General features: G+C 48.6%; 83 protein-coding genes and 4 tRNA genes. 46 read left to right on the forward strand and 41 right to left on the reverse strand.

The features are described 5' to 3' along the window. Nucleotides 1-275: 275 nt before the first annotated feature. The 3 genes from CHB92_RS18515 to CHB92_RS18525 all read right to left on the reverse strand — a co-directional run bounded on the left by CHB92_RS18515 (nt 276) and on the right by CHB92_RS18525 (nt 4,140). Complete coding sequence (locus CHB92_RS18515) at nt 276-770, reverse strand: DUF4168 domain-containing protein (RefSeq protein WP_089320735.1); 495 nt, start codon at nt 768-770, stop codon at nt 276-278. A gap of 529 nt (nt 771-1,299) precedes the next feature. Then, the gene (locus CHB92_RS18520) at nt 1,300-3,495 is read right to left on the reverse strand and encodes a M3 family metallopeptidase (RefSeq protein ID WP_218824279.1); all 2,196 of its coding nucleotides are present in this window, start codon (nt 3,493-3,495) and stop codon (nt 1,300-1,302) included. Between the two features lie 375 nt (nt 3,496-3,870). Beyond that, complete coding sequence (locus CHB92_RS18525; protein ID WP_089320736.1) at nt 3,871-4,140, reverse strand: hypothetical protein; 270 nt, start codon at nt 4,138-4,140, stop codon at nt 3,871-3,873. A gap of 202 nt (nt 4,141-4,342) precedes the next feature. Between CHB92_RS18525 and CHB92_RS18530 the strand changes: the two genes are divergently transcribed. The 13 genes from CHB92_RS18530 (at nt 4,343) to CHB92_RS18590 (ending at nt 18,858) form a co-directional block, all read left to right on the forward strand. Further along, on the forward strand, nt 4,343-4,597 hold the full coding sequence (locus CHB92_RS18530) for a hypothetical protein (RefSeq protein WP_089320737.1): 255 nt from the start codon (nt 4,343-4,345) through the stop codon (nt 4,595-4,597). 215 nt (nt 4,598-4,812) lie between these two features. Next, a complete protein-coding gene (locus CHB92_RS18535) occupies nt 4,813-6,345 on the forward strand; it encodes a PD40 domain-containing protein (RefSeq protein WP_089320738.1) in 1,533 nt (510 codons plus the stop codon). Between the two features lie 363 nt (nt 6,346-6,708). Next, nucleotides 6,709-7,194, forward strand: a complete 486-nt coding sequence (locus CHB92_RS18540; RefSeq protein WP_218824280.1) for a hypothetical protein — start codon at nt 6,709-6,711, stop codon at nt 7,192-7,194. Nucleotides 7,195-7,236: 42 nt separating this feature from the next. Further along, the gene (locus CHB92_RS18545; protein WP_089320740.1) at nt 7,237-7,629 is read left to right on the forward strand and encodes a YybH family protein; all 393 of its coding nucleotides are present in this window, start codon (nt 7,237-7,239) and stop codon (nt 7,627-7,629) included. Nucleotides 7,630-7,756: 127 nt separating this feature from the next. After that, entirely contained in the window at nt 7,757-8,059 is a 303-nt protein-coding gene (locus CHB92_RS18550; protein WP_089320741.1) for a hypothetical protein, read from the forward strand. Nucleotides 8,060-8,296: 237 nt separating this feature from the next. After that, on the forward strand, nt 8,297-12,310 hold the full coding sequence (locus CHB92_RS18555) for a response regulator (protein WP_089320742.1): 4,014 nt from the start codon (nt 8,297-8,299) through the stop codon (nt 12,308-12,310). Next, the gene (locus tag CHB92_RS18560) at nt 12,300-13,130 is read left to right on the forward strand and encodes a CheR family methyltransferase (protein WP_089320743.1); all 831 of its coding nucleotides are present in this window, start codon (nt 12,300-12,302) and stop codon (nt 13,128-13,130) included. Before CHB92_RS18555 ends, CHB92_RS18560 begins: the two co-directional genes overlap by 11 nt. Then, nucleotides 13,130-13,702 (forward strand): chemotaxis protein CheB, encoded by a 573-nt coding sequence (locus CHB92_RS18565; protein WP_089320744.1) that lies wholly within the window; start codon nt 13,130-13,132, stop codon nt 13,700-13,702. Before CHB92_RS18560 ends, CHB92_RS18565 begins: the two co-directional genes overlap by 1 nt. Continuing rightward, a complete protein-coding gene (locus CHB92_RS18570) occupies nt 13,692-14,894 on the forward strand; it encodes a sensor histidine kinase (RefSeq protein ID WP_089320745.1) in 1,203 nt (400 codons plus the stop codon). The genes CHB92_RS18565 and CHB92_RS18570 overlap by 11 nt, the downstream gene beginning before the upstream one ends. 339 nt (nt 14,895-15,233) lie before the next feature. Continuing rightward, the gene (locus CHB92_RS18575) at nt 15,234-15,578 is read left to right on the forward strand and encodes a hypothetical protein (RefSeq protein WP_089320746.1); all 345 of its coding nucleotides are present in this window, start codon (nt 15,234-15,236) and stop codon (nt 15,576-15,578) included. A gap of 169 nt (nt 15,579-15,747) precedes the next feature. Next, nucleotides 15,748-16,179 carry a hypothetical protein gene (locus CHB92_RS18580; protein WP_245842710.1) on the forward strand — a complete coding sequence of 144 codons (432 nt, stop codon included), beginning with the start codon at nt 15,748-15,750 and terminating at the stop codon, nt 16,177-16,179. A 449-nt stretch (nt 16,180-16,628) separates the two neighbouring features. After that, nucleotides 16,629-18,329, forward strand: a complete 1,701-nt coding sequence (locus CHB92_RS18585; protein WP_089320748.1) for an ATP-binding protein — start codon at nt 16,629-16,631, stop codon at nt 18,327-18,329. A 133-nt stretch (nt 18,330-18,462) separates the two neighbouring features. After that, entirely contained in the window at nt 18,463-18,858 is a 396-nt protein-coding gene (locus CHB92_RS18590; RefSeq protein WP_089320749.1) for a hypothetical protein, read from the forward strand. A 255-nt stretch (nt 18,859-19,113) separates the two neighbouring features. On the opposite strand, the gene CHB92_RS18595 is transcribed toward CHB92_RS18590, so the two are convergent. After that, nucleotides 19,114-20,013: a 3-keto-disaccharide hydrolase gene (locus tag CHB92_RS18595; protein ID WP_089320750.1), complete on the reverse strand. Its 900-nt coding sequence runs from the start codon at nt 20,011-20,013 to the stop codon at nt 19,114-19,116. A gap of 194 nt (nt 20,014-20,207) precedes the next feature. On the opposite strand from CHB92_RS18595, the gene CHB92_RS18600 reads away from it, so the two are divergent. From CHB92_RS18600 to CHB92_RS18680, 15 genes are all read left to right on the forward strand, one after another. Then, complete coding sequence (locus tag CHB92_RS18600; protein WP_179223107.1) at nt 20,208-21,092, forward strand: helix-turn-helix transcriptional regulator; 885 nt, start codon at nt 20,208-20,210, stop codon at nt 21,090-21,092. Between the two features lie 320 nt (nt 21,093-21,412). Then, entirely contained in the window at nt 21,413-23,257 is a 1,845-nt protein-coding gene (locus CHB92_RS18605; protein ID WP_089320812.1) for a PLP-dependent transferase, read from the forward strand. A 446-nt stretch (nt 23,258-23,703) separates the two neighbouring features. Beyond that, nucleotides 23,704-23,979 (forward strand): hypothetical protein, encoded by a 276-nt coding sequence (locus CHB92_RS18610; RefSeq protein WP_089320752.1) that lies wholly within the window; start codon nt 23,704-23,706, stop codon nt 23,977-23,979. A gap of 102 nt (nt 23,980-24,081) precedes the next feature. Next, a complete protein-coding gene (locus CHB92_RS18615) occupies nt 24,082-25,461 on the forward strand; it encodes an AAA family ATPase (protein WP_089320753.1) in 1,380 nt (459 codons plus the stop codon). An 11-nt stretch (nt 25,462-25,472) separates the two neighbouring features. Next, nucleotides 25,473-26,426: a DUF4435 domain-containing protein gene (locus tag CHB92_RS18620; protein ID WP_089320754.1), complete on the forward strand. Its 954-nt coding sequence runs from the start codon at nt 25,473-25,475 to the stop codon at nt 26,424-26,426. 424 nt (nt 26,427-26,850) lie between these two features. Next, the gene (locus CHB92_RS18630) at nt 26,851-27,945 is read left to right on the forward strand and encodes a hypothetical protein (RefSeq protein ID WP_089320756.1); all 1,095 of its coding nucleotides are present in this window, start codon (nt 26,851-26,853) and stop codon (nt 27,943-27,945) included. Then, nucleotides 27,938-29,671: a hypothetical protein gene (locus tag CHB92_RS18635; protein WP_089320757.1), complete on the forward strand. Its 1,734-nt coding sequence runs from the start codon at nt 27,938-27,940 to the stop codon at nt 29,669-29,671. The genes CHB92_RS18630 and CHB92_RS18635 overlap by 8 nt, the downstream gene beginning before the upstream one ends. Nucleotides 29,672-30,107: 436 nt before the next feature. Next, nucleotides 30,108-30,293 carry a hypothetical protein gene (locus tag CHB92_RS18640; protein ID WP_089320758.1) on the forward strand — a complete coding sequence of 62 codons (186 nt, stop codon included), beginning with the start codon at nt 30,108-30,110 and terminating at the stop codon, nt 30,291-30,293. An 18-nt stretch (nt 30,294-30,311) separates the two neighbouring features. Next, a complete protein-coding gene (locus CHB92_RS18645; protein ID WP_089320759.1) occupies nt 30,312-31,913 on the forward strand; it encodes a recombinase family protein in 1,602 nt (533 codons plus the stop codon). Between the two features lie 154 nt (nt 31,914-32,067). Further along, nucleotides 32,068-33,291 (forward strand): site-specific integrase, encoded by a 1,224-nt coding sequence (locus CHB92_RS18650; protein WP_089320760.1) that lies wholly within the window; start codon nt 32,068-32,070, stop codon nt 33,289-33,291. Beyond that, nucleotides 33,291-34,208: a hypothetical protein gene (locus tag CHB92_RS18655; RefSeq protein WP_089320761.1), complete on the forward strand. Its 918-nt coding sequence runs from the start codon at nt 33,291-33,293 to the stop codon at nt 34,206-34,208. Before CHB92_RS18650 ends, CHB92_RS18655 begins: the two co-directional genes overlap by 1 nt. A 66-nt stretch (nt 34,209-34,274) precedes the next feature. Next, entirely contained in the window at nt 34,275-34,598 is a 324-nt protein-coding gene (locus CHB92_RS18660) for a helix-turn-helix domain-containing protein (RefSeq protein WP_089320762.1), read from the forward strand. A 318-nt stretch (nt 34,599-34,916) separates the two neighbouring features. Further along, complete coding sequence (locus CHB92_RS18670; protein WP_089320763.1) at nt 34,917-35,753, forward strand: rolling circle replication-associated protein; 837 nt, start codon at nt 34,917-34,919, stop codon at nt 35,751-35,753. Beyond that, the gene (locus tag CHB92_RS18675) at nt 35,734-36,000 is read left to right on the forward strand and encodes a hypothetical protein (RefSeq protein WP_106219171.1); all 267 of its coding nucleotides are present in this window, start codon (nt 35,734-35,736) and stop codon (nt 35,998-36,000) included. Before CHB92_RS18670 ends, CHB92_RS18675 begins: the two co-directional genes overlap by 20 nt. Before the next feature lie 133 nt (nt 36,001-36,133). Further along, the gene (locus tag CHB92_RS18680) at nt 36,134-37,909 is read left to right on the forward strand and encodes a GmrSD restriction endonuclease domain-containing protein (protein WP_089320765.1); all 1,776 of its coding nucleotides are present in this window, start codon (nt 36,134-36,136) and stop codon (nt 37,907-37,909) included. A gap of 181 nt (nt 37,910-38,090) precedes the next feature. Here the strand turns inward: CHB92_RS18680 and CHB92_RS18685 are convergent. The 7 genes from CHB92_RS18685 to CHB92_RS18715 all read right to left on the reverse strand — a co-directional run bounded on the left by CHB92_RS18685 (nt 38,091) and on the right by CHB92_RS18715 (nt 44,961). Further along, nucleotides 38,091-38,174, reverse strand: a tRNA-Leu gene (locus CHB92_RS18685). 11 nt (nt 38,175-38,185) lie between these two features. Continuing rightward, on the reverse strand, nt 38,186-38,722 hold the full coding sequence (gene hscB, locus CHB92_RS18690) for a Fe-S protein assembly co-chaperone HscB (protein ID WP_089320766.1): 537 nt from the start codon (nt 38,720-38,722) through the stop codon (nt 38,186-38,188). A gap of 865 nt (nt 38,723-39,587) precedes the next feature. After that, a complete protein-coding gene (locus tag CHB92_RS18695; RefSeq protein WP_089320767.1) occupies nt 39,588-40,106 on the reverse strand; it encodes an ankyrin repeat domain-containing protein in 519 nt (172 codons plus the stop codon). A gap of 25 nt (nt 40,107-40,131) precedes the next feature. Next, nucleotides 40,132-41,370 carry a glutamyl-tRNA reductase gene (gene hemA, locus CHB92_RS18700; RefSeq protein WP_089320768.1) on the reverse strand — a complete coding sequence of 413 codons (1,239 nt, stop codon included), beginning with the start codon at nt 41,368-41,370 and terminating at the stop codon, nt 40,132-40,134. A gap of 188 nt (nt 41,371-41,558) precedes the next feature. Then, nucleotides 41,559-43,085 (reverse strand): catalase, encoded by a 1,527-nt coding sequence (locus CHB92_RS18705; protein WP_089320769.1) that lies wholly within the window; start codon nt 43,083-43,085, stop codon nt 41,559-41,561. 661 nt (nt 43,086-43,746) lie between these two features. Beyond that, nucleotides 43,747-44,037, reverse strand: a complete 291-nt coding sequence (locus CHB92_RS18710) for a putative quinol monooxygenase (RefSeq protein WP_089320770.1) — start codon at nt 44,035-44,037, stop codon at nt 43,747-43,749. 150 nt (nt 44,038-44,187) lie between these two features. Continuing rightward, nucleotides 44,188-44,961 carry an SAM hydrolase/SAM-dependent halogenase family protein gene (locus CHB92_RS18715; protein WP_089320771.1) on the reverse strand — a complete coding sequence of 258 codons (774 nt, stop codon included), beginning with the start codon at nt 44,959-44,961 and terminating at the stop codon, nt 44,188-44,190. A gap of 99 nt (nt 44,962-45,060) precedes the next feature. On the opposite strand from CHB92_RS18715, the gene CHB92_RS18720 reads away from it, so the two are divergent. The 4 genes from CHB92_RS18720 (at nt 45,061) to thiL (ending at nt 49,860) form a co-directional block, all read left to right on the forward strand. After that, entirely contained in the window at nt 45,061-46,107 is a 1,047-nt protein-coding gene (locus CHB92_RS18720) for a PhoH family protein (RefSeq protein ID WP_089320772.1), read from the forward strand. Between the two features lie 59 nt (nt 46,108-46,166). Continuing rightward, nucleotides 46,167-46,595, forward strand: coding sequence for a GNAT family N-acetyltransferase (locus CHB92_RS18725; protein ID WP_089320773.1), 429 nt, complete (start codon nt 46,167-46,169; stop codon nt 46,593-46,595). Then, nucleotides 46,595-48,718 carry a ComEC/Rec2 family competence protein gene (locus tag CHB92_RS18730; RefSeq protein WP_089320774.1) on the forward strand — a complete coding sequence of 708 codons (2,124 nt, stop codon included), beginning with the start codon at nt 46,595-46,597 and terminating at the stop codon, nt 48,716-48,718. Before CHB92_RS18725 ends, CHB92_RS18730 begins: the two co-directional genes overlap by 1 nt. A gap of 116 nt (nt 48,719-48,834) precedes the next feature. Then, nucleotides 48,835-49,860: a thiamine-phosphate kinase gene (gene thiL / locus CHB92_RS18735; protein WP_089320775.1), complete on the forward strand. Its 1,026-nt coding sequence runs from the start codon at nt 48,835-48,837 to the stop codon at nt 49,858-49,860. Nucleotides 49,861-50,086: 226 nt separating this feature from the next. Here the strand turns inward: thiL and CHB92_RS18740 are convergent, their stop codons facing one another. Both CHB92_RS18740 and rlmD read right to left on the reverse strand, forming a co-directional pair. Beyond that, the gene (locus CHB92_RS18740) at nt 50,087-50,455 is read right to left on the reverse strand and encodes a hypothetical protein (protein ID WP_089320776.1); all 369 of its coding nucleotides are present in this window, start codon (nt 50,453-50,455) and stop codon (nt 50,087-50,089) included. Between the two features lie 80 nt (nt 50,456-50,535). Further along, nucleotides 50,536-51,888: a 23S rRNA (uracil(1939)-C(5))-methyltransferase RlmD gene (gene rlmD / locus CHB92_RS18745; RefSeq protein WP_089320813.1), complete on the reverse strand. Its 1,353-nt coding sequence runs from the start codon at nt 51,886-51,888 to the stop codon at nt 50,536-50,538. 308 nt (nt 51,889-52,196) lie between these two features. On the opposite strand from rlmD, the gene CHB92_RS18750 reads away from it, so the two are divergent. Beyond that, nucleotides 52,197-53,012, forward strand: a complete 816-nt coding sequence (locus CHB92_RS18750; protein WP_089320777.1) for an SDR family oxidoreductase — start codon at nt 52,197-52,199, stop codon at nt 53,010-53,012. 166 nt (nt 53,013-53,178) lie between these two features. On the opposite strand, the gene CHB92_RS18755 is transcribed toward CHB92_RS18750, so the two are convergent. Then, nucleotides 53,179-53,916 (reverse strand): SH3 domain-containing protein, encoded by a 738-nt coding sequence (locus CHB92_RS18755; protein ID WP_089320778.1) that lies wholly within the window; start codon nt 53,914-53,916, stop codon nt 53,179-53,181. Nucleotides 53,917-53,989: 73 nt separating this feature from the next. Between CHB92_RS18755 and CHB92_RS18760 the strand changes: the two genes are divergently transcribed. From CHB92_RS18760 to CHB92_RS18770, 3 genes are all read left to right on the forward strand, one after another. Continuing rightward, a tRNA-Lys gene (locus CHB92_RS18760) sits at nt 53,990-54,062 on the forward strand. 139 nt (nt 54,063-54,201) lie between these two features. Further along, nucleotides 54,202-54,274, forward strand: a tRNA-Lys gene (locus CHB92_RS18765). Nucleotides 54,275-54,400: 126 nt separating this feature from the next. Then, nucleotides 54,401-55,015, forward strand: coding sequence for a DUF4403 family protein (locus CHB92_RS18770; RefSeq protein ID WP_089320779.1), 615 nt, complete (start codon nt 54,401-54,403; stop codon nt 55,013-55,015). Between the two features lie 40 nt (nt 55,016-55,055). Here CHB92_RS18770 and CHB92_RS18775 read toward each other — a convergent pair whose 3' ends face one another. Together CHB92_RS18775 and CHB92_RS18780 are read right to left on the reverse strand one after the other, a co-directional pair. Then, nucleotides 55,056-56,417: a hypothetical protein gene (locus CHB92_RS18775; protein WP_089320780.1), complete on the reverse strand. Its 1,362-nt coding sequence runs from the start codon at nt 56,415-56,417 to the stop codon at nt 55,056-55,058. Nucleotides 56,418-56,475: 58 nt separating this feature from the next. Continuing rightward, nucleotides 56,476-57,234, reverse strand: coding sequence for an ABC transporter ATP-binding protein (locus CHB92_RS18780; RefSeq protein ID WP_089320781.1), 759 nt, complete (start codon nt 57,232-57,234; stop codon nt 56,476-56,478). Nucleotides 57,235-57,529: 295 nt separating this feature from the next. Between CHB92_RS18780 and CHB92_RS18785 the strand changes: the two genes are divergently transcribed. Next, nucleotides 57,530-57,611, forward strand: a tRNA-Leu gene (locus CHB92_RS18785). 305 nt (nt 57,612-57,916) lie between these two features. Here CHB92_RS18785 and CHB92_RS18790 read toward each other — a convergent pair. From CHB92_RS18790 to CHB92_RS18810, 5 genes are read right to left on the reverse strand one after another with little or no spacing between them, the layout of a single operon-like run. Next, nucleotides 57,917-59,488 carry an NFACT RNA binding domain-containing protein gene (locus CHB92_RS18790; RefSeq protein WP_089320782.1) on the reverse strand — a complete coding sequence of 524 codons (1,572 nt, stop codon included), beginning with the start codon at nt 59,486-59,488 and terminating at the stop codon, nt 57,917-57,919. Continuing rightward, nucleotides 59,489-60,253 carry an MBL fold metallo-hydrolase gene (locus tag CHB92_RS18795; RefSeq protein WP_089320783.1) on the reverse strand — a complete coding sequence of 255 codons (765 nt, stop codon included), beginning with the start codon at nt 60,251-60,253 and terminating at the stop codon, nt 59,489-59,491. Then, entirely contained in the window at nt 60,250-60,525 is a 276-nt protein-coding gene (locus CHB92_RS18800; RefSeq protein ID WP_089320784.1) for a hypothetical protein, read from the reverse strand. The genes CHB92_RS18795 and CHB92_RS18800 overlap by 4 nt, the downstream gene beginning before the upstream one ends. After that, nucleotides 60,526-60,906 carry a response regulator gene (locus CHB92_RS18805; RefSeq protein WP_089320785.1) on the reverse strand — a complete coding sequence of 127 codons (381 nt, stop codon included), beginning with the start codon at nt 60,904-60,906 and terminating at the stop codon, nt 60,526-60,528. A gap of 3 nt (nt 60,907-60,909) precedes the next feature. Then, complete coding sequence (locus tag CHB92_RS18810) at nt 60,910-66,144, reverse strand: PAS domain S-box protein (RefSeq protein WP_089320814.1); 5,235 nt, start codon at nt 66,142-66,144, stop codon at nt 60,910-60,912. Nucleotides 66,145-66,480: 336 nt separating this feature from the next. Between CHB92_RS18810 and miaA the strand changes: the two genes are divergently transcribed. Beyond that, complete coding sequence (miaA, locus tag CHB92_RS18815; RefSeq protein WP_089320786.1) at nt 66,481-67,404, forward strand: tRNA (adenosine(37)-N6)-dimethylallyltransferase MiaA; 924 nt, start codon at nt 66,481-66,483, stop codon at nt 67,402-67,404. 65 nt (nt 67,405-67,469) lie between these two features. Here miaA and tamL read toward each other — a convergent pair whose 3' ends face one another. The 3 genes from tamL to pfkA all read right to left on the reverse strand — a co-directional run bounded on the left by tamL (nt 67,470) and on the right by pfkA (nt 76,097). Further along, entirely contained in the window at nt 67,470-69,863 is a 2,394-nt protein-coding gene (gene tamL / locus CHB92_RS18820; protein ID WP_089320787.1) for a translocation and assembly module lipoprotein TamL, read from the reverse strand. 15 nt (nt 69,864-69,878) lie between these two features. Then, the gene (locus CHB92_RS18825; protein WP_308701864.1) at nt 69,879-74,939 is read right to left on the reverse strand and encodes a translocation/assembly module TamB domain-containing protein; all 5,061 of its coding nucleotides are present in this window, start codon (nt 74,937-74,939) and stop codon (nt 69,879-69,881) included. Between the two features lie 186 nt (nt 74,940-75,125). Next, entirely contained in the window at nt 75,126-76,097 is a 972-nt protein-coding gene (pfkA, locus tag CHB92_RS18830; protein ID WP_089320789.1) for a 6-phosphofructokinase, read from the reverse strand. Nucleotides 76,098-76,433: 336 nt separating this feature from the next. Between pfkA and CHB92_RS18835 the strand changes: the two genes are divergently transcribed. After that, nucleotides 76,434-76,862 (forward strand): tellurite resistance TerB family protein, encoded by a 429-nt coding sequence (locus CHB92_RS18835; protein WP_089320790.1) that lies wholly within the window; start codon nt 76,434-76,436, stop codon nt 76,860-76,862. 62 nt (nt 76,863-76,924) lie between these two features. Here the strand turns inward: CHB92_RS18835 and CHB92_RS18840 are convergent, their stop codons facing one another. The 6 genes from CHB92_RS18840 to CHB92_RS18865 form a co-directional block, all read right to left on the reverse strand. Next, the gene (locus CHB92_RS18840; protein WP_144266344.1) at nt 76,925-77,551 is read right to left on the reverse strand and encodes a hypothetical protein; all 627 of its coding nucleotides are present in this window, start codon (nt 77,549-77,551) and stop codon (nt 76,925-76,927) included. 49 nt (nt 77,552-77,600) lie between these two features. After that, nucleotides 77,601-79,358, reverse strand: coding sequence for an SLC13 family permease (locus tag CHB92_RS18845; protein WP_089320792.1), 1,758 nt, complete (start codon nt 79,356-79,358; stop codon nt 77,601-77,603). 151 nt (nt 79,359-79,509) lie between these two features. Continuing rightward, nucleotides 79,510-80,697 (reverse strand): aspartate aminotransferase family protein, encoded by a 1,188-nt coding sequence (locus CHB92_RS18850; RefSeq protein WP_179223108.1) that lies wholly within the window; start codon nt 80,695-80,697, stop codon nt 79,510-79,512. Nucleotides 80,698-80,789: 92 nt separating this feature from the next. After that, nucleotides 80,790-81,317 (reverse strand): hypothetical protein, encoded by a 528-nt coding sequence (locus CHB92_RS18855; RefSeq protein WP_089320793.1) that lies wholly within the window; start codon nt 81,315-81,317, stop codon nt 80,790-80,792. A gap of 100 nt (nt 81,318-81,417) precedes the next feature. Further along, the gene (locus CHB92_RS18860; protein ID WP_089320794.1) at nt 81,418-82,149 is read right to left on the reverse strand and encodes a Dph6-related ATP pyrophosphatase; all 732 of its coding nucleotides are present in this window, start codon (nt 82,147-82,149) and stop codon (nt 81,418-81,420) included. A 165-nt stretch (nt 82,150-82,314) separates the two neighbouring features. Further along, nucleotides 82,315-83,403: an MBL fold metallo-hydrolase gene (locus CHB92_RS18865; protein ID WP_089320795.1), complete on the reverse strand. Its 1,089-nt coding sequence runs from the start codon at nt 83,401-83,403 to the stop codon at nt 82,315-82,317. A gap of 296 nt (nt 83,404-83,699) precedes the next feature. Here CHB92_RS18865 and CHB92_RS18870 point away from each other — a divergent pair, with 296 nt between their 5' ends. The 4 genes from CHB92_RS18870 (at nt 83,700) to CHB92_RS18885 (ending at nt 87,145) form a co-directional block, all read left to right on the forward strand. Further along, nucleotides 83,700-83,930 (forward strand): hypothetical protein, encoded by a 231-nt coding sequence (locus tag CHB92_RS18870; RefSeq protein WP_245842713.1) that lies wholly within the window; start codon nt 83,700-83,702, stop codon nt 83,928-83,930. Nucleotides 83,931-84,021: 91 nt separating this feature from the next. Continuing rightward, nucleotides 84,022-84,282 carry a hypothetical protein gene (locus CHB92_RS18875; protein ID WP_089320797.1) on the forward strand — a complete coding sequence of 87 codons (261 nt, stop codon included), beginning with the start codon at nt 84,022-84,024 and terminating at the stop codon, nt 84,280-84,282. 122 nt (nt 84,283-84,404) lie between these two features. Beyond that, entirely contained in the window at nt 84,405-85,124 is a 720-nt protein-coding gene (pepE, locus tag CHB92_RS18880; protein WP_089320798.1) for a dipeptidase PepE, read from the forward strand. 215 nt (nt 85,125-85,339) lie between these two features. Then, nucleotides 85,340-87,145, forward strand: a complete 1,806-nt coding sequence (locus CHB92_RS18885; RefSeq protein WP_089320799.1) for a DUF885 domain-containing protein — start codon at nt 85,340-85,342, stop codon at nt 87,143-87,145. 114 nt (nt 87,146-87,259) lie between these two features. Here the strand turns inward: CHB92_RS18885 and CHB92_RS18890 are convergent, their stop codons facing one another. From CHB92_RS18890 to CHB92_RS18930, 9 genes are all read right to left on the reverse strand, one after another. Further along, a complete protein-coding gene (locus tag CHB92_RS18890; protein WP_179223109.1) occupies nt 87,260-87,715 on the reverse strand; it encodes a Spy/CpxP family protein refolding chaperone in 456 nt (151 codons plus the stop codon). Nucleotides 87,716-87,722: 7 nt separating this feature from the next. After that, the gene (locus CHB92_RS18895; protein WP_089320800.1) at nt 87,723-88,157 is read right to left on the reverse strand and encodes a hypothetical protein; all 435 of its coding nucleotides are present in this window, start codon (nt 88,155-88,157) and stop codon (nt 87,723-87,725) included. Between the two features lie 43 nt (nt 88,158-88,200). Continuing rightward, on the reverse strand, nt 88,201-88,740 hold the full coding sequence (locus CHB92_RS18900; protein WP_089320817.1) for an RNA polymerase sigma factor: 540 nt from the start codon (nt 88,738-88,740) through the stop codon (nt 88,201-88,203). Between the two features lie 113 nt (nt 88,741-88,853). Further along, nucleotides 88,854-89,813, reverse strand: coding sequence for a transketolase family protein (locus tag CHB92_RS18905; RefSeq protein ID WP_089320801.1), 960 nt, complete (start codon nt 89,811-89,813; stop codon nt 88,854-88,856). Continuing rightward, nucleotides 89,814-91,208 (reverse strand): vWA domain-containing protein, encoded by a 1,395-nt coding sequence (locus tag CHB92_RS18910; RefSeq protein WP_089320802.1) that lies wholly within the window; start codon nt 91,206-91,208, stop codon nt 89,814-89,816. Between the two features lie 63 nt (nt 91,209-91,271). Further along, complete coding sequence (locus tag CHB92_RS18915; protein ID WP_089320803.1) at nt 91,272-92,129, reverse strand: transketolase; 858 nt, start codon at nt 92,127-92,129, stop codon at nt 91,272-91,274. 207 nt (nt 92,130-92,336) lie between these two features. Continuing rightward, nucleotides 92,337-92,786 (reverse strand): thioredoxin-dependent thiol peroxidase, encoded by a 450-nt coding sequence (gene bcp, locus CHB92_RS18920; protein WP_089320804.1) that lies wholly within the window; start codon nt 92,784-92,786, stop codon nt 92,337-92,339. 7 nt (nt 92,787-92,793) lie between these two features. After that, on the reverse strand, nt 92,794-94,719 hold the full coding sequence (locus tag CHB92_RS18925; RefSeq protein ID WP_089320805.1) for a M23 family metallopeptidase: 1,926 nt from the start codon (nt 94,717-94,719) through the stop codon (nt 92,794-92,796). After that, a complete protein-coding gene (locus CHB92_RS18930) occupies nt 94,679-95,290 on the reverse strand; it encodes a fumarylacetoacetate hydrolase family protein (protein ID WP_089320806.1) in 612 nt (203 codons plus the stop codon). Before CHB92_RS18930 ends, CHB92_RS18925 begins: the two co-directional genes overlap by 41 nt. A 412-nt stretch (nt 95,291-95,702) precedes the next feature. Between CHB92_RS18930 and CHB92_RS18935 the strand changes: the two genes are divergently transcribed. Together CHB92_RS18935 and CHB92_RS18940 are read left to right on the forward strand one after the other, a co-directional pair. Beyond that, nucleotides 95,703-96,461: a M48 family metallopeptidase gene (locus CHB92_RS18935; RefSeq protein WP_449421180.1), complete on the forward strand. Its 759-nt coding sequence runs from the start codon at nt 95,703-95,705 to the stop codon at nt 96,459-96,461. Nucleotides 96,462-96,470: 9 nt separating this feature from the next. Further along, a complete protein-coding gene (locus tag CHB92_RS18940; RefSeq protein WP_089320808.1) occupies nt 96,471-97,109 on the forward strand; it encodes a hypothetical protein in 639 nt (212 codons plus the stop codon). 105 nt (nt 97,110-97,214) lie between these two features. Here the strand turns inward: CHB92_RS18940 and CHB92_RS18945 are convergent, their stop codons facing one another. After that, complete coding sequence (locus CHB92_RS18945) at nt 97,215-98,021, reverse strand: 3'-5' exonuclease (RefSeq protein WP_089320809.1); 807 nt, start codon at nt 98,019-98,021, stop codon at nt 97,215-97,217. Nucleotides 98,022-98,037: 16 nt separating this feature from the next. Next, nucleotides 98,038-99,417 carry a UDP-N-acetylmuramate--L-alanine ligase gene (locus CHB92_RS18950; RefSeq protein ID WP_089320810.1) on the reverse strand — a complete coding sequence of 460 codons (1,380 nt, stop codon included), beginning with the start codon at nt 99,415-99,417 and terminating at the stop codon, nt 98,038-98,040. Between the two features lie 157 nt (nt 99,418-99,574). Between CHB92_RS18950 and dnaB the strand changes: the two genes are divergently transcribed. Beyond that, a complete protein-coding gene (gene dnaB / locus CHB92_RS18955) occupies nt 99,575-101,149 on the forward strand; it encodes a replicative DNA helicase (RefSeq protein ID WP_089320818.1) in 1,575 nt (524 codons plus the stop codon). Nucleotides 101,150-101,444: the final 295 nt, after the last annotated feature.

The following is a 101,444-nucleotide window of genomic DNA, read 5'->3' on the forward strand; positions in this document are numbered from 1 at the left end:
CTGGTGTCACAGCCGGGAGAGTAGGTGGCCGCCAACCCCAACAACCAGCACCCCCTCCGCCAATGCGGCAGGGGGTGTTTGCTTTTATAGCCACCCGGGAAGGGCCTTTCTGGTGTTATCCAGGCGCGGCACTCCTCTTTTGTTATCCTGAAAGAATCAATCTTACGGGCGAGCGGTGACTGTTTTTAAGTAATGAATGGTCCTGACCACAACAAACAAGTAGGCCCCGGTTCCAGGGAACCGGGGCCTACTTGTTTTTATACTAATGAAACTGCTTATTCAGCGTGTACAATTCTTCTGATTTGCACCTGCACTTCAGGGTCACTCTCGTAAGCCTGCATGATGGTGTCATACTTTTCTTTTGTTAAGCCACTATCCACTATGGCTTGCTGAATTTTGTCTCTTGTTTCAGGCTGTAACTTTACCACGTTCTGAGCTGCATTGCTGAAAGCAGAGATTTCTTCTGGATTCTCTGCTACCTCTTCAAGCTTTTGTGCTCGGTGTGCCTTGGCCAACTCGTTAAAACGATCTACAGTCAGCTTCTGTTCTTCTATCGCAGCCACTATCCCTTCCCTGCCTTCTTTCTGTATTTCTGTGACCTTTGTATTCGCTTCCACAAACTTTTCCAGTTCCTCTTCAGAGAACTTCTGTGTTGTTTGCTGGGCTTCTGTTTGGTTGGATGGGGTGTCCTGGGCGTACGCTGCATGTCCGAAGGACAGAGTTGCCGCTACCAGTGCGGCTGCAAGAGTCCCTTTCTTTATTAGTACCATAGTTCGGTTTTTAGGATTGGGTTAAAAGATGAATTTCGAAAAAATAATGGGCCTCCAAGTTTCTATTTTCTACTATAAGAGCCATTAGAGTGCGTATAGGACCAAAAAAAGACACTATACAGATACCCACATTGATTAAAAATAGCCAATTATAATGCCAAAGTCAAAAAATAGGCGAATTTTAACCCTTCCTTTTCCAAACGAATAGTACTCGAAATGGTTATTGCTGTTGTTGTAGAAGAGCTGGTACTGGTTTTTTAGCCCTTAAAAAAATGTCTTATCTATTTTGTTGCCAAGAGTGAGCAGATCAACCTAAAGGAGGTTGCTACGTCTGCTTTTGTAGAATAACTTACGATGACGTGTACATTGATACCCTAAGGTTACGAAAGGCAGTTATGCCAAGTTCAGAAAGAGGAAAAGGCGAGGTAGTAACAAAAACATAAGGAAGAGTATGTGTAAAAGCAAAAAGCCATGCAGGTAAACCCACATGGCTTTTGTTCAATCAAATTACTGGTTTCTGTTAAGTATCTTACTTTTTAGAGGTCTGGGTCGGAACCGGGAAACCTCGGTCACGCATCAAGGCATCAATCTTGGCATCACGTCCACGGAACTTGCGGTAAGCTTCTGCCGGATCCATAGAGTTTCTTGGAGCAAACAGGTACTTCACTAATCTTGCTGCTACCTCTTTGTCATAGAAACCTCCTGGTGCTTCTTCAAAAGCTTCTGCTGCATCCGAAGTTAGCACGTCAGCCCAGAGGTACCCATAGTAACCCGTGGCGTAGCCTTCTCCAGAGAACACGTGGCTAAAGTGTGGTGAACGGTGGCGCATCACGATTTCACTCGGCATATTTAAAGCGGCGAGTGTTTCCCTTTCAAATTTATCCGGGTCTATGCCTTCCGGATCAACCGTATGGTACTTCATGTCCATCAGAGCAGAGGCCAGGTATTCCGTTGTGCCAAATCCCTGGTTGAAGGTAGAGGCATTTTTAATCTTTGCTACCAGACTGGCAGGGATCACTTCGCCTGTTTCGTGGTGCTTCAAGAATTGGTTTATCACCTTGTCAGTAGACAGCCAACGCTCCAATAACTGGGACTGGAACTCTGTATAATCTCTCACGCCACTGTTCAGGGTCGGGTACTTTACGTTAGAAGCAAAGAAGTGCAGCGCATGCCCGAACTCGTGGAAGAATGTGGTCGCATCGTCCCAGGATATCAGCACAGGCTCACCCGGAGCCGGCTTCACAAAGTTAGAGTTGTTGGAGGCCAGCACTGTTTCCTTCCCGTCGAAAGTGGTATGGCTGCGGTAAGTAGTGGCCCAGGCGCCGGAACGCTTACCAGGCCGGGCAAATGGATCCAGGTACCAAAGGCCGATGTGCTCTCCGGTGGTCTTGTCTGTTACCTCCCACACTTTCACGTCTTCGTGGAATACGGGTACTGAACCCTCAGGTACTGGTTTAAAGTCGTAGTTAAACAACTCGCCAGCCGTAAAGAACAGCGCCTGTGTCAGGTTATCCAACTGAAGGTATTGCTTCACTTCATCAGACTCCAGGTCATACTTTTGCTTGCGTACCTTCTCGGCGTAGTAGCGGTAGTCCCAGGGAGCTATTGTTATTTTGGCTCCTTCAGCATCAGCTACTGCCTGCATATCAGCTACCTCTTCTTTTACTCTTGCAAGGGCTGCCGGCCACACGGCGTTCATCAGTTCCATAGCGCGTTCCGGCGTTTTTGCCATGCGGTTTTGTAAGCGCCACTCCGCAAAGTTGTCGTGCCCTAACAAGGCCACGCGCTCATCACGCAGCTTTAAAATATTAGCGATGTTCTTGTTGTTGTCGTACTGGTCGCCGTTATCGCCTCGTGAGTAGTAATTGTTCCACACCTTCTCTCTTAAGGCGCGTTCATCTGAGTAGGTCAGGAACTGGTCCATGGACGAACGGGTATTGGTAACGGCGTATTTGCCTTCCTGGCCACGGTCAGCCGCAGCTTTAGCCGCTGCTTTGATAAACGATTCCGGCAAACCGCTTAGCTGGTCTTTAGTCAGGTAAACCACATAGTTCTCTTCATCTGCCAGCACATTGTTAGAGAAGTTAGTGTACAGCGATGACAGTTCTTTGTTGATGGCGGCATAGCGCTCTTTGGAGGCCTGGTCCAGGTCGGCGCCTTCCATGGCAAGGCCCTCATACACGAGCTCTACCACGCGTTGCTGGTCTGCCGGCAGCGGGTTTTCCTGGGCGTTCTCATATACTGTTTTAATACGCTGGAACAGCTTCTCGTTCTGAGAGATTTTAGAGGAGAACTCCGATATCTTTGGTGCCAGCTCCGCCTGTATCTGGCGGAATTCCGGAGAGGACATGTTGCTGCTCCAGATACCATAGTAGGTAAAGGCTCTGTTCAGTTCTTCGCCTGCTCTTTCCATGGCTTCAATCGTATTCTCGAAGGTAGGAGGGGCAGGGTTGTTGGCAATGGCCTCTATTTCTGCTAGTTGCAGGGCCATGCCTTTTTCTATAGCTGGCTTCAGATCAGCTAATTTCATCTTATTAAAAGCAGGAACTCCACCATAAGGCCCAGTCCACTCGGCCAGTAAGGGGTTGCCTGTGTCTTTCTTTTGTTCCATTACTGCTTGTGTTTTTTGCGAAGCTTCCTGCGTCTGGGCAGAGGTACAGCCTACTAAAGCGAGCATCACCAGTAAGCTTGTCTTCTTACCTGCTGCTATAAATTGATTTCCCATGCGTGTTTTTAATTGTAAGATGCAGAAGCGATGACTGCTCCTGTTATAAAACTTGTTAGCAAAGATACTAAAAAACCAGACAAGCCTTAGGACGATTGCACCGCAAGGGCTTTACCTATATGCTTGTATGTGAATGTAAAATGCCTTTGCTGCGTCAAAACACCTGTTTGCCCCCAGTAAAGCAAAAAGCTTTCCAAACCTTTATGCCGCTGTGGTGCCTAAGTCTCACAAGGTGTGGAGAGCAGGGAAGAGGCCTTGAACAGGTATGGCCAAATTGGGGTGTTGGGTGAACCGGAGGCGTGGCGGTCTTTAAACAGGCTGGCTAAGTAAGAAGGATAGCAGCTTGAGAGTTGAGCAAGAAAGCCAGGCGCCTTCTCAAATGTCACACTTAAAGTAGGCTTCATCATAACCAGGAGCCGGGTTATCACCTACTCTGACCAGACGGTCTAAGCGTACTTCTTTGCCAGTTGCCAGCAGCAGGTATTCTGCTCCTTCCTTTTCAATCAGTTCTTTCGTAACAGTAGTTACATTGATGAGCTCGTGCAGGTCCGTATAGTACTGGACTCTAATATAGGCTTTCTTCGAAGTAAGGTCTTGTAACAGTTCATAAAAACTGTTTTCAACGGGTTTATAGGCTTGTGTCATGTCTCAGCTTTAGAATATTCCTTCTTTTCATACGCACCGGCCTTAAAGATGGCGCTGTTGGCTGTGGTAGGCAAGTTTATAGGACAAAAGAACATGTGTTTTGTTTATGTAAGTGATTGTTCACTTCTTTTAAACATAACACAGCATACTAAAATGGACGAACATACGTAGTGAGGTATAGTAGTACTTGAGCAAGCGGATTATGCATACAACGGTATTTAAGTTTGGAGAAGGAAGCCCTTACGTGAACAGCAGGCGCCCTATTGGAATCGAAATCCAGAACAGGCTTTTATGGCAGGCCATGCGACTGGCAAGAACCGGTAAACGAATCTTTAAAGAAGGTTTGGTTGTCTATACTCCCATCCCGGCCTACCTAAGCGGCCCAACCATACTCGAAGTGTACTGGGATTTCAAGAGCCCGGATGAGTATGACGTCTACTCAAAGACTGCTTCTTAATCAATTTAAAGGCTGGACAGAAACTCACCTCTTTTACCTCTTCAGCAGGAATTGTCTTACCGCTTGGACGTACCTTTTTGCCTAAGCCTATCGGTCAGTCACTGCTATGTATTTATGATTACTACTAAAAGTGTCATCTATCGTAATACCTTATTTCGCAGAAGCATGCCATTATCAGCTTTCATGCTCTGTAAATCATTTAACCCCTATCTAGCATGAAACGAAACAGTTGGATTACATGGCTGTGCTTTGCAGGCCTGTTCTTTACCTTCTGCCTGCCCTCTTTCTCTCAACAGAAAAGACAGATCGGTGTATTCGAAGGCAGTACAGACATCGGAGATGTACTAAAGCCAGGGTCTGCTGTTTACAATCCGGAGACAGGGCAGTATAAAGTAGCTGGATCGGGGTATAACATTTGGTTCGACAAAGACGAGTTCCATTACCTGTGGAAGCGCATGAAGGGAGACTTTATCCTGTATACAAGGGCCGAGTTTGTGGGAGAGGGCGTAGACCCGCATCGTAAAGTAGGATGGATGGTGCGTTCAGACCTGGAGGGAAACGCACCACACGTGAATGCTGTCGTACACGGAGACGGGCTTACAGCACTGCAGTATCGGGAGACCAAAGGAGACAGTACCAAGGAAACACGCTCGGAACTGACAGATGCAGATGTTATTCAGTTGGAAAGAAAAGGCAACACCTACACCATGCGGGTGGCCAGGTTCGGGGAGCCTTTTGTAACAGAGGAAGTAAAGAACATAGACCTGGGGGACGACGTGTATGTAGGGCTCTTTGTCGGCTCTCATAACAAAGATGTGCTGGAGGAGGGCATTTTTAAGGATGTGCGTATCTCCGTGCCCGCTCCGGATGACTTGGTGCAATACCGCGACTACCTGGGCAGTAACTTAGAGATACTGGACGTGACCACAGGTGATCGGGAGATTGTTTACACTTCACCAAAGTCTTTACAAGCCCCAAACTGGACGCCGGACGGCAAAACCCTGATCTATAACAGCGATGGTCTGATGTATGCCTTCGATCTGGCGACACGTCAGCCAAAGCTATTGAACACGGGCAATGTAAAGAACAATAACAATGACCACGTCCTGTCTTTTGATGGTAAGATGTTGGGCTTAAGCAGTGGTGTGGAGGAATTGGGCGGCTCCATTATTTATACGGTACCGGTAACAGGGGGAAAGCCCAAGCAGGTAACCCCACGTGGCCCCTCTTACCTGCATGGCTGGTCGCCCGACGGCAAGTATCTGGTCTTTACCGGAGAGCGTAATAAGGAGTTTGATATCTACCGGGTACCGGCAAAAGGAGGAAAAGAAGTTCGCCTCACCACAACAACGGGTCTGGATGACGGCTCTGAATATTCGCCAGATGGCAAGTACATCTACTTCAACTCCAACCGAAACGGCACCATGCAGATCTGGCGCATGAAAGCGGATGGCAGTGAGCAGGTGCCGCTCACAAACAGTGATTTCCACGACTGGTTTCCGCATGTGTCGCCTAACGGCAAATGGATTGTGTTTCTGTCTTTCTTAAAAGAGGAAGTGGAGCCAGGCGATCACCCTTTTTACAAGCACGTGTATCTGCGGATGATGCCAGTTGGTGGAGGAGAGCCTAAGGTAATTGCTTACGTGTACGGGGGACAGGGTACTATTAATACGCCCTCCTGGTCGCCAGACAGTAAGAAAGTAGCCTTTATCAGCAACACCTTGATGGAGGATGAGCCGGTAGAGTAAGGAAACCTGCTGCCTCATGCTGAATTTAAAAGACATTTCAACAGCCCGGACGAAACAAAAATAAGTCCGGGCTTTTTTGTTTTGCCTGTTAACCCTGCATAACCAGTGTAGTTTCCTTTGTCCCTCAGGAATCATCATGCACTGGCAGGGCAGCAATTTCCTCAAATCTTAGTTTCTTTCCTTAATGTTTAAACCTACTTTTCTACACCCAATCAGTTGCGGTGAGTTTAAAAACCTTCACTAACTCAAACAAAGCTTCTGCCCTTTGTACAAACCTATTTACTTGTATTGTTTTATTTAGTATTAATGTAAATTATTTTAGTTGTAAATTTCTAAGGTAGATAAGTTAAAGGTCTGAAAAGTATGAAAACAAAAATGCACAAGGCAGGCGTAAGCCTCCTTATAATCCTGCTGACACAGGTATGGACGTTAAGTGCTTTTGCTCAGGACGGTAATGCTGTCAAGCACCGGACAGCTGTAGAAGGGGATACGGTGTGGGTAGTAGTGAACCACGTGAAGCCGGAGAAGCGGGAGCAGTTCGAGCGTTTCGTTTATGATATCTTTTGGCCGGCTGCCAAGAAACTGGACCCTAAAGCGCAACGTGCCTTTGATAACACACGCATACTCAACCCTGCGGTAGCTGAGGCGGACGGTACTTTTACCTATGTGTTTCTGATGGATCCACTGATCAGTGGGGAGGACTACTGGATTGACAGTCTCCTTGGAAAGATGTTTCCGGAGAAGGAGGCAGAGGAGTACTACAGATTGTTCAGGGATGCGCTGGCCCGCGACGGAGAGCACTATGCCTTTGTGCAGTCGCGCTATTGGGGAGGCCCCTCTAAAAAGTAATACAGCGATGGTCCTGGATCTTTTAATCTTAAAAAATAAACTATGGAAGCGGTAAGCATAGACATCAACGCAGAAATTATCAGCGCAAACAGCAAACTGGCAGCAGCCCTCGACAAGGCCGATGCCCAGGAAATGGCTAATCTTTACACGAAAGAGGGCATGTTACTCCCCACAGGTAGCGATATGATCAAAGGAAGGGAAGGCATCCGGACCTTTTGGCAAGGCGCGATAGACATGGGCATGAAGCAGGTGAAACTGGAAACAGTGGAGGTGGAACCCCATGAGAACACAGCCATCGAACTGGGGAAATACACGCTGAAAGGCGAAAATAACCAGTTGATAGACCAGGGCAAGTACATGGTGATCTGGAAAAGAGAGGATAAGCAATGGAAACTCCATAAAGACATGTGGAACAGTAGTTTACCGGTACAGTAACCGAGCTTTAAAAGAAACGAGACCTGCATCCACGTAAGAACCGCCCCGTGCGCTTAGCGCACGGGGCGGTTCTGTTTTATCGTCTGTCTGGGCCCGCATGTCCGCGTACCATACTATCTTTGCCGCTATGAACTCCATCAAGCTCAGTTCGTATTACCGCCTCTATGCCTTTTCGGACTACCAGAGTATGAAATCGGCTTTGCCTTACATGCGGCAGGTGGTGCTGGCAAAAAGGTTAACAGAGGTAGAGGAAGCAGAGGCCAGAAACTTCGTATGGCGAATTAAGGGGCAAGGATACAAGAACTACCTGGAACCGATCAGAAACCATGCGACGAGGAGCTCAGCCCTTCACTCTCTCATTACGGCCCTGCAGGAGCTCTATAAACGCAATGGCTACTCCGCCAAGTATATTGTTGTCGAGCGGGGGTAACAGGACCGGTAAGCTAATTTGGCAAGTCCTCCCAAGACTGCCGACATAGCCCTTCCCTAGTCTTCTCACTAAAGTTTCAAAGCATCATAAACGCTTTTTGCTTTGTGCTGTACAGGCAACTTTTCGCTTAAAAACTGACAGGTACAGGCTGGTTAAACATCTTTAATCAGGAATCTTTCTGCGTGTTTTCATAATTTGCAGTTCTTACCTCCTTTAGTCAGAACTAAAGCTTATTAGATGAACATAATTAAGAACCTAAAAATCAGGGATAAATTACTACTGCTGTTGTTCCTGCTGCTGTTTCCGCTCATTTACTTTGTTGCTGTTACCGTTAAGCGGGAGTTGGACGAAAACAGTAGTTTGAAGCAAGAAACCGTGCAACTGACAGAATCAGAGAAGCTTTCGGAACTCTTACATGCTTTCCAGCGGGAGCGCGCGCTCATCCTGGCAGCCTCTGGTGGTGAAAGTGGTTTCTTACTTGACGCCAAAGCACAAAGAGGCAAAACAGATGCAGCAGCAAGAGAGCTGACCGAATTCCTGGTTAGCGAGGGCCGTACATTTCCAGACCTGGCCTTGCTGAACGAGTTGGAACGGTACCGAAACGCCCTGGACAAGAACGAACTGGACGTGCCGGCGTTCCGGGAATACTCAACGGGTTTGATTTTTAATTTCCTGAACAAGGTCGATGCCAATGCGACAGGCATCAGTAACGTAGAAATAGGCAGGCAGTTAATAAGCTTCAGGAACCTGGCCGAGGCGAAAGTACAATTAGGGAGAATCAGAAGCCTGCTGATGATATTTCCGGAAGGGGCCCTTTCTACGGAAGACTATGCCCGGATAAGCTCTCATATTGATTTTTACAAGAGAGCGCTAAACGATTTCAGCAGGCATGCGAACGGGGAGGCAGTAGGACAAGTACAAGAAATAGTAGCTTCCGATGACTACAAGGAGGTGGCCGCTATCCTCCAGGCAATTGAGCGTAGCCCTGATCTGAACTTGTCTGCTTTAGACCCGACCAAAACCTTTAATGCCTTTACCACCAATATCGAGGACTTCCGGGACGCGGAGAACCTGCTGATAGACGATATCCGGGAGGAGGTGTACACCGCGAGCAGCCAAAAACAGCAGTACGTTGCCTTTCTGATACTGGGCGTCGTTCTGTTGCTTGGCTTAGCCATTGTACTCTGCTTTTATATCATCAACTCAATTTCAAGGCCTCTTTCTACCCTAAAAAGAGCTGCTGACAGAATCAAACTAGGGGCTACCGACGTCGTTATCAACATCAACAGCCGGGATGAAATCGGCAGCGTGGCGGATTCTTTCAGGGGCGTAGTGGAGAAAAATATTTTACTCTCGCAGGTGGCCCAGGCAATCGGGCATGGTAGGTACGATGTAGAGGTAGCCGTGCAGAGCAAGGAGGATTTGCTCAGCTATGCCATCAAAGACATGAAGGACAACCTGCAGACCTTTACAGAGGAGAACGCAAACAGAAACTGGATCTTGACAGGCGTATCGGAGTTTAACAATGAGTTAAGCGGCGAAACAGGCTTAAATGGCATTGCTGATAAGGCAATTGCCTTCTTATGTGATTATACAAGCTCTGAGGCAGGCATCCTGTACCTGTACAACGACAGCGGAGAGCTAGAGCCCAGGGCCAGTTATGGGGTGCCGTACAGCAGAGAACAGCTTCCGTCTTTTGCGGTAGGTACAGGAAAGCTGGGACAAGCCGTAAGCGAAAGAAAGGTAAAAGTGCTGGAGGGAGTGGCCGACGAGTACCTGAAAATCACAACAGGCCTGTCTGACATAGCGCCAGCCTCCATCATTATTATTCCGCTTTACTTTTCCAACAATGTAGTGGGAGCCCTGGAGCTTTGCGCGCGCAAGCCATACAACGAGCTGCAACAGAAGTTCCTGGGTACTGTCTCAGAAAGGCTGTCCGTGATCGTGCACACACAGAAGACCCACCTGCAAACACAGGAGCTCCTTTACGAAACACAGAACCAGGCAGAGGAACTGGAAACGCAGCAGGAAGAGCTTCGTCAGCTGAATGCGGAGCTGAAGGCCTCCGAGGAAGAACTGCGCGTAAGCCAGGAGGAACTGCAGGAAAAGAACGCAGAGCTGGAAGAAAAGGCACAGTTGCTGGAGGAGCAGTACGAAGCGCTGAACACCAAGAACAAAGCACTGGAAGGTGCCCGGGAGGCCATAGAACTGAAGATGCAGCAGGTGGAAACAGTGAGTAAGTACAAGAGCGACTTCCTGGCTAACATGTCTCATGAGCTGCGCACGCCGCTGAACAGTATCCTGATCCTGTCGAGGCTACTGGCCGACAACGTGGAAAACACCCTGTCCACCAAACAGATCGACCATGCGCAGATCATTCACAAGTCAGGCAATGACCTCCTGAAGCTCATCAACGAGATACTGGACCTGTCTAAAATCGAGTCCGGCATGATCAAGGTCGAGGCCGAAGAGGTGAATTTAAAGGAGCTTTCGCTGGAGCCTATGTTCCGGGAGGTGGCCTCTAAAAAGCAGATCCATTATAGAGAGACATTTACCCCAGGTAGTTTTGATACCATCGTGACCGATCGCTTCCGCCTTGAGCAGATCCTGAAGAACTTTATTGGCAACGCGATCAAGTTCACGAACAAGGGGGGCGAGGTAGAGCTATCGGTTTACCCGGTGCAGGAGAAACCGGACTTCCGGTCGGAGCAGCTCCGGGAAGAGCAGGACATTGTCGCCTTTTCGGTAAGAGACACCGGAATCGGCATCCCGAAAGAGCAGCAGCAATTGGTATTCGAGGCGTTTCAGCAAGCTGATACCTCTACTACCCGCAAGTATGGCGGTACCGGGCTGGGACTTACGATCAGTAAAGAGTTGGCCACGCTGCTGGGCGGGGAGCTTATGCTGGAAAGTGAGCCCGGCAAGGGAAGTACTTTTACCCTGTACCTGCCGCGTGTGCCTCAGAGAGAGGAAACAAAACATACGGCGCCAGCCAAACAGGAGACGGCTGCCCCTCCGGTCAGCAAAGCAGAATCGGTGTTTCAGTCTTTCGAGAAGTTAGAGCCAAAGGATAAGAAAGAAATCTCGGTGCTGATCGTGGAAGACGACAAAGGCTTTAGCGACATTCTGGCTGACTTTGCCGCTGCCAAGAACTTTAAAATACACCAGGCCTACACCGGTGCAGAGGGGCTTCGCCTGGCACGGGAAGAAAAGCCTGACGCGATGCTGCTCGATATACACCTGCCGGATACCAATGGCTGGGATATCCTGAAGCAGATCAGGGAAGACAAAGAGTTGCGGCACACGAACGTGCATGTCATGTCCGCCTACGACAAAGAGGTGATCGGGGAGTTTGCCGACAACGAGGAGTACCTGCCCAAGCCGGTAACCCTGGAAATGCTGAACAGGGCCTTTACCACCATCTCCTCCTCTTCAGCCTCCTCTATCGAGAAGATCCTGATCGTGGAGGACAACGAGGTAGAGAACAAGGCCGTTGCTGAATTGTTGCTGGCACACGGGCTAAAATCCACGTCCGCCTTTTCTGCCGAAGAAGCAGAGCGCATCCTGGCCAAGCAGAAGGTAGACTGCATTATCCTCGACCTGAACCTGCCGGGTATGAAGGGCTATGAGTGGATGCGCACAATCAAATCTCAGCATGGCCTGGCGGATATTCCGATCATTATTTACTCGGGCAAGGACCTGAGCGAAGAAGAGGAAACGGCGCTGAAAGAGTTTGCCAACACCATCATCATCAAAAACGAATACTCTTACCTGCGCCTGCTGGATGAGGTGCAGTTGTTCCTGCACAAAGTAAACCAAAAGCTGCCGACGGGTAACGAGTTTAAAATGAAGCTGCACGTGCCGGAGGAAGTGCTGCAAGCGAAGAAAGTGCTGGTGGTAGACGATGACGTGCGCAACATTTACTCTTTGAGCAGCCTGCTGGAATTGCACGGGATGAAGGTGGTTGCTGCTTACAACGGAAAAGAAGCCCTAGAGAAACTGGAGAAAGAGGCCGGTATAGACATGGTGCTGATGGATGTGATGATGCCGGAAATGGACGGTATTGAGGCAACAAAACGAATCCGGGAGAACACTCGTTTTAAACAACTCCCAATAATTGCCCTTACAGCGAAAGCAATGAAAGAAGATAAAGAGAAGTGTTTAAGAGCAGGCGCCTCCGATTATATACCAAAACCTGTAGATACCGAAAAATTACTGACTTTAATGCGGGTTTGGTTATATGAGGTTTGATGACGGTGCCCTTTTTGAGCAGGACGTCGAGGCATTGATACAGGAGATCCATACCCAGTACGGGTATGATTTTGGGGGGTATGCCCGTGCATCGGTGTACAGGCGCGTGAAGCGGTTTTTGGCTAATAAGAGTATTAGCTCGATGGGGGAGTTGCGCAAGGCCCTTTTCAGTGACAGTTACTTTTTTGAGAATTTCCTGCAGGAGATCACAGTGAACGTCACGGAGATGTTCCGCGATCCTTCTTTCTTCCTGTCGCTGCGCACCAATGTGTTGCCCATCCTGTCTACCTACCCTTACATTAAAATATGGGATGCCGGTTGCTCTACGGGAGAGGAGCTTTTCTCGCTCGCTATCCTGCTGAAGGAGGAGGGGCTGCTGGACCGGACAAAGATCTACGCGACAGACATTAACCAGAAAGTGCTGAAGCAGGCGAAGGAGGGGATTTTCTCGGCGTCCAGTATGCCGGCTTATACTTCCGGTTACTATGCGTCGGGGGGCAAGCAAGAGTTCTCGGGTTACTATAGCAGCAATTACGGCAGCGTTAAGTTCGATGCCTCGCTGATAAAAAATGTGGTGTTCTACCCGCACAACCTTGCTTCGGACTCCTCTTTCAATGAGTTCCACCTGATCCTTTGCCGCAATGTGCTGATTTACTTTAACAGGGAGCTGCAGGAGCGGGTGTTCGGGTTGTTTGATGAGAGCTTGGTACGCCTGGGCTACCTGGCCCTGGGTAAGAAGGAGACACTGGCCATGTCGGAGATCAACAACAAGTACGGCCTGGTGGATAAGTCTAACCGGATTTACCGCAAAACAGGTTGATGGAAGCAGCGCCAAAGGTCATCGTGATGGGAGGCTCCTGGGGAGGAATTCAGGCATCGCTGTCTGTGCTGCAGAACTTGCCGGAGACTTATAGCATCCCGATTATACTGGTGCTGCACCGGCTCAGGAACCAGGAGGGGAGCCTGCAGGAAGTGTTTGACAAGAAACTGGCGCTAAAGGCCGTGGAGATAGAGGAAAAGGAAGCGCTACGCCCCGGCTATGTGTACCTGGCCCCGGCTAACTACCACGTGCTACTGGAGAAAGACCACACGTTTTCTTTGGACGTGTCGGAACTGGAGAATTACTCCCGCCCGGCAATTGATGTGACTTTTACGAGCGCTGCCGATGTTTTCAGTGAAAATACCATCGGGATACTCCTAAGTGGGGCCAGCAAGGATGGAAGTTCCGGATTAAAGTATATCTTTGAGAAAAGAGGCATGGCTATTGTGCAGGAGCCCGAGGAGGCAGAAGTAGACACCATGCCTTTAGCAGCGATAGCCATGGTCCCTGGCTGTTTTATACTGGATACAGAGCGTATAAAAGCGTTTTTACTTTCGTTACATGATCGTTGACCGAAACACAAAACCTTCCGCTGTAGAGTCTGCCGTACATCCGGTAAAGATTCTTTTAGTAGATGACAAGGAGGAGAACCTTGTGAGTCTGGAGAGTTTGCTTTTGAAGGAAGATGAGAATATCACCTACCTTTTCGCTAATTCAGGAGAAGAGGCTTTAAAGGTTGCTTTGCAGGAAGAATTGGCCCTGATCCTGCTTGATGTGCAGATGCCCGGCATGAACGGCTACGAGGTGGCGGGCTACCTGCGGGACATTTCTAAAACAAGGGACATACCCATCATATTCGTTACGGCAATAGATGAGCACGACACCCATGTGATAGAGGGGTTTAAAGCCGGAGCGGTAGATTTTCTGTTCAAGCCCCTGCATCCTTTCATCACCAAGGCCAAAGTGGCCACTTTTGTCAGGTTCTACTTACAAAAGAAAGAACTGGAGAAGCTAAACAAGCTTACCCTGGAGGCGAACCAGCAACTGGAGGAGCGGGTGGAAGAGCGTACGAAGGAACTAACCAAGGTGAACAAGGACCTGGACAACTTTGTGTACACCGCCTCGCACGATCTGAAAGCGCCAATCCACAACATGGAGGGCCTGATGACGGCCTTGCACGAAACCCTGGAGGAGAAAAAGCTGCACCTGGAGGAGGTAAAGCCGATCATCGATATGATGCACAGTGCTATCAACCGTTTCAAGAATACGCTGACAGACCTGACGGAGGTGGCCAAAGTGCAGTATGAAGAAACAACCGGAAAGGATAAGGTAAGCTTTCAGGAAATCCTCGAAGATGTAAAGGTCAACATCCGGGACATGATTGAGGAACACGACGCTGAAATAATAGCTGATTTCTCTGAAGTGCCTGAAATCTACTTTTCCCGAAAAAACCTCCGAAGTATCATTTATAACCTGGTATCGAACTCTATTAAATACAGCTCTCCTCACAGGAAACCCAGCATCGCTATCAGCACCTCCAAAGAGGGCTCTTTCACCTTGCTCACCGTGCGGGACAATGGACTGGGCCTCCGAAAACAGGACGAAGAGAAGGTATTCGGTATGTTTAAGCGACTGCACTCGCACGTAGAGGGTACTGGTGTAGGGCTAGCGATTGTGAAAAGGATAGTTGAGAACTGCGAGGGCAAAATAGAGTTCGAAAGCGAGTTGGACAAAGGCTCCGTTTTCAAAGTCTACCTGAAGTAAGGATTGATGAGTTAACAGGCTATAGCTCCGGCTTGTTGACTCCCTTTAAGCGTTTTTACTGGTTAGCTGGCATTTCGCCTCTTGTCCTAAGAGTAGATGCGATACCCCTTGGAAAGCCTTCTATTCAGCACACCGCCTTATATAAAACGGGGATAGGCAGCCAATCCTGAGGGAAACTTCTACAGACTGTAGAGAAAACTATCCATTCCCCACTTTAATCCACACTTTTGTGATTCTATTGTTTTGTTGTTAACTGATTGTAGTACAATGTATTGCAGGGTGTTTGGCTGTTTGGCATGGTTCTGTCATAGTTGAATGCAGAACTTAAACAGTTATACTATGAAAAGAGTAACATTTTTAGCCGCTGCAATCGCATTACTAGGCATAACTTCAGTAGACGCCAACGCACAGACCTCTGCACAGCAAGGACAAACGCAGACTGCGCAGCAGGGCCAGGAGAAAAGAGAAAAAGTGACGCAGGACCAGCTTCCTGAGCCGGTAAGGACAGCCTTGGCAAGCGACACGTACAAAGACTGGACCGTAGGCGAAATATATAAAATAACACCAGCCGAAGGACAAGCGGAAGGCAAAGCCATTTATGAGGTGATGATGACCAATGCACAGGGGCAGACTGGTTCCATCAGAATGGATGAGACCGGAGCCGACGCCTCTAAAAAAGAGTAACAAAAAACCTATACTTTTAGCCAAAGCATAGGAGCCTCCGGTAATCGGAGGCTTTTTTGTTTTCATTCCGCAGTCAGGACATAGAAGAGGCTTCTGTTAGGGCAAAATTTTAGCAAAAGGTGCTCTGGCTACGGTTATAGGTGCAAGCCTACACATAGCTTTACAGCTAATGGTAAAACCAAAATCAACTGCGATGGGATTTGAGATAAAATATGAATCAGGCTTTTATAGAATCGAGGTAGATGCGGGCTCAGGCTTGCTCAGTGCGAAGTGGCTCAGGCCTGTAAGTGCCGATGAAATAATCAGAGGAGGCACAAAGCTGTATGAGGTGCTCCAGGAGACGCAGGTAGAGCGGGTTGTCGCCAATGCACAGGCCTTGGGCGCACTTACCTCTGAGGCCAAGGAGTGGATGTCTACCCGGTTCTATGAATTACTCTCGGGTACGAGCCTCAAGAAAATGGCAAGAGTACTACCCGATACCGTTTTTCACAGAATCGCCCTGGAGTCGGTGGTTACCAGAGCCGAGGCCCTGGGCATCACCAAGTTTTTGGTCAAGAACTTTTCCCGGCAGCAGGAAGCCCTGCTATGGCTGGACTTTTAAGCAGAAGTGAAGTACAGGACGTACTCCTGTATCTGTTTATTCCAGGCGCTCCTCGCCTCCTTTATAGTAGAACAACTTTTCTTTTATGTCCCCCGAATATATCTTACAACGCAATTGCCCCTGCGTTAAATAGCACTTTAAAGGTATCCCCAAGGATAACAAAGACCTGCGTGTTAATAAAGAGAAGGCTCCTGCTCTTAATTGAAGGTTAAAGCTTACCTTGTGGAATCACAAAGCGGGCTTGCATGCGTATGAGACATTGCGCCGCCGTCGGCTTATGAACTGCCATAAGCGTCATAAACAAAGTAAAAGATTGCCCAGCACGTGCCAGCGCGGGGCGGTAGTACTTTTGCTACCTTGCCAACATCAGAACCGAGAAGCTGGCAGAGTGAACGGCTGGTTGCCAGTTACGGGCGTTCCCGGGAATTCATATTTTTGAACAAAGCAGAATGGAGCTTCAACACGAAGAGTCAGTGCAGCAGGACTTACTGCAGCAGCTAAAAGAGACACAGCGGAAGCTGGAGGAAAGGAACAGACAACTTGAACTGATCAACCAGGTAGGCAGTATGCTCACGTCGGAGTTGGAACTGGATAAAGTGGTGCAGAGCGTAACAGACATTGCCACCAAAATCAGCAGTGCTAAGTTCGGGGCCCTGTTCTATAAAAAGTTTAACGAGAAAGGGGAGGAGTTTACCCTTTATGCCCTTTCCGGTGCTAACCGCGAGGATTTTGCTCATCTGCCTGTCATCCGGCACACGCCCATCCTGGAGCCTACCCTCACTGGTGAGCGAATAATACGTTCCGACGACATCACCAAAGACCCGCGTTACGGGCAAAACCGGCCCCACCATGGCATGCCCAAAGGCCATTTGCCCGTCCGAAGCTATATGGCCATACCCGTGGTAACGAAGAGCGGCAGCGTGATCGGGGGCTTGTTTTTCGGCCATCCGGAGCCAGGTGTTTTTTCAGAAAAAGAAGAGGAACTGGTAAGCAACATTGCGCGGCAGGCAGCTGTTGCGATCGATAATGCCCGTTTGTTCGAGGCAAAGCAACAGGCAGAGCAAAGAGTCCGGCTGGTCATTGAGTCTATCCCCCAGATGGCCTGGACCTCCCTGCCCGATGGGGCCTTGGACTTTTTCAATAAACGATGGCAGGAGTACACAGGACAGTCGGTGGAGGAGTCGAGAGGGCATGGCTGGCAAGAGGTAGTTCATCCGGATGACTTACCCAAGACGCTTGAGGCCTGGCAGAACTCGCTTAACCAACAGGAGGTGTTTAAGACGGAGCACCGGATAAGGAGAGGGCATGATGGGGTTTACCACTGGCACCTGAGCCGGGCTGTGCCTGTACAAGACGAGGAGGGGAAGCTGGCCTGGTGGGTAGGCACGAGTACCGATATAGATGATCAGATACAGGCGCAGAAAAGCCTGCTGGAGAAGAACAAGGAACTGGTGAAGATAAACGAGGACCTGGACAACTTCGTGTACATCGCCTCCCATGACCTGAAGGCTCCTGTTTTAAACATAGCAGAGCTGGTAAAGGAGTTACACAGCTCTGCAGCCCTTGAAACAGGAGATGAGCAGATGCTTTTCAGCTACCTGAACAAGTCTATCTATAAACTGAACCGTACCATTCAGGATCTGTCTGACGTGGCAAGGTCACAGAAGGGCATAGAGGCTCCTGTTGAGCGCCTCACGCTACAGGAAATACTGGAAGAGGTGCAGTTTGGGCTTAAGAGCGTGATAGCTGAAACGGAGGCGGTTATTCTGACAAAGCTGGAGAAGGCGCCTGTCATTCCTTTTTCAAGAGTAAACCTGAAAAGTGTGTTGTTCAACCTGGTTAGTAACAGCTTGAAGTACCGCTTTCCCGGGCGTAGCCCAATCATCGAAGTAAGCAGCTCCGTAGAGCCAGACTATTTTGTGATTTCTGTATCGGATAATGGCCTGGGTATGGACCTTGAAGCCCAGCGCAGTAAGCTCTTCCAGATGTTCCGGCGCTTTCACGATCATGTGCCGGGCTCCGGCGTAGGCCTGTATATCGTGAACCGGATCATCAAAAACCAGGGCGGCTATATAGAGGTGAACAGCAAAGTGGGCGAAGGCACTACCTTTACGCTCTTTATCAAAAGAGGTCCTGTTGCCTTGCCTTAGCAGGTAGGGGTTCGTCAAAAACTGCACCTCATCGGGAACCGGTACTTAACGTAAATAGGAATTATCCGTTAGGGAGAGAAGTGTTTAAGGCCGTATAAAGAGGGGAGTGTCCTGGAACGCAGGAATGAAGTGTATGATTATTTACGAAAACAGCTTTATAAAATTAGACTATAACCCGGCAACAGACGTCCTGCTGGTGGACATGCCAAGGATAGACACCATGATTATGCCCGAGGTGAGGAGCGCTCTGGCAATTATTGCAGAGCATGTGCGGAACTATGATGTGAAAAGGCTGTTAGTAGATGCCCGCCAGACAAAGGTAGAGGTAAACGAGGAAAGCTATACAGCACTGATCTCCGAGTTTAGCCAAAGCCTGATGACCACCCGCTTGCAAAAAGTGGCCCGCATTGTAAGCGCCAGTGAGGTCAGGGAAAAGGCGGTGAAGAAGGTGTACGAGCGGGATGGCCTCCCCCTGCAGTTTAAGAACTTCGAAGAGATGGCACCCGCGATAGAGTGGCTTACTGCGTAAGTTACCAGACTGAAGCTGCGCTACCTGGTGCTGTATATAAAATGGGACCTCTCCCCGTTTTAGCTTGCCTAGCTTTTATTAGGCTGCATCAGGCAGGATGCCCTAAATGGAAGCCATGTGATCGGGTGAACAGCTGTGATGCTAGCGTGTCGTTCATGTACAGTTTGGTAGTCCCAAAGGCGCCACCATCACAGCATACCGAAGTACCATGTGGGCGACAGCGCGCGGAAGCTGAAAACAGCGTAGGCATGACTATTACACATCAAAGTACGTAGCGTACTTCCTTGGCAGGTCCTTCAGCGGCTTTATCTTGATGTCTTTATAGTACACCTCCGCGGCTTCGCTCTGTAGCTGTATTTTCCCCCTCGTAAGAGGAACAGACCGGCCCTTGTCCATGTAGCGGGAGTTCTGCAGCACCATTACCACGTGCCCGTTTACGATGTGCAGGCTCTTGTCTTCAAAGCAAATCAGCTCTATTTCGGTCCAGTCCCCGGCCGGGCTTTCATGGTCTTCGCTACGCAGGCAGAAACCGTCTATGCTTGTTCCTGCACCAAGCGGCAGGAAAGGCTGTCTGGTGCTTGCCACCGTGTTCATGTCTCCTTCCGGTATAAAAGCACGCACGTCTATGGCTGAGGATGCTATCGTCCAGTAGTCGCCCATGTGCCCCTCCATGATCTGGAACTCCTGCGAGAGCATCCAGGCCCGCCAATAGTCAACGCCGCTCTCGCCAATGGAATGGTAAAGTATACCTGAGTCTTTCAGTTTGTCCGTTCGGGGCACCCATTTCTTGTCGCCCCATTTTACTTGCAGCTTCAGGTGGTAGTTTTCGAACTCCTGCTTCGTAAAGATACTCCCGTAGATCTCCCCGCTTATTTTCAGGACCGGTTCGCCGTTTTTCGCTACCACCGAGAAGACGTTGTTAACATTCTTGTTGTACCCAATGGGCGCTATCACCGTCCCGTCCGTCTCTGTGGGCACCTCCCCCTTGTACCCGTCCTGGTGCCGGTAACTCAGGTACATGTCCCAGTTAGAAAGCTCACTGTCGAGCAAGGGCACCCACTCTTCTTTCGCATGAAAGGAACTCACACCAAACAGGCAGACTGAGGCAAAGGCGCAGGCTGCCAGACTATTTTTAATGCTGACCAGGCTTTTCATAATTATTTAATTAAGTGTGTTTAATAGATTATGAGCGGCTTCCTTGTAAACTGACTGAATACGCCCGACTTGTTCTGCCGCCTTCAAAAAGAAGCAGTTCATCTTACTCAAAAGTAGATAAGGTGCCTTACTAATGTGTTGTAAAAATCCATTGTTTTATGGTAGATATGGCTATCTGTTTGTACTTTCATTGTATGAAGCGCTACATCCAGTACGAACCCTTCAATATTTACCAGTTTGACACCAGCCACTGGCAGCACCCGGTTCACAAGCATAGTTACTTCGAGATCATCTTTATCCGGAGCGGGCGTGGGCTGCATGTGATCAACGACAACACCGTGCTGTACACAGCGGGTGATGTGTTCTTACTTGGGCCGGAAGACTACCATTACTTTGACATACAGGAGCACACGACTTTTTGCTATATCCGCTTTACAGCGGTGTACATAAAGGATCAGGTAACGGCCCCGGACTGGATGCGGACAATTGATTTTATTCTGAACTCCCCCTATACCTGCAGTGGGACGATCGTGACAGATGCGAAAGAAAAAGAGCATCTGGATCATTTGCTGTCGGTACTGCTGCATGAGTACAACAACCGGGGGGAGAGTGCTTACGAACTGATCATGCACAGCATCCTGAAAGCGATGCTCGCCATCCTGGCCAGGAATATGGTGCGGCAGAAGCTAGGCGAAAGGAAGAAAACAAAGAGTGCCAGGCTTATCGAAGATATGATGCTGTACATCAGCCAGCACATTTATGAGCCGGATGCCTTGCGGATAGAGCGATTAGTGGAGAAATTTAATTTTTCGCCCAGCTACCTCAGCGTGTTCTTCAAAAAAGAAACAGGAGAGTCCTTACAGCAATACATTCTGCAGTATAAGCTGAAGATGATTGAGAGCCGCTTGCTGTTTAGCCAAATGAGTATCTCCCAGATAGGGTATGAGTTTGGCTTTGCGGATGGCAGCCATCTGAACAAGCTGTTTAAAAAACACTACGGCCTTGCCCCCGGTGAGTACAGGGCTGCAGCAATGGTTGACAAGGGAAAGTCAGGAGCCAATGGCACCTGGACAACCTAATAGCACAAGGGGACGCTTGTGCTTCCGCTGCTTTGGCTGCGGAAGCCTGCTAACATGCTACTACTATAGAGTCTTTATTTTGCTTTTGGCAATGCAAGGCGCATGCAAATGTTGCGCCATGAGGTTTACAGCAGGACTTACTTGAAATCAGTTCTGCTACTGATACTGTTTAGTAAACATTACACCTGACGGGTGGTTTAGAGGTAGCAGGTTTAAATCGGCAATCAAGTAGCCAAAGTACCGCACTATAACAAAGGTGGTGTAGCATTTTAAAGTAAATTTGAGCCATCTATAGGATGGCTTATCGCAATACAAATATTATGGAAAAAGATAAAGTACTGAATTATATAAAAGATGTATTAGAAAACATGCCAGCTGACTGGTTGAGGCTAACAACTCATCGACTGGATATTTACAATGAACAATTAGCCAAAACCCAATTCCTGGAGCAGTTTGAAGCCTTATTTGAGAAGAGAGATGCTGAGACGGCAGCACTCTGTGCTTTACCCACTGCTTTCGATTATATTCGATTAGGGCACCCCTTATCTTCGGTGCTGGAATGGGCAATTGCCCGCTTGCACCAGCTGAAACCGGAAAATGTCATAAGTTTCTCATCCAGGACGATGCCTGTTTTAGCAGTTCTACGGAAAAACTTGCTGGATCAGAAGAACACCCGCATCGTGTATACCGGTGCGTTACCGGACTTTTTTGACGCCGAAGTACTGAAGCACGTTTACGGGTATAAGTTTGACTTAGAACATGTCGGGAAGTTAGAAGACGTTACGGAGTTTAACGGAAGTACCATCTTCTTTTCACAGGAAGATGAAATTGGCCATGCCGACCTCCCCCCAGCTATTGACTTCTATGTAAGTGTTCATTCTCAGCTTGGCAGTATTATACTGGTAAATGGTGAACAGAATAACGGGTACGTGTCAGAAATTCAGCATGTGAGAAGGAGAGAGAGCATCGCCATGACGCCAGCCAACTGTTTCGCTGCCTTACAGCAACTGATAGGAAAATCTTCTTCCGATAAGGAGGAACGTAATGCCGCGGCAAACAATGCACAAGTTCAGGATCTGATCAAAGAGATTACAGGCACAAGTTCAGATGCGCTGCTTGGTTCCTCCGGACTGTCGATGCAATATGCGATCATGATGGGGCTGGTTCACGATGCCCTGGAAAAGCACGCTGGAAAGGCCATCAAGTTTGTTGTTCCTCCAAACTGCTATGGTGGTACAAACGACCAGGCAAGACGAATAGCTGCTATTTTGGACAATGTGGAAGTGGTGGACTTACTGGTTGACAGAGATCATAACATGGTCCAGAGTATTGACACGGTGCTGGAGAAAATTGCCAGCCAGGATGCTGTCCCTTACATTATCGCTGAAATCCCAACAAACCCAAGGGTCGAAGTTCCGGATCTTGTAAAATTAAGGGAGGTGCTGCGTAAAGCGCGTAAGACGGCTAGCGGAGAAGTAGCTGTTGATCCGGTGTTTATTCTGGATCAAACTTTCTGCCCGAATGTGCAATTCGTAAGCAGAGACGGGATACTCTCAACGATCAGGACGATTTCATACGTTAGCGGATCGAAATTCCCGAGTGGCGGAAAGGTTACAGCCGGCTACTGTGTAGCCAACACAAAAGCGGAGGCCTTGCTTGAAAAAATAGAGAAGCATCTAAGACTTTGCGATAACGAGGCGACCGACCTGCAAGTTAAAATTCTGGCAGAACAGCTGCCTTCCATGAACCAAAGGATTGAGGCTGCCTACAGGAATACGCGTGAATTTGTAAACTTTATAAAGGAGACCTTACCGGAGGCGAAGATCAATTTCGTTTCAGAAGAACTGGCACAGGAAGGATTTACGCCATCCGTGTTCTCACTGGATCTTCCGACAAAGGGGAATACGCATGAAGAAAGGGAAGCCTACAAGCGGTCCTTAAATAATAAGTTGATCAACATGATGATCACCGAAATCCCGCATGAAAGTAAGTACTGTGTGAGCTACGGGCAGTTAAAGGGAAGTTACTGGACGATACCTGCCACCTCCACGCAAGGCACGACCAAAGAAGCCGACAAAGATTACATTGCCCGGGTATCCCTGTCACCGGACATGGATCTGGAGCTTCATAAAAAAGTCTTTTCAGATTTTGTGGAGCAAATCTAGTATTCGTCGAGGAAGCCACCCACCTTACCGATATCTACTATCTGCACTTGCTTAGTATTGGCAGATACCAACTTAAAGAGGCAGACGCACATCACATTTTGTGATGAGCTGAGAGCTAAAACCGCACAACTGAAAGCCACAGCCGTAACGCTGTGGCTTTTTCATTTGCAGCAGGTCAGCCCTATAGTACGTCACAAAGAATAAAGCTGAATTTAAATGCCAGGTCTGGAACTGCTCTAAGTCTATCTCTGCGCTTTATACTGACTTCTATACGGACTACAGCTTCTTAGAGGAGCTACAGAGGCTTAAGAAGGATGAGATAAAAGAAGTGCCGCTTGAGTACTGCACGCTTCACCTAGTGCCCTTAGACAAGACTACAATAAGGTTCTATGACAGACTAGAGAACAAGAATAGAAAAACATTAGAGAATTTAAATCAACAAGAAAATGCCAGTATCAAGAAATAGGAAAAAGAAAAGTGATCAGAGTAATAACCATAGGCCTAAAGCTGCTAAGCACATGTGCATCCATGAATTGTTCAGGCTACAGACAAACCCCTGCAGGAAATGTGGAGGGGTAAGAGACGAATTTAGCTATAAGGAGCTGCCTGATGAGCAGCAGCCACATTGGAAAGAAACAGGAATGTTAGATTCAATAGACTACTTCCTTTACTGTCCAAGCTGTGAGGAGTATTCAGCAATTTTAGCAGTAGATGAGTATTAAATTAAAAATATTTATATAGTAAGGTTATATTACATTTGTAGCATCACTACGCTTGTTTAAACCTAAGCAAAAATAGCTTGTATGTTGTACTAAACTACTGAAATGAACAGAATTCAAAATTTCTCAATAAAGAATCTTTTTGGATACCAGAATGTAAAACTGTCATTCAAAGACAATATCTTGATTCTTATGGGTGAAAACGGACTAGGAAAAACATCTATCCTTAATTCCCTTTATTTTACTTTAACTCAAAAGTGGAAAAAGCTACACAAAATTAATTTTGAAGCAATAGAGGTGACCATAGATAATCAATCTTTTAGTTTTACTAAAGATCAATTGTCGTGGTTTATAGATAACCATAGTAATAAAAAGCTTAGCCGCTACAGAAACCTTAGAACAGAAATCATCAACTCCATAGACCATGAGGACTTAATTAGCTTTATAAATGAGAGGTCCGATGAGAAGGTTGATAGGCATAGAATTATCTATGAATATGTCCGTAAGAGGAAAATTAACCGTGAAATGACTGCACCTACTGGCTTGATCATTGAGCTTATAGACCAAATTTTTCAGCAGCCAGATGTAACAGGATTTGAAAAATTAGTTGAATATTTAGATAAGGCTGAATCCATAAATATTTTATATTTTCCTACTTATAGAAGAGTTGAGGAGGAACTCCATAATTTAGGAAGATTGAAAGGAGTGAGTTCATACGATTTTCCTGTAGAATTGAGAGTTGAGGAGGATGAAACTGAAGAGTTAGAGGAGGAAACACTTATTCAGTTTGGTATGGAAGATGTTGTTCAACGAATAAAAAACATAATAGCCAAAATCAATGACTCTTCTATAAAAGGATTTGCCAAAGTAACAGGTGAGATGCTTCATCAATTGCAGGAAGGATTTCCAAAGCTGTCCAATGAAGAAATATTAAGTATAAATGGTAATAACATTGAAATCATACTTAATAGAGTTAAAAATAACCTTTCTGAAGCTGATAGAAATAATATCCTTAACCTATTGAACACGCAAGAGCTACTTCATAAGCAGGAGCTAGCGTATTTCCTTATAAAACTTGAAGCGATTTACCTCCAGCAACAGAGCTTAGATAATTCTATAAAACATTTCGCAAATGTTTGTAATGAATATTTGGTTGATAAAAGGTTCTTTTTTGATGAGAGCTTAGTGACTCTCATTATTCTCAACAACAGGACAAACAAAAAAGTAGAACTTAATCAGCTTTCTTCAGGAGAAAAACAAATAGTGTCTCTCTTTTCGAAATTATATTTAGAGGATGAAAGAGATTTAATTGTATTCTTTGATGAGCCTGAACTGTCTTTATCTATAAAGTGGCAAAAGCAACTTCTTCCCCATGTTGTAGAGACTGATAAGTGTAACTTTCTTCTAGCTGTTACTCACTCTCCTTTCATTTTCAATAATGAGCTGGAGAAATATGCGGTCGGCATGAATGTGTTTATTGACTAAATTTTTTTCTTGTGGATATTATTGAAGAAGCAAAAAGAGAGCTCAATTCAGGTTTAGTGGCTTATACAGAGTTTGTATTAGATTACAAAAAAAACTCAGATTCTATATATTGTTTCTATGAGGGTAAAGAAGACAGGAGCTACTACTCTTTCAGAGTAAAAATGATACACCCAGAGACTAAGTACTTTGATTATGTGTGCAATGGGAAGGAGAATACTTTCAAGTTATATTCATTAATACAAAATCATAGTGAATATAGTAGCAGTAAGGTAGCATATTTTGTAGATCGTGATTTCGATCCAATAGCAAGTGAGCAGGATATATATACAACCCCATACTATAGCGTGGAGAATTTCTATGTTGTAGATGAAGCTTTCAAAAGTATATTAACGAATGAGTTTAATATTTCAAGGCAGTGCTCCTGCTACCAAATGTGTATTGACTTGTTCAAGAGTTGTAAGGAGCTGTTTCATGAGAAAATACTGTTACTAAATGCATGGCTAGCATGCCAGACTGATCTTAGATTAGAAGAGAAATTAAACACAAGGTTAAGTATCGACAAGACTCTAAAAAATGTCATAGATAGTGAGGAGTTTGACAAAGTTGTCATGCCTGATCTGAAAACCTTAGTGTTTCCTAATCGCTTGACTAATGTATCAGAAATAGAATCTATTTTTCATGACGCTCCCAAAGTACCGTCAGAAAGACTGTCAGCAAAAGTGGCTGAATTATCTGGAATGAAAGCTGATGAAGTGTTTAGGGGTAAGTTTGAATTAAGATTTTTAGTTTCATTTCTAAATAGACTGAAAGATGAATTAGGTAAAAGGAAAGATTCGATGTTCCCAAAGCGTTATTCTTGTAGTCTTAGGTTTGAGTATGCGACAAGTGTATCTCAGTTGACAAATAACGCCGTCACTCCTGCGTGCTTATTAGCATATGTAAGGAAGATAGGGTATGAAGAGTAAATTCCGTCCCCTACACCGTCCCCTAAAAGCAAAAAAGGCCTGTAAGATATTAGCTTACAGGCCTTTATATTTGATTAATGTACCCCTAAGCCTACCTGAATCGAACCAAATTCTTGTTGATATATTAAATCTCAATTCGTTCATGAACTGGCTTAAATCGGAGCATACAAGACTTTACAAGCATATTATTAATGCACAGTCGGAGTTGAACGACATATAAGAATCTATAGTACCATCATCTACTGCTTTTTCATATTTACTGATAATGACAAGTTAAAAGAACTGGTGTAAGCCAGTTCTTTTTGCATACATACAGTAATAATCAGTAAAAAATATTGTCATTTCTTTATATTTAGCAAAATGTTTTCACAGCGAATTTATTAGTTCTTGCTACTGTGAGGTAGAAATATTGTAAGTATGAGCAATGGCAAACGTTTCTAAAAGTTTAAATGCAGGGGTTCACAATGCTACAGGTATTGAGTTTCAGAAGCATTGTGTACTGTTTCTTCTGTTGGATAACTATGAAAAACTAAAAGAAAGGAAGTATTTCATCTGTTTAGAACATCATGATGATTTTCTGTTCTGCTTCCAAAATGGAAATGGTGAGCTAACTTCTATTGATGCTTATCAGGCCAAAAAATCCTCTGGTAAGTGGGGTGTTTCAGATGAACTATGCGATATCTTAAGAAAATTGGTAGAAGTTGGAGTAGCTCTAAAAGAAGATTCAATACAAAAGAATGAATGCTACTCACATGCACTACATTTTGTTACTAATGATGCAATAACATTAAGAGCAGGAAGTAAGCCTAAAGTAGTAACTACTACAATCAATGAATCAAATAATTGGGTAGAGTTTGTTAAGTTAGACAAGAAGATTAGAGACTGTCTTGAAGAAAAAGTTAAGAAAAAGCTAAAATCCAACATTACAGCACTTAATGAAGTTGGAAATATAAAGTTTTGTTTCATCGACTTCGGTAAAACTCGACAGGGTCATATTGAGCGGTTAATAGGCAAATTTATTTTGACTTTCAGTAACAAAGTTAAAGACCCCAATGCAGCCATTCTTACTCTTTTGGAGCTATTTAGAGAGATTGAAACTGCTTTCAATCAAGGATACAAGGCTAAACTGTTAGATAAGAAAAAAAGGGTAGAAAGCGATGTTATAAATGAAGCTTTAAACATCATTACTTCTCAGCAAATGGCTTTTGAAACATGGCGAAATCACAGGAAAGATTTTGCTAAGTCTTTGGGACTAAATCTTATACAGCAAAGAGAATTCGAATTGCACTTCAATAACAGTTTTGATTTATTTAAAGATTACCATCAGGCTGAACATATCAAAATACTATCTTTTGTAAGAAATAATAGTCAATTGCTTGAAAGTTGTACAGATGAAGTGATGCTTGTAGAAGAAATGTTTAAGAAATTTAAGTCTGAGAACAACTCTCAACTGGATGAAGTTGAGTTAAAAGCTGCGGTTTTTGCAGCATGTATAGAGTTAATTAATCCTCATGAATAAGAAATTAGAGTTCAATAGACTTTTTGCCTATTCAGAAAAGCTGAATAAATGTTTCAATGCTGAGTTTGGCAAAGGTGTTAACATTATACATGGACGTAATACATCAGGGAAAAGTACGCTATTACTATCTCTACTTTATGTTTTTGGTATAAATGATGTTAAACTTCAATTGCATGAGATTCTCCAATATGGGGGATTAATTTTTCGTCTGGACTGTACTTTATTTGGCAGCCAAACTGTAGAAAACCTTACAATTATAAGAGAAGATGAAAGTCTGATTGTTAAGAGAGCTAATCAACCTGTTTTAAGGTTCAATGGGATTGGTAGTGATAATTCAGTTGAGCATATAAAGCTTAAACATTTCTTTCATGAGCTATTAGGTTTCTCATTGTATTTGGAAAGTAAAAACGAATACAAAGAAGCACCTATCGAAACAATTTTTTTACCTTATTATATTTCTCAGGCTGTTGGTTGGGTATATCTCCGAAAATCCTTTAGCAACTTAGACTACTACAGAAACTTCAAAGATGATTATCTTGATTACTATTTAGGGATTGATAACTTTTTTGATAGGCTTGCTAAGCAGCAGTTAGAGGATAGACTGAAGGTTTTAAATAAGGAAAAAAGCTTCTTCACTAAGTTTGAAAGTAATAATATAGACATACAGGTAGCAAGAATAAATGATGAAAAATTTACTAAAGAGTCGTTAAATTATCTCGAAACGTTTAGGACTAAAAAGAAGGAGTTAGCTAATACAGAAAAAGATTACACCTTGAAGTGTAATGAACTCAGCTTGTTTTTACAGAGAAAATCTGTTCTTTCTAAAGTAGCTAATCATCATAAAACACAACGTCCAGTTGATGGAAGTTGCCCTGTATGTTTACAAAGTTTACCGTTGAACCTTGCTGCAACATATAAATTTCATCAGGAATCGAATGATACTGAATTAGAAATAAATAAGTACAAGGATAAAATTAAAAAGACTCAATCTGAGGTCAACTCACTTCACAGTAAAATTTCAAAGCTTAAGAAAAATATACATAAAGAATATAAAATACTTAGCACTTACTTTGAAGAGGGTATAACATTTGAAGACTGGTTAAGGAGTAAAGCAAATATTAGACTTAGTGAGAACATCACTATGAATCTTGGAGAGATAGTTAGAGAAGAAGAACGAATCAAAAAGGATTTAGAAAGCTTCAAGACTGAAGAAGAAGTAGTAATAGAGAGGAATAATAGAATAAAATCTTTTGCTACATTATTCAAAAACTACTTAAATCAGTTGCAGGTGAAAGCACTTGTAGAGGATAGGTATACGAGCGTTTATAAAATTTCTGCATTTCCTTATCAGGGAGTAGAATTACATAAAACAGTTATGGCTTATCACTTTGCGTTTAATAGATTGATAAAGCAAAATAACAATATTCACAGGCTTCCTTTTATTTTAGATGCTATCTTCAAAGAAGATATAGACCAACCCAATAAAGATTTGATAATTAAGTTTATCAGTAATAATAGACCAAAGGATACACAAACCTTTTGCTCTATTGCAGAGATTAATGATTCAGAAAGCGAAGTTAAAAGGTTTAATAAACAATACTTTGGTAATGAAGCCCACCTGATTTGTATAGGTAATGGAATAGATGAACGAGCTTTCCTTTCTGAATATGATGATAATCTTTCTGAATATTTATTAGAAACATTAGAATTAATAAATAGCCTTTAGTCAAAGGTTTTGATAAGGCTTCTCTTTTATAGTTGGCATTTAAGCCTTATAAGTTAGATACTTATGAGGCTTTTTTTATATGTTCCATAACCCCATTTTATCACTCCTATATGTATCTAAAATGGGGTACATACTCCATTAAATTACCTTTTATTAAATTGATAATTGTATATTTTGTAGTTTTTAACAGCAAAAAAGGCATATATCCTCCCCTCCTCCTGTCGCTTCCTGCAAACAATGTCATGTACCGACCCCATTTATAAATTTTTTATAAAAAATCCAGTTTTTAAAGCAGTATTTAATGCTGCTTATTTTATTGTAAATTATTTTAATCGACTATAAGTCAATGCTTTGAAGGCTATTTAAAAGTTTTTCGTTAGATAGCGAGGTTTTACGGGTTATATAGATATATATCTATTAAAAAATTCCCTAAAACATGGCAAATCATTCAATATATTCTGATATTCAGAAGAATCGGTTATCTATTGTCAAGACTGAAGAAATACTAAAATGTAAAGGTTATGAAAACTTAAATAGTGAACAGGCAATGATTGTTGCAGAATCTTTAAGGCTATTCTGTGAGATAATTGCAGATATGTACTTTTTAACTGGTAGGATTTAAATTATAAAAGTGTAAGTCATGAAGGAAAAAGACCTTTTTACAAACAAAAGACAAAAGAAAAACTCTCAAAAGAAAGAGACTAACAACGTGGTGATATACACTCGTGTAAGTACAAAAGAGCAGTATGAAACTAATGCCAGCTTAGGCACTCAAAAGAAAGTATGTGAGGAATTTGCTAAGAAGAATGGCTACAATGTAGTAAAGTCTTTTGGTGATACTTATGAAAGTGCAAAAACTGATAAAGGTCGTAAGCATTTTCAAGCAATGTTAGACTACATTAAAAAGCATAAAAAGGATATACGTGGTGTGATTGTGTATGACTATTCAAGGTTCTCAAGGTCAGAAGAGAATGTTGTACTTGTTTATGAGTTGAAGCGTTTAGGTGTTGAAGTTCTTTCCGCAACGCAACATATAGATACAAAATCATCAACAGGTAAGTTCGCACAAGCTTTACAATTGATACTGGCAAACCTTGATAATGAACAGAAGAGCGAAAGAACAAAAGCAGGTATTATTGAAAAGTTAAAACAAGGAATATGGCCTACCAAACTACCAGTAGGGTACGCTAAGAACCAAGAAACTAAGTCTGTAGAAATTACCAAAGAAGGTGAATTGATAAAAGAGGCATTTATATTGATTGCCTCAGGCGATACTATTACCTCAATCAAGAAAAAGATGGATAGGAAAGGCTTCAGACGTGATATTAGAAGGTGGGGTGATATTTTAGATAATCCTTTCTACTGTGGACTAATCGTTCATAGATTGTTAGATTATCAACCTATAAAGGGTGTTCACCCCCCACTAATTTCTGTAGAACAATGGGAGAAGATTAAGCGAGCAAGAGCAGGCAAGGAGATTGTTCAATCATATATTAATGCTGCCCCATTTTATCCATTAAAAGGCTTTATTAGCTGTGCCTGTGGTAGGAAGTTTACAGGGTATCAGGCTAAGAAGAAAGCTAAACCAAATGGAAACTTCTTTTACTATAAATGTAATAATTCAAGCTGCTACACCAACGTATCTACTAAAGTTGCAGAACAAGAATTTGCTACGTTCTTATCTAAACTATCACTAAACAAGAATTTGCAAGGAGTATTTAAAAAGCAACTCAAGGCTACCTACTTAAACTATAAAAATGAATCAAGGCTTAAGAAGAAGAAGCTTGAAGCAGATATCAAAGACTATGAAAACAAGAGTAGATTACTAACAGATAAATGGCTTTACGAAGGGCTGGATAAAGAGATTTATCAGGAACATAAGCTAATGTTAGAAGAAGGGAAAGCAGCGGCTGTTCAAGAACACAATCTACTTGAACTTGAGCTATCGAACCCTGATGAATTCATCAATTTTGCAGTTTATATTTCTGCAAACCTTCATAGATTGTGGGAAAAGGCAGAGGTTGGCGTTAAGAAAAGGCTTCAAGAATTAGTTTTCCCTCAGGGTGTTTCATTTGTAAAAGAAACTAAGAGTTATCGAACTCCTGAAATAAACATAATATTTAAGTTAAATGGCTCAAAACCAGAGAATAGAGGGCATAAAAAAAGCGGGGAAATCAGCAATTCTGCCAATTCCCCCGCTTCAGTACCTTGGGCCGTAGTACTTTTATATTCTGCATCCTAATTGATGTTTACTAAAAATGTGCTTAAATAGGCTGTAATGGCTGTTTTGTGATTAAGATCAGTTAAGACTGATTAAGCCAAATTAACAAATTCCGTCCCCTAATCCGTCCCCTGCATTAGATTAATTCCTATATTGTAGTCATAGATATTTGACTATGGCTAGCACTACTTTTGTTCTCAAAGAACCTACCTCAAAAGATGAGACTCTTGTTTATATGCTGTTCCGCTTTAATAACAAGAGGCTTAAGTTTTCTACTGGTGAAAAGATTCTTCCTAAGTTCTGGAATCCAGAGAAGCAACGCGCTAAAGAGACTAAGCAGTTTCCGGATTATCTAGAGTTTAATACAAGATTGGATAACTGCGAGTCTGCTATCAAGACGGTGCATAGGAGGCTAGTTAATGATAAGATTTTGCCTACTGTGGCTAATCTGAAAGAGGAGCTTTTGAAAGAGCTGCTTGATGAGGAGGAGCAGGAAGGAATGACGCTGTTCAAGTTCATAGAAGAGCTTATAAAGACTACCTCTAAGAGACCTAATACTATCAAGAACTATAAGCAAGCTCAAGCCAGACTTACAGAGTATAGAACAGCTAGGAAGAGAAAGCTAGATTTTGAAGATATTAATCTTGATTTCTACTATGACTTCACCAAATACCTGCAGGATAAGAAGTACTCAGTAAACAGTATAGCGGGCTTCATAAGGAACATTAAGGTTTTTATGAATGAAGCTACTGATAGAGGGATCAACAAGAATCTGGAGTATCTGAACAAGCGATTTAAGGTAGTAGAAGAGCATGCTGATGCTGTCTACCTGACTCAAGATGAGCTTAAGAAAATATATGAGCTTGATCTTTCTAATAATGAGAGGTTGGATAGGGTTAGAGACTTATTTATAGTTGGGTGCTATACTGGTCTTAGGTTCTCCGACTTAGAATATGTTACTCAGGAAAACTTTATTAAAGACAACACCCAGATAAGATTAAAAACCCAGAAAACAGGAGGTGTTGTAGTTATACCCGTTCATAAGTTTGTAAAGCAGATATATGATAAGTATTTCGGAGTGCTGCCTACTTCTATCAGCAATCAAAAAATGAATGACTATATTAAAGAGGTGGCAGAGCTTGCTAAGATTGAAGATAAGGTGCTGATCAGCATTACAAAAGGAGGGAAGAGAGAACAAAGTTCTCATTTAAAGCATGAGCTTATTTCTACCCATACTGCAAGAAGAAGTTTTGCTACTAATCTTTACTTAGCTGATGTGCCTGCTATTACTATAATGAAGATCACTGGCCATAAGACGGAGAAAGCATTTATGAAGTACATTCGTTTATCTCAGGAAGAAAACGCAGACAAACTTATCAATCACCCATTCTTTAACTAATGCCTTTTAAAAACATTACAGACGAGGAGCTTGCACTGCTCAAGCAGGAGTTTAACCAACTTAAAACGATAGAGGAGAAGTTTAAATTCTGGCGTGTTAAGTTGAGGCATAACTACATGTGGGTTGGAGTTACAATTCCTTTAGCAGAAAGAGGGATAAATGATTTTCTTATTAAACCAAATAATGAAGCGGAAACAGAAGAGTTTAATCTGCATTTATTAGAAGAGGTAAGTTTTACCGATTCTTTACGTGCAGGAGGAAAAGTAATGGTTGACTCAGAAACTCTAGTTCTAAGGCTCTCGGAGAAGCTAAAAGATGTGGTGAACCCTAAGCCACTTTTAGAGAGTGAGATTAGTTGGATAGATTCTGAAGTAGAAAAGTATCAGAGGTTGCCAAGAACGGCAAATGACAGTAACCATTTTTTTAAAATGTCTCTTAGTGCTTGCTGGCTTAAGGCTTATGAAGAGTACTATCTGAAGAGGCGAGAAGTTAGTATGAAACATACTAGTTATAGCTATGCAACTCTAATGGGAGGTTATGCTGGATGTGAGTTAGCTAAATATAGAGTGTACGTTGAGCGGAAACTAGAGGAAGTAAAAAATAATCAAACACCCTTGGCGCAGGAAGATACTCCTCTTAAAAGGCAACTGCTTATTATGCTTTATACTGGTATGCTTGACAAGCTAGATCATGTTAAAAACAAAGACAGAAATAAGCTTCTCTCTGTACTGCTAAATAGAAGTGAACAAAGTATAAAAACGGAGCTCACTAACATTCATAAAAGGAGTAGGGTCTATAAAATCAGGACTGAAGAAAACTATTCTTTCTTGCTTGATCTATTTGAACAGGTGCAGTTAAATGAGCAAGTTGAAGAGGTTAAGAATGAGTTAGATAAGTTAAATGGAGTAAAAAAGTAACCCCTCCCCACCCCCTATACTCGGGGCTTCTTAGGATTCTTTTGTGGCATAACAAAACAAAAAGTTATGTCACAAATCATCCTAAATGGACTTACAACTGAGCAACTCAAGGAGCTGCTAGTTGAGGTAATTGCTGAACACCTAAGTTCGGCTTCTAGTGTGTTAAGTGCTGCCCACTCTTCCCAAGATCAGCCAACATACTTAACTAGAGCTGAGGCTGCCAAGCTTCTGCAAATCTCTCTGCCTACTCTTAACGACTACACCAAGAGAGGCGTCATTTCATCTTACCGGATTGGTGCTAATGTGCGCTACAAGTTCTCAGACATAGAGAGCGCACTGCAAGAAAGAAACTTCACCACGAAGCGGAAAGGAGGTCGTCATGGCGCATAAGAATGACTACTCCGTCATAGCCTTCTTTTCTGATGACACAAAGCCTAAGCGCTGGACTTATGTGCATAAGCTCTACGGCTTCTCCTTATTCCTGAACAGGAAACATCCGGCTTGGAGGTACATGAATGTGTACGACCGTCGCAGCGGGAATTTTATCAGACGGTTCTACAGGGGACAGAGTATCCCTAACTTCCTCACGGTTTTGTTTTTTTTAACCTTCAGTATTTCAAACCTTCATTACATCCCCCTATATGGTTTTAATAATACTGCAACGATTCAGATTCCGTGTTAGTCAAAAACACGTACGGTTGCAGCGCTGTGCTAGGCACAACTTTAACCAAAAGGCTATACTATACGAAGTACTCCGGTTCATCTCTGGACAGAAAAAAGCAAGTAAAAACTAAGCCTAAAAAGAAGGAAGCTGCTGAGGAGGAACAGGAGAAAGATACTACTGAGAAAGTTCGTGTTATGTCTGGTCGGACTAAGACTAAAATCAGAAAGAAACTCTTTGCTTTCTCTCGGCTTCATAAGCGCCTCACATTCGTTACGCTCACTTTTGTAAATGAGGTAACTGATGAGCAGGCTATCAAGGTACTCAGGAAGTTTATTGACAACACGAAGAAGAGGGGCAAGAACTTCCAATATCTGTGGGTTGCTGAGAGGCAGACAGAGAATAAAATCTTTCCGGATAACATTCACTTCCACATGATCACTAATAAGTACTGGGATATCCAAAAGACCTGGAACTACTGGTTAGATCTCCAAAGAAGGAATGGCATTGTTCCAAGGGATGAGAGCTTTAAAGCTTCTTCTGCTTTTGATGTAAAGAAAGTAGACACGAAGAACCCCAAGCAGGTAGGGACTTACCTCACGAAGTACGTCACGAAGAATAAAGCTGAATTTAAATGTCAGGTCTGGAACTGCTCCAAGTCTATCTCTGCACTCTATACCGACTTCTACACGGATTACAGCTTCTTAGAAGAGCTACAGAGGCTTAAGAAGGATGAGATAAAGGAAGTGCCGCTTGAGTTCTGTACGCTTCACCTAGTGCCCTTGGATAAGACTACCATAAGGTTCTATGACAGACTAGAGAACAAGAATAGAAAAACATTAGAAAACTTAAATCAACAAGAAAATGCCAGTATCAAGAAATAGAAAGAAGAAGAACAACAGCTCTAGAGTTAAAGCTGCCCCGCCTATGTGTATACATGAACTATTTAAGCTGCAGACAAACCCCTGCAGGAAATGCGGAAGAGTAAGGGACGAATTTAGTTATAAGGAGCTTCCTGATAAGGAGCAGCCACACTGGAAAGAAACAGGAGTGTTAGATTCTATAGACTACTTCCTGTACTGCCCAAGCTGTGAGGAGTACTCTGCTTTGTTTATGACAGAAGAGTTTTAACAGAAGAACCGGTTAACACCGGTTCTTTTTATTTCTAATGGAACTTAAGGTTTTATATATTATAATTACATTATATACTTCAATGAACGTCTGAACACTATGATTATACGTGTTGTGCAAAATATAAAACACTATGAGTACAAGTTCATCAACAAACTTTAGCGAAATAATAAAGAAAGCACGTGTAGGTAAATATAAGTTACCTGCTTTTCAAAGAAAATGGAAATGGTCTCAAAAGCAGGTAATGTCTTTGTTTGAGAGTTTACGGCAAGGCTACCCTATAGGCTCTTTTTTAGTAATGACTTCTGAAGAGGCTTTAAGGCTAAACCCTCGTGCATTTTATGGTACTGGAGCTACTGCTGAAAGTGAAAACAGTATGGACGGTTTAGTTTTGGATGGGCAACAACGGATTACAGCTGGTCTTGCTATTTATTATGGAGTGGAAAATCCTAGTGGAATAGACTATTATATTAATGTTAAGAAAATCAAAGAGCTTATTGAAGAAAGGAAAGTAGATTTAGATAGTGATAAAAGTATAGAAGTTTTTGCAAAGTCTCTTGATGTAGAGGATGGATATATAACTACAAAACCTCAAAGAAAGAACAGAGACCATAATTTTTATGAGCATTGGTTACTGTGGACTGGATTCCTTACAAAAGATAAGGCAGACGAGCTTGATAATATTGTAGATAAACTTGATGAGAGAGATAAAGCTATTTTAAGAAGAGTAGTAAGGCGGCATTTTAGTCCCGCAATGGAGATACCTGTTCCTGTAATAACATTGGGGAAGGAATTTGACTTAGGAGCCATAAGTAAGATATTTACAACTATTAATACTACAGGTAAACTTCTTACTCCTTTTGAATTAGTTGTTGCGATACTGTTTCCAGAGAATGTTTTTCTCGAAGAAGAGATAAATGAGTTCAAAACTAAGTATCAGTACTACTCCAATATGGATAAGAATGGAGAAATTTTATTGCAAACAATTGCTCTTCTTGATAGTAAGCCTCCTAAGAAGTCTGATTTGCCAAAAAATATGAATGCTGTTATTTATAACAGACATCGGGATAATGCAGTAAATAGCCTAGATAATTTAGGTAAATGGCTTACAGACTCAATTGGGTTAGGTTTAGATAGTTCTAATAAACTTGTACCTTATGATGCTATTTTTGCTCCTATGGCAGTTGTTTTTGGGTATATAGAGGATAAGTATAAAAATACTAATAAAGTAAAAGCAAGATATAAGCTCAAAAAATGGTTTGTAGGAAGTGTCTTGTCACAACGTTATCAAGAAGGAGTTCATAATAAACAACAGAACGATGTTGATGAATTCAAAGCTTGGATAGACGATGAAAAGTTAATGCCAAAGTGGTTAGATGACGTTGTTATTAGCCCATCAATAAAAAGAGCAAGCTCGTCTGGTGCAATTGGTAAATTAATTAAGTGCATGATAAACATGAGACATCCCAAAGACCCTGCTTCAGATGAGCCGATAGGATTTAAAGATGGCTTAATTCAAACAGAAATACACCATATTTTTCCTACAAAATGGGTGAAAAAGGGTTTAGTTGATTTTGAGGATGAGAAAATTAATATTAATGTTGCTTTGAACACTATGTTCCTGTCTAAGCAAACTAATGGAGATTGGTTAAATTTTGATCCAAAAACTCAAGTGGAGCAAGCTAGAAAAGCTAGTAGTAATGAAATGATGTACGCTAATTTTGAAACTCAATTCATTAGTCAATCTGCTATCGAAATTTTAAGTAAAAGCACTAAGAAAATGTCTGATTATGAAAGCTTTCTAAATGCTCGATTTAAGTCATTTGCTGATGAGTTGAGTCAGTATAACTTTAAAAAGGTAGAAAATGAGGAAGAAGGCTTTCAAGAATTAGATGAGTCTGAAGAATAATTCTCATAGTAATGAAAACCCAGTAGTTATTTCTGTTTACTACTGGGTTTTTATATTTAAAGCTAACTATTTCAAACACAAGCTTAAGCTTTAGGACATGCATTCCGTCCCCTGTAACGTCCCCCGAAAATAAAAAAAGCCTGTAAGTTATTAGCTTACAGGCTTTTATATTTAATCAATGTACCTTGGGCCGGAGTCGAACCGGCACGAGTGTTACCTCATTGGTGTTTGAGACCAACGCGTCTACCAATTCCGCCACCAAGGCTTGTTCCCCTTTCAGGAACGCGATGCAAACTTAGATAATGTTTCCTGAATTCGCAACAGGTATTTTTTCTTCAGGTAATAGGTTTTTACCTCCCGCAGGGCCTCTTCTTTCGTAACTCCATGAAGCTCAGGGTATCGCTGTAGCACAGGTAAAATATCATTGTCGAGTTGGGCTACTAAACCGCTGGTTTTTTCTCCTACCTCGTGCAGTTTATCTGCGTCAAAGTCAAACTCCAGCTCCATCAGCACCTCGTTCAGCTCCATCATGTCCATCAAAAACTCCGAAGGCAACTCGTTCTTGCCGCCTTCTTCCAGCAGGCCATGCTCCTTCAGAATGTACTGCATGCGCTGGTCCGGGTCGGAGAGGGTACGGTAGGCATTCGTGTTCTGCGTAGACAGCTGCAGGATCTCCTGCTGCTTTTCCTGCGACTCATTGGCGTGGAAGTCCGGGTGGTACTCCCGGCTCAGCTTGTAATAGGTATTCTTCAGGGCCTTCTCGTCCAGCAGAAAGCTTTCCGGTATGTTATAGAATTCGAAGTAATTGCTCATAGTTTCTGGTGTTTCGTGGTCATCACAAGCAGCTGTATCAGCTACTCATGTTCTACAAAGGTACAGTATCTGGGGCTGTTATGTTAATAATTACGTTCACTTGCTTCATTTCTGAGGCAGATCGACAAAACTACTGCCAAGTAGGGTACAGGAGCCTGTGCCTTCTTGCCTTCGAAGCGGTGACTAACTCAAGCCTACCCGAACAAAGCAGCTGATAAGGGAAGCGATGCTTTCTGTGGCTTATTGTCTGACTCCCGAAAGGTGCAAATGGAGCCAGGCAATAGAGGATAGAGGATAACTGGGGGGAGTAATATAGACACTACATGCCCCAAATGTTTCTGTTAAGCCGAAGCAGAAGGGGGAATGGTGATGGAGATCCTCTTTAAATAGTTTAAGGATAAATAAAATAAATAAATATATAAAACTTAATATATTTGAATTTAGTATAAGTCACGCTGCCGTACCTTTTGTTTTATTTAACCCTATAAGCATGAAAAGATCACCCTTCCTTACCTTGCTGGTTGTGTTCCTGTTAGGCATGTGCCTGCAGAGTTGCCAGGGCTACAGAGCAGCCCGGAAGGCAGAAGACTGCCCGGTATACAGCTTCGTCAAACATAAAAAGCAGAAGCCTGGTCGGTTTTTTACAAAACTTTTTAAGTAAGACCGCCTATCGGTTTCGGGTGTTTTGTTATAAAGCAACTATTAGACAGATAGTTAGGCGTTTCCTTGTTATTGGTTTTTCGATCCAACACTACCGGGTACTTGTGCGTGGATTAATATTGAGTAAATAAAGCCGTAGAGGAGCAATTGTACACTTCGTACTGCGCCCTCTACGGCTTTATTTATTTGCTTACTGGAGTCCTGCTTACTGCAGCAGTGTAATCCCCTCCTGGTTCTGCTGTCCCTTTGCCAGGTCAAGGGCAGTAAGGCCTCTTTGGTCTCTCAGTGATTTGTCTGCGCCCTTGTTTAGCAAGACTTTGATTACCTCATTACGGCCAAACATGGAGGCGAGCATCAGGGCAGTACCGCCGTTCGCGTTTACGGCATTTACGTTCGCTCCTTTGCTGAGCAGTAATTCGGCCAGAGCAGGATAGCCTTTAAACGCTGTTCCCATCAGCGCGGTGTTACCCGTCACATCCTGGTGATTTACATCGGCACCAGCTTCAATCAAAAATTTGGCCGCTTCCACATGGCCATTATAGGTAGCGATAATCAGCGGGGTAAATCCTTTCTGATCCTGCGCATTCACGTCTGCTTTGTTTTGCAACAGTTGCTTGATAGTTGCCACATCGCCAGTTCGGGCTGCTGCTGTTAGATCAGGAGCCTGGGCGAAGAGGACTGCCGGTATTAAAAGGAAAAGAAGGTTGAAGAAAATTGATTTCATGGGTAGAATATGTAAAGAGTAAAATTTAAGCTATTTGAAAAAGTTGGTTAAGTGAGTCCATGAGTACCTGGCGTGGGGCTCCTTCTGTTGTCCGGAGTGTGCCGGCAGGGCGGCGGATCAGGCGGTCCAGGGTAGCTTTGGCCAGTTTCTTTACTGTGTCGCCATCCTGCAGGTTCGTGTGTTTCTGTAGTTCGCTTTCCAGCACAGCCGCGAAAAAGGATTTTAGATTCCCAATGGTTTTGGCTACAGGCAAATCTTCGAGCCAGTTGGTGAAGCCCTTGGTTTCCTCCTCCACAATGCACTGCACATCCGTAATGGATTCTTCGCGGGCTTTTTTAACAGCCTCTGTTTTGCTGCTGATGTGATCTATGTTGACCAGTGTGGTGTATGGTAAAGCACCGGTATCAGGGCTTATGCTTAATGGTACAGAAAGGTCTAGCAATACCCGCCTGTTTTCCTGCATCGGCACACCTAGTTGTTCGGCTGTCAGTTGAGCTCCGGCGCTTACGCAGGAGACGATGATATCATACGTATGAATAGTGGCTAAATAGTCAGCAAAGGGGATAGCCTGTAAGCCTAACTTACTGGCTAAAGCTTGTGCCTTTTCATCAGTACGGTTGGTGAGTGTTATATCCTTAAAGCCGAAAGAGGTAGCATATTTGGCTATGTCCGTGCCCATTTGTCCGGTGCCAATTATCAACATGCGTTTGTGCACAAACTCTTTTCGTGGAACAAAATCGCTGATCCGTTCTAAGGCAGCATACCCTACAGAAGAGGCACCGGAGCGGAAGCTTGTTTCGTTATGCACGCGCTTGTGTGTGCGGAACAGCGTTTGAAGCGCCTGGTGTAAGAGCGTTCCACCCAGTTCCAGGTCTTTTGTACGTTGGTAACTTTCTTTAAACTGGCCAATGATCTGCCTGTCGCCCATGACCTGCGACCGGAGGCCCAGCCCTACTTCCAGCAGGTAACGCAGCGTGGCTTCAGTTTGAGTGTAGGATACAAACAAGGCAGTGTAAGTCGCTTTGTTTGCTATGTTCCTGAACTGTAGCAGTGCATCCTGAATAACAGTAGTAGGCGTGCCAGCCGACTCATAGTATACTTCAGTTCTGTTGCAGGTCGTAACCAGCATCACTCCGTCCACCAAACCCTCCTGCTTTAAAGAAACCATAAATGCAGCGGCCTCCTCTTTGCTTAATTGCAGGGCCTGGCGCCACTCTAATGCTGCCGTCTGGTGCGAAAGCGAAACTGCCTGGAGAACATTCATTTGCTGTTAGAATTGGTTAGGATAGTACTGGTTTGATAGAAGTGCCTTACTGTAAGACCTGTGGTCTTTGTTTGTACACCGCAACCTGCTCTCCTCATGGAGCGCATTGGTTTGACTTCTTCTAGGGAGAGCAGGGGAGGGTGTGTTTTTTAAAGGTGAGCAAGGTGACTTGTCCTGCTTACCCCAGGTTATTTAGCCGATGCCAGCGTTGTAATGTCTGCCTTGTTCAGCTTCAGGGCTTTGATCAGGCGGTTGCCATAGTCCGCATCTGCCTGGTAGAAATAGCTTACCATTTTATTCACTACTTCTTTGTTTTTTACCTGGCCTAAGTCACCAGCCAGGTTGCTGATCAGGTGCTCTTTCTCAACTTTTGATAGGGAGCGGTACAAGTCACCGGCTTGCTTAAAGTTGTTTTGCTTGCTGATCACCCGTTGCATGGTCTCCTCGCTGATTTTGCGGGTTGAGTAGTTGTATTGGTTGTCATCCACGAAGGTAGACTGTGTGGCACTTGGCTGGTAGTTCACATCTGACTTAGCCGCCCGGTTGCTCATGGTCCCGTTCTGGTTAAAGTTGTTTACATCAACCAAAGGGGCGTTCACGGCTATGCGCTGGAAGTTGCCACCCAGGCGGTAACGCTGGGTATCCATATAAGAGAAAACGCGGCCTTGCAGCAACTTATCTTCAGATGGCTCGATGCCTGGTACCAGTGTAGCCGGGGCAAAAGCAGCCTGCTCTACTGTTTCGAAGAAGTTATCCGGTACCCGGTTTAAGGTCATTTTGCCAATGGCCATGCTTGGGGCAACTTCCTCTGGCCAGATCTTGGTTGGGTCCAGTGGGTTAAAGTCGAATTTATCCAGATCCTCTGGCTTCAGCATTTGCACCGATAACTCCCAGGACGGATAGTTGCCTTTCTCAATCTGCTCGTACAGGTCCTGCGTCGCGTGTGAGTGGTTCTTCGCCTGCATCTGGGCTGCTTCTTCCGCCGTGAAGTTCTTTACGCCCTGCTGCGATGTCCACTTATACTTGACATAGGTTACTTCCCCTTTCGCATTTACCCACTTAAAGGCATGTACCCCAAATCCATCCAGCTGCCTTACGTTAGCTGGTGTACCTAAGTCCTGATACAGGTAGGTAAACATGTTGGTAGCTTCTGGTACGTTGGCAAAGAAATCGAACACGCGGTTCGGGTCCTGTCTGTTGTAGATAGGAGATGGCTTAAAGGCGTGTACCATGTCCGGAAATTTAATCGCATCGCGGATAAAGAACACTGGCAGGTTATTACCCACTAAGTCATAGTTCCCCTGGTCGGTGTAAAACTTAACGGCAAAGCCACGCGGGTCGCGCAGTGTTTCAGGGGAGCCCTGCTCGTGCACTACCGTGGAGATACGAACAAATACAGGCGTCTTTTTCCCTTTCTCTTTGAATAAAGACGCTTTGGTGTACTGGGAGTAGTCGCCGTAGCTCACAAATTCGCCGTGGGCACCCACCCCACGGGCATGCACTACGCGCTCCGGAATGCGCTCCCGGTCAAAAGTGGCTAGTTTTTCAATCAGATGGACATCCTCGAGCAAAACAGGGCCGCTTTCTCCGGCTGTTTTAGAGCTTTGATTGTTACCTACAGGTGCACCTGTGTTCGTGGTCAGCGGCTTTTGTTGTGCAAACGTCAGCTGGCTACACGCAAAGATGCTTAATAGGAGTAGAGTTTTTCTTAGCATGTGTTTTTATAGATTTATTTAACTGTACAAAAGTGCAGCAACGAGTTTTATAGAACCAATCAATAGTTTTGATGTGCTTATAGGGTAGCTCTATTATTAGGTGCAACCTTATGAGTCTAAGCGCTATGGAGAGCCAGTATTGGGCGGGAAAAAATAATAGAGAAGACTTGATATTGATTAGGGAGAGGCCAAAAGCCCTGGCGGGATGAGGAGTTGAATAATACCAGCCTGGCTTAGCGAAGCCTTGTACTTACTCCTATCCCCTCGGAGGAGGGGAATTAAATATTAGAGAAAGTCTAAACCGAGGATAGGATAAAGCCCTTCACTTAAGAACGCAGCGTCTTATTTGCACTCTTTTAATGTACTCATGGTATCCCGACCCATGGGAGAGATCTGTCTGGAATTCTGTTTAGATCTTTCACGAAGTTAGAGATGATACAGGGGATAGTGATAACAGTAAAGAGTTGCTGATTGAAGGAAAGATTTTACCCGGCTTTTCCAAGCGGCGGCGGGAGTGGCAACTAAAGATAAAGTTAGATTACATGCCGCTCCACTGTGGTATAAACAAGCATACTATATCACGACAAACTGTCTCGTTGGGTCATCTCAAAGGAGTGTTAAGCTTCACCTGATATCATTCGTGATGGGTAGGGGAAGAGCTTTATACCTCCACCTGTTGCATTGACCAAGCCTGGGGCTTGTCGGCAAACAAAGCTTTTGTGGCTTTCCACACCTTGCCAAAAAGTGCTGAGTGGCGGTAGCTGTTCAAGTGGGCTTCCGAATCCCAAAGGCTGTAGGTGCTATACACATGAGGCTGGTTCACGTCCTGCAGGAGTTCTACGTGGTTACAGCCTTCAAAAGCCCTGATCTTGTCTTTCGACTCACGGAATATTTCCAGAAACTCCTCTGTCTTTTCCTCCTGAAAGGTCATCCTGACGATGCGTACAATCATTGTTTTAATGTGCTAATGGTGTAATCTGCTAATGTGCTGATTGTTTAATTAAAAGTCGGTGCAATTTACTCAAATGTGAACCAGACCTGTTTACCCGTCTTCAAGTGAAAATTAACACACCAGCACATTAAAAAAATTAGCACATTAAAGTTAACTGCCCGGGTAAAAGCGTACGTCTACCTGCGAGTCGAAACCCAGGCCAAGGAGTTCCGCCGCATGGCCTTTGTTAATGCCGATGCACAGGAGATTTTGGCTGTTGTAAATGCAGCAGCAGTCGCCGGGGTCTACCTGGTTGTAGTTCTGGTAAACACGGCCCATCGTTTCACGGGCAAAATGGATTGTAAAGGTTCTACCATGGGCAATGGTGTCAATGCTGTCGCGGGTTATGTCAGTGATGAGGTTGCCGTAGCGGTCTACGTGAATCACGTGGCCGGTGATAGAGTGGTCGTTCAGGCGCAACTGCCGGTTCAGGAGTTGCCTGTACTCGGTCGTTCGCTCCCCCAGCACGTCTATGTCGCCTCCCTTGGCTAAAAACACAGCGGCAGGGGCGAGGAGGTCTTTGGAGGGGAAAGGCATTTCCGGGTTTTCTGTCTTCAGCTCCACCACAAGCTCTGGCTGCCCCTCCGTGATGAGCGAGAGCAAACCGTTATCGGCCATTAAAAAATACTGGCCTTTGCATTTTGCTGCATGATATTTGCCATGTTTACCATGCGTATCCACACCTACCAGGTGCACGGTACCTTCGGGGAAGTCGTTAAGAACGGCTCCCAGCACGAACTCCGCATGTGCGATGTTGTAGGGCTCGATCGCATGAGAAATATCTACAATGGTTGCCTGTGGGTCTTGCGAAAGGATTTTGGCTTTTACAGCGGCCACATAGTGGTCGGTGTAGCCAAAATCAGACATAAACGTAATTACAGCCATATAACGAACTATAATTTGTGTGGATTTGTAATTAGTTATATTGATTTTTCCTTAAATTAAGGAAAATATTACTTAAGAACTATATACGAGGATAAACATTTGGTAGAGAAAGTAATAACACTGGAGAACATCTCTCTGATTGACTTTCTGGGGACAGAGAATCAAAATATAAAGCAACTGGCTGCTGCTTTTCCAAGCAGTAAAATCATTTCCAGAGGTAACGAGATCAAGATTCAGGGCCAGACCCCGGAGATCACCAAAATTCACGAAATTCTTTCTTCACTGATCGACCATTACCATAAGTTCGGAAAGATTACGCATAACAGCGTAAATAGATATCTTTCTTCGGATTCTTTTGTAGACGAGGATGTAATTGTTACTTCTCCGGATGTAATTGTGTATGGTAGCAAGGGGGGCGTGATCAAAGCGAAGACGCCAAACCAGCAACGATTGGTAGATACGGTAGAGAAGAACGATCTGACTTTTGCGCTGGGACCAGCCGGTACAGGTAAAACATATGTGTCTGTAGCCCTGGCGGTACGCGCCCTGAAGAACAAGGAAGTAAGGAAGATCATCATCTCCAGACCCGTGGTAGAAGCAGGCGAAAGCCTGGGCTTTTTGCCCGGCGACATGAAAGAGAAGGTGGACCCTTACCTGCGCCCGATCTACGATGCCTTGGAAGACATGATCCCGGTAGAGAAACTGAAGTATTACCAGGAAAACAAGATCATTGAAATTGCGCCATTGGCTTACATGCGTGGCCGTACGCTGAACAATGCCTTTGTGCTGTTGGATGAGGCCCAGAACACTACCCCGGCACAGATGAAGATGTTCCTGACCCGTATGGGCCCGAACGCCAAAGTGATGGTGAATGGCGATTGGTCGCAGGTAGACTTGCCGCGCAACCAGCGCTCTGGTCTGATGGAGGCTCTGAAGATCCTCCGCGGCGTGAAAGGCATCGGCTTTGTGGAAATGAGCGGCGAGGACGTGGTACGCCACAGACTGGTACGGGACATTGTGAATGCCTACACCAAGCTGGAGGAAGAGCGCCGCGCTGCCAAAGAGGAAGCAGAGGCAGCTGGAGAGGGCAGGAAAGAGCCGTCTTACGACCGACGCCGAAAAGTGAAGGTTGAAAATGCTGAATAAGCTTAAATAATTATAGCATTATGTAAAGGCGCAGTAACTTGCGCCTTTATCTTTTTATTATGATTGAGCTAAAACGAATAGAGCAGGAGCAGGACTTGCAGGCTGCTTATAAAGTAAGAGAGCAGGTATTTGTAGAGGAGCAGCAGGTTCCGCGCGACGCTGAGTATGACCAGTACGAACCCGTGGCAACCCACTATCTGGCAACGTTCAACGGTGTTCCCTGTGGGGCGGCTCGCTGGCGAACCACGGAGAAAGGCGTAAAACTGGAGCGCTTCGCCGTACTGGCCGCGTACCGCAACAAGAACGTAGGTGGGCAGGTGTTGCAGGCCGTTTTGCAGGATGTAAAGGCTGCTCACCCTGAGAAGGAAGTGTACCTGCATGCCCAACTGCCGGCCGTTAACTTTTACAAGCGCCACGGCTTTGAGACAGAAGGCGAGAAGTTCAGTGAGTGCGACATAGAGCACTATAAAATGGTGTACAGAGGCTGATGCTGTCCTGGGCGCCATACCCCTTTGTGCGTGTTGCGCTTAGTTTTATAGCGGGCATTCTGCTTTATCTTTTTGCGGGCAAGGATTTCCAGTACAGTACGGAAGTCCTTGCCTTTTTTGTGTTGCTTTACCTGGTAGGCTTTCTCCTCTCTAAAAGGCGGAAACAGCGTTTTATCACGGACGTAGCAGGAGTCCTGGGTTTGCTTTCTTTTGTTGCGCTAGGCCTCTGGACGACACACCTGCATACCGAAAAGCACCAGCCGCAGCATTTATTGCATCTTTCGGGGCAGCCAAACTACTACCAGGGGGTGGTAGACGATTATGTGCTGCAGAAGCCGGGTTATCAAAGTACTGTGTTAAAAGTGGAGCAGGTGCTTGTAAGCGGGGCCTGGCAGAAGGTCTCTGGCAAGGTGCAGCTTTCGGTGCCACATGATTCTGAAAGGCCTTACGAGTTAAACTATGGTGATGTATTACTGATAAAAGGAGCACCGCAGAAAGTAAGCCCGCCGCTCAACCCGGCCCAGTTCGATTATCAGCAGTACCTGGCAAACAAGAGCATTTATCACCGTCATTACCTGCAGGCTTACCAGTATGAGAAAGTCGCCTCTGAGCCTGCTAACCCGCTTTTGTACGCCAGCATACAGCTGCGCCGTAACCTAGATGCCCTGTTAAGAGCGCACGTAGGAGAGAAGCGGGAGTACAGCATCTCCTCTGCATTACTCTTAGGCGTAAAGGATGAACTGGACAATGCCATCCGGGAGACTTATGCCAGCACCGGTACCATGCACGTGCTGGCTGTGTCCGGTTTGCATGTAGGCCTGATCTACCTTTTGCTGATGCTGGTCCTTCGCCGCTTCGGCAGCAGCAAGGCACAGCGCCTGTTAGGAGCGGGCATCGTACTGGCAGCGCTTTGGTTGTATGCCTTTGTCACTGGGCTTACACCTTCTGTGCTGCGGGCCGTCGTGATGTTTAGCCTGGTTACGGTAGGGCTTGCCATTCAAAGGCGGACGAACATCTACAACACAGTGGCAATTGCTGCCGTTGCCCTGCTTTTGCTAAATCCTTACAATTTGTTGGAGGTGGGCTTTCAGCTCTCGTTTCTGGCCGTGCTGGGTATTGTGTACCTGCAGCCCCGTTTTTATAACCTGCTGGAGGTGGATAACTGGTTGCTGGACAAGGTCTGGGCATACTTTACAGTGGCCGTTGCCGCACAGATAGCAACGCTACCCTTGGGCTTGTTTTATTTTCATCAGTTCCCTGCCTACTTCTGGCTGGCAAACCTGGTGGTTGTGCCGCTGGCCACCTTCGTGCTCTGGTCTGGCATCGCAGCCCTGGCTTTTGTCTGGGTCCCGATGCTAGGCGCGTTGCTGTTCCAGGTTCATTACTGGCTACTGTGGGGCATGAACGAGTTTAACTTTTGGGTACAGCAATTGTCTGCCTCCCTGCTGCAGGGGATTGACATCACCCTGTTACAAACCATCCTGCTCTACCTGCTGCTGTTTGCCCTGGTCTTCTTCCTGGCACTGAAAAAGCTTCGCTTCCTAAGCCTTGCCGTGGTTATCGTTGCGATTTTATCCGTCCAGGAAATCAAAGAGACAGTACAGCAAAAGAACCAGGAACTACTTGCCCTCTACCAGGTGCGGGGCAGTACAGGCATGGCCCTGGTACAGGGGCAACAAGCTACCGTGCTGTCTGACAGCATCCTGCTGTTGGACAGGGATAATTATACCTTTAACATACAACCGCACCTCTGGCAACTAGGTGTCCATGAACCTAAGCAGGTCAGCTTGCCGGGGAATGCTGCGAATGCTGTAAGCGAAGCTGCTCTTACTGTATTACCGGACAGCAACCAGGTACTGGTGTGGCAAGGCATACGCCTGCTTCTGCTTTCCCGTCCACCGCAGCTAAAAGCCAGGCAGTCCCTGAACTTAGACTATGTGCTTTTGCGCCAAAATGTACGCCTGAAGCCTGAGGACCTACAGGGTTATACTACCGCCACTGTGCTGCTGGATGCTTCCAGCGCCCCCTGGTACCGCAGGCGTTTGCATCAGGCCTTGGATACCCTCGGGCTTGCTTATTATGATGTAGCTGACTCAGGTGCTTTTGTGTTGAAGGTGAGGTAAGCTTTAGTGGGGCATCATCAACTGCCTCGTTCCCTTCCGTCTTTATACGACCAAATCCTCCCAATTACTTCTTCCCTCCCTTTTTCGTATCTTTACACACCTTAAAAGAGAAAAATATGAGCGAATTTACCCCCCTTAGCGAACTAGGCGAGTTTGGCCTGATCAAGCTAATAAAAGATAAGATAGAGCTGCGCCACCCGTCTACAGTAAAAGGAATTGGTGATGATGCTGCTGTACTAGAGCCACAGGAAAAGCAAATTGTAGTGTCCAGTGATATGCTGCTGGAAGGCGTGCATTTCGACCTGACCTTCTGCCCGCTAAAGCACCTCGGGTATAAGGCCGTGGCGGTAAATGTGTCGGATATTGCCGCTATGAACGCCAAGCCGACGCAGATTACCGTGAACATTGCCCTGGGCGCACGCTTTACAGTGGAGGCGGTAGACGAACTGTACGAGGGAATCCGGTTGGCCTGTGAGAACTACAACGTAGATCTAATTGGTGGTGACACGACTTCTTCCCGCGCGGGTCTGGTGATCAGCGTCACAGCGATAGGAGAGGTGGCCAAAGGCGAGGCCGTACTACGTAGCGGTGCCAAGGAGAACAACCTGATCTGCGTAACCGGAGACCTGGGGGCTGCCTATGTGGGCCTCCAGATACTCGAACGCGAGAAGCAGGCCTTTATAGCGAACCCGGAGATGCAGCCAGAGTTGGAGGGTAAAGAGTACGTAGTAGGCCGCCAGCTACGGCCAGAGGCGCGGATGGACGTGATTCACGAGCTGAAAGAGCGTGGCATCAAGCCAACAGCCATGATTGATGTGTCGGATGGTCTTGCCTCAGAATTGCTGCACATCTGCAGTCAATCCAAAGTGGGCGCTACCATTTACAAAGATAACCTGCCGGCTGACGAGCAAATGCTGGAGACAGCCATGGAGTTTAACCTGGACCCGATTACCTGTATTATGAATGGGGGAGAGGACTATGAACTGCTCTTTACCGTACCTCTGGAAGACTACGACAAAGTGAAAAACCACCCGGACATCAGCATTATCGGCAAGATTACCGATGCCAGCGAGGGCGTGAACCTGGCCAACAAGCAGGGACAGGCTTTTCCGCTACAGGCACAGGGCTGGGTACACTTTTAAGTTCTTTCCTGGAGAAAGGCCTGTTTGCTGAAGGACAATGACCTTACCAGGTACAGGTTTTCAGGTGAGACAGGAAACGTTAAATCTCTTTCAGCTTGATAGTTTGGGTTATTAACAGAACAAGAAAGGCAGCCTGTCGGGGCTGCCTTTCTTGTTTAAACAGTGTCACGTCTTTTGTCTAAAAGTCCTTAGTCTGTTGTCCACTAGTCCTTTGCCCAAGAGGATCTCAGTCCTCCGGAAACGGGATGAACACAAAGTTCTGGAAGTCTCCGTCTACTACGAACAGGCAACAGTACTCGTCAGGGTCTTTGTAGGCGGCCTTAAAGTCATCTACCTTATCCTTTACCACCAGTTGCCGGTTCACAAAGTCCTCCAGGTAAGAGGCGTTAATATGCCAGTCCAAGGCTACCTCTTCCTTGGCAAGAAACACAGAGCCCACCGGTACCTGTGTTCTGCTGAACACGAAAATAGGGTACTCTGAAATTTTGCGCTTGCGCACCTGATAAGAGGCCTCTTTCAGCGTTTCGGCCACCACCACAAAATCTTTTGAGATAGTGCCCAGGTATTTACCATTCAGTTCCGGATCGTTTTCCATGGTGTTATGTACGACAAACACAGTACAGAAATTAATGAACAGAGCTTTGACTGTTTTTTTCTGATGCTGGGCTTGTGTCTTTATTTAGCGGTTAACAAAACAATATTTTCTACGTGGTGCGTCTGCGGGAACATGTCCACTGGTTGCACGCGTGTTACCTCATATTTCTCCGACAGCAACTCCAGGTCCCGGGCCTGTGTAGCAGGGTTACAGCTGACGTACACAATGCGGTCGGCGTGTACCTGCAGGAGCTTTTCTACCACATCCTGGTGCATGCCTGCACGTGGCGGGTCTGTGATCACCACGTCTGGTCGTCCGTGCCGGGCAATCAGCTCATCTGAAAGGATGTCTTTCATGTCGCCCGCATAGAAGGTGGTGTTGGTGATGTCGTTGATCTGCGAGTTGATTTTGGCATCTTCGATGGCACTCGGCACATACTCGATGCCAATCACCTCCCGGCTTTGCCTAGCTACAAAGTTAGCGATAGTGCCCGCGCCTGTATACAGATCGTATACTAACTCATTGCCGGTTAAGGCGGCCAGTTCCCGGGTCTTCTTGTACAACTCGTAGGCCTGGTCGGCGTTGGTTTGGTAAAAAGACTTCGGCCCTACGCGGAACTTAATCCCCTCCATCTCCTCATGAATGTACGGGAGCCCTTTGTAGCAAACTACGTCCAGGTCGTGGTACGTTTCATTGCCTTTCGGATTCACCACGTACTGGAGCGAGGTAATCTCCGGGAAGGTCTCCTCCAAGTGCTTCATGATGCCCAAGATGGCCTCCTGGTCGTCGTACTTCACCTGCAGGATCACCATCACCTCACCGGTATTAGCGGTGCGGATGATGAGGTTCCGAAGAAAGCCTTCCTGCTTTACCGCGTTGTAAAAATCCAGCCCATGCTTCCGGGCATAATCGCGCACCTCCAGCCGCACAGCATTAGACGGGGCAGGCTGCAGGTAGCAATGCTCGATGTCCAGAATCTTATCAAAGCGGCCGGGGATGTGGAAGCCCAGGGCATTCCGGTCAAACTCCTCTCCCGATTTTATCTGCTCATCTGTCAGCCAGCCATTGCCTGAGAAGGTGTACTCCAGCTTGTTGCGGTAGTACTTCGTTTTCTCGGAGCCCAGGATAGGATCAAATTCCGGTAGCGTGACTTTACCTATTCGCTCCAGGTTATCCTTTACCTGCTTCTGCTTGTAGTGTAGCTGGGTTTCGTAGCTGATGTGCTGCCACTTGCAGCCCCCGCACACCCCAAAGTGCTGACAGAATGGCTCTACCCGCAGCTCGGAGTACTCCCGGAAGGCAACTGGTACGGCCTCCATAAAGCTCTTCTTCTTGCGGGTAACGCGTAGGTCCACCACGTCGCCTGGGGCAACACCGCCCACAAAGATGACCATGTTGTTATGGCGTGCCAGGCACTTGCCCTCGGCCACCATCTCTTCGATCTTTATATTCTCGAGTATCTCGAACTTGTTCTTCTTCTTTCTCACAATGCTGCAAAATTACGAAATATTAAGCAGAATAGGGACAAGAGCGGAAGATAGCACACGAAGGCAAGGATTAACAAGTGAAGCCGTGAGGCTAAGGTAAAAACCAAAAAGTGTTTTAGATAAGGTTTGGTACCTTCTATGAAGCACTTGCATCTAGCAGGTCTAAGCGGCTTTTTAGAAAAGCTGCCTGTCCGTGGCAATTCGCAATTAAACTTATCTTTGCAGCTACGATCCTAATCGGGACAGATCAAACCATGAAAGATAAAGTAGTTTTAATTACGGGTGGTACATCAGGCATTGGCAAGGCGCTCGCTTTTGCCTTTGGAGGGGCAGGCGCAAAGATCGCCTTCTCTGGCCGGAATCCTCTGAACCTGGAGCAAACATCAAAGGACCTAACAGCAGCAGGCATTGATAACCTGGCCTTGCAGGCGGATGTAAGCGTAGAAGAACAGTGCCAGCGCATGGTGCAACAGACTGTGGAGACGTATGGCAGGCTGGACGTGCTGATCAATAATGCAGGAATCTCGATGCGCGCGCTGTTCGAGGACCTGGACTTGAATGTGCTCCGTCAGGTAATGGACATTAATTTTTGGGGTACCGTGTATAGTACCAAATATGCCTTGCCTTACATTAAAGCTGCAAAAGGTTCTGTGATTGGTATTTCTTCCGTGGCTGGTTACCGGGGTTTGCCGGCGCGTACAGGCTACTCTGCCTCCAAGTTTGCGATGCACGGCTTTCTGGAGACCTTGCGTACCGAATTGCTTTACAGCGGTGTGCACGTGCTGCTGGCCTGTCCGGGCTTTACAGCCTCCAATATCCGGAACACGGCCCTGTCTGCAAACGGACAGCAGCAAGGCGAGACACCACGTGCAGAGGAGAAAATGATGAGTGCCGAGGAAGTGGCAGAACGCATCCTGAAAGCCACTGTCAAGCGCAAGCGTGACCTGGTGATGACCACACAAGGCAAAATGGCGGTGTGGGTAAACAAGCTCTTCCCGAGCCTGGCCGACAAGCTGGTGTTTAACGTGATGGCCAAGGAAAAAGACTCCCCGCTGAAGAAGCCTCGTTAGACAAGGGACTGTTGGATAAAGGACCAATAAAACAAGAAAGGCAGCCCCACGAGGGGCTGCCTTTCTTGTTTTAAGACTATAGCAGACCGTTTCATGCTCTGCTGTTAAGTTCTGACAGTGCACATAAGCCCTTTTTCTTTCTTCGTAAGCCTTTCGTCCATTATCCTTAGGGTAGTTCCAGCAGGTTGTTTTTCCGGATAAAAGCTTTCTCTCCTTTCCACTTGATCTCGTACCAGATGTCCCGCTCGCCTGTAATAGGTACTTTATGCCCTTGGGTAGCCGTAGCGAGCCAGGTTGCGCCCGCCGAGGGGGCCGACATAATGGCCACATAATCATTTTTGATGATGCCGGCATTCCCCAGGTTCAGGAAGTTGATGTAATACAAGATAAAGAGCAGGTAAAGGGTAAAGCCTATCTTAAAGGGCTGTGAGAACTTGTGCCCCTTTCGCCAGCTAATGAACATAATGGTAACGGTTACCACGGCAACAAGCAGCATCAGCTCCAGCAAGAGCATGTAGTGCTTGCTGAACTGTGTTTTAAAGAACTGCAGGTCGTTATACTCGTATCCCTGTAAACGGTGTGCCTGTGCCAGCTCTTCCATCTTTTTTAGGGTAGAGCGGCTGGGTTCTTTTGTATAGAAGAGGTGCAGGTAGTACATCGCCCCGGTATAATCGCGCATGCCTTCTTTCACGTAGGCCATCTTGAGGAGCATCTGCGGGGAGTACTGCTGCTGTTCCTCCAAGATTTGCTCATACAGGCCAAAGGCCTCCGTGTAGTACTGTCTTTGGAACAGAGAATCGGCTTTAGCGAGTGTTTTTTTATCTTGCTGGCAATAAGCGGGTTCTGTGAAAAATGGCAAAATAAGCACTAAAAAGGCAGATATTTTGAACCAAAGTCTTTGCATTTTAAAACTTAGCTGTTACTTTTGCATCGCAATTCAGGGAGACGCCTTGAGAACGCAAGTTAAGAAATAAACTGATTCTGTAGCTCAGCTGGTAGAGCAATACACTTTTAATGTATGGGTCCTGGGTTCGAATCCCAGCGGGATCACTAGCAGAAAGCAGCGCCTTTTCAACTCGGAAAGGCTGGCTCTGTCTGCACTTCTAACGAAGGTAAAAAGCTTGCAATTATCTTTGCAGTTTAAAACAAAGTTTTTACCTTTGCCCTCCCAAACAAGGGAACATTTACTGATTCTGTAGCTCAGCTGGTAGAGCAATACACTTTTAATGTATGGGTCCTGGGTTCGAATCCCAGCGGGATCACTTCTTAAGCCTCAAACGCAAGTTTGAGGCTTTTTTTTTCTACTTTCGGTAAAGTTGACGGTTGTGGGGGAGGAGCCAGGAGAAAGCGGATTTCTTTAATTGACACAGCACCATCTGCCTATACTAATGGAAAATGCAATTAAAATTCATGTGCCCATCACCGTTTCATATCCAGCGCTGGAAGGTGTACTGCAGAAGCAAATGGTTGGGGAGTATATCCCCAGACCAGAACAAGGTGTAAATGAACTCCCTTACGCCCAAGTCCTGGATGTGGGGATTACTGGAAGTAGCACAGGTGCTTATGATGTCATCCTCAGGATCAAAATAAGAGTTCTCCGTACTGTGCTCAAGCGGGATCAGGTCGATTTATATGTCCGGGCAACTTTAGGGTATGAAAATACAACACAGCAGTTGTTTGTCCGCAAGTTCAAGGCCGAATCCAGAACTTCCAGTAGTTTCTATAATACCGCTTTAGAGGTGCTGGCAAATAAGGTAGCCTATACGCAAATCTTAAGAAAGACCAGGTTTAACCTGAGCGACATCATATCGAAAGAGATGGTGAAGGCCAATGGTTTGTTAGAAAAAGGGCTTGCACTGAAAGGGCTTGTATTGACGGGAGCAGTTACGGAGGTACGCGTACAGGACATTGTTCCACAGCAGGAGCAGGTGTCTCTCTCCCTAGAGTTGCTCGGTGATGTGGAGGTGGACATACATGATTTGCTTGGCCTCATGCCCGGCTGAGAAGCTTCGAGTAAAAGTAAAGACAGAGGGGTAGCCCATGCTACCCCTCTGTCTTGTAAAGCGTTTGGAACAGCTTGTACTTGTACCTCGGGTACTCTTTCAAAACAGCTGCTAAAGCGAAGAAAGTACCGCCAATCAGCAGCGGGTAAAGCAGGTACAGCACCGGGTGGAGCAGGGGCAGAAAGAGCATGGCAAACAAGGCAATCGCCAGAAAGTTGTAGAGGTAGGATACCTTGGCACTAAAGCTGAAAATACCCCCTTTCACAGCCTTGGGACTTACAAAAGAGGCAATGAGACCAAAGGGTATTAGCAGTAGGATGCTGCCGGTATACATCAACACAATGAACAGGGCATGTTGGTGGTTAAACAGGGCAACGTACAGGAAGGTAAGCACAGCGTCCAGCAACAGGGGTACGCGTAGGGGAAGCAGGCTTGCTTTAATAAAGTCTTTGTAGTTGCCGCTGCTGCGTTCAATCGTCAGCCACAGGTTACGGTAAAAGCCCCAGATGTTGTTAAAGACATAGGAGAAGATCACCAGAGGGCCTACGAACAGCCAGAGCGTTACAATTTCGTCCAGGATATGCTTCCCCTCTTTGGAGTAGGACAGGGCGTCAGCGCCCAGGATAAGGGCTTTAAAGACCATGCCGAAGATGAGCATTTGCCGGGCCAGCTTATGGTTCTTGAACAGCCGCCAGCTCAGGCTGCGTCGCGTGCTGCTGCTATGGCTCACCACTTTTCGGCGCGGTTCTGTGGCGGACGCCTCTAAAAAGTAGTTCGAGGCGGTTAAAAAGCCCAGTGCCGCCATGTGCACGATAATTTTTAACCAGCTATAGGCAGGAGTAAAGGTAGGCTCCTGTACCTGAATGGCTACAAAGGCTGCTGCCATCACAGCAGCGGCAAAAAACATATGGTGCCGCCAGCGTATCTTTCGCTCCACCAGTACCTGCAGCGCCCGTAAAGTGATGTGTGCTGTTAAAAGGACCATCACACTTTGCAGGAGGTGTAAGGCGGTATAGGCGGGAGACATCAGGAACAGAAGGATCAGGAAGTTGAGCAGTATAAAGTAAAACGGCGACACCAGTTCTACGATTAGCTCCGTCCGGAACCGTTCAATGGCCGAAACAGGGTAGATGCGCGGAATGATTTCTGTTTTCGGAACGTAGGCCGGGAAGAAGCCCTTCAGGATAATTAGAGCCAGCAAGAGCAGGTTCGCGTATTCCAGCACTTTATTTACAGAAAGGGACGTAGCCCCTGCTTGGGCTTGCTCTAGCAGCGACGAGAAAAGCCAGCTGTAAATGGCGGCCCCTACAATGCCCAGCGCTAAGAGTAGGATGCGCTGCAGCCGCCTGTGGCGAAAAAAGCTTGCCACGCGGGCACGGCAGCAGAAGGAAACGAGGTTCATGGGTTTACGAATAATGCAGTGAGAAGCGGAGGTGAACGAGAGCTGTGGGAGCAGGTTTTTAACCAAGTACCCAATCCAGGTTCGTGTCTGTGTTATGGTGTGGCAGCAGTAACTGGAACAAGGCCTGGTCGATCAGGTTCTCCCCATTCATGGTAAACTCCTGCACGGAGCCGTTGTACATCAACTGTCCGTCGTTCAGCACTCCAATGTGCGTAGCTACCTTTTCCACGTAGTTCAGGTCATGCGAAGAGATCAGGACAGCACGGTTCTGTGTACTATAACTCCGGATCAGTTTAACCAGCAACTGGGCGGCAATTGGGTCCAGGCCGGTGAAAGGCTCATCCAGGATCAGGATCTGTGGCTTGTGCAGGATAGCGGCCGCAATGCCTACTTTCTTTTTCATCCCGGTAGAGTAGCCTGCGATATTTTTCTGCAGGGATTCGGGGTCAGAGAAAAAGTAATTCGTAAGACTGCTGATGCGTTCCTCGCTCTCGGCAGGGGACAGGCGGTGCAGCTTTGAAACAAAGGTGAGGTACTCCAGCCCCGTAAACTCCTCTATCAGGGGGTTGTCTTCGCACAAAGCGCCCAGGTTTTGCTTTATATCAAGAGGCTGGGCTTTATAGTCCTTGCCGAGTAAGGTAATGGTGCCGGCATCAGGCTGCATCAGGTCCAGGATGCAGTTAAGAAAGGTGCTTTTTCCCACCCCGTTTTTACCAAGCAGGCAATAACACTGCCCTGTTTCTATGGTTAAGTCTAACTCCTGTAACACCTGTTTCTTCCCAAACGATTTCGAAAGTCCCCTTATCTCAATGCTCATATCCAATAATTATAATCCGGGTAATAGGTGCTAAGCGCTAACAACTTGTTGCACAGGTATAAAATTAGGTATAAACCTTTGCTTGTCCTACACATTAGGCCGCTTGTGTTTGCATTTTACACACCTTTGTGTAACAAGAAGTCCTGTAAAATAATCAACAGCCCAAGGTGCCCGAAGGTTTCTGATGCCATAGGTTTAAAATACAGGCCACGATCGTATGAAAACAAAGAGTTTTTGTGAAGGCAGCATTGCATATGTCAAATCGGCTATTTACTTTTGCAACCACATTTTACCTGCGCACGTGGTGAAATCGGTAGACACGCCATCTTGAGGGGGTGGTGCCTTCGGGTGTGGGAGTTCGAATCTCCCCGTGCGCACTTTTCCTTTCTTGCTTCTCGTAAGAGGCAATATTTCGCTGAAGCCCTCTTTTCTCAGTAAACCGGCTTTCGTCTAGCTTTTAATTTCCTATCCAAGAATTTTGAATTTGTATCTGTGCTTGTGGAATAGCTAGCCTATAGCATCTGTGTAGGCTACCGTAGAAGTATCAAGCTTCTATTTCAGGTGCTGTATTTACGGGCTGTCCCACTCGTGTAAGGCATCCTCTTGAAGGGAAGATCAAGTCTAATTTACAGCACCAGCAGAGCAGTATCTCCACAGCCTTACTTACCGGTGTGTATGCTTGTTAAGGTTGGGTGGCGAAAGGATTCTCCGGCTTTACCAGCAATACGTTCTCCCGCTCTACCACCACGGCGCCCGGGGCTGACCCTTTGGGCTTGCGCACCCATTTTTTAGGGGTGTGGATAACAGGACAGAGGGAGTCATTCTTACGCTTGCTGTAGTACGCTGCGAGCTGGGCTGCTTTTTCCAGTACAGTAGCAGGTATTGTTTTGCCGGCCTGGTGCTTGATCACCACATGAGAGCCGGATACATCTTTTGCATGCAGCCAGATGTCTTCTTTGTAGGTATGGCGCTGGGTGAGCTCGTCGTTGTTTTTAGCGCTTTTCCCGACCAGTATCTTGTATCCCTCGCTTTCAAACACCCGGAAGGGGGCCTCTTGTTGGGCCTGCTGTTTGGTGGTAAGCAAAGAAGCGTATTCCCGCAGAAAAAGCTTTAAGCCCTTATAGTCCTGCACCTCTGCCAGGGCCTGCAAAGCATCCTCCAGCATGATCACCTCTTCCAGCTTCCGTTCTACTTTCTCTTCGAGCTGCCTTACCTCTACGTGCTGGTTCTTTGCCTTGCGGTAAAGGCGCTCAGCCTGCTTCTGGGGCGTTTCGTTTTGCTTCAGCTTGTACACCCGGTCCTGGTCGGTGTAAAAGTCGTACAGCGTTACTTCTGTGGCGCGGGGAGGGATGTTGGAGAGGTTGGCCATGAGCACATCAGCTGTCTGGGAGTAAGAACGGTCGTGGCGTAGCTCCTGCAGCTTTTGCTCGCTTTGGTCCAGCACGGTTTGTGTAACATGGCGCTTTCGCTCCAGCTGTTGCTTTGCCTGCTCATACTGCCGCTCGAAACCTGTCTCTGAGAGATACAAGCGGGTGTAACTGTTGAGGGCTTCCAACGGGTCGGTATAGGTATGCAGGACTTCGCCTAAGGGGAGGAGGGAGAGGCGAAGCTTTCCGTGCAGACGCAGGATGTAATAAGCGGGTGGAGCCAACAGTATGTCCAGCATGTCCTGTACCAACTCCCACCTCTCCTCCAGTGACGCCTGCCCGTAGTTCCGCTCCTGCAGGTAAAGGGCAGGAATATCGCCAAAGGTAGGGTACACCTTGCGCAGGTTTCCGTTTGCCGCCGCAAAGGCTTCGAAGTTCTGCATCAGCGGCCGGTCCATGTGCAGCGGATCTAGTTCTGCATCGCTGCGAAACTTATTCTGGAAGAGCTCCAAGGCTTCGTTTCCCTGGTACAGAATGATGTTGGACCGATTGCCAAATAACTTAAACAGCAGCAGAAAGCCCTCTGAAAGCCGGAGGTAAAAGCTTCGTTCGTTCTGGTGCTGTACCACGTCTTGCACTTCCTGCCCCTGCAGGGCTTGCATCAAGTCTACGCTGTTGGCGCGGGCCCGGTGGAAGTCGGCAGGAAAAGACAGGGAAGCGAATTGCGAGGTGAGCAAAGCCCTGATGTACAACTCCTGTTCCGGACTGGCAAAGCCCAGGATTAGCTCATCTTTATTCTGGCTAAAAGCCGTGGCTACCTGCATGCCTGTTAGCTTTGGGCGCAGGGACTGGGTTAGTTGCCGTAAAAAGTAGTAGTTCTGATGCACTTATACTTCTATCTGTAGGCCATCATAGCCTAGTCGGATAAATTCGGGCAGTTCTGCCTCTACTTCACGGTGCAGGCCCATGAGGTGGCTGATATGGGTGAGATAGGCCTGCTCCGGTTGCAGTTCCTCCAGCAGCGCCACTGCTTCCTCCAACGAGAAATGCGAGATGTGAGGTTCATGCCGGAGGGCATCCAGCACAATCACTTTAGAGCCTTTTACTTTTTCCTTTTCCTCCTCCGAAATGAAATTGGCATCCGTGATATAGGAAAAATCGCCTACCCGGTAGCCAAGTACCGGCAACCTGTAGTGCATGACCCGGATTGGCGTGAACAGGACACCTTCTACCTCAAACGGCCCGAGGCCATCAATTGTGTGCAGGCGCACCTGGGGGATACCCGGATATTTGAAATCGGCAAAGATGTAGGAGAACTCCTGCTTTAGCTGTTTTAATACGCGCTCTTCGGCATACAGGGGCATGTCTTTGCGCTGAGAGAAATTGTAGGCACGGATGTCATCAAGGCCGGCGGTGTGGTCCTTGTGCTCATGGGTAAACACCAGGGCGTCCAGTGTTTTAATGCGCTCGCGCAGCACCTGCTGCCTAAAGTCCGGGCCGGAGTCAATGATAATGCTCTTACCCGCTACCTCCAGGTGCACCGACACACGCAAGCGCTGGTCACGATAGTCTACAGAACGGCAAACCTCGCAGGAGCACCCGATAACCGGTACGCCCTGCGAGGTGCCTGTGCCTAGCAATGTTACTTTCAATTAACTTTTTCCTGGTTACAGATTTGCTGGTAAAGCTGGCGGCTTTTCTCGCTTAGCTGTTCCTCGTTTACTGCTATGCTGCGCAGGATATCGTACAGGCAGTTGATCTTGCCCTCCAGGCTGTAGTACTTGTTTACCACAGCTACGCGCATATCCTTGAGCACACAGTACCCGGCTTTAAAATTGCCTTTTTCGTAGCGCAGCACAAAATCCGACTCTGCAAAAATATCCTCCAGCTTATTTAAGAATGGCCGCGTGTACTTAAGCTCCATTTACTTTCCTGTATACTTTTTTACTGTCTCTACAAGCAGGTCAAAATCCAGCGGCTTGGGCAGGTAATCGTTCACACCGGCTTCTTTAAAGTCCTCCATGCTGTAGTTGTTCGCGTTGCCGGTCACAGCAATGATCGGGATATTGGCAATGTCCTTGTCCTTGTGCGCGCGAATCTCACGGGTACAGTCCATCCCGTTCTTTACGGGTATGTTCAGGTCCATTAAAATCGCATCGATCTTGTTACTCTCAACCTGCTTTATCACTTCGCCGCCGTTTTTGGCAACCAAGATTTTATAGTTTTGGAGCTCTAGGATCTTCTTTGTCAGGTTAAGGATAACAGAGCTATCCTCAGCGATCAAAATAGTTTTGCTTTCGGCCATGTGCTAACTGAATATAATGTCCTTGTAAGATTTTCGATAGTTTTCGTAATGTGTCTGCAATTTGGAGAAATTTTCGTCTATATGCTCCAAGTGGTCCTGCTTAATGTCCTGCTCTAATTGCTTGGCAAGTTCGGCGAGAGGGTTTATACCTAGGGTGAAACCCGTACCTTTAAGCTGATGCAATGTACTTAAAATACCTTTGTAATGTTGTGCTTGAAGCTCTTTTTTGGCCTCCTCCAACAGCTCACCGGCCTCCTCTTCAAATTCAGCATATAATTGCTTGGCAAAATCCTCCCCGCCTATTTGCTTGAGTTGCGCTACTACCTGCAGGTCAACGATGGGCGTCGCAGCTGCCTCTTCTGTCGGGGCTTGTTCAGAACCTGCCGCTTGTTCTGCAGGCTGCGTCATTTGCTCCCATTTCGTGATCATGGCATGCAAGTCGGCACTTTTAACCGGTTTGGAGATGTAATCGTCCATGCCCTGGCTCATAAACTTCTCGGCGTCATCCTTCATGGAGTAAGCCGTCATAGCCACTACCGGAGGGCAACTGCTTCCCAGTTTCTCCTTGATTTGCAGGGTAGCCGTTACACCATCCATCTCGGGCATCTGAATGTCCATGAAAATGACCTGGTACTTGTTGGCGACTGCTAGCTCTATGGCCTCATATCCGTTGGAAGCCACATCGATGCGGCACCCCAACCGCTCCAATAGCTTTTGCGCTACTTTCTGGTTGATCTGGTTATCGTCTACCAGCAGTACGTAGGGGTTGTTATCCAACGCTTTGGGCTCTGCCTTCTGGTGCTGCTGGCGCTGTTGCTGCTCCTCCACTTCAGTAGCGTTGGCGAGGCGCACCTTTATGTTAAACCAAAACGTGCTGCCGTCCCCGTCCCGGGACTCTACGCCAATGTCTCCGCCCAGCAGGTGGGAGAGCTGCCTGGAGATGGCCAGGCCAAGCCCCGTGCCCCCGAAAGTCTTTGTAGACGAATTGTCCAGCTGGGTAAAATCGTTGAAGAGCAGCTGCTGGTCTTCCGGTGAGATGCCGATACCTGTGTCCTTCACACGCACGTGCAGCCTGTAGTACTGCTTGGCGAGTGGCTCGGCATGCACAGATACCTTGATTTCCCCGGCATTCGTGAACTTAATGGCATTAGAGGTAAGGTTGGAGAGGATCTGCAGCAGGCGCGTCTCGTCGGTTATGATATGGCGGGGCGTACCCGGCGCGATGCTATAGCTAAGGGCTAAGTCTTTCTGTTGTGCCCGGTTCACGAACAGGGAGTAAATCTTATCGAGCGTCTCGTGCAGGTCTACACCGCTTTCGTGCAGTACCAGCTTGCCAGCCTGCATCTTGCTCAGGTCCAGGATGTCGTTCAGGATGGCCAGCAGGGCATCCGAGGACTTGCGGAGGGTATCGATATAGTCTCGTTGCTCCGGATCCACGTTCACCTGGCTCAGGAGGTCTATCATGCCGATGATGCCGTTCATTGGGGTGCGCAGCTCGTGGCTCATGTTGGCCAGGAACTGGTCCTTCACTTTCAGCAGGTTCTCGGCCTCCTCTTTTGACTTTAGCAAGGCCATCTGCGTACGCTTCAGCTCTGATACGTCGCGCACCACGCCTTCCATGGCGATAGGCTTACCCAGCTCGTTAAACACCAATTTAGAGTCCAGCAGTACGGTTCGGGTCGAGCCATCCTTGCTGATCATTTCCACTTCCATGTCACGAAGACTGTATTCTTTCAGTAAGCGCTCGCGGACGTCCATCTGCACCTCGGGGCTGGAATAAAACTGTGCGGCTTTCAGGCCCAGTACCTCCCCTTCGGTGTAGCCGAAAAGCTGGTAGATGGAAGGGCTGACCAGCTCAATCGTACCGTCCATGGCACAGCGGTAGTACACATCCTGGAAAGACTCGAAAATGTGGCGGAACTTCTCTTCGTTCTCCGCCAGGGCCAGCTGCGACTTCTTCTTATCGGTGATGTCCAGGGCTATGCCCGAGATCTCCTCAAAGCTACCGTCGTTCAGGTAAATCGGGTTGAGGTACACTTCCCGCCAGGTATCCTTGCTTTGCAGGTATATTTCGAAGTGCTGTGGCTTACCGCTAAAGGCCAGCTTGTACTTATCCTCCCAAAAGGTATAGGAGTTCTCGTGCACAGCTACAATGGCGGTATCGTCCAAAGGCATGTGTAACTGCAGCGGGTGGCCGCTACGTGCCTCAAAAGACGAGGCAAAGTTGCGGTTAAATGAGGTAAGCTCGTAGTTGCGGTTCAAGGACCACATATGGTGCGTACCACTCTCGAAGATAGCGTTTAAGCGTGCGTTCTGGGTGTTGATCTGCTCTTCGTTGCGCTTGCGCTCGATGGCCAACGCCACCTGGTTCGAGATAAAGTGCAGAATCTCAATGTCTGTGTGCACATAGGCATCCGCATTCTGATAATCCTGCAGGGTGATTACCCCGATGATGCGGTCCCCGATAGCCAGCGGCGAGCACAGGATAACCTCCGGGAGGGCGCCAAACACGGTAAATCCCTCTTTCTCCGAGAGCGTTTGCAGCTCCTGTTTCTGCATGTACAGCGGCTTGCCCGTCTCAATAATGTACTCCGAAAGCCCCACGGAAAAAGGACGCTGTATCTGTGCCTTGGAGGACTTGTCGATAAACTGGTCTACCAGGTACACAAAGTTGAGGTACCTGTGCTCGTTATCGCAGAGGGCAATGTAAATGTTGCGTGTTTCGATGATCTTGCTCAGCTCGCGGTGAATGGCGGAGTAAAGCGAGTTCAGGTCCTTGCTGCTTATGGCCAGGTTTGCAATACTGTAGTATACCTTCTGCAGTCGCTCCGCCTTGATGCGGTCTGTGATGTCGTGCAGGATGGCACGGGTGGCGACAGGCTTGCTGTCCTGCCAGCTGCAGGTAATACTGCCGATCAGGTGCACCGGCTTACCGGCCTTGGTCAGAAACACCGTTTCGATCTTGTTCACGTTTTCCCCCTTATACAAGTTCCGGAGCTGGTATATGAGCTTCGCCTTGTAGTAAGGGTGTACGATGTCGTTCAGGGTCAGGGCCTCGATGTCCTGGTCGGTATAGCCCAGTCGGTCTTTCCAGGCCTTGTTAACAAAGATGAACTTGTTGTCCACCGAGATGTTCTGAATCAGGTCGTGCGCATTGTCGAAGAGGTCCTGGAGGCGGATCTTGTTATCCTTCAGGGCCTCCATCGCGATACGCTTGTCTGTCATGTCCTTTCCGACGCTGGTAATCCCCGTTACATGGCCCTCGGAATCGTACTCGAACATGCAGTTCCAGCGGATGGTCTTCAACTGACCTGACTTTGTCCGTATATCGCGCTCGTAGTAGGAACTCAGGTGCTTTTTCTCCAAGGAGTTCTGAAAGTCCTGCCAGCGTTGTGCCCGGTCCTGCTCCGGCACGAGCAGTTCGTAGAAGTTCTGGCCAATGAGCTCCTCACGGGTGTACTCTACATACTTCAGGAAGTAGTCGTTGGTATAAGCGATGTTTCCCCTGGTGTCGAGGCTGTAATAAATTAGGTTGACCTTATCCAGGAAGTTGCGGAACTGGTCCATGGATGCCTGCAGGACTTCCTCCCGCTGACGTGCCTGCTGCGCTTGCTTGCGCTGCGTGATGTCGCGCTTAAATACCTGCAGGTAGTACTCCCCGTCCAGGATCAGGCGGTTCACATTCAGTTCTACGTCAAAGAGGGTGCCGTCCTTGCGCCTGTTCTTCCATTCAAACGTGGCGGACTTCCCTGTCGCCAGCACTTCCCTCATGATCCTGGCGGCCTTCTCCTCAGATCGTTCCCCGTCTGGCTGGTACTCCGGGGAGTATTCGTTTGGGGTAAAGCCGATCAGGTCTTCACGGGTGCAGCGGAAGAACTCCAGGGTCTTGTCGTTACAGTCCACCACTTTCCCGTCCTTAAACAAAATGATGGCGTCATAAGAAGACTCGAACAGGGCCCTGTACTTGTCCTCGGTGTGGATGAGCTGCTGCTGTAGCTTGTGTCGGGAGATATAGTTGCCGATGGCTGTGCCAATGAAGCCAAGCAGGCCCACAAAAGACTGCGTAATATTGATATCATTGCTGGGCCACACCAGGATCAGGGCGATGAGTTCTTTTTCTGTAGCGATGGGCACCAGTGTCAGCTTTCGGTGCAGCGTACTCTGCAATTGCTCCTGCAGGTAATACTGCGCTTTTCGCTTGTCCGGCCCCAACAGCCGTTCAGCCAGCTCAGGGATTATGTTCAGCTCTTCCGGAAGCTGGTTGTTGCCCTCCTCGCCCACAGAGTAGGAAAGGGAAGCCCTGCCTTCAGCAGAGGAGTAGCTGTACACGCAACCACCTGTCACATCGCTTTTCTCCAGCAGCTCGTTCAGGGTGTACTGCAGCACCTCATACTGTCCATTAGAGGCAGACAAGTTGGTGATCAGCTGGTTCACAAACTCCAGCTGGTGATTCCGGAAGCGGATATCCTGTTCGGTCCCGATCACCTCATTCAGGTTCTTAATGGAGCCGTAGAGTACCTGATTGTTCTTAAAGGTGCCTTTTTGCAGGGTTACTTCCACGGGCAGTAACTCCTGGTTGCTGTCGTGCAGCCACCATTCGAACTTTTGCTTGCCGCCCACCTGTGCCTGCTGCAGCTGCCGCTTCAGGGCTACCCGCTCAAAGAGGTTCAGCTGAAAGCTTCTTAGGATGGACTTTCCTACCAGTTCATCTTTCTCCTGCTGTATCAGTTCTGTGGCGCTCTGGTTGATGTCTATAATGTTGCCTTCGCAGTCTAACAGGAACATCGGTTCAGAACTGCCGTCGAACACGTGGTGGTAGCTGTCGCCATCGTATGGCAGCAGTGCGGTGGGTTGCCCCACGTTAGCCAGTTCGACGCATACAAACACTTCGTCGCCAAAATGCACCATGCGGCAACTGTAGTTATACGGCTGGCACTGCGCGTTTTCGCTGAGCGGCACCTCTCCGGTTAATTTGCGTTGCTGCTGCAACTCTTCCATCACTTCCGGGAACTTGTCCTGAGGAATGCGAAGCAGGTCGCGCAGGTGCAGGGCATTGCCTGGCTCCGTATCCTGAGACTTATAAATAAGCGCCTGTGCGTTGGCAGCCAGCACCTGTCCGTTCGGGAGGGCCACAACCACTCCGTGGGCGGGCTTGGCCAGCTGTACCAGCACTTGTAAAAGGGCGGTGGCTTGTTCCGTGTTCTGCGCGTCAGCTTGCCGGCTAGGGATATAAGGCATTTTGGTACTGCTAAAGGTAAAAGAAGCAAATAGGCGCAAAGACGCCTCTTGCCACGCTGTTAGTTTTATAAAATAAGCGATAAATTAGCAAAAAAAAGCATCAGTGGCTACTCTTGCAGTGAGTATACAAGAACTTAGCCCTGTTTGTGTTGCCTGTCCCTAAGCAGAAGGCCACGCTCCCTCTAAAGAAACCGTTGTTCGCCTGCTGTATACACAGGTGTTTTGCCCAAGGATACAGCAATCAAGAGAGGGTAGGGGGAAGGCCGCAAAGGGCGGAGGTAAATAGCAGCGGTAGAGCTGTGGCATCACAGCGCTCCTACTGTGTTAGCGGATCATATGACAAGGACGAACAAAAAGAAGCACCTGGTGGTGGTGGTAGGCCCTACGGCGGTAGGCAAAACCGACCTGTGCGTGCAACTGGCAAAACATTTCGATACAGATGTTATCTCGGCAGACTCCCGCCAGTTCTTTCAGGAGATGACCGTTGGTACGGCCAAGCCGTCTTTGGCAGAGCAGCAGGGGGTGAAGCACTATTTTATCGACTCGCACCATATCACAGAGGACTATAATGCCGGGGGGTATGAGCAGGACGTGCTGGCGCTGCTCGAAAAGCTTTTTGAGGACAAGGACGTGGTGGTCCTGACCGGAGGCTCGGGGCTGTACGTGCGGGCAGTATGCGAGGGGATGGACGAGATGCCCGAGGCCGACCCCAAGGTGCGGGAGGAACTGACGCGCCAATATGAAGCACAGGGCTTGCAGCCTTTACTTGATAAACTGCAGGAAAGGGACCCTATTTATTTTGCACAGGTCGATAAGGCCAACCCACAGCGCATCATCCGGGCCGTAGAAGTGTGCCTGAGCAGTGGCATACCGTACTCTTCCTTCCGAAGAAGCGAAAAGCAGGAGCGGCCTTTCAACATCATAAAAGTCGGGCTGAACCGCGACCGGGCGGAGCTCTACGAGCGGATAGACCAGCGCATGGACCTGATGCTGGAGCAAGGCTTGCTGGAAGAGGCAAGCGCCCTGTACCCTTACCGGGCGCACAATGCGCTACAGACCGTGGGGTACAAGGAGGTGTTTGATTACCTGGAGGGGAAGTACGACTGGGAAGAGGCTGTACGCCTGCTCAAGCGGAATAGCCGCCGCTACGCCAAACGCCAGCTTACCTGGTTCAACAAAAGCCCCCAGGAGTATACCTGGTTTCATCCGCAGCAGTGGCAGGAGATCGTTACCTTTATCCAAGAGCAGACACAGGCGTAATCTTCAATGATCGAATACCTGTTAAGCCTGCGTTTCCATCACGCCGCGCTTACTCAACATTCCCTTTAGAACGGGTAGCCGATGGCGATGTTGAGGAGCATGCCGTTTTCGCCATTAAACTTGCCGTTGAAGTCTCCCAACACGAAGCGGTCTCCCTTTGGGAGGTAAGGCACCCTGACCGGAATACCCACGTCAAAGCGTACTACGAAGAAGTCCACATCCACGCGTAATCCAAAACCGGTACCAACGGCTATTTCACTGAGAAAGGTGTTCGGGTCGAATTGGGGTTTCTCCTGGCCTTCGTTGTCCCGTGCCTCGTCCATGAGCCAGATGTTACCGGCATCCACGAATACGGCCCCTTTAAAGAAGCCGGCAATAGGGAAGCGGTACTCCAGGTTAGACTCCAGTTTTATGTCACCGAGCTGGTCGAAGTAGGCAAAGGCATACTCGTCGGGAACGTTGTAAGTGCCAGGACCAATGCTGCGCGCCCGGAAGGCCCGGATACTGTTAGGACCGCCAATGGAAAATTGCTTTACATAGGGTAGCACCGTTGAGTTGCCATAGGTAAAGCCTGCACCCGCTACCAGGCGGGCTACTAACTGACTCTCTTCCGTGATGTTCCAATAGTACCTGAAGTCATTCAAAAAGAGGGAGTACTGCGAGTAAGGCTGCCCGAGCAGCGTGCGTGGCTCTTCTGCAGTCGGGGGGGCTGCTCCGAGCAAGGACTGTATCCCACTTACCACATTACCCGATACATCAATTGTCAGGTGGTTGAAGACCTGGTGGGTACGCTCCGGAAAGACCTGGGTGGTGTAGGTAAGCTCGTACACGGGCCCTATGATAAACTGGTTCCGGAAGCTGCGCAGCAGGTAAGGCTGGGTTTCCAGTATCTCGCTAAATGCCTCTGTTACGTTACTTAATCGTACATACTGCAGGTTGATGGGGGATATTTCATGGGTAAGCGTTTGCTTTGGCCGCCAACTGTAGCCATAGGAGGCGTTATAAGAGTTCATGCGGAAGAACTCAACCCTGCTGAGCAGGTTAAACCCTGCCGCAATGGCCGTGGTAGGCACGTACAGGGTACGCAGGTTGGGTAAGTTAAAGGGAGATACAATGCGTGGAATTGTGATGCCAGCCTGTATGCCTAACTCATAAGAGTTAAGGGAGTTGTTGCCTGCTACCGGAACACCCTCCGGAGCATCTCCCGCACTTCTGCCCCCTACCTGCGTCTCAAACCGGGCGGTGCCTTCCACGGTTAAAAGCTCAGAACCTTTAAAGGCATTGCGGTTGCGGAACGAGACGGACAGCCCGGGGCCAGCAAAGTTGTTTGTCTTTCGCACGTACTTTATTTCAGCCCGCAGCGCTTTTTTAAGGGCAGGTGTCAGGTAGATATAGGCGTCCAGCATGTGGTTTTTAAGATTGTCCCGCTCAAACTCCACGTTTACGTACTTGTATGCTGGCAGCCCCAGCAGGCGGTTCGTCGTCAGGAGCACATCCTGCCGGGTATAAAGGCTATCCTGTTCGAGAAAAACACCCCGCAGCAAGTGGCGTGCCCGCACGTAGTTCTCGTTCGGGATATAGTGATAGCCCTTATAGTCGATGGTGTCAGCCACAGAAAGGCTGTCGCCCAGCGAGTAGTTGGCAAAGATGTACACATCATCGATCTTGTAGGGGTGCAGTGCGCGGCGCGGCGCGGAGCTTTTTATCCGCAACAGCACATCCACCTGCCTGTCCCCAATAAGTGAATCGACACTAAAGATGAGCAGGTCAGGGCTGAAATAGTAGTAGCCTTCACTTTTAAGGATGGAGTCGATTCGTGCCCGCTCGGCGATCATGGTCCGCAGGTTATAAGGGGTGCCAGTCTCTAACAGGGAGCCTTCCCGGGTCTGCTGGATGTCGCGGTAAACAGGCACGTCCCGTCGGGCAGGCAAAGAGTCAGGCTCCACCAAAGTGTACTCTATATTGCGGATTGTGTAAGGCTCACCTATAAAAGCTGCCCAGTTGATGACCGCTTTCTGGTTTTCAACAATGGCGTTACTCTGTATGTTATTGTTAAAATAGCCCCTGTTGTGCAGGCGGTTGCTCATGATCTCGTTCAAGGCGCTGGTGTCTACCTCTGAGAGCAGGACCGGCTCCTCTCCAAACTTCGTCTGAATCCAGTTCTTGATGCCCTTGTCCTTTTCGGTGTAGAAGGTGTTGTAGATCCATAACTTAGGGTACAAGCCCAGGAAAGAGGTGTTGGGCTCGGGCTTCACAACGCGGGCCAACTCAGCTTCCAGGTTCTGGTCTCTTTTGGTGCTGGCGTCTTCGCCTACTACTTTCACACTGTAATCAACAAACAGGGCGTCTCCTTCTGGCACATACTTGGTAACATTACACCCCGAAACAAGCAGTACTAACAGTAAGAGCGACAGTACTGGCAGGCGTAATAGTTGTTTACAAGGTATGGATGGTGTCATGGGTAATCTTTTCTGCTATCTGGTTTCTGTTGTCATAATTTCCTCTTCTCTTCTCAGTTTTTCTTTTCTGCGCCTGTTCTCGAGCGAACGGAACAGGTCCGAAAAATTATTGTACTCACGCTGATAGATCAGGGCGGCCCCGGTTGCGCGGACGTCTCCCTCGAGGAAGTCCTGGAACTGGTTGCGCTGGAAAGCCTGTACCCGCAGGCGGCCGTCTTCTGTCAGCGAGTACTCCACCGAGATGTCGCCGCCAAAGCCGCTTACGTTTCGGTTCTGCTGGCTTTGCCCTTCCAGTCCGATATCCGTTCCTACCCGTACCGTCAGGCGATCATCGAGGAACTGCTGGCGCAGGGCAACATTGAGGTCTGTGCGTCCCTCAGCAGAACCCGAGGAGAAGTCCTGGTATGAATCTACGCCCAGCTCCAGCCCCAGGCCCCCCGCGTACTGCTGGGTGAGCTGGTTGAGTTGGTCGGTTAGCAGACCGCTGAGGCTGTTGCGGGCCGTGCCCTCAAAGCCACCGCCAGAGCTCTGGAGTGGGTCCGGTGCCATGAACCTGCCCAGCACAAGCAGCGAAAAGACCTGCTTGTTCAGTTCTGCCACATCTTCCTCCAGGGCAGCCAGGCTGGCGGTGACCTGCGCGGGTACATTGCCACGCTCCTCTTCCGGGAGCTCAATCTCAAAGTTTATCTGGGGCTGTAATATGTCGCCCTCTACGTTCACATAAACCAGGAAAGTGTATTGGTTGCGGAGAGCAGGGTTGTCTGTGCCCACTGCCTGGGACGCAACGAGTTCGCGTGGAGCTGCCTCTACGGTATAAACAGCTGTGATGTTCATGTCCGCTTGCAGGGGATCGCCCGTCCAGGTGATGTAGCTACCGTCTGCTATGGCTAGCTCGCGGGACACCAGGTCGTAGAAGTCCATGCTGTAACTGCCTTCCGACACCTCGTAGCGGCCTGTCATGTTAATTTCGCCGCTGGGCCGCATGCCAATAAACAGCGGGTCGGCAGTACCTCGCACCACCAGGTTGTCACCGGTAATAGGGTCAATCACGATCGAGATAGGGGTAGCGTCGGTTACGTATAGCTCTACTTCCACATCAGCCCCCACAAAGCCCTCTACCTCCACAGAGTCTTCTTCGTACCCGGTCCCCACAATGCCGGTTAGCGACTCGTTCAGGTTTACAAACTCTACCACGCCTTCCCGCTCGGCGGCGGCAACCTCATCGGCCGGAACCACGGCGGTGAACTCAGAGCCATCGAGCACGCGCACCTCGGCTCTGACTACGGGCAGTGCCAGGGTTCCGGATATAGCAGCATCCGCGGCTACCAGCACATCGCCGTAGTACAGGTCATTGTCGGCGGCGGTAGAGCTAAGGGCCAGGAAGCGGTCTGTCTCCACCGTCAGGTCGAACTGGAAGTCCGTGTAGTCCTGTGTCAGCATTCTGCCCTCTACCACCAGTTCGTTATTGAGGGTGTCGGTGAGTACAAAGTTAGGGAAAAGGATACCTGCTTCATTAAATACCAGCTGCTCATCATCTACCCGGTACAAGGAGCCGAGCATGGTGATGGCAAACTGCGCTTGGTCAAAATTCAGCTCGCCTATGATGTCCGGGTTGTCTAAGGTGCCGGTAATGCGCAGGTCGCCCTCTGCCGCTCCGTCCATCGCCTCGACCATTCCCGCCGTGAAGCCCTGCAGGGAGGCCAGGTTCAGCCGGTCGATGTTTGCCCTGAGGTTAAGCAGGGTGGCGTTGGGCTGTGCCTCCAGAAATCCGTCTATCACCACTTCGTTGCCGTTGTCTGTCAGCAGTGCGTCCACATTGTAGCGGTTGCCGGGCGCGCTGCTTGCTTCCACAGCCAGGTCTCCTACCATGGAGCCGTCGTAAATAAAGTCTTCCACCTGCAGGTCTGAGGTAAAGACAGGCGAGCCTGTGAGTATATCCCGTAAAGTGGCTTCTCCGTTAATGGTGCCGGCAATCAGGCTGGTATCCTGTGGCTCCTGGAACGTGCTTAGCATATAGGCAATGTCCACGTTATCGAAAGCAACATGTAGCGGTGCATTGGCAGTTACAGGGCCGGTGCTGTTAAGGGCGATGGCACTGGCGCCATGGCTTAGCACCACGTTGTTAGCATAAAGCAGGTCCGAGCCGAACAGCAGGTAGTTGCCGGGGGGCACGTCCCAGTCATCGCCGTTGATCACGACGGCATCCGGATCAAAGGAGAAGCGGAAGCCCCTGCCTTCGCTGGTCAGCACGCCTCCAAGCACCAGCTTGTCGTCGTTCAGCACGCTGTCTCCCGCAATTGCCAGGCGCACAGCCAAAGAGTCGTCACGGGCAGCCCCCTCCAGGCCTATATGATCTACCGTAAAGTCCGGCGTCACGAAGGCATCTAAGGTAACATCATAACTCAGGCTGTTTTCATCTCCTGTTACCTGCAGGCCTAAGCCCCGCATCACGTAGTCGGTGTACTCTATCAGTGGAATTCTTCCGTACATTTCGAACTCCTGGGTCTCGCTGTTATAAGCCCCCGTGATGGGGCCGCTCTGGAGCTGCTGCAGGCCCGGCACAAAGGCCGTGAGAATGCGGGTCTGCTTGGGGTTCAGGGCAAAAGTGAAGTCCTCCAGGTTCACCCCAGCAGGGTAGGGAGGGTCTGGCTGCAGGTCGAAGTAGGTAGAGAAATACTTTTGCAGGGCCACGGGCAGCGTGGCGAGGGTGTTTTCGAAACGCACCTGCCCGTCCAGGACGTCAGACCGGACGTCCAGCTCTGCTATTTCCCCGGTCTGTTCCAATGCCATCACCAAGGTGTCGATAGGGAATACCTCTTCGGCGGTGCGTATGACCAGTTGCTCTGCTGTTAGCACTCCGCTGAGCTTGGCAGGGTCTACTCCGGTAAACCTCCCCTCCAACTGCCCTTCTACAGCAAGCGTGTCCGGGTAAAAGTTGAGGGCGTGTAGATTCGCTTCTTTCAGGGCGAGGTTAAAGGCATACGCAGGCTGCAGCGTATCGCGCATGTTAAACTCGCCTGTCAGGGCAAAGGCCAGGTTCTCGTCCTCTGCCACGGCACTTACCTGGTAAAGGCTCCTGTTAATCTCAGCCTCAATGTCAATGTCGTTGTAGGTATAGTTGTTGTATTCGAAGATTATGATCTCGGCATCAACATTTGCTACCATCTCCGCAGGAGTGGTAAGCCCGGTGCCGGTGGCTTTGGCGGCAAAGGCAATCTCTCCCAGGCCAAGGCTGTCTTCTATCACCTGCCCAAGGTCAAAGCCAGTGGAGCTAACCGTAGCGGTGAAGCGCTCGTTCGGACCGGTGTCTATGTCTACATCAATGTTGCCAAAGGAGCTCTTAAGCTGGGTATTCACGTCAAAGGAAGTGAGGGAGCCGGTGTAGTTTCCTTCCAAACTGATTTGGTTGGGTAGCCGGAAGCCTTCAGGAATAGTGCCTGCGGGTAGCAGGGCCTGTACATCGGTCCGGGTGGTGGCAAAGCGGTCTATGTCCAGGTCGAGGTAGAGGTTCTCAGGGTCCATGGCGTTGCGTATTGTGCCGCTCACATCCACATAGGTGTTCTTAAGGCCCGCCACCTGTAAATCCTGCAAACGTAGGTTATCGAGTGTGCCAGTTACTTCAGCCTCCACTTTAACCTCGGAGTTGACAATACTCTTAAAGGCAGGGTCTGCCGCTATGTCCGGCAACAGGTACTGTATGTCCTGAAGCCCTATAACGGTGTTGTTGATGTCTGCCCTTACACCAACCAACGATGGGCGTTCGGTAATGGCTTCCAAAGAAGGATACGTAATGGCCAAGTCGCTTTGGATAAGACTGTTGTTCGTGCGCAGGTCCAGGTTGCGCAGGCTGGCACTGGTCGTATCCACTTCAATGAGTGCCTGGAAGTTCTCTATTTCAAAGCCGCTCTGTTCCTGTAGCGTCAGTTGGTTCAGGTCTACGTGGAAGCGGTTGAGGCTGTAAAGGATGTTCTCCGCATCTACCACAACATCGGTAAAGAGCAGGTCGTTGTAGTTCATCCCTTGTGGCTGCTCGGGTGCACCCAGTACCTCAAAGTCCACGTCCAGGTAGGTAACGTCAAGCTCTCCTAAGGTTACAAGCCAGTCCATGGGCACTGCGTTCGGGTCGTTCACGATCTCATCGGGTTCCTCTGGTGGGGCTTCCGTAGAGTCGTTCGGCACCTCGCCATCCATGGCATACAGCACCGAGGTGTTGTGCAGGGCAAAGCTTTTCAGGTCAATCCGGGCCTCTTCCAGGTTAATGTCGTGCGCCACCAGCTCCGACTCGCCCAGCTTCAGCTCGGCCCGCTGTCCTGCCGGCCTGCTGATGTAGGTCAGCAGGATATCCTCCAGCGCCACCCGGTTCAGCCCAAAATCCAGTTCCAGTGGCTGTGGGGCGTCTTCGCTTTCGGGGGGGAGCTTTGTTTGTTCGTAGTAGGCCCAGGTATTGCTTAGCTCGATCTCATCCACCAGGTAGCGCTGCTCGTCTAGGTTAATTTCATCCATGGAGGTATACAGTTCCCCGATGCGTGTGCGCACAAAGTTGCCGCCGGCTTCATCCCGGAAAACAAGGTACACGTCATCGAGCCGAACTTCGTCAATGCTGATCTGCATGGCGGCCGACGTGTCGGCTGGTTGTGTGGCGGCGGTGTCCGTGGGAGCGAAGGCCTCCATGATAAAGTCGTAGTTCGTGGAGCCGTCCTCGCGGATGTGCAGTTTCACAGTGGCCTTTTGCAGGGAGATATCGCCTAAGTCCAGGTTTCCGGAGAGCAGGGCCAGGATGTCCAGGTCGGCGCCCAAACGTTGGCTGTACCAGAGGGTGTCCTGCTGCTGATCCTCCACATACACGTCCTGCAGTACCCAGGTATTCCCGAAGTCAGTGGTAAAGCCGCCGATGTCTACCTTGGTGCCAAGCGTGTCCTCGAGGTAGTCGGCCCCTTGTTGGGCAAGGTAATTTTGCACAGCGGGGAACTGCAGGGCAATAACAATCAGAATAAGAAGACCCGCTACAATGGCAAGTGGCCAGAGTATGATCTTTAAAATGAGGCGTCCTATGTGTTTAGCAGAAGCGATAACTATTCATTCGTAAGGTGCTCTGCTATTTACGGAATTGTATAAAGATGGATGGGGAAATGAGAATTGCTAAATTGTAAACCCTTTATTTAAAATGATTTATAGAAGGGAGGAGGGTGGTAAAAGGAGGGGAAACTGTTTTTATACTTCTGGGCATAAAGCCACAGAAGTATAAAAATTAGCTTTCTGGTATTACACAGAAAGAATGTTGACCATGTCAATAAACTGCGGGTTAATCACCTTGTCTTTTGTAATGGTCTCGATGAATGGAGTGTACACCAGTTCAGCGTTGATAATACCGGCCATTACGTTTTTGCGACCGGTTAACAGACCTTCCACGCAGGCTATGCCCAATTGGCTGGCCAGCATCCGGTCTGCCGCTGTAGGGGAGCCGCCGCGCTGTACGTGGCCCAGAATGGTAACACGGGCATCCATGTGCGGAAGCGCCTGCTGTACTTTCGCGGCCACCTCTGTTGCACTGCCTGCCTCGCCACCCTCGGCGATAATAACGATAAAGGAGGTTTTCGAACGGCGCCAGCCTGTACGCAGTGTCTCCACTACATATTCGATGCTGGTGTCTGTCTCCGGGATCATCACGATCTCTGCTCCACCACCAATGGCACAAGGGATAGCGATGTAGCCAGAGTCACGGCCCATTACCTCGATAAAGAACACACGGTCATGGCTGTCGGCGGTGTCACGGATCTTGTCGATGGCGTCCAGAGAGGTGTTCACCGCCGTGTCGTAGCCGATGGTATAGTCGGTACCGAACAGGTCGTTGTCGATAGTGCCTGGGGCGCCAACAGTCGGGATGCCATACTCTTCAAAGAAGATGTTCGCTCCCGTAAACGTACCGTCGCCGCCAATCGCCACTAGGCCATCGATGCCATGCTGCTGAAGTTGCTCGTATGCCTTCCGGCGCCCTTCCTTCGTCATAAATTCTGTGCTGCGCGCAGAACGAAGAATAGTACCGCCTTTCTGAATGATATTGCTTACAGAATGAGACTCCATCTTGTAGATGTCGCCTTTGATCATACCATTATAGCCACGTCGAATACCGTATACCTCCAAACCACGATAGATGGCAGTTCTTACTATTGCTCTGATGCAGGCGTTCATGCCTGGAGCGTCACCGCCGGAAGTAAATACGCCAATTTTTTTCATGGTTGATGTTGTATATAGTTATAATTTCTATTCTTGATAAAATTAATTGTTAAGCGTTGCACTTATGGTAAGAGGTGCTTTTGGCCTCCCTGCCTACCCACTTTCAAGGCGCAAGTTAAAAACAAGAAACAAAAGTTAAAAAAAGGACTAAAAGCAAGACCTTAAATATAGGAAACCGTATGTAATACCGAAATGTCCGCAGAGGCCGTCAGGCAGCAGGAAAACTCACCGGAGAGACTATTCTTGGTAGCGCTACGTTTCATATTCTGTGGCACTTACAGTGTCAGTGCAAAATAAATGTCGAAGTTAAAGTAATCTAACCTATAGAGGCAACGTATGTTCGGTTTTTTTGAGAGCGAAGAAACAAAAAGGTTAAAAAGCCACATTACAAACCTGGGTGCATTGGCCAAAATTGATGGTCATTTGGATCCTACGGAGATGAACTTTATTATATCGATCGGAACGAAAAATGGGATGAAGGCCGAAGAGGTACGTCACCTTATCTCCAACTCGGCTGAGTCAGACTGTCCATCCCCCTCTAACGACTCGGAACGCTTCGACCAGATCTACGACCTGGTCGAGATGATGCTGGCCGACGGCATCGTGGATGAGAACGAAATGGATTTCTGTATCAGCATGGCAGCTAAGCTTGGCTTTAAGAAGTCCATTGTGGGGGTGCTGGTGCGCAGGATCACGACAGGGGTAAAGGATGGCCTGACACGGGACAGCATTAAGCGCGATACGCAGTCCTTCCTCAATTACTAGCGAGTTTCTTGCCCCAGGCCTAGCCTATTGAGCCGTAGGCAAGCGTAAGCTGCAGGGTAAGCTTATTCCGCTATCACAACTTCCTTAAACTGGCCATTGGTAAAGATAAAGGCGGTAACGTTATCTTCCATGCCGAGTGCCACCACATCATACGGTATGTCCAGTTCCTCCGCTGTCTCCACGCTCAGGATCTCCTCGTTTTCCTCAGCCAGGTACAGGTAGTAGAGGCTCTGAAGAACGCCCCGCTCATTAAAGAGAATATCCCGCTTTAGTTCGTGCAACTGATACACGCCTTCTTCTGTGTGGAGGGCAGCCAGCACAATGACTTCCCCATCTTTCTCTAACTGCAGGGCCACGTCCTGCAAGTTATCGCCATTAAAATCACCCCGTACGATGAAGGGACCCTGTGGCAGGGCCGCGCCTCTTTCCTGCGCACCCTCAGCCAGTGTAGGCTGCTCCCAACCCTGATACTCCGTTGTTAGCTGCTGCATGAGTGGCTGTGGCAGCGGCACAGTGGGGGATACGTTGTTTTCGTCTGTCCTCAGGGCATCCTTGTTTGTACTGGCAATGGAGTCCAAAGCTTCCGGTACCGGGACCACATCTACCTGCTCATCTGCCACCTCCTCGTTTTCGGGAGAGCAGGAAAAGGCCAGCAGCAGGAGTCCCAGCATGTATGCTATGTTTTTCATGATGTCTGCGCTTGTATCTTTTATGTTTACTATGGATGGGGGCATGCTGTTACATGGGCCAGAAAAGGGGCACCAGCAGCAGGATTACGGCTACGAGCAAAAGGGTAAGGGGGGAGCCTATCTTAATGAAATCCCGAAACTTGTACTTGCCCGGGCTGTAGACCAGGATACAGGCAGGCTCAAAGGGCGTAACCAGCGACACGGAGGCGGCCAGCATAATAGCAATAGCAAAAGTCCGGGGGTCGGCGCCTAGTTCAATGGCGGTGCGAAGGGCGACAGGCACAACGACCAGCGCGGCGGCGGCATTGGACATGGGTTGGGTCAGGAGCACCGTGAGTACCACAAAGCCCGCCAGCACGCCTACCTTGCCCATAGGGCCCGCCAGGGTCACAATTCCTTCTGCCAGGAAGTCTGCCGCCCCTGACTTCTCCATGGCTGTTCCGAAAGCGGTCATACCGCCAATAAGGATCAGGAGCCGGAAGTCAATGGCCGCATAGGCTTTCTGTGTGCCAATACAGCGGAAAAGGATGCTCGCCATGGCCCCGAGCAGGAAAGCAATGGAGAGAGGCAGTAGCTGGAGGGTGCCCAGTAAAATGGCGCCCGCCAGGCAGGCAATCGCCACCAAGCCTTTCCGCTTTTTGAAGAGCGTGGGCTCAAACTCATCCAGCAGGGCCACATTGCGGGACACGCGGAGCTGGTTCAGGCGCTCAGAGGAGCCCTGCACTAGCAGCAGGTCCCCCAGCTGCAACTCAATGCTGCCTATCTTGCTCCGTAAGGTTTCGCCGTAACGCGAGATGGCAATCACGACCAGGCCGTAACGCTGCAGAAAGTTAGCCTCTTTTACCGTGCGCCCGATCAGGTTCGACTGCCGGACGACCAGCAGCTCTGCTAAGCGGATGCTGTCGGGCTGCAGGTCTTTCTCCAGGATGGCGTCGGCCATAATCTGTATGCCTTTTGTCTCCTTTACCTTGATCAGGTTGTCCAGGTCTCCCTCCACGAGTAAAATATCGTTCGCCTGAATGCGGGTGCGGAAGTCGGGCAGGAAGTTCTCGTGGTCCCGGATGATGTTGAGCATCCGGAAGTGGAGCGAGGTAAGGTCTGAGGCAAACACCAACTGGCCTACCAGGGGGGAGTCGGGCAGCACTACGATTTCGGAAAGGTACTTTTGCAGCTTGTACTCTTCGGTCAGTTGCTGGTCATCGTTGTTGGGCAGCATGCGCTGACCAAGGGTCATCATGTACAGCATGCCCACGGAAAAGATAACCGCCCCAACCGCTGTGATTTCAAAAAGGCCAATGGCGGGCAAGCCTGTCTTGGCGAGGTAGCCGCTGACCGCCACATTGGTGGAGGTGCCAATAAGCGTGCAAGTGCCCCCCAGAATAGCCGAGAAGGCAAGCGGCATTAACAGCTTGGAAGCGCTGATGTTAACGCGCTTGGACAGCCCTATGAGTGGTGTTACAAACATAGCCGTCACCGTGGTGTTGTTCATAAAGGCCGATACTACGCCTGTAATGAGCATCACCACAAAGAGCATCAGGTTGGAACTGCGGTGCGCCAGTTGGACGAGCCGGATAACGACAAAGTCCAGAATGCCCGTTTCCTGCAGCGCGGCACTTAGGATAAAGATCGAGGCGATAACAATGATGAAGTCACTGCTAAAGCCATCAAAAGCCTCCTCCGGCGTAATAATGCGGGCACTGGCGAGAACGGTGAGCATCACCAGCGTCACGATCTCGACAGAGTACTTCTCCGTAGCGAACAACACCACAGCGATGACCAGCAATGTCAGCACAAGTGCTATTTCCATAAAGTTTCCGGTTGCCTGTACCTTCGGCGTAAGGTGCAGTTCCGGCTTTTACGTGCAAGTGCCTGTAAACGGTGGTAATTCCGGACAGAAATTTACTTGTCGTACAACTGTTTGTACTAGTCGTACAACTGTTTGTACTATAGGTGTTTATCTATTGCACTTCCTCGATGGAGCGCAGGATGATCGCGCAGGCCTCCCGGATCTGCTCTTCTGTAATGACAAGCGGAGGGGCAATGCGCATGGAGTTGTCGCAGAACAAAAACCAGTCGGTGAGCACGCCATTGAGGATGGCCCGGTCAATCACTGCCTTTAGTACCTCAAACGATTCGAACTCGGCGGCCATCATCAGCCCGCAGTTGCGGATCTCTTTGATGCGGGGGTGCACGAGCAGCTCTTTAAACAAGTCAGCCTTTGGTTGCACCCCGGCCAGCAGGTTTTCCTCCTGTATCGTTTGCAGGGTTGCCAGCGAGGCGGCACAGCTTACAGGATGCCCGCCAAATGTGGTACAGTGCCCCAGGATAGGGTCTGTCTTAAAAGCGGCCATGACTTCCTGCGGGGCAATAAAAGCGCCGATCGGCATACCGCCTCCCATCCCCTTGGCACAAAGTAAGATGTCTGGCTCTATGCCAAACTGCTCGAAGGCCCAGAAGGTGCCGGTGCGGCCAAAGCCGCTTTGTATCTCGTCCAGGATCAGCAGGGCGCCTACTTCTGTGCAGCGCTGGCGGAGGTGCTGGAGGTAGTTGTCTGTGGCTACCCGCACACCGGCTTCTCCCTGCACCGTTTCTATGATCACAGCTGCCGTGCGGTGGGTAATGTCCTCGAGGTCGGGGAGGTGGTTGTAGCGGACGTGCCGGACATCGGGCAGTAAGGGGCGGAAGGCATTTTTAAAGCTCTCGCTACCGTTTACAGACAGGGCACCTTGTGTGGACCCATGATAGGCATTACGGCAGGAAATGAGCTCTGTCCGGCCGGTGTAGCGCTTGGCGAGCTTCAAGGCACCCTCCACTGCTTCTGCACCGGAGTTAAGCAGGTACACGTTGTTAAGGCGCTCCGGAAGCGTACTGGTAATAGCCTGCGCCAACTGAGCCTGTGGGGCCTGTACAAACTCCCCGTACACCATCAGGTGCATGTATTTATCCAGTTGCTCGTGGATAGCTTTTAATACCTTCGGATGCCGGTGCCCTACATTGCTCACGCCAATACCAGAGATCAGGTCCAGGTAGCGTTCGCCTTTGGTGCCGTACATGTATATGCCCTCTGCCTTCTCCACTTCAATCATCAGGGGGAAGTCTGATGTCTGCGCCACGTTCTGCAGAAATAGTTGCCTCATCGAAATCATAGGACAAAGGTACGGAAATTAGTAGGAAGGGAGGAAGGAGTGGGCGAAGCGAAACATGCAAGTCATGCTCTCTCCTTCACAAGCAGGAACAGTTAGGAAACCAGCAGCAGAACTGCCAGCAGTACAAAGAGCAACAGGGCAATGAGGTAACACTTGTACTTGCCAATCTCTGCCAGCATGCCTGCAAAAGAGGCTGGTGTTCCGGGTGGGGAGGGGGACAGGGTTTCGTAAAGCTCCTGAACTTTTGGAAAATCCTCTTCGGTGAAAAGGTAACGGGCAACCGGAACGGAAAAGTTGTTCGTGTCCTGTAGCCGGTAGGGAATATTGTGCTCCAGCAGCGCCCGCTCGAACTGTATTTGTTGCAGGGAGCCCGGATAGAGGGATATACTGTAGCGCGGGTTTATTCGGTGCCATGCCGCTGCTGTACCAGCCGGCTCCTCTTTAGCGCTTGCCAGTTGTCCTTGAATCAAACTAGCAAGTTCGGAGGCTTTCCCTCGCTTTTGCACCTCTTCCAGAGCGGCTGACACCTCCTCTTGGCGATAGGCGTCCTTGTTCAGCACCACCTCAAACAGTTGCTCATCGGAGTAGGCAGCAAAATGGTCGGAGTGGTTAGAGTGCATGTGTTCAGGCTAGGGGTTATCGTAATAAGTACGGGTAACAGGGGAGAAGGCTATAAGCAGGAGCCGATCAAGTACTCAGAAAGAAGGAAGACCTTTGTGATTAAGCGGGCAGCAAGTCACAAAACCAGAAGCCGGTATCAAAAGCGGGTTTGTCCTCCTTCTTAAAGCAGTTATCGTCCTTTTCCTTGGCAGGCATTCCATAGGTTTTTCTTACTTTCTCACCCAAGGTATAATGTACAGGCGCTTTAAAGAGCGGGCCGTCAAACACAAAGGTGTGGAACTCGCCGTTCTCGCCGGCCGGGTCTACCGTGGAGGGCAAGTCCTGCAGAAAAGCTTCGTCGAAATGCCTGCCAACGAAGCTGGAATCCAGCAGCCGTTCGTTCACGCACACCACTACGGCCCGGTAGCCCAGGGAGATAAACTCCTGCGCCAGTTCCAGGGTATCCCGCCCCCAAAGCGGGAACACGGCTTGCATGCTTACCTGCTGTAGCTGCTGTTCCCTGTACATACGAAGGTCCTCCAGGTTAATGTCGCCGAATACAGCATGTGCTATGCCTGCTTGTTTCAATGGTTGCAAGGCCTGTTCCATGGCTTCGTTATAGGCGCTCATGCTGGCCTGCTCGGGGAGCATGACCTCTTGCAGGGGGAGGCCTAAGCTGAACGCCTGTTGTTTCAGCAGTTCCTGCCTTACACCATGCATGCTCACCCGCCCGGTAGCACCACCAAGGGTTGTGAGCAGGCTATGCACCTGGTATTTCTTTTCTTTTAAAAGGTGGTGCAGGCACAGTGTGGAGTCCTTGCCGCCGCTCCAGTTAAAAATGCTCGGTATCAAAAGAAGTTGGATTAAGGGAACAGTTGCTTTGGCCATGAAGGTAAGTAAAAAAGCCCAAAGCGCTAGTTGGCTGACGCTAAATGAAGACGCGGGACAGACCTGAAAAAGGGTAGGCGGTTAGCAGAAAAGCCTGTGGCGGAATACATTTCCGCCACAGGCTTTTTATCAAGGGTAGTTGTTGGTGTTATCGTGCGGATCATCATGTTCCGGGTCCACGGTAGGGGGCATGCCGGCCATAACCCTGTTATGAGAATAGGGCCTGTTAAGGGGTGGCTCCATTTGCTGTCGGATGTACCTGTTCCGCTGGTAAGTGTTGTCGTTTCTTTTGCTGAAAGCCGCCCAGGCTAAGCCAGCCAGCGCCACGGCCCCAGCAACTGCTAGTACAGTGGGAACGGGGTTGCTGACCGGTGGTGGTACGGACACTACGCCTTGCTCGTCGGTTACAGCCGGCTCATGTACATACCGGCCGCTTTTAGGAACTTCCTTTAACCAGAAGTCTTTTACCAGGTCGTCCAGCTGTCTGCGCAATTCTTCCCCTTTCATCGGCAAGCCATGGCCTGTGGCTGCTATTTCGGGGCTTAGGTTTGCCAGTTCGTCTATGGAGTGGTGGGCAGCGCCCCAATCGGGGGTAAAGTAGGCTGGAGGACCGTGTACCTCCCGCTTTTCCGTCATCACGGCAATGGCCGATTCCCCATCACGGGTTACAAAAGCATCCCCGGCAATTAAGGTGCGGTCCTCGCCCCGGAAAAAGGAAACATGGCCCGGGCTATGGCCCGGTGTGTGCAGCCAGCGCCAGTGCGGTAAGCCAGGCACTGTACCGTCCGGAGGTAACAACTCCACATGGTCGCGGATGTTGATGGGTTTTTTGGGGTACATAAAGGCCATGTAAGCCATTGCACCTCCTCCTACGGAAGAGTCCGGTGGCGGATAGTTTGACTGGCCGGTTAAGTACGGCAGCTCCAGCGGGTGTGCAAATACCGGCACTTCCCACTCTTCAGCCAGCTCTTTCACGCTGCCAATGTGGTCGAAGTGCCCGTGCGTCAGCAGAATAGCTTTCGGCCTGTTGTTCTCTCCGAACAGGCCTTCCGCCATTTCTTTTATTTTAGAAGCACTGCCCGCCACACCGGTATCAATCAGGACCCAGGAACCGTCTGGCTCAGCTACAAAATATAGGTTTACAAAAACGGTTTTAAGGCCCCACACCAGGGGGGCCACCGAAAAGTTTTGCCTGTTACTGCCAAGGGTGTTGCCCATAAATGCCTCCTTATCTGATTGTTTTATGAAATATAGTAAAATCAGCTTAAGTTGTAAAGTACGAGACAGCGTTTAAAGAGGCTGTAAAGCAGGCGATTTTACTGTATGGTATTTGTGGTATCAAAGAGGCTTAGCTTGCTTTTATCTTTTCACGTATGAGGTTAATCCTATACAAAGCGCTGTTGTTTTTAAGAATATGCAAAATAGCTGTTTGCAGATTTCCTGTTTTGCAGGAATTTTTTATCTTGCTGTAAAGTTTAATCTATATGGTAAATTTGTTTGTACCCCCAAGCTATATGTCCGTTTACGCAAAGTGCGTAGATGCGTCGATGCCAGCCTTTGAGCCGGAAGAATGGATTGAAGAAGGGAAGGTGTATCCGGTGAAGCACTTCACAGAGCCTCTGAACCAGGGCGAAGGGTTCGCTGTCACCATTATGGACGAAGACGGAATTGAAATTCACCCGTCATCCTCGCACTGGAGCTTTGCCTCCAACCGCTTTGAGCTGTACACCCTGCACCTGAACTAGACCAAAATCAGGAAAATTACGTTAAACTATAAAGGCTGCCTCGCGCAGCCTTTTTTCTTGTGATTGTTGGAGCGCGTGTAGAAGAGACAAAATGACTGCCGAAGAATTTAACCAGCTGCCGCCACACCTGCAGGCAGAGCTAGCCCTGGAACAGGGGCATTACCTGCACCATCGCATACAAGGATGGTGCAAAATAGACTTGTACTGGCTGTGTGACTTCTATGTAGAGATCTGGTTTCTCTACGATCTTAAGAGCATAGGCCTTGTCCGTGCCCTTACGAGTTATTCTCACCTAGAGCCCTATCTGGAAACCATCAAGCTGAAGCTGAAGCTGATAAATAAAGAGAAGTGAAGGGAACAGGGAGAGGTACTTTTCCGGCTTAGTCTGCTGTACTTGCCTTTAGGAGTGGGAATGAAATTTAATTTCGCTCCCCCGCTTGTGCAGCCTCTCCTTTAAAATTAATACTTTTGAGCATGAGCAGAAATCTACTACTAATAAGTACCTCGACTACGCATGGTACAGGTTACCTGGAGCATGCCGAAGAGGAGGTGAAGGCCCTTTTGGAAGGGAAGTCGAGCATCCTGTTTGTTCCCTATGCCCGTCCGGGTGGTATCTCGAACAAGGAGTATACAGCGAAGGCCCGGGAGGCCTTTGAGAAGTGGGGCATAGGTGTAACAGGCGTGCATGAGTACGACGACCCGGTGAAGGCAGTACAGGAGGCCGAGGCTGTTTTTATAGGAGGCGGGAACACATTCCTGCTCTTAAGGAACCTCTACGCAAATAACCTGGTGAAGCCCTTGCGGGAGCGTGCCCGGAAGGGAATGCCTTATATGGGCACGAGTGCCGGCACCAACGTGGCAGGCAAGACGATTGGCACGACGAACGACATGCCCATTGTACACGTGAAGACCTTTGAGGCGCTGGAACTGGTCCCTTTTAACATTAACCCACATTACCAGGATCCGATAGAGGGGTCTACCCATATGGGGGAAACCAGGGAAACGCGTATTGCCGAGTTCCACAACCACAACCGACAGCCGGTGGTGGGCCTGCGCGAAGGCAGCATGCTGCGCGTAAAAGGGGATAAGATCGCGCTGTTGGGGCCGCATTCAGCCCGTGTTTTCCTACAGACCGAAAAGCCCATGGAGTTTAAGCCGGGAGATGATATCAACTTCCTGCTGGATGCCTATTAACAAAGCGTGAGTTAAGGCGGTTTGCGCTTCCGCTTTGAAGGGGGTAGCTAAAGAAACGGGAGTAAGCGAATAAGGAAAGGTGGGGCCGCTGTGCTTCACCTTTCTTGTTGTATGTAGCCTGTAATGGCCCCACAGGCGCAAACCGTGAGGCCGGGGTTAAAAGGAAGCTTGCTTAAAAAGTGCTATCTTGAAAGATAAAAAAATAGAGCCGATCTATGAAAAGACACCATCTGACCTTAGCAATGCTACTTGCGCTTTCAGCGGCAGGTACCGTTGGCTGTACCCGTACGACGGAACAAGAGCAAACAACTGCGACAGTGGAGGCTGAGAACTTAAGCCAGCTGTTCGAGAACTACTTTGAGGAACGCTTAAAGCTATTCCCGCTGGAGGCGACAGCCATTGCCGACAAACGCTATAACGATCAGTTGCCAAATGATCTGACAGTGGAGCACGAGCAGCAGGTACGGGAGTTGTACCAGAAATACCTTACTCAAATAAACAACATCGACCGGGAGGCGCTGGGCACGCAGGAACAGATCAGTTACGATATTTTTAAGTATGAAATGCAGATGGCACTGAAGGGCCTGGACCAGCCATCAGAACTTCTGCCCCTGAACCAGTTTTGGAGCCTGCCCATTACCATGGCGCAGTTAGGTTCCGGTTCCGGCAATCAGCCTTTTAACACACCCGAGGACTACAGCGATTTTTTAGGGCGAATTAAGGGTTTTACAGTTTGGGGAGACACGGCCATCGCCAACATGCGCCGTGGCATGGCCGCAGGTATTATACTGCCGCGTACCCTCACGCAGAAGGTGTTGCCACAGTTGCAGGCTATGGTGGTGGACGACCCTAGCAAAACCATCTTTTGGGCTCCGGTAGAAAACCTGCCGGAGAGCTTCAGTGCCGCAGAAAAAGACAGCATACGCCAGGCCTATACCCAGGCCATCCGCGAAGAGGTGATCCCGACTTACAAAAGGCTGTACGACTTTATGCAGCAGGAGTACCTGCCTAAGAGCCGTAGCACAACAGGCATCAGTGGCATAGCCGGTGGAGAGGACTATTACCGTTACCTCGTGCGCTACTGGACCACTACCGACATGACGCCGGACGAGATCTTTGAGATCGGGGAGCAGGAAGTGACGCGTATCCGCAGCGAAATGGAGAAAGTAAAAGAGCAGGTAGGCTTTAAAGGCACGCTGAAAGAGTTTTTTCAGTATGTAAACGATAACCCGAAGTTCACGCCCTTTAAGACGCCGGAAGAAGTGCTGGCCGCCTACAAACAGATAGAGCAGCGTATGCAACCGCAACTGAACCAATTGTTTGGTATTACCCCGAAATCGGAGTTTGAAGTGCGCCAAACGGAAGCCTTCCGGGCAGCTTCGGCGAGTGCTGAGTATAACCCGCCGGCACCCGACGGCTCCCGCCCCGGTATTTTCTACGTCCCGATCCTGGACGCGAGCAAGTACAATGCGGTGGGCATGGAGTCGCTGTTTCTGCATGAGGCGATCCCGGGGCATCATTACCAGATCTCCCTGCAGCAGGAGCAGGAGGGGCTGCCGAAGTTCCGGCAATATGCCTGGTACGGGGCTTTTGGAGAGGGCTGGGCCCTTTACTCCGAGAGCCTTGGCAAAGAACTAGGGCTGTACACCGACCCTTACCAGTACTTCGGGCGCCTGAGTGATGAGATGCACCGGGCCATTCGCCTGGTAGTGGATGTGGGCATGCACGCCAAGGGCTGGACCCGCGAGCAGGCCATCCAGTATTCTTTGGATAATGAGCTGACAAGTGAGGAAGCGGCTACAGCTGAGATCGAAAGGTACATGGCCATCCCTGGGCAGGCGCTGTCGTACAAGATCGGCGAGTTGAAGATGAAGGCCTTACGGCAGAGGGCGGAGGAGGAGCTAGGTGATAAGTTCAGCATCAGCGCCTTCCACGACGAGATTCTGAAAGGGGGTGTTATGCCGCTGGCTGTGTTGGAGAAGAAGATCGAAGCGTGGATCGAGCGCCAGAAGGAAAGTTAGCAAGTGGCTAGCAGCCCTCTGGCATAAAGGAGGGCTAAGGCCTGTCGCTGCCAGCAAAAGAAAAAGGCGCCCACGGTATGTGAGGCGCCTTTTCTCATTCAACTTTAGCCAAACTTAGTTACTGCTTACAGCTTTGTTATCCAGTCTCTTTAGCAGCATTTTCGTGAATTCGCGTTCTCCCCGGTACAACTGGATTAGCTGCTTGTTGGAGATAATGCGCTGGTATTTTGTGGCGTACTCTTTTTCGAGCTCCAGCTCCCTCTCCTTCACCACAAACATATTGTCTATGCGTGCCTTCGCCTCCTGCTCACTGAGCGTGCTTAAATCACGTCGGTAACCTTCGCGGTAAGAGTGGATGAGGGCCCGGCGCTTGGACTCATACTCGTTGTAGAGTGGCCAGAACTTCTGGGCTTGCTCTGCGGTCAGTCCTAGCTTATCAGTCAGGAAAGCAACCTTTGCTGCCTCCACTTTCTCCCGGTGTTCCCTGTGGTGGTGCTCCTGTGCCATAGCTTCGGTGCCACTAAGGGTAAAAGCACAGAAAAGGAGGAATAGGATCGTATAACGCTTCATGGGTGAATTAATAGTCGATTTCATCGAGTCTGTAGTATTCTAGTTCTTCCGCTGCGGAGGCAGGGGATATGTTCATAAACTCTGCCGTTAGCTCTTGCCCTTGCAGCGAGCTCAGCTCCGCAAAGTCACTACTTTCTACTGTGGCATAGGTACTCAGGTACTCCACAATTTGGGCATCAGACACCGTGGTCAGGTTCGTTGCCTGCTCCTCCGGCTGAGCTGGCACGTGCAGAACATAAATTCCGGCAAACAGCAGCAACAGTGCCAAGGCGGGCAGCGCCAGGCGCAAGCGCTGCCAGAAGGAGGTTTGCCAGGTGACCTCCTCCCTTTCGACAGCGGCAGTTCGTGCCATCACACGCATGGGCAGGCGGTCGAAATAATCATCCGGCACCTGAAACACGTTGTGCTTGGGTATGTCGCTAAGCTTTAGGTCTTTTTTCATCTCTTGTGTTGCTATCTGTTAGATACATAACATGAGGTATAGTTTAATCCTGTTTTAGAAATTCTTCTATTTTTTTTACAGCCAGGTGATAAGAGGCTTTGAGGGCTCCGACAGAGGTACCCAGTATGGCGGACATCTCCTCATACTTCATCTCGTCAAAGTACTTCATGTTAAAGACCAGGCGCTGCTTGTCCGGTAAGCGTAAGATTGCCTTCTGCAGCTTTAGCTGCACTTCATCGCCGGCTATGTCCGGAGAAGCTTCTACTTTCTCCATCAGCTCGGCCGTTATATCGTTGATAGGCAGGAAGAACTTCCTTTTCTTGCTGGACAAAAATGAGAGACATTCATTGGTGGCAATACGGTAGATCCAGGTATAAAGCTGCGAGTCTTGCCGGAAGTTCTCCAGGTTCTTCCAGATCTTGATGAAGACTTCCTGGGTAAGGTCATCGGCATCGTCGTGGTCTATCACCATTTTGCGGATGTGCCAGTACACTTTTTGCTGGTACTTCCGGACAAGCTGGTTATAGGCCAGGTTACGGCTTTCGGGGTGGGCGAATTTCTCTAAAAGCTCTTTGTCTTCCACTGTTGCGGAAATAATTAACAGTAGTTTGGTCGTGCCTTTGGTTACAAAAAGAGGCTGTGCCTGTCGAACAGCACAGCCTCTCACTTTTATTTAAATGCTTTACGGCGGTGTGACTACTGCTTTTTTCTGCTGATAGCGCGCTCGGCAGCAGCCACGATGTCGTTTTCAGACAGGCCGTATTTCTCCATCAGCTGGTCTGGGGTGCCGCTTTCACCGAAGGTGTCGTTTACCGCCACATACTCTTGCGGGGCGAGGTGCTTTCTAACCAGCAGTTGCGCAATGCTGTCGCCCAGGCCGCCGAAGCGGTTATGCTCCTCAGCTGATACCACGCAGCCTGTCTTGGCCACGGATTTTAACACCGCCTCTTCGTCCAGCGGCTTAATGGTGTGAATGTTGATGATTTCAGCATTAATGCCTTTCTCAGCCAGGATATGCCCGGCCTGGATGGCCTTCCACACCAGGTGCCCTGTCGCGAAGATACTCACATCCGTCCCTTCGTTCAGCATCACGGCTTTGCCGATCTCGAACTTCTGATCGGCAGGAGTGAAGACAGGGATTACCGGACGGCCAAAGCGTAGGTAAACCGGCCCTTCATAATCGGCAATAGCAATCGTGGCCGCCTTTGTCTGGTTATAGTCACAAGGGTTGATGACCGTCATGTGTGGCAACATTTTCATCATGCCCAGGTCTTCCAGTATCTGGTGCGTGGCACCGTCTTCCCCCAGCGTTAGGCCTGCGTGCGAAGCGCATATTTTCACGTTCTTACCCGAGTAAGCGATAGACTGGCGGATCTGGTCATACACACGACCCGTGGAGAAGTTCGCGAAAGTGCCTGTGTAAGGGATCTTGCCCCCAATGGTCATGCCGGCGGCAAGGCCCATCATGTTGGCCTCTGCAATGCCTACCTGGAAGAAACGCTCCGGAAACTCCTTTTTGAAGGCATCCATTTTCATAGAGCCAGTAAGGTCGGCACAAAGGCCCACCACATTCGGATTGGTACGCCCAAGCTCCAGGAGTCCTGCTCCAAAGCCGGATCGTGTGTCTTTTTTCTCTGTGTACGGGAAATCTTTCATTTATCTATTGAAAATTTTTACGGTTGTAGTTGCGCCCGACCTGATGGTGAAATCTTGTACATCAGTGAATTTACTCGCCTGGGCGGTTTTCATGCGGTAAACTAATCTATAATCTCCTGGCTGTAAGGCCAGGGTTACACTACTGTTTTCCTCCGGAAGGTTACAGACCCATAGCTGTTTCTTGTTCTCGTCCAGGCTGTAAATACTGCCGTAGCCCTGTACCCGTGACGGGATAGACAACTGCCCCGGAGGAGGAATGGATACAGTATTTGTCTGCCCCTGCTTTATTTCTACATCGTTCAGGTAAATGCGGGGCAAGGTCAGCACCTCTAAGTCATACTTTCCGGCAAGGTACTTCTGCCTTTCGCCAAAGGCCTGCACGTGCAATGTTTGCGGGGAGCCTTCCTGCCTTACAATCGCTGCCAGCGTTCCATACGGAGAAGGACCATCCTGACGCAAGTGCAGCTCCCCCTGTGGCGATTTTACCTGTATCACGTTGTGCTTCCCTGGCTGGATCTGGAGGTCACGCTGCACAACAGGTGGTGTGGTGTTCACCACCAGGTCATAAGGCTGCAAGGCGTCCACATCCAGGATATCAGCTTTGCCCTGGCCGTTTTTATAGTGCACATAATTATAGGCCGGTTGCCCGGTCAGGGAATGGAGGAACGTCATGTTCACGTTGCTCTCCACTGCCTGTCCCCGCTCATCGAGTAGTTCCACGCTTACGGTGGTCTGGCTCAGGGCCTGCGTTATGATCTCCGAGAGGATATGCTCGAAGGTCTGCACGTCTGAGGCATTAAAATACTTCCCGATACAACTTAGCTGCTGCGTATAGTTAGGGTCAATGCCTATGCCTATGACGAAAGGCCGCAGGAAAATGCGTTTCTTTTGCAGCGCCAGGGAGGTAGCACAGGGGTCACCTCCGCAGGACTCCAATCCGTCAGTAATCAAAACAACCACGTTGCGGGCCTTATCATCCGGAAAATCGCCAGCCGACTGCTGCAGCGAATAGGTAATGGGCGTATTGCCCCGTGGCACGATCTGCTCCAGCTTTTTTTTGATAGCCGCCGTGTTCTCCGCTGCGAAAGGCACTTCCAGTTTAGTGTCTTCACAGTCGTTGCGCTCACGGCCAAACTGATGTCCATACACCCGCAGGGCCACGTCCAGGTTCTCGTAATGGTCCAGTGAGTCGACCAGTTCGGCCAGGAGCTTTTTGGCCACTGTCATGCGGTCGCTGTCTTCCCACTTGGCCAGCATGCTGCCGGAGGCATCCAGTAGAAACAGGATGCGCGTTTTAGCCTGTGGCTTGTTATCCTGGCAAAAAGCCTCTCCGCTCGCTGAAAAAATCAGCAACAGTGCGAGTGCGGCTAGCATGAAATTGCGCCAGTGTGCCATCTGAGCGTATAAGCCAATAGTAGAAGCTGGTGGGAGAGAAGGTCTCTTCCACCAGCTGTTTTATTAGTAATCGGCGGCCTCGTTAACGGCTAACTGCTGCAGTGCTATCTCCAGCTGCTCGTCGTTAGGGGCTACCCCGTGCCACTTGTGCGACCCCATCATAAAGTCTACACCATAGCCCATCTCCGTGTGCATGATGATCATGACAGGCTTTCCTTTACCTGTCGCGGCTTTGGCCTCTTCGAAGGCAGAGAGCAGCTTTTCGAAGTCATTGCCTTCTGCCTCCAGCACATGCCATCCAAAGGCCTCGTACTTCGCGCGCAGGTTGCCCAGGTCCATTACCTCGTCGGTAGAACCGTCGATTTGCTGGTGGTTGCGGTCTACGGTGGCAATGATGTTGTCCACTTTCTGGTGGCCTGCATACATGGCTGCTTCCCAGATCTGGCCTTCATCCTGCTCTCCGTCACCCATCAATACATACACCAGGTGATTGTCGTTGTTCAGCTTTTTGGCTTGAGCGGCTCCAAGGGCTACCGATAGGCCTTGCCCCAGTGAACCAGCAGCAACGCGAATGCCCGGCAAGCCTTCTTCTGTGGCAGGATGGCCCTGTAACCTGGAGTTAAGCTTGCGGAACGTAGCCAGTTCCTTCACATCAAAGAACCCGGCACGGGCAAGGGTGCTATAAAATACCGGGGAGATATGGCCGTTCGACAAGAAGAAAAGGTCTTCGTTTTTACCTTCCATTGTAAACTCAGGGCTGTATTCCATTACCTTAAAGTACAGCGCCACGAAATAGTCCGTGCAGCCAAGGGAACCTCCTGGGTGGCCAGAGTTAACGGCGTGTACCATGCGAACAATATCGCGGCGCACTTGCGCTGCCGTCTGCTTCAGCTCTTCAATGCTTTTGTTGTGTGGATTCACGTTAATTGATTTTATGACTTACAAATGATAATATACAAGGGAAACTTAACCAGCGTTCGCGGCCTTTCTGCCGTTGATAAGGCTGGCTCTCATGAAAGTCTGCAGGCACGTCTTTGTCTTTTACGGACAAGTTTCCTGAAACAGTAGTACTTAAAAACACGAAAGCGCAGCTATCCCCTCAGACAGCTGCGCTTTCAATTTACTATTTTATTTTAAAATTTGGGCAGTGTGTTCCTTTGTTTTCACTTTTGTGATGATGTCTTGGATAATGCCGTTTTCATCGATCACGAAGGTATAGCGCATGGTGCCCATGTATTTGCGGCCGTACATCGATTTCTCCTGCCACACCCCGTACTGCTCCACAATCTGCTTTTCTGTATCGGCCAGCAGCGTGAAAGGCAGTTCGTGCTTGCTGATAAAGTTCTGGTGAGACTTTTCGCTGTCGGTGCTTACACCAATAACCTCATAGCCTTCCTGCTGCAGGTGGCTGTAGTTATCGCGGAGGTTGCAGGCCTGGGCCGTGCAGCCGGAGGTGTTGTCTTTTGGATAAAAGTACAGGATAACCTTTTTGCCGCGGTAGTCGCTCAGTTTTACCAGGTTGCCGTTCTGGTCCTTGCCTTCAAATTCCGGAGCCTTGTCTCCAATGTTAAGTTCCATGCTGTGTTTAGATTGTTGTCGTATAAGTGGCTTCGTTGCCAGCGTTGTCCTTCACCTTCAAAACTACCTCACCAGACAAAGGTATATTTTTATCCAGCTTTTCTGACCAGATGGTAGCGGTTTTGTGCTCGTACCTCATCAGCAGCCACTCCCCGTTTACATAGGCATTAAAGGAGTTAAGGCCGGAGAGGTCGTCGGAAATCTTGAAAACGATCTTGTCGCGGTTCTTGCTCACCAGGCGGATATAGGGCTTCCTCGTATCTTCCAGCACCTTAAACTTACCCATATCACGGGTGGTAAAGGTAAGCGTATTCCCTTTCCAGTTGCCACCCAGGTAGCGGCGGCCGTTGCCGGTGCCTAAGAAATAGACACTGGCTTTAGAAAGGTCCAGTCCGCTTGTGTCTGGCCTGATCGTCACCGTCATGGCCTTGTGCAGCGGCGTAAAATAATCACCGATGGTGTAGACCCCGTTCTCCAACTTTGTCTGCAGGTACAGCGTGTCGTAGAGAGACTGCTTATCGAAGACTGCTTTCAGGTAGCGGTTTGAGTAGGCATAGTCCGTGGCCGGTGGCACTGCGTGCTGCAGGTTAAAGTTTTCTTTCACGCCACAAAAATGGACTGAGTCCGGAAGGCCTGCTCTTAAATCATAAAGGCTCACAGAAGTGGAGTTCTTTACATAGCTCGGCACCAGCAAAAGCCTTTTCCCGTCTACATACAGCTCAATGTTCTGCGGGGTTGGGTTGGTGTCATCCGCTTTTATCTTCAGTACATTGCCCATTATCTCATAACCCAGTGCCGGTTTTTTTACGGCGCTAGACGTGGTGTGGGTAAAGGAAGGCTGCTGTCCCTTCACGATAAAGCTAAGCGTAGAGGTGTTGTCGTAAGAGTCCCGTGCCACTAGTTTTACCTGGTAGGTGGAGTCTGGGTGCACGTTCATTTTACCTTGGTGGCCGTTGGTAGTGTTGTACAGGGGCAGGTCGTTTCCGTCATCCACGTAGGCCTTTTGGAAAGTACGTCCCTGCCGCTTGTAGGTCTCGTAGTTTATATGCTGCGAGACCTGGCGCGACAGTTCAAATGGCACCTTATCAATGTAGTGGTTGTAAATAGGCTTGTCGTTCACAAACAGGGTTACCTCCTGCGTCCCGTTCTTGTTGGCAGCCCCATCCAACCGGTCGATGGTCTGCAGCTCCAGGCCTATCATGCCATTGGCAAACACGGTATCCGCAATTACATAGTCTTTGCCTTTCTGTATGGTGCGGTACTCGGCCCGGTCAAACCCGTTGTTTACCCGGGCATAAATGTTTAAGGGGGTAAGCCCCAGGCTATAGATATCAGGGGGGGTGGTATCAATTACCTCCGCAAACTGTTGCTTCAGCGGGTTATAGAGCCGGTCCTGCTCATCGCGTATCTCGAAGTGCAGGTGGGGGCCCCCTGAGCCACCTGTGTTGCCCGACAGGCCGATCACCTCACCCTTCTTGACCGGGAACTGCCCCGGCTCCGGGAAAAGCTCCAGCTCAAAGGTCTTCTTGTCATACTGGTTTTTCAGCATGTACTCGGCCAGGGGATCCGCATAAGCAGAAAGGTGGGCATAGGTGGTGACCAAGCCGTTCGGGTGCGTCACATAAATGATGTTCCCGTAGCCGTAGGTGGACTGTTTGATGCGGGAAACGTACCCATCTGCCGCCGCGTGTACAGGCAGGCCAATGCGCTGCTCCGTTTTGATGTCCAGCCCGCCATGGAAGTGGTTGGAGCGGATCTCACCCATGGTGCCGGAGAGGTAATTACGCTCTCCCGGTTTAATGGGGAATAAAAAGTAACCTGGCTGCTGGGTGGTTTGTGCCATGGCCCCGCAGCTGGTGAACATGGCTAGTAAAGCAGCCGAAAGCCGCTTCTTATTTAACTTCGAAATCAAGTAATTTTTTATCTTCAACATACCCTTCTAATCTGTCTCCTATTTTAACCGGACCTACGCCCGCTGGTGTTCCCGTGAAAATGATGTCTCCCGTTTTAAGCGTAATGAAGCGGGAGATGTAGGCAATGATGGCATCAAACGGGTGCAGCATCATTTTAGAGTTGCCCTGCTGCTTTGTTTCACCATTCACATCCAGCCTGAAATTGATGTCCTGCAGGTCGGGGAACTGGTTAAGCGGCAGGAACTCCGAAACAGGTGCGGAGCCGTTAAAGCCCTTGGCCAGTGTCCAGGGGAGCCCCTTGGCTTTTGCCTTCGCCTGCAGGTCGCGGGCTGTAAAGTCGATGCCTAGCCCTATGCCGTCGTAGTACTTCTGAGCAAATTTCGTGTCAATGTTCTTACCCTCCCGGCAAACGCGCAGAATCAGTTCTGCCTCGTGGTGTACGTCATTTGTATATTCCGGGTAATAGAACGGCTCGTTGTGTCGCAGGATGGCAGTGTCTGGCTTAAAGAAAATGACAGGTTCGTCGGGTACTTCGTTTTTCAATTCAGCTATGTGTTCCACATAGTTTCTGCCAATGGCTAATATCTTCATGTAGGGTGGGTTAGATGTTCAGTTTTTCAAAAATAGGGTTTCTAACGTTGCGCTGCAGCAAAAAGTGGTGAATTTCTGAAGCTTTCTAGAGTAGCCGTCAGTGCTTGAAAAGCAACGTTGGAAACAGATTGTTGCCGTTTGGCAGTGCAATTGCGGGAGGGGGAGGCGCTATAACTTTTTGCAGAGTGGCTGACGTATACTTCTGGGGGTACTTGTACGGTGGTTAGTGGTTGAGACTGAACTTAGAACATTTTTTTTGTCTGCCGGCTGCTAGTATAGTGCCCATTTAATTTTGGTGGCATTCATTCGGTTTTCTTAAAATTGGTTCAAAATTTGAACAAATAATTTTATAAACCGATTAAATTTTATAATTATGTATAGAAGGAGTATAGCTTTTGTTGTAGCCTGCTTGATGATGGTAGCTTGTACCACAGTGCCCATCACAGGGCGCCGGCAGCTGAACCTGGTGTCGGATGCGCAGATGCAGGCACTGAGTTACGATGCCTACGACCAATTTCTGAAGGAAAACAAGCTGTCGCGCGATGCGCAGGCTACGGCCATGGTGAAGCGGGTAGGGAAGCGGATACAGAATGCCGTGGAGCGCTACATGGCCGCCAATGGGCTGCAGGATGAACTGGCCGGCTTTGACTGGGAGTTTAACCTGGTGGAAGACGATCAGGTGAACGCGTTTGCGATGGCTGGGGGTAAAACAGTAGCCTACACGGGTATTCTGCCAGTGGCGCAAAACGAGACAGGCCTGGCTGTAGTGATGGGACACGAAATCGCGCACGCCATTGCCAAGCACGGGAACGAGCGCATGAGCCAGCAGTTGGCACAGCAGTTCGGAGGACAAACGCTTTCGGCCCTTGCCGGGGCACAGCCGTCTGTTGCACAAAACCTGATCATGTCCGTATACGGTGTCGGTTCACAGCTGGGCTTGCTGAAGTACGGGCGCACACAGGAAACAGAAGCCGACCGACTGGGGCTGATCTTCATGGCCATGGCAGGGTATAACCCGGAGGCAGCCGTTGACTTCTGGCAGCGCATGGAGCAGCAAAGCGGCGGACAGGCACCCCCGGAGTTTCTGTCGACGCACCCAAGCGCCGGCACTAGGCAAAGCGACTTACGAAAGTTCTTGCCAGAGGCAATGAAATATTATAAAGCAAACTAAAGCCACGATATGCAATCCGATAATCTCGTTCACCCTTCCGGCCTAAGCCTACGGCCCTTCTCTTTCTTGTTGTCCTCCTTGCTTGTGCTACTGCTCTTGTCCGGCTGTGCCCGGCGTGAGGCGTTTAATGAAGACAGCCAGGAAATGATGGTAGAAGATGGGGCAGAAGGGGAACCAGAGATTATGACCTACGACGGCAAGTTGCTGGCACAGGTGGTAGAAGATAGCGTCATTTACATTGTGTCGACACAGGAGCTCATACAGCCCTTTATCAGGGAGTTTGGGGATGGAACAGTGGTGGACAAGGTGATGATCAGCAAAGTGCAGGAGACAGAGGAAGACACAGCTGCTTACTACCTGGTGGGCCTGGGGATTCGAAACGGCGCTTTTCGCTCGATGGCAATGGAGTTGGACGTGGCGGCCCGTAACGCCCTTTACCTGTCAAGTAAGGCCGCGAAGCATATGTGTTTGGCCGATATCGGCTGCAGCTTTTGCTATTTTACTTTCATCGGTAACAAGATTACGGGCTGTGAATGTGGCACACGGTCGCCTGGCACGAACTGCGTGCACAAGGTGGCAGACAGCAACACGCTACTAAAGGGAACACGGATAGGGGAGAACCATCGGCAGAATAGTAAGAGGAGATAAGAGGAACCTATGCTGCCAAACGGGGAGGCCTGACACAACCTATTTTTGCCAGCCCTCCCCGTTTCTATTGTATGCTTAGTTTCTTAGCTCGTGTGAAAACGCAGGCTAAGAAAGCTGTACGCTACGTAACCTTATCCGCGTCAGGATCTTTTTGGTGTAAAGCGGAAAGTCCCCCTTCATCATCCAATCATAGTAGCTCGGTTCTTTTTGCAGTACCTCTTCTACAGGTACATTCTTGTACTTGCCGAAGTTAAACACCTCCTGCCCCGCATTGTTGTACACAATTCTCCCGGACAGGTCTGCCGTCTTCTGCACAGTGAACTTGTGCAGTTGCTCCATGTTGTTCTGAATAGGGTATTCCTCCACCCCCTCCGTCACCTCCACCGGTGTGTCCTGGTAACGGTCCAGTTGGGCCATCAGTATGTGGTACGTGGCGATGGTGTCGGCTTCTGCGCTGTGGGCGTTATCCAGCTTTTTGTTGCAGTAGTACTTGTAGGCGGCCGAGAGGGTTCTTTGCTCCATTTGATGGAAAATGCGGCAGGCATCCACCACGTGCCGGTTCTCGATGTCGAAATCGATCTCGCAGCGCAGGAACTCCTCGGCCAGCAGCGGAATGTCGAAACGCAGCAGGTTATAGCCGCCCAAGTCGCAGCCCCTCAGGAACTGGTCCAGGTCCCGGGCTATCTGCTTAAAGGTCGGGCAGTCCTTCACATCCTCGTCGTAGATCTTGTGGATCAGGCTCGACTCCAGCGGAATCGGGATGGTGGGGTTGATGCGGCGTGTCTTCAGGATCTCCTCTCCGTCGGGCATTACCTTCAGCACACTGATTTCCACGATGCGGTCTTTGCAAATGTCGGTTCCGGTTGTCTCCAGGTCAAAGAATACGATGGGGCGCTTTAAGTTTAACTTCATGTTCTTTGGGATAGGTTTAAAGAACCGCCTTTGTCAGCGTCTCCAGGTTCATGTTATTATAAGTGCCTGAGCTCATCAGCAGCAGATTCGCGTTTTGCCAGTTGTGGTGAACGAGGTGCTCCTGCAGTTCTGCTGAGTCGGTATACACTTTCAGGTCCGGGTTTTGGAAAGCTTGCTTTAACTCGTTTTCGGTAAGCATCTCCATGCGCTTGTGCTCCACCGTTTTCGGGTTGAAGTACACGATGGCCTCATCCGCTTTATGTAAGGCACCGGCGTACTGTGGCAGAAATTTTTTATTCAGGCTGCTAAAGGTGTGGAGTTCCAGCACAGCCACCAGCTTGCGCTGTGGGTACTGCCGCTTCACGGCCTCAGTCGTCGCTTTTACTTTAGAAGGGGCATGGGCAAAGTCACGGAAGATGGTGGCCTGCGCACTCTCTCCGATCTGCTCTAACCGCCTGGCGGCCCCCTTAAAGCTTTTGAGGGCTTCGTAGAAGTCGTGTGCCTTTACGCCTATCTTTTTGCACACCTCTTTGGCCGCGCTGATGTTGCTGAGGTTGTGCTCCCCAAAAAGCGGTATCTCCACGTCGCCCTCTTTCTTGGTGTGCAGGATAGTTTTGCCGTTGCGGATACTATGCTCATGCACGCCGTACCCGATGTAAGAAATATCCGCCGGGTTGCGGGGCACGCTTACCAGCAATACCTGCTCATCGTTCTGATTATAGATCAGCGAGCCGGCCTTCGGCGTCATCTCCGCAAAGATGCGGAACTGCTCCCGGTAGGTGTCCGGGTCCGGGAACACGTTGATGTGATCCCAGCTGATGCCGCTGATAACCCCAATATGGTGGTGGTACAGGTGGAACTTCGGAACGCGCTTCACCGGGTCAGAGAGGTACTCATCCCCTTCAATGATGATGACAGGGGCATCATCCGAAAGCTTTACCATGCGGTCGAAGCCTTCCAGTTGTGCTCCCACAGCGTAATCGAACTTACGGTTAGTGTGCCGCAGCACGTGCATGATAATAGAGGTAATAGAGGTTTTGCCATGGCTGCCCCCAATCACGACACGCTGCTTGTCCCTGCTTTGTTCGTAAATGAACTCCGGGAAGGAGTAAACAGGAAGGTTGAGTTCCTGGGCTCGCAAGAGCTCCGGGTTATCAGGACGGGCATGCATCCCCAGTATCACGGCGTCTATGCTCGTGTCCAACTTCTCCGGGAACCAGCCTTCCTGTGCTGGCAGGAGGCCGGCAGCGGCCAGTCTGCCTTTGGCAGGTTCATAAATCTCATCGTCCGACCCGGTCACCTTCAGGCCCTTATCGTGCAGGGCCAGTGCCAGGTTGTGCATCACGCTTCCCCCGATTGCGATCAGGTGAATACGCTTAAAATCCTTCTTCTCCATAAGCCAGGCAATATGTTCTCAAGCGAGCAAAGTTAGAATTCCTCTACTAAATAAAAATAGCTATACCCTAATATGTGGATACATTGTGGATATCTTGTGGATTATTAACACCACCTTGTTAATTGCTTCTGATACGGTTGCTGTTAAATTTGTGTGTATGGAGGAAATGAAAATGAACGTGCGGCAAACCGGTAACCGCAACGGGTGGAACAAAAAGGCCCCTGTTGGGATGGAGCTTGGCAAAAAGCCGCCGCAGGCACTGGATTTGGAGGAGGCCGTGCTAGGCGCTCTGATGCTGGAGAAGGATGCCCTGACATCTGTGATTGACATTCTGCGCCCGCAGAGTTTTTACAAGGAGGCGCACCAGCGTATTTTTAAAGCGATTATCTCCCTGTTCGATAAGTCGGAACCGATCGACATTCTAACTGTAACGCACGAACTGCGGGAGCAGGGTGAACTGGAATTGGCAGGAGGGGCTTATTATGTGACGCAGCTGACAACCCGCGTTAACTCCGCTGCCAACATCGAGTACCACGCCCGTATCATCACGGAGAACTCCATTAAGCGTGATCTCATCTCTATTTCCTCAGAAGTTCTCGCTAATGCTTTTGAAGACACCACAGACGTATTCGAGCTGCTGGATAAGACGGAGGCCAAGCTGTACGAGGTATCAGAGTCCAACATCCGCAAGAACTTTGACGACATGCGCTCGCTCATGCACCAGGCGATTAAAGAACTGGAGGAGAAGCGCAAGCAGTCGGACGGTTTAACAGGTGTGCCGAGCGGCCTGGCAGCGCTGGACCGGGTAACTTCCGGCTGGCAAAAGTCTGACCTGGTGATTCTGGCAGCCCGTCCGGCGATGGGTAAAACGGCCTTCGTACTATCCTGTATGCGGAACGCTGCGGTGGATTTCAGGAAAGGGGTAGCGATTTTCTCCCTGGAGATGTCCTCGCTGCAGCTGGTTAACCGTCTGATCTCCTCCGAAGCAGAGCTGGAGTCGGAGAAGATCAAGAAAGGCAACCTAGAGGACTATGAGTGGGCACAGCTCAACCATAAGATTTCAAAACTGACGGAGGCCCCGATCTTTATCGACGACACGCCGGGTCTTTCTATCCGTGAGCTGCGCACCAAGTGCCGCCGCCTGAAAGCCCAGTTCGACATCCAGATGATCATCATCGACTACCTGCAGCTGATGAGCGGCAACTCGGACGGCAAGGGTGGCGGTAACCGCGAACAGGAGATTGCCTCTATTTCCCGTGCCCTGAAAATGCTGGCCAAGGAGCTGAACGTGCCGGTAATTGCCCTGTCGCAGCTGAGCCGTGCGGTGGAGACGCGTGGGGGCGATAAGCGTCCGCAGCTGTCTGACCTTCGTGAATCCGGTTCCATCGAGCAGGATGCTGACATGGTACTCTTCCTGTACCGACCGGAGTACTACGGTATCACCGAGGATGAGATGGGCAACCCCACAGCTGGCGTAGGAGAGGTGATCATTGCCAAACACCGTAACGGATCGTTGGAGAACGTGCAGTTGAAATTTATCGGTAAGTATACTAAGTTTACAAATCTGGACAACGACTTTGGGGGTGACCCGATGGGCGGTTTCAATGCTTTGCCGAACAGCACCTTCGATACCGAAACGCCAGGCGCGATACGATTGGGTAGCCGCATGAACGACGGTGGCAGCGGGGGAGGGTTCCCTACCTCTAATTTCGATGAGGAACCACCGTTTTAGCGAAACACAGTTAACAGCCATAAAGAAAAGCCAAAGGAGGATTAGCCGCTGCGCCACAAGCCAGTGGCTTTTCTTATTTTAAAGATAGCCGCGAAAAAAGATGCTATTTTACTCTCCTGTTTTACAATACCCCCCCTACCCCTCCTTGGACCTAATCTTGTAGGGAAAAGTTTGTATTATTTTGTTGCGTTTCAAAGAGTCTCCATCCTTCTACCATATTTTGTAGTTTAACCAGTGCTTCTCCCAAGAGCTTTGCTCCCGGCAGTGGCTGTTTCTTTGTTTTCTGGAAGCCTGC

Source organism: Pontibacter ummariensis (genome assembly GCF_900188175.1).
GTDB lineage: Bacteria > Bacteroidota > Bacteroidia > Cytophagales > Hymenobacteraceae > Pontibacter > Pontibacter ummariensis.

Bases quoted from the DNA above. Each gene is read 5' to 3' on its own strand.
- CHB92_RS18515 (WP_089320735.1), bottom strand. From the start codon at position 770: ATGGTACTAATAAAGAAAGGGACTCTTGCAGCCGCACTGGTAGCGGCA.
- CHB92_RS18520 (WP_218824279.1), bottom strand. From the start codon at position 3,495: ATGGGAAATCAATTTATAGCAGCAGGTAAGAAGACAAGCTTACTGGTG.
- CHB92_RS18525 (WP_089320736.1), bottom strand. From the start codon at position 4,140: ATGACACAAGCCTATAAACCCGTTGAAAACAGTTTTTATGAACTGTTA.
- CHB92_RS18530 (WP_089320737.1), top strand. From the start codon at position 4,343: ATGCATACAACGGTATTTAAGTTTGGAGAAGGAAGCCCTTACGTGAAC.
- CHB92_RS18535 (WP_089320738.1), top strand. From the start codon at position 4,813: ATGAAACGAAACAGTTGGATTACATGGCTGTGCTTTGCAGGCCTGTTC.
- CHB92_RS18540 (WP_218824280.1), top strand. From the start codon at position 6,709: ATGAAAACAAAAATGCACAAGGCAGGCGTAAGCCTCCTTATAATCCTG.
- CHB92_RS18545 (WP_089320740.1), top strand. From the start codon at position 7,237: ATGGAAGCGGTAAGCATAGACATCAACGCAGAAATTATCAGCGCAAAC.
- CHB92_RS18550 (WP_089320741.1), top strand. From the start codon at position 7,757: ATGAACTCCATCAAGCTCAGTTCGTATTACCGCCTCTATGCCTTTTCG.
- CHB92_RS18555 (WP_089320742.1), top strand. From the start codon at position 8,297: ATGAACATAATTAAGAACCTAAAAATCAGGGATAAATTACTACTGCTG.
- CHB92_RS18560 (WP_089320743.1), top strand. From the start codon at position 12,300: ATGAGGTTTGATGACGGTGCCCTTTTTGAGCAGGACGTCGAGGCATTG.
- CHB92_RS18565 (WP_089320744.1), top strand. From the start codon at position 13,130: ATGGAAGCAGCGCCAAAGGTCATCGTGATGGGAGGCTCCTGGGGAGGA.
- CHB92_RS18570 (WP_089320745.1), top strand. From the start codon at position 13,692: ATGATCGTTGACCGAAACACAAAACCTTCCGCTGTAGAGTCTGCCGTA.
- CHB92_RS18575 (WP_089320746.1), top strand. From the start codon at position 15,234: ATGAAAAGAGTAACATTTTTAGCCGCTGCAATCGCATTACTAGGCATA.
- CHB92_RS18580 (WP_245842710.1), top strand. From the start codon at position 15,748: ATGGTAAAACCAAAATCAACTGCGATGGGATTTGAGATAAAATATGAA.
- CHB92_RS18585 (WP_089320748.1), top strand. From the start codon at position 16,629: ATGGAGCTTCAACACGAAGAGTCAGTGCAGCAGGACTTACTGCAGCAG.
- CHB92_RS18590 (WP_089320749.1), top strand. From the start codon at position 18,463: ATGATTATTTACGAAAACAGCTTTATAAAATTAGACTATAACCCGGCA.
- CHB92_RS18595 (WP_089320750.1), bottom strand. From the start codon at position 20,013: ATGAAAAGCCTGGTCAGCATTAAAAATAGTCTGGCAGCCTGCGCCTTT.
- CHB92_RS18600 (WP_179223107.1), top strand. From the start codon at position 20,208: ATGAAGCGCTACATCCAGTACGAACCCTTCAATATTTACCAGTTTGAC.
- CHB92_RS18605 (WP_089320812.1), top strand. From the start codon at position 21,413: ATGGAAAAAGATAAAGTACTGAATTATATAAAAGATGTATTAGAAAAC.
- CHB92_RS18610 (WP_089320752.1), top strand. From the start codon at position 23,704: ATGCCAGTATCAAGAAATAGGAAAAAGAAAAGTGATCAGAGTAATAAC.
- CHB92_RS18615 (WP_089320753.1), top strand. From the start codon at position 24,082: ATGAACAGAATTCAAAATTTCTCAATAAAGAATCTTTTTGGATACCAG.
- CHB92_RS18630 (WP_089320756.1), top strand. From the start codon at position 26,851: ATGGCAAACGTTTCTAAAAGTTTAAATGCAGGGGTTCACAATGCTACA.
- CHB92_RS18635 (WP_089320757.1), top strand. From the start codon at position 27,938: ATGAATAAGAAATTAGAGTTCAATAGACTTTTTGCCTATTCAGAAAAG.
- CHB92_RS18640 (WP_089320758.1), top strand. From the start codon at position 30,108: ATGGCAAATCATTCAATATATTCTGATATTCAGAAGAATCGGTTATCT.
- CHB92_RS18645 (WP_089320759.1), top strand. From the start codon at position 30,312: ATGAAGGAAAAAGACCTTTTTACAAACAAAAGACAAAAGAAAAACTCT.
- CHB92_RS18650 (WP_089320760.1), top strand. From the start codon at position 32,068: ATGGCTAGCACTACTTTTGTTCTCAAAGAACCTACCTCAAAAGATGAG.
- CHB92_RS18655 (WP_089320761.1), top strand. From the start codon at position 33,291: ATGCCTTTTAAAAACATTACAGACGAGGAGCTTGCACTGCTCAAGCAG.
- CHB92_RS18660 (WP_089320762.1), top strand. From the start codon at position 34,275: ATGTCACAAATCATCCTAAATGGACTTACAACTGAGCAACTCAAGGAG.
- CHB92_RS18675 (WP_106219171.1), top strand. From the start codon at position 35,734: ATGCCAGTATCAAGAAATAGAAAGAAGAAGAACAACAGCTCTAGAGTT.
- CHB92_RS18680 (WP_089320765.1), top strand. From the start codon at position 36,134: ATGAGTACAAGTTCATCAACAAACTTTAGCGAAATAATAAAGAAAGCA.
- hscB (WP_089320766.1), bottom strand. From the start codon at position 38,722: ATGAGCAATTACTTCGAATTCTATAACATACCGGAAAGCTTTCTGCTG.
- CHB92_RS18695 (WP_089320767.1), bottom strand. From the start codon at position 40,106: ATGAAATCAATTTTCTTCAACCTTCTTTTCCTTTTAATACCGGCAGTC.
- hemA (WP_089320768.1), bottom strand. From the start codon at position 41,370: ATGAATGTTCTCCAGGCAGTTTCGCTTTCGCACCAGACGGCAGCATTA.
- CHB92_RS18705 (WP_089320769.1), bottom strand. From the start codon at position 43,085: ATGCTAAGAAAAACTCTACTCCTATTAAGCATCTTTGCGTGTAGCCAG.
- CHB92_RS18710 (WP_089320770.1), bottom strand. From the start codon at position 44,037: ATGATTGTACGCATCGTCAGGATGACCTTTCAGGAGGAAAAGACAGAG.
- CHB92_RS18715 (WP_089320771.1), bottom strand. From the start codon at position 44,961: ATGGCTGTAATTACGTTTATGTCTGATTTTGGCTACACCGACCACTAT.
- CHB92_RS18725 (WP_089320773.1), top strand. From the start codon at position 46,167: ATGATTGAGCTAAAACGAATAGAGCAGGAGCAGGACTTGCAGGCTGCT.
- CHB92_RS18730 (WP_089320774.1), top strand. From the start codon at position 46,595: ATGCTGTCCTGGGCGCCATACCCCTTTGTGCGTGTTGCGCTTAGTTTT.
- thiL (WP_089320775.1), top strand. From the start codon at position 48,835: ATGAGCGAATTTACCCCCCTTAGCGAACTAGGCGAGTTTGGCCTGATC.
- CHB92_RS18740 (WP_089320776.1), bottom strand. From the start codon at position 50,455: ATGGAAAACGATCCGGAACTGAATGGTAAATACCTGGGCACTATCTCA.
- rlmD (WP_089320813.1), bottom strand. From the start codon at position 51,888: ATGGTGGCCGAGGGCAAGTGCCTGGCACGCCATAACAACATGGTCATC.
- CHB92_RS18750 (WP_089320777.1), top strand. From the start codon at position 52,197: ATGAAAGATAAAGTAGTTTTAATTACGGGTGGTACATCAGGCATTGGC.
- CHB92_RS18755 (WP_089320778.1), bottom strand. From the start codon at position 53,916: ATGCAAAGACTTTGGTTCAAAATATCTGCCTTTTTAGTGCTTATTTTG.
- CHB92_RS18770 (WP_089320779.1), top strand. From the start codon at position 54,401: ATGGAAAATGCAATTAAAATTCATGTGCCCATCACCGTTTCATATCCA.
- CHB92_RS18775 (WP_089320780.1), bottom strand. From the start codon at position 56,417: ATGAACCTCGTTTCCTTCTGCTGCCGTGCCCGCGTGGCAAGCTTTTTT.
- CHB92_RS18780 (WP_089320781.1), bottom strand. From the start codon at position 57,234: ATGAGCATTGAGATAAGGGGACTTTCGAAATCGTTTGGGAAGAAACAG.
- CHB92_RS18800 (WP_089320784.1), bottom strand. From the start codon at position 60,525: ATGGAGCTTAAGTACACGCGGCCATTCTTAAATAAGCTGGAGGATATT.
- CHB92_RS18805 (WP_089320785.1), bottom strand. From the start codon at position 60,906: ATGGCCGAAAGCAAAACTATTTTGATCGCTGAGGATAGCTCTGTTATC.
- CHB92_RS18810 (WP_089320814.1), bottom strand. From the start codon at position 66,144: ATGCCTTATATCCCTAGCCGGCAAGCTGACGCGCAGAACACGGAACAA.
- miaA (WP_089320786.1), top strand. From the start codon at position 66,481: ATGACAAGGACGAACAAAAAGAAGCACCTGGTGGTGGTGGTAGGCCCT.
- tamL (WP_089320787.1), bottom strand. From the start codon at position 69,863: ATGACACCATCCATACCTTGTAAACAACTATTACGCCTGCCAGTACTG.
- pfkA (WP_089320789.1), bottom strand. From the start codon at position 76,097: ATGAAAAAAATTGGCGTATTTACTTCCGGCGGTGACGCTCCAGGCATG.
- CHB92_RS18835 (WP_089320790.1), top strand. From the start codon at position 76,434: ATGTTCGGTTTTTTTGAGAGCGAAGAAACAAAAAGGTTAAAAAGCCAC.
- CHB92_RS18840 (WP_144266344.1), bottom strand. From the start codon at position 77,551: ATGAAAAACATAGCATACATGCTGGGACTCCTGCTGCTGGCCTTTTCC.
- CHB92_RS18845 (WP_089320792.1), bottom strand. From the start codon at position 79,358: ATGGAAATAGCACTTGTGCTGACATTGCTGGTCATCGCTGTGGTGTTG.
- CHB92_RS18850 (WP_179223108.1), bottom strand. From the start codon at position 80,697: ATGATTTCGATGAGGCAACTATTTCTGCAGAACGTGGCGCAGACATCA.
- CHB92_RS18855 (WP_089320793.1), bottom strand. From the start codon at position 81,317: ATGCACTCTAACCACTCCGACCATTTTGCTGCCTACTCCGATGAGCAA.
- CHB92_RS18865 (WP_089320795.1), bottom strand. From the start codon at position 83,403: ATGGGCAACACCCTTGGCAGTAACAGGCAAAACTTTTCGGTGGCCCCC.
- CHB92_RS18870 (WP_245842713.1), top strand. From the start codon at position 83,700: ATGTCCGTTTACGCAAAGTGCGTAGATGCGTCGATGCCAGCCTTTGAG.
- CHB92_RS18875 (WP_089320797.1), top strand. From the start codon at position 84,022: ATGACTGCCGAAGAATTTAACCAGCTGCCGCCACACCTGCAGGCAGAG.
- pepE (WP_089320798.1), top strand. From the start codon at position 84,405: ATGAGCAGAAATCTACTACTAATAAGTACCTCGACTACGCATGGTACA.
- CHB92_RS18885 (WP_089320799.1), top strand. From the start codon at position 85,340: ATGAAAAGACACCATCTGACCTTAGCAATGCTACTTGCGCTTTCAGCG.
- CHB92_RS18890 (WP_179223109.1), bottom strand. From the start codon at position 87,715: ATGAAGCGTTATACGATCCTATTCCTCCTTTTCTGTGCTTTTACCCTT.
- CHB92_RS18895 (WP_089320800.1), bottom strand. From the start codon at position 88,157: ATGAAAAAAGACCTAAAGCTTAGCGACATACCCAAGCACAACGTGTTT.
- CHB92_RS18905 (WP_089320801.1), bottom strand. From the start codon at position 89,813: ATGAAAGATTTCCCGTACACAGAGAAAAAAGACACACGATCCGGCTTT.
- CHB92_RS18910 (WP_089320802.1), bottom strand. From the start codon at position 91,208: ATGGCACACTGGCGCAATTTCATGCTAGCCGCACTCGCACTGTTGCTG.
- bcp (WP_089320804.1), bottom strand. From the start codon at position 92,786: ATGGAACTTAACATTGGAGACAAGGCTCCGGAATTTGAAGGCAAGGAC.
- CHB92_RS18925 (WP_089320805.1), bottom strand. From the start codon at position 94,719: ATGTTGAAGATAAAAAATTACTTGATTTCGAAGTTAAATAAGAAGCGG.
- CHB92_RS18930 (WP_089320806.1), bottom strand. From the start codon at position 95,290: ATGAAGATATTAGCCATTGGCAGAAACTATGTGGAACACATAGCTGAA.
- CHB92_RS18935 (WP_449421180.1), top strand. From the start codon at position 95,703: ATGATGGTAGCTTGTACCACAGTGCCCATCACAGGGCGCCGGCAGCTG.
- CHB92_RS18940 (WP_089320808.1), top strand. From the start codon at position 96,471: ATGCAATCCGATAATCTCGTTCACCCTTCCGGCCTAAGCCTACGGCCC.
- CHB92_RS18945 (WP_089320809.1), bottom strand. From the start codon at position 98,021: ATGAAGTTAAACTTAAAGCGCCCCATCGTATTCTTTGACCTGGAGACA.
- CHB92_RS18950 (WP_089320810.1), bottom strand. From the start codon at position 99,417: ATGGAGAAGAAGGATTTTAAGCGTATTCACCTGATCGCAATCGGGGGA.
- dnaB (WP_089320818.1), top strand. From the start codon at position 99,575: ATGGAGGAAATGAAAATGAACGTGCGGCAAACCGGTAACCGCAACGGG.